This is a genomic window from Tenacibaculum litopenaei (genome assembly GCF_964514025.1).
GTDB classification, from domain to species: Bacteria; Bacteroidota; Bacteroidia; order Flavobacteriales; family Flavobacteriaceae; genus Polaribacter; species Polaribacter litopenaei.
Genome location: NZ_CAZEQT010000007.1, coordinates 188,938 through 304,280 on the forward strand (window position 1 = coordinate 188,938; position 115,343 = coordinate 304,280).

The 115,343-nt window shown below is 39.8% G+C and carries 95 protein-coding genes and 2 tRNA genes (2 of these 97 only partly in view); 52 read left to right on the forward strand and 45 right to left on the reverse strand.

Going from position 1 to position 115,343, the window contains the following annotated elements; genetic code table 11:
• A protein-coding gene (locus tag ACKTS5_RS15440; protein ID WP_408044792.1) for an ABC-F family ATP-binding cassette domain-containing protein crosses the window boundary here: on the reverse strand, nucleotides 1-440 show its 5' portion. 1,192 nt of this gene lie to the left of the window's left edge; 440 of the gene's 1,632 nt are visible here — the first part of the coding sequence; it begins with the start codon at nucleotides 438-440; its stop codon lies off the left edge, out of view.
• A 195-nt stretch (nucleotides 441-635) separates the two neighbouring features.
• On the opposite strand from ACKTS5_RS15440, the gene ACKTS5_RS15445 reads away from it, so the two are divergent.
• Nucleotides 636-1,931, forward strand: coding sequence for a phosphatidylserine decarboxylase family protein (locus tag ACKTS5_RS15445; RefSeq protein WP_408044793.1), 1,296 nt, complete (start codon nucleotides 636-638; stop codon nucleotides 1,929-1,931).
• 36 nt (nucleotides 1,932-1,967) lie between these two features.
• On the opposite strand, the gene holA is transcribed toward ACKTS5_RS15445, so the two are convergent.
• Nucleotides 1,968-2,972, reverse strand: coding sequence for a DNA polymerase III subunit delta (gene holA / locus ACKTS5_RS15450; protein WP_408044794.1), 1,005 nt, complete (start codon nucleotides 2,970-2,972; stop codon nucleotides 1,968-1,970).
• A 55-nt stretch (nucleotides 2,973-3,027) separates the two neighbouring features.
• On the opposite strand from holA, the gene ACKTS5_RS15455 reads away from it, so the two are divergent.
• Both ACKTS5_RS15455 and ACKTS5_RS15460 read left to right on the forward strand, forming a co-directional pair.
• A complete protein-coding gene (locus ACKTS5_RS15455) occupies nucleotides 3,028-3,480 on the forward strand; it encodes a type I restriction enzyme HsdR N-terminal domain-containing protein (RefSeq protein ID WP_408044795.1) in 453 nt (150 codons plus the stop codon).
• 61 nt (nucleotides 3,481-3,541) lie between these two features.
• Nucleotides 3,542-4,540: a glycosyltransferase family 2 protein gene (locus ACKTS5_RS15460; protein WP_408044796.1), complete on the forward strand. Its 999-nt coding sequence runs from the start codon at nucleotides 3,542-3,544 to the stop codon at nucleotides 4,538-4,540.
• Here the strand turns inward: ACKTS5_RS15460 and ACKTS5_RS15465 are convergent.
• Genes ACKTS5_RS15465 through ACKTS5_RS15475 form a run of 3 tightly spaced genes read right to left on the reverse strand, consistent with a single transcriptional unit; the run spans nucleotide 4,524 to nucleotide 6,332 of the window.
• The gene (locus ACKTS5_RS15465) at nucleotides 4,524-5,207 is read right to left on the reverse strand and encodes a hypothetical protein (protein WP_408044797.1); all 684 of its coding nucleotides are present in this window, start codon (nucleotides 5,205-5,207) and stop codon (nucleotides 4,524-4,526) included. The genes ACKTS5_RS15460 and ACKTS5_RS15465 overlap by 17 nt on opposite strands.
• Nucleotides 5,197-5,817, reverse strand: a complete 621-nt coding sequence (locus ACKTS5_RS15470; RefSeq protein ID WP_408044798.1) for an L-threonylcarbamoyladenylate synthase — start codon at nucleotides 5,815-5,817, stop codon at nucleotides 5,197-5,199. The genes ACKTS5_RS15465 and ACKTS5_RS15470 overlap by 11 nt, the downstream gene beginning before the upstream one ends.
• Nucleotides 5,818-5,822: 5 nt before the next feature.
• Nucleotides 5,823-6,332: an IS1096 element passenger TnpR family protein gene (locus ACKTS5_RS15475; protein WP_408044799.1), complete on the reverse strand. Its 510-nt coding sequence runs from the start codon at nucleotides 6,330-6,332 to the stop codon at nucleotides 5,823-5,825.
• Nucleotides 6,333-6,371: 39 nt separating this feature from the next.
• Here ACKTS5_RS15475 and ACKTS5_RS15480 point away from each other — a divergent pair, with 39 nt between their 5' ends.
• Genes ACKTS5_RS15480 through ACKTS5_RS15490 form a run of 3 tightly spaced genes read left to right on the forward strand, consistent with a single transcriptional unit; the run spans nucleotide 6,372 to nucleotide 8,694 of the window.
• A complete protein-coding gene (locus tag ACKTS5_RS15480; protein WP_408044800.1) occupies nucleotides 6,372-6,812 on the forward strand; it encodes a PaaI family thioesterase in 441 nt (146 codons plus the stop codon).
• Complete coding sequence (locus ACKTS5_RS15485; protein WP_408044801.1) at nucleotides 6,809-7,663, forward strand: alpha/beta fold hydrolase; 855 nt, start codon at nucleotides 6,809-6,811, stop codon at nucleotides 7,661-7,663. Before ACKTS5_RS15480 ends, ACKTS5_RS15485 begins: the two co-directional genes overlap by 4 nt.
• A complete protein-coding gene (locus ACKTS5_RS15490) occupies nucleotides 7,660-8,694 on the forward strand; it encodes a chorismate-binding protein (protein WP_408044802.1) in 1,035 nt (344 codons plus the stop codon). The genes ACKTS5_RS15485 and ACKTS5_RS15490 overlap by 4 nt, the downstream gene beginning before the upstream one ends.
• A 147-nt stretch (nucleotides 8,695-8,841) precedes the next feature.
• Here ACKTS5_RS15490 and ACKTS5_RS15495 read toward each other — a convergent pair whose 3' ends face one another.
• Together ACKTS5_RS15495 and ACKTS5_RS15500 are read right to left on the reverse strand one after the other, a co-directional pair.
• Nucleotides 8,842-9,198 carry a PUR family DNA/RNA-binding protein gene (locus ACKTS5_RS15495; protein WP_408044803.1) on the reverse strand — a complete coding sequence of 119 codons (357 nt, stop codon included), beginning with the start codon at nucleotides 9,196-9,198 and terminating at the stop codon, nucleotides 8,842-8,844.
• Nucleotides 9,199-9,288: 90 nt separating this feature from the next.
• Nucleotides 9,289-11,043 (reverse strand): ABC transporter ATP-binding protein, encoded by a 1,755-nt coding sequence (locus ACKTS5_RS15500; protein WP_408044804.1) that lies wholly within the window; start codon nucleotides 11,041-11,043, stop codon nucleotides 9,289-9,291.
• Nucleotides 11,044-11,208: 165 nt separating this feature from the next.
• Here ACKTS5_RS15500 and ACKTS5_RS15505 point away from each other — a divergent pair, with 165 nt between their 5' ends.
• The 17 genes from ACKTS5_RS15505 (at nucleotide 11,209) to ACKTS5_RS15585 (ending at nucleotide 35,411) form a co-directional block, all read left to right on the forward strand.
• On the forward strand, nucleotides 11,209-12,309 hold the full coding sequence (locus ACKTS5_RS15505; RefSeq protein WP_408044805.1) for a Glu/Leu/Phe/Val family dehydrogenase: 1,101 nt from the start codon (nucleotides 11,209-11,211) through the stop codon (nucleotides 12,307-12,309).
• Nucleotides 12,310-12,392: 83 nt separating this feature from the next.
• Entirely contained in the window at nucleotides 12,393-13,331 is a 939-nt protein-coding gene (gene nusB, locus ACKTS5_RS15510; protein WP_408044806.1) for a transcription antitermination factor NusB, read from the forward strand.
• A 33-nt stretch (nucleotides 13,332-13,364) separates the two neighbouring features.
• Nucleotides 13,365-13,829 (forward strand): DUF1573 domain-containing protein, encoded by a 465-nt coding sequence (locus tag ACKTS5_RS15515; protein WP_408044807.1) that lies wholly within the window; start codon nucleotides 13,365-13,367, stop codon nucleotides 13,827-13,829.
• Between the two features lie 9 nt (nucleotides 13,830-13,838).
• On the forward strand, nucleotides 13,839-14,156 hold the full coding sequence (yajC, locus tag ACKTS5_RS15520) for a preprotein translocase subunit YajC (RefSeq protein ID WP_408044808.1): 318 nt from the start codon (nucleotides 13,839-13,841) through the stop codon (nucleotides 14,154-14,156).
• Between the two features lie 45 nt (nucleotides 14,157-14,201).
• Nucleotides 14,202-15,131: a YbbR-like domain-containing protein gene (locus ACKTS5_RS15525; RefSeq protein ID WP_408044809.1), complete on the forward strand. Its 930-nt coding sequence runs from the start codon at nucleotides 14,202-14,204 to the stop codon at nucleotides 15,129-15,131.
• Nucleotides 15,131-15,724 (forward strand): dephospho-CoA kinase, encoded by a 594-nt coding sequence (gene coaE / locus ACKTS5_RS15530; protein ID WP_408044810.1) that lies wholly within the window; start codon nucleotides 15,131-15,133, stop codon nucleotides 15,722-15,724. Before ACKTS5_RS15525 ends, coaE begins: the two co-directional genes overlap by 1 nt.
• 109 nt (nucleotides 15,725-15,833) lie before the next feature.
• Nucleotides 15,834-17,402 (forward strand): sensor histidine kinase, encoded by a 1,569-nt coding sequence (locus ACKTS5_RS15535; RefSeq protein ID WP_408044811.1) that lies wholly within the window; start codon nucleotides 15,834-15,836, stop codon nucleotides 17,400-17,402.
• A 14-nt stretch (nucleotides 17,403-17,416) separates the two neighbouring features.
• Complete coding sequence (locus ACKTS5_RS15540) at nucleotides 17,417-18,115, forward strand: response regulator transcription factor (RefSeq protein ID WP_408044812.1); 699 nt, start codon at nucleotides 17,417-17,419, stop codon at nucleotides 18,113-18,115.
• Nucleotides 18,116-18,221: 106 nt separating this feature from the next.
• Nucleotides 18,222-19,127 carry an ABC transporter ATP-binding protein gene (locus tag ACKTS5_RS15545; RefSeq protein WP_408044813.1) on the forward strand — a complete coding sequence of 302 codons (906 nt, stop codon included), beginning with the start codon at nucleotides 18,222-18,224 and terminating at the stop codon, nucleotides 19,125-19,127.
• Between the two features lie 7 nt (nucleotides 19,128-19,134).
• The gene (locus ACKTS5_RS15550) at nucleotides 19,135-19,983 is read left to right on the forward strand and encodes an ABC transporter permease (protein ID WP_408044814.1); all 849 of its coding nucleotides are present in this window, start codon (nucleotides 19,135-19,137) and stop codon (nucleotides 19,981-19,983) included.
• A 56-nt stretch (nucleotides 19,984-20,039) separates the two neighbouring features.
• Nucleotides 20,040-24,557, forward strand: a complete 4,518-nt coding sequence (locus ACKTS5_RS15555) for a T9SS type B sorting domain-containing protein (protein ID WP_408044815.1) — start codon at nucleotides 20,040-20,042, stop codon at nucleotides 24,555-24,557.
• 40 nt (nucleotides 24,558-24,597) lie between these two features.
• Entirely contained in the window at nucleotides 24,598-27,321 is a 2,724-nt protein-coding gene (locus ACKTS5_RS15560) for a T9SS type B sorting domain-containing protein (RefSeq protein WP_408044816.1), read from the forward strand.
• A 26-nt stretch (nucleotides 27,322-27,347) separates the two neighbouring features.
• The gene (uvrB, locus tag ACKTS5_RS15565) at nucleotides 27,348-29,339 is read left to right on the forward strand and encodes an excinuclease ABC subunit UvrB (protein WP_408044817.1); all 1,992 of its coding nucleotides are present in this window, start codon (nucleotides 27,348-27,350) and stop codon (nucleotides 29,337-29,339) included.
• A 270-nt stretch (nucleotides 29,340-29,609) separates the two neighbouring features.
• Nucleotides 29,610-30,839, forward strand: a complete 1,230-nt coding sequence (locus tag ACKTS5_RS15570; protein WP_408044818.1) for a porin family protein — start codon at nucleotides 29,610-29,612, stop codon at nucleotides 30,837-30,839.
• Nucleotides 30,840-31,283: 444 nt separating this feature from the next.
• A complete protein-coding gene (locus ACKTS5_RS15575; protein WP_408044819.1) occupies nucleotides 31,284-32,507 on the forward strand; it encodes a hypothetical protein in 1,224 nt (407 codons plus the stop codon).
• 404 nt (nucleotides 32,508-32,911) lie between these two features.
• Complete coding sequence (locus ACKTS5_RS15580) at nucleotides 32,912-34,141, forward strand: porin family protein (protein WP_408044820.1); 1,230 nt, start codon at nucleotides 32,912-32,914, stop codon at nucleotides 34,139-34,141.
• Between the two features lie 25 nt (nucleotides 34,142-34,166).
• Entirely contained in the window at nucleotides 34,167-35,411 is a 1,245-nt protein-coding gene (locus ACKTS5_RS15585) for a hypothetical protein (protein WP_408044821.1), read from the forward strand.
• A gap of 89 nt (nucleotides 35,412-35,500) precedes the next feature.
• Here the strand turns inward: ACKTS5_RS15585 and ACKTS5_RS15590 are convergent, their stop codons facing one another.
• The gene (locus ACKTS5_RS15590) at nucleotides 35,501-37,876 is read right to left on the reverse strand and encodes a TonB-dependent receptor domain-containing protein (RefSeq protein ID WP_408044822.1); all 2,376 of its coding nucleotides are present in this window, start codon (nucleotides 37,874-37,876) and stop codon (nucleotides 35,501-35,503) included.
• A gap of 167 nt (nucleotides 37,877-38,043) precedes the next feature.
• Here ACKTS5_RS15590 and ACKTS5_RS15595 point away from each other — a divergent pair, with 167 nt between their 5' ends.
• Both ACKTS5_RS15595 and ACKTS5_RS15600 read left to right on the forward strand, forming a co-directional pair.
• Nucleotides 38,044-39,051: a sensor histidine kinase gene (locus ACKTS5_RS15595; RefSeq protein WP_408044823.1), complete on the forward strand. Its 1,008-nt coding sequence runs from the start codon at nucleotides 38,044-38,046 to the stop codon at nucleotides 39,049-39,051.
• Nucleotides 39,052-39,054: 3 nt separating this feature from the next.
• On the forward strand, nucleotides 39,055-39,747 hold the full coding sequence (locus ACKTS5_RS15600) for a LytR/AlgR family response regulator transcription factor (RefSeq protein WP_408044824.1): 693 nt from the start codon (nucleotides 39,055-39,057) through the stop codon (nucleotides 39,745-39,747).
• Between the two features lie 70 nt (nucleotides 39,748-39,817).
• On the opposite strand, the gene sucC is transcribed toward ACKTS5_RS15600, so the two are convergent.
• Nucleotides 39,818-41,014 carry an ADP-forming succinate--CoA ligase subunit beta gene (gene sucC / locus ACKTS5_RS15605; protein ID WP_408044825.1) on the reverse strand — a complete coding sequence of 399 codons (1,197 nt, stop codon included), beginning with the start codon at nucleotides 41,012-41,014 and terminating at the stop codon, nucleotides 39,818-39,820.
• Between the two features lie 269 nt (nucleotides 41,015-41,283).
• Between sucC and ACKTS5_RS15610 the strand changes: the two genes are divergently transcribed.
• The 5 genes from ACKTS5_RS15610 (at nucleotide 41,284) to ACKTS5_RS15630 (ending at nucleotide 47,277) form a co-directional block, all read left to right on the forward strand.
• Nucleotides 41,284-43,764: a DUF5916 domain-containing protein gene (locus ACKTS5_RS15610; RefSeq protein WP_408044826.1), complete on the forward strand. Its 2,481-nt coding sequence runs from the start codon at nucleotides 41,284-41,286 to the stop codon at nucleotides 43,762-43,764.
• Between the two features lie 82 nt (nucleotides 43,765-43,846).
• A complete protein-coding gene (locus tag ACKTS5_RS15615) occupies nucleotides 43,847-44,512 on the forward strand; it encodes an ABC transporter ATP-binding protein (RefSeq protein ID WP_408044827.1) in 666 nt (221 codons plus the stop codon).
• On the forward strand, nucleotides 44,512-45,060 hold the full coding sequence (locus ACKTS5_RS15620; RefSeq protein WP_408044828.1) for a CPBP family intramembrane glutamic endopeptidase: 549 nt from the start codon (nucleotides 44,512-44,514) through the stop codon (nucleotides 45,058-45,060). Before ACKTS5_RS15615 ends, ACKTS5_RS15620 begins: the two co-directional genes overlap by 1 nt.
• A gap of 6 nt (nucleotides 45,061-45,066) precedes the next feature.
• A complete protein-coding gene (locus ACKTS5_RS15625) occupies nucleotides 45,067-45,831 on the forward strand; it encodes a TIGR02757 family protein (RefSeq protein ID WP_408044829.1) in 765 nt (254 codons plus the stop codon).
• 138 nt (nucleotides 45,832-45,969) lie between these two features.
• Nucleotides 45,970-47,277 carry a hypothetical protein gene (locus ACKTS5_RS15630; protein WP_408044830.1) on the forward strand — a complete coding sequence of 436 codons (1,308 nt, stop codon included), beginning with the start codon at nucleotides 45,970-45,972 and terminating at the stop codon, nucleotides 47,275-47,277.
• A 133-nt stretch (nucleotides 47,278-47,410) separates the two neighbouring features.
• Here ACKTS5_RS15630 and ACKTS5_RS15635 read toward each other — a convergent pair whose 3' ends face one another.
• The 4 genes from ACKTS5_RS15635 to ACKTS5_RS15650 all read right to left on the reverse strand — a co-directional run bounded on the left by ACKTS5_RS15635 (nucleotide 47,411) and on the right by ACKTS5_RS15650 (nucleotide 59,008).
• Nucleotides 47,411-56,299: a LamG-like jellyroll fold domain-containing protein gene (locus ACKTS5_RS15635; protein WP_408044831.1), complete on the reverse strand. Its 8,889-nt coding sequence runs from the start codon at nucleotides 56,297-56,299 to the stop codon at nucleotides 47,411-47,413.
• A 10-nt stretch (nucleotides 56,300-56,309) separates the two neighbouring features.
• Complete coding sequence (locus ACKTS5_RS15640) at nucleotides 56,310-56,855, reverse strand: hypothetical protein (protein WP_408044832.1); 546 nt, start codon at nucleotides 56,853-56,855, stop codon at nucleotides 56,310-56,312.
• 3 nt (nucleotides 56,856-56,858) lie between these two features.
• Nucleotides 56,859-57,839, reverse strand: a complete 981-nt coding sequence (locus ACKTS5_RS15645) for a hypothetical protein (RefSeq protein ID WP_408044833.1) — start codon at nucleotides 57,837-57,839, stop codon at nucleotides 56,859-56,861.
• A 206-nt stretch (nucleotides 57,840-58,045) separates the two neighbouring features.
• On the reverse strand, nucleotides 58,046-59,008 hold the full coding sequence (locus ACKTS5_RS15650; protein WP_408044834.1) for a hypothetical protein: 963 nt from the start codon (nucleotides 59,006-59,008) through the stop codon (nucleotides 58,046-58,048).
• Nucleotides 59,009-59,711: 703 nt separating this feature from the next.
• Here ACKTS5_RS15650 and ACKTS5_RS15655 point away from each other — a divergent pair.
• The 4 genes from ACKTS5_RS15655 (at nucleotide 59,712) to ACKTS5_RS15670 (ending at nucleotide 64,117) form a co-directional block, all read left to right on the forward strand.
• Nucleotides 59,712-61,193 carry a S10 family peptidase gene (locus ACKTS5_RS15655; protein ID WP_408044835.1) on the forward strand — a complete coding sequence of 494 codons (1,482 nt, stop codon included), beginning with the start codon at nucleotides 59,712-59,714 and terminating at the stop codon, nucleotides 61,191-61,193.
• A gap of 3 nt (nucleotides 61,194-61,196) precedes the next feature.
• Nucleotides 61,197-61,763 (forward strand): PAS domain-containing protein, encoded by a 567-nt coding sequence (locus tag ACKTS5_RS15660; protein ID WP_408044836.1) that lies wholly within the window; start codon nucleotides 61,197-61,199, stop codon nucleotides 61,761-61,763.
• A 98-nt stretch (nucleotides 61,764-61,861) separates the two neighbouring features.
• Entirely contained in the window at nucleotides 61,862-62,959 is a 1,098-nt protein-coding gene (locus tag ACKTS5_RS15665; protein WP_408044837.1) for an FIST signal transduction protein, read from the forward strand.
• On the forward strand, nucleotides 62,960-64,117 hold the full coding sequence (locus ACKTS5_RS15670; protein ID WP_408044838.1) for a sensor histidine kinase: 1,158 nt from the start codon (nucleotides 62,960-62,962) through the stop codon (nucleotides 64,115-64,117). It abuts the gene before it with no gap.
• Between the two features lie 35 nt (nucleotides 64,118-64,152).
• Here the strand turns inward: ACKTS5_RS15670 and ACKTS5_RS15675 are convergent, their stop codons facing one another.
• From ACKTS5_RS15675 to ACKTS5_RS15735, 13 genes are all read right to left on the reverse strand, one after another.
• Complete coding sequence (locus ACKTS5_RS15675; RefSeq protein WP_408044839.1) at nucleotides 64,153-65,064, reverse strand: NmrA family NAD(P)-binding protein; 912 nt, start codon at nucleotides 65,062-65,064, stop codon at nucleotides 64,153-64,155.
• Nucleotides 65,061-65,456, reverse strand: coding sequence for a hypothetical protein (locus ACKTS5_RS15680; protein ID WP_408044840.1), 396 nt, complete (start codon nucleotides 65,454-65,456; stop codon nucleotides 65,061-65,063). Before ACKTS5_RS15680 ends, ACKTS5_RS15675 begins: the two co-directional genes overlap by 4 nt.
• The gene (locus ACKTS5_RS15685) at nucleotides 65,450-66,358 is read right to left on the reverse strand and encodes a hypothetical protein (protein WP_408044841.1); all 909 of its coding nucleotides are present in this window, start codon (nucleotides 66,356-66,358) and stop codon (nucleotides 65,450-65,452) included. The genes ACKTS5_RS15680 and ACKTS5_RS15685 overlap by 7 nt, the downstream gene beginning before the upstream one ends.
• 82 nt (nucleotides 66,359-66,440) lie before the next feature.
• Nucleotides 66,441-67,013, reverse strand: coding sequence for a Crp/Fnr family transcriptional regulator (locus tag ACKTS5_RS15690; RefSeq protein WP_408044842.1), 573 nt, complete (start codon nucleotides 67,011-67,013; stop codon nucleotides 66,441-66,443).
• A 28-nt stretch (nucleotides 67,014-67,041) separates the two neighbouring features.
• Nucleotides 67,042-68,358: a 30S ribosomal protein S12 methylthiotransferase RimO gene (rimO, locus tag ACKTS5_RS15695; RefSeq protein ID WP_408044843.1), complete on the reverse strand. Its 1,317-nt coding sequence runs from the start codon at nucleotides 68,356-68,358 to the stop codon at nucleotides 67,042-67,044.
• Nucleotides 68,359-68,417: 59 nt separating this feature from the next.
• A complete protein-coding gene (locus ACKTS5_RS15700) occupies nucleotides 68,418-70,073 on the reverse strand; it encodes an amidase family protein (protein ID WP_408044844.1) in 1,656 nt (551 codons plus the stop codon).
• An 87-nt stretch (nucleotides 70,074-70,160) separates the two neighbouring features.
• Nucleotides 70,161-71,114, reverse strand: coding sequence for a signal recognition particle-docking protein FtsY (gene ftsY, locus ACKTS5_RS15705; protein WP_408044845.1), 954 nt, complete (start codon nucleotides 71,112-71,114; stop codon nucleotides 70,161-70,163).
• A 241-nt stretch (nucleotides 71,115-71,355) separates the two neighbouring features.
• On the reverse strand, nucleotides 71,356-71,508 hold the full coding sequence (locus tag ACKTS5_RS15710; RefSeq protein ID WP_086030136.1) for a DUF4295 domain-containing protein: 153 nt from the start codon (nucleotides 71,506-71,508) through the stop codon (nucleotides 71,356-71,358).
• A gap of 65 nt (nucleotides 71,509-71,573) precedes the next feature.
• Nucleotides 71,574-71,756 carry a 50S ribosomal protein L33 gene (rpmG, locus tag ACKTS5_RS15715; protein ID WP_013070733.1) on the reverse strand — a complete coding sequence of 61 codons (183 nt, stop codon included), beginning with the start codon at nucleotides 71,754-71,756 and terminating at the stop codon, nucleotides 71,574-71,576.
• A 27-nt stretch (nucleotides 71,757-71,783) separates the two neighbouring features.
• A complete protein-coding gene (gene rpmB, locus ACKTS5_RS15720) occupies nucleotides 71,784-72,023 on the reverse strand; it encodes a 50S ribosomal protein L28 (RefSeq protein ID WP_408044846.1) in 240 nt (79 codons plus the stop codon).
• A gap of 81 nt (nucleotides 72,024-72,104) precedes the next feature.
• Nucleotides 72,105-73,352 (reverse strand): competence/damage-inducible protein A, encoded by a 1,248-nt coding sequence (locus ACKTS5_RS15725; protein WP_408044847.1) that lies wholly within the window; start codon nucleotides 73,350-73,352, stop codon nucleotides 72,105-72,107.
• Nucleotides 73,353-73,679: 327 nt separating this feature from the next.
• The gene (locus ACKTS5_RS15730) at nucleotides 73,680-74,288 is read right to left on the reverse strand and encodes a fumarylacetoacetate hydrolase family protein (RefSeq protein ID WP_408044848.1); all 609 of its coding nucleotides are present in this window, start codon (nucleotides 74,286-74,288) and stop codon (nucleotides 73,680-73,682) included.
• A 78-nt stretch (nucleotides 74,289-74,366) separates the two neighbouring features.
• The gene (locus ACKTS5_RS15735) at nucleotides 74,367-75,206 is read right to left on the reverse strand and encodes a 1,4-dihydroxy-2-naphthoyl-CoA synthase (protein WP_408044849.1); all 840 of its coding nucleotides are present in this window, start codon (nucleotides 75,204-75,206) and stop codon (nucleotides 74,367-74,369) included.
• Nucleotides 75,207-75,292: 86 nt separating this feature from the next.
• Here ACKTS5_RS15735 and ACKTS5_RS15740 point away from each other — a divergent pair, with 86 nt between their 5' ends.
• A complete protein-coding gene (locus ACKTS5_RS15740) occupies nucleotides 75,293-76,558 on the forward strand; it encodes an alpha/beta hydrolase (protein ID WP_408044850.1) in 1,266 nt (421 codons plus the stop codon).
• A 54-nt stretch (nucleotides 76,559-76,612) separates the two neighbouring features.
• On the opposite strand, the gene ACKTS5_RS15745 is transcribed toward ACKTS5_RS15740, so the two are convergent.
• The 4 genes from ACKTS5_RS15745 to ACKTS5_RS15760 form a co-directional block, all read right to left on the reverse strand.
• The gene (locus tag ACKTS5_RS15745) at nucleotides 76,613-77,029 is read right to left on the reverse strand and encodes a S1 RNA-binding domain-containing protein (RefSeq protein ID WP_408044851.1); all 417 of its coding nucleotides are present in this window, start codon (nucleotides 77,027-77,029) and stop codon (nucleotides 76,613-76,615) included.
• A 1-nt stretch (nucleotide 77,030) separates the two neighbouring features.
• Complete coding sequence (gene menD / locus ACKTS5_RS15750) at nucleotides 77,031-78,707, reverse strand: 2-succinyl-5-enolpyruvyl-6-hydroxy-3-cyclohexene-1-carboxylic-acid synthase (RefSeq protein WP_408044852.1); 1,677 nt, start codon at nucleotides 78,705-78,707, stop codon at nucleotides 77,031-77,033.
• A gap of 127 nt (nucleotides 78,708-78,834) precedes the next feature.
• Nucleotides 78,835-79,488, reverse strand: coding sequence for a fructose-6-phosphate aldolase (gene fsa / locus ACKTS5_RS15755; protein ID WP_408044853.1), 654 nt, complete (start codon nucleotides 79,486-79,488; stop codon nucleotides 78,835-78,837).
• 132 nt (nucleotides 79,489-79,620) lie between these two features.
• Nucleotides 79,621-80,421 carry an SDR family oxidoreductase gene (locus ACKTS5_RS15760; protein WP_408044854.1) on the reverse strand — a complete coding sequence of 267 codons (801 nt, stop codon included), beginning with the start codon at nucleotides 80,419-80,421 and terminating at the stop codon, nucleotides 79,621-79,623.
• Between the two features lie 87 nt (nucleotides 80,422-80,508).
• Between ACKTS5_RS15760 and ACKTS5_RS15765 the strand changes: the two genes are divergently transcribed.
• From ACKTS5_RS15765 to ACKTS5_RS15785, 5 genes are all read left to right on the forward strand, one after another.
• Nucleotides 80,509-82,161, forward strand: coding sequence for a M1 family metallopeptidase (locus tag ACKTS5_RS15765; RefSeq protein WP_408044855.1), 1,653 nt, complete (start codon nucleotides 80,509-80,511; stop codon nucleotides 82,159-82,161).
• Nucleotides 82,162-82,220: 59 nt separating this feature from the next.
• A complete protein-coding gene (locus ACKTS5_RS15770) occupies nucleotides 82,221-82,511 on the forward strand; it encodes a hypothetical protein (RefSeq protein WP_408044856.1) in 291 nt (96 codons plus the stop codon).
• Nucleotides 82,512-82,591: 80 nt separating this feature from the next.
• Nucleotides 82,592-83,983 carry a Gfo/Idh/MocA family protein gene (locus ACKTS5_RS15775; protein WP_408044857.1) on the forward strand — a complete coding sequence of 464 codons (1,392 nt, stop codon included), beginning with the start codon at nucleotides 82,592-82,594 and terminating at the stop codon, nucleotides 83,981-83,983.
• Nucleotides 83,984-83,991: 8 nt separating this feature from the next.
• Entirely contained in the window at nucleotides 83,992-84,900 is a 909-nt protein-coding gene (locus ACKTS5_RS15780; RefSeq protein ID WP_408044858.1) for a nucleotidyltransferase family protein, read from the forward strand.
• A complete protein-coding gene (locus ACKTS5_RS15785; protein ID WP_408044859.1) occupies nucleotides 84,900-85,970 on the forward strand; it encodes a phosphotransferase enzyme family protein in 1,071 nt (356 codons plus the stop codon). The genes ACKTS5_RS15780 and ACKTS5_RS15785 overlap by 1 nt, the downstream gene beginning before the upstream one ends.
• A 27-nt stretch (nucleotides 85,971-85,997) precedes the next feature.
• Here ACKTS5_RS15785 and ACKTS5_RS15790 read toward each other — a convergent pair whose 3' ends face one another.
• From ACKTS5_RS15790 to ACKTS5_RS15800, 3 genes are all read right to left on the reverse strand, one after another.
• Nucleotides 85,998-86,624, reverse strand: coding sequence for a tetratricopeptide repeat protein (locus ACKTS5_RS15790; protein WP_408044860.1), 627 nt, complete (start codon nucleotides 86,622-86,624; stop codon nucleotides 85,998-86,000).
• A 12-nt stretch (nucleotides 86,625-86,636) separates the two neighbouring features.
• The gene (locus ACKTS5_RS15795) at nucleotides 86,637-87,065 is read right to left on the reverse strand and encodes a DUF2141 domain-containing protein (protein ID WP_408044861.1); all 429 of its coding nucleotides are present in this window, start codon (nucleotides 87,063-87,065) and stop codon (nucleotides 86,637-86,639) included.
• A 96-nt stretch (nucleotides 87,066-87,161) separates the two neighbouring features.
• Complete coding sequence (locus ACKTS5_RS15800) at nucleotides 87,162-89,318, reverse strand: TonB-dependent receptor (protein WP_408044862.1); 2,157 nt, start codon at nucleotides 89,316-89,318, stop codon at nucleotides 87,162-87,164.
• Nucleotides 89,319-89,528: 210 nt separating this feature from the next.
• On the opposite strand from ACKTS5_RS15800, the gene pdxH reads away from it, so the two are divergent.
• From pdxH to ACKTS5_RS15825, 5 genes are all read left to right on the forward strand, one after another.
• Nucleotides 89,529-90,176: a pyridoxamine 5'-phosphate oxidase gene (gene pdxH / locus ACKTS5_RS15805; RefSeq protein WP_408044863.1), complete on the forward strand. Its 648-nt coding sequence runs from the start codon at nucleotides 89,529-89,531 to the stop codon at nucleotides 90,174-90,176.
• A gap of 26 nt (nucleotides 90,177-90,202) precedes the next feature.
• A complete protein-coding gene (locus tag ACKTS5_RS15810) occupies nucleotides 90,203-90,691 on the forward strand; it encodes a SixA phosphatase family protein (RefSeq protein WP_408044864.1) in 489 nt (162 codons plus the stop codon).
• A gap of 8 nt (nucleotides 90,692-90,699) precedes the next feature.
• Entirely contained in the window at nucleotides 90,700-91,596 is an 897-nt protein-coding gene (locus ACKTS5_RS15815; protein ID WP_408045231.1) for a Ppx/GppA phosphatase family protein, read from the forward strand.
• Nucleotides 91,597-92,091: 495 nt separating this feature from the next.
• Nucleotides 92,092-92,985, forward strand: a complete 894-nt coding sequence (locus tag ACKTS5_RS15820; protein WP_408044865.1) for a hypothetical protein — start codon at nucleotides 92,092-92,094, stop codon at nucleotides 92,983-92,985.
• A 4-nt stretch (nucleotides 92,986-92,989) separates the two neighbouring features.
• Nucleotides 92,990-93,208: a hypothetical protein gene (locus ACKTS5_RS15825; protein WP_408044866.1), complete on the forward strand. Its 219-nt coding sequence runs from the start codon at nucleotides 92,990-92,992 to the stop codon at nucleotides 93,206-93,208.
• A gap of 14 nt (nucleotides 93,209-93,222) precedes the next feature.
• Here the strand turns inward: ACKTS5_RS15825 and ACKTS5_RS15830 are convergent, their stop codons facing one another.
• The 4 genes from ACKTS5_RS15830 to ACKTS5_RS15845 all read right to left on the reverse strand — a co-directional run bounded on the left by ACKTS5_RS15830 (nucleotide 93,223) and on the right by ACKTS5_RS15845 (nucleotide 98,939).
• Nucleotides 93,223-93,636, reverse strand: coding sequence for a hypothetical protein (locus ACKTS5_RS15830; RefSeq protein ID WP_408044867.1), 414 nt, complete (start codon nucleotides 93,634-93,636; stop codon nucleotides 93,223-93,225).
• A gap of 144 nt (nucleotides 93,637-93,780) precedes the next feature.
• Entirely contained in the window at nucleotides 93,781-95,229 is a 1,449-nt protein-coding gene (locus tag ACKTS5_RS15835) for a DUF389 domain-containing protein (protein WP_408044868.1), read from the reverse strand.
• A gap of 120 nt (nucleotides 95,230-95,349) precedes the next feature.
• Nucleotides 95,350-96,462: a C1 family peptidase gene (locus ACKTS5_RS15840; protein WP_408044869.1), complete on the reverse strand. Its 1,113-nt coding sequence runs from the start codon at nucleotides 96,460-96,462 to the stop codon at nucleotides 95,350-95,352.
• A gap of 71 nt (nucleotides 96,463-96,533) precedes the next feature.
• Complete coding sequence (locus ACKTS5_RS15845) at nucleotides 96,534-98,939, reverse strand: TonB-dependent receptor (protein ID WP_408044870.1); 2,406 nt, start codon at nucleotides 98,937-98,939, stop codon at nucleotides 96,534-96,536.
• 335 nt (nucleotides 98,940-99,274) lie between these two features.
• Between ACKTS5_RS15845 and ACKTS5_RS15850 the strand changes: the two genes are divergently transcribed.
• Entirely contained in the window at nucleotides 99,275-102,106 is a 2,832-nt protein-coding gene (locus ACKTS5_RS15850; RefSeq protein ID WP_408044871.1) for a C10 family peptidase, read from the forward strand.
• Nucleotides 102,107-102,269: 163 nt separating this feature from the next.
• On the opposite strand, the gene ACKTS5_RS15855 is transcribed toward ACKTS5_RS15850, so the two are convergent.
• The 4 genes from ACKTS5_RS15855 to ACKTS5_RS15870 form a co-directional block, all read right to left on the reverse strand.
• Nucleotides 102,270-102,352, reverse strand: a tRNA-Tyr gene (locus ACKTS5_RS15855).
• A gap of 40 nt (nucleotides 102,353-102,392) precedes the next feature.
• A tRNA-Lys gene (locus ACKTS5_RS15860) sits at nucleotides 102,393-102,465 on the reverse strand.
• 137 nt (nucleotides 102,466-102,602) lie between these two features.
• Nucleotides 102,603-103,367: an ABC transporter ATP-binding protein gene (locus ACKTS5_RS15865; protein ID WP_408044872.1), complete on the reverse strand. Its 765-nt coding sequence runs from the start codon at nucleotides 103,365-103,367 to the stop codon at nucleotides 102,603-102,605.
• Nucleotides 103,368-103,369: 2 nt separating this feature from the next.
• Nucleotides 103,370-104,110 carry an MlaE family ABC transporter permease gene (locus tag ACKTS5_RS15870; RefSeq protein ID WP_408044873.1) on the reverse strand — a complete coding sequence of 247 codons (741 nt, stop codon included), beginning with the start codon at nucleotides 104,108-104,110 and terminating at the stop codon, nucleotides 103,370-103,372.
• Nucleotides 104,111-104,225: 115 nt separating this feature from the next.
• Between ACKTS5_RS15870 and pafA the strand changes: the two genes are divergently transcribed.
• Nucleotides 104,226-105,869 carry an alkaline phosphatase PafA gene (pafA, locus tag ACKTS5_RS15875; RefSeq protein WP_408044874.1) on the forward strand — a complete coding sequence of 548 codons (1,644 nt, stop codon included), beginning with the start codon at nucleotides 104,226-104,228 and terminating at the stop codon, nucleotides 105,867-105,869.
• 46 nt (nucleotides 105,870-105,915) lie between these two features.
• On the opposite strand, the gene ACKTS5_RS15880 is transcribed toward pafA, so the two are convergent.
• The 4 genes from ACKTS5_RS15880 to ACKTS5_RS15895 form a co-directional block, all read right to left on the reverse strand.
• On the reverse strand, nucleotides 105,916-106,266 hold the full coding sequence (locus ACKTS5_RS15880) for a hypothetical protein (RefSeq protein WP_408044875.1): 351 nt from the start codon (nucleotides 106,264-106,266) through the stop codon (nucleotides 105,916-105,918).
• A 94-nt stretch (nucleotides 106,267-106,360) separates the two neighbouring features.
• A complete protein-coding gene (locus ACKTS5_RS15885; RefSeq protein WP_408044876.1) occupies nucleotides 106,361-106,516 on the reverse strand; it encodes a YqaE/Pmp3 family membrane protein in 156 nt (51 codons plus the stop codon).
• A 46-nt stretch (nucleotides 106,517-106,562) separates the two neighbouring features.
• Nucleotides 106,563-109,064 (reverse strand): M14 family metallopeptidase, encoded by a 2,502-nt coding sequence (locus ACKTS5_RS15890; protein WP_408044877.1) that lies wholly within the window; start codon nucleotides 109,062-109,064, stop codon nucleotides 106,563-106,565.
• A gap of 76 nt (nucleotides 109,065-109,140) precedes the next feature.
• Nucleotides 109,141-110,016, reverse strand: coding sequence for a LysR family transcriptional regulator (locus tag ACKTS5_RS15895; protein WP_408044878.1), 876 nt, complete (start codon nucleotides 110,014-110,016; stop codon nucleotides 109,141-109,143).
• A 100-nt stretch (nucleotides 110,017-110,116) separates the two neighbouring features.
• Here ACKTS5_RS15895 and ACKTS5_RS15900 point away from each other — a divergent pair, with 100 nt between their 5' ends.
• The 5 genes from ACKTS5_RS15900 to ACKTS5_RS15920 form a co-directional block, all read left to right on the forward strand.
• Complete coding sequence (locus ACKTS5_RS15900) at nucleotides 110,117-110,839, forward strand: SDR family oxidoreductase (protein WP_408044879.1); 723 nt, start codon at nucleotides 110,117-110,119, stop codon at nucleotides 110,837-110,839.
• Nucleotides 110,840-110,907: 68 nt separating this feature from the next.
• Nucleotides 110,908-111,999 (forward strand): bestrophin family protein, encoded by a 1,092-nt coding sequence (locus ACKTS5_RS15905; protein WP_408044880.1) that lies wholly within the window; start codon nucleotides 110,908-110,910, stop codon nucleotides 111,997-111,999.
• Nucleotides 112,000-112,135: 136 nt separating this feature from the next.
• The gene (locus ACKTS5_RS15910) at nucleotides 112,136-114,646 is read left to right on the forward strand and encodes a T9SS type A sorting domain-containing protein (RefSeq protein ID WP_408044881.1); all 2,511 of its coding nucleotides are present in this window, start codon (nucleotides 112,136-112,138) and stop codon (nucleotides 114,644-114,646) included.
• A gap of 60 nt (nucleotides 114,647-114,706) precedes the next feature.
• Entirely contained in the window at nucleotides 114,707-115,141 is a 435-nt protein-coding gene (locus ACKTS5_RS15915) for a hypothetical protein (RefSeq protein WP_408044882.1), read from the forward strand.
• 156 nt (nucleotides 115,142-115,297) lie between these two features.
• Nucleotides 115,298-115,343 carry the beginning of a helix-turn-helix domain-containing protein gene (locus ACKTS5_RS15920; protein ID WP_408044883.1) on the forward strand. Its footprint extends 869 nt past the window's final position, so 46 of the gene's 915 nt are visible here — the first part of the coding sequence; its start codon is at nucleotides 115,298-115,300; its stop codon lies off the right edge, out of view.

Below are 115,343 nucleotides of genomic sequence, written 5' to 3' on the forward strand. Positions count from 1 at the left end.
AAGGCCTTCTCTACTTCAGCTTCGTAGTTAACTTCTTCCAATGCATAGTACACCTCCCCTAACTCCGAAACGCGTTCTATGATCTTCATATATGCTTCTGATTCGTAGTCCGTTCGCGTTTCTAGTTCCTTATTCAAGGCTTCCATTTCTTCCTTCATCGAAAAAATACGCGAAAAGGCTTTTGCCGCTTCTTCCTTCACGGTACAGTCGTCTTCCAACAACAAATGCTGCGGTAAATAGGCGATAACGGTATCCTTCGGACAACGTACACCTCCTTTAGTAGCCTGGTTAATGCCTGCAATAATTTTCATCATGGTTGATTTTCCTGCACCATTTTTTCCCATTAATGCAATCTTATCATTCTCATTGATGACAAAAGAAACATCGCTAAACAAAGCTTTACCGCTGAATTCCACGGTTAACTGATCTACAGATATCATATATATTAGAATTTGTGCGAAAATAGTAAAATCCGTTGTAGTATGGTCAATCCTCTGGGCTTCAAAACACTTCATTCCAACCTAAACAAATCAGCAACAACTTCTTATCATTATATAAATTACGTTAAACGGTTCGGATTATCCGAGCGATAGCCGTACCTTTTAGTAACTAATTAAACTTTAAAACTTAAAACTATGGCTACAAGTACCCAGTACCGCGTTGCTGAATGGCTTCCTTCCGATGCCCTATTTCTTGAAAACTGGCTCACTGAACTCATTGACTACGTAGATCGCACCCCGCAATCGTTGGTTCCTCCTGTTCAAGACCTCAAAAAACTTATCGAAAGTAACAACTATTACCGCACCCTGTTTACAGCTATGTTTACCGAGATCCCCAACAAAGCTCCATACAACCAAACACCCACCGGTGCTCCTCAAGTACGTGACTACGAACACATGCTACTGTTAATCAATGCAATTATGACACAAGCTCCGGAATTCAACACCACCGGGCTCGTAGGCTTTCCTATCAACGCTATCCTAGATTGGCCCATGGGAACCCTTGCCGGATACGTCGCATTTTTGGATAAAAGGGTCAATGAAAAATTCAAGGCCATTTTAAATTATTGGAAATCGTTTTTACAAAGTTCGGATTCTACCTACGTTTTAAATACTACAAGTCAAGGATGGCTCTCCGATGAAGCCCTAAAAGAAATGTGCGACGTTGCTTATGGAAATGGAGCTTCCTTTACCGATATCTTTAACTGCCCTTCTCCTGATGTGCAAAATGCTTTTGGGTTCCAATCTTGGGACGATTTTTTTACCCGAACTTTTAAAGAGGGACTTCGCCCTGTAGCCGGAAAAGACAATCCTGATATCATCGTCAATGCTTGCGAGTCAGCTCCGTTCCGCCTAGAGAGAGATGTCCTTGAAAAAACCAACTTCTGGATTAAAGGGCAGCCCTATTCTTTACGCGATATGCTTGCCGACGACATCTATACCTCACAGTTTATCGGTGGAACTGTATATCAAGCTTTTTTGAGTGCTTTGAGCTACCACCGTTGGAACAGTCCAGTAAGTGGTACGGTGCTCAAAGCCTATGTTATTGACGGCAGTTATTATTCGGAAGATTACTACGAAGGATTTGCCAACCCTGCTGGTCCAGACAGTGCCGCTCCTAACCAATCGCAGGCCTACTTAACAGAGGTAGCAACACGTGCTTTAATTTTTATCGAAGCCGACAATCCTAAGATTGGCCTGATGTGTTTTATGTCGGTGGGCATGGCAGAAGTTTCTTCCAACGAAATCACTGTTAAGCAAGGACAGCGCATTGAAAAAGGCGAACAACTGGGAATGTTTCACTTCGGAGGTTCTACCCATTGCCTGATTTTCCGACCGGAAGTGCAGTTAGAATTTGACTTACACGACCAAATACCCGGATTGAACTCTAAAAATATTCCAGTACGCTCAAAATTAGCCACGGTAAAATAAAACCAAAAACGCCCCAAAATGGGGCGTTTTACTCTATTAGTGCAAGATTTTGAATAATAATTCTTTGAGAATGTCGGCATGAGAGAGCGCGTTGGCCCCTACTCCCTTGCTCTTGACATCAGCATCACGAAGCAGTGCAATGGTTTGCGATACCTTCCGCATTGGATAATTTCTGGCGGCGGTCGCATAATCATCCACAAAATACGGATTTACTCCTAAGGCCCTCGCTACAGACGCTTTTGACTTGTCTTGTAAACCGTGATATAACAACAGCTGCGTAAAAAAACTGTTGAGCAACGAAATGCTCATCACTATCGGATTACTCTTTGGGTTCTGTGCGAAATAATTGATAATACGATTTGCCTTAACCACATCGCGTTGCCCAATAGCCTTGCGCAACTCGAAATTGTTAAAATCTTTCGAGATCCCAATATTTTCTTCAATATGTGAAGGCGTAATAATCGTTTTTGCAGGCAAAATAGAAATCAACTTTTCCAACTCATTGTGAATCTTACTCAAGTTAGTACCTAAAAACTCAACCAACATTTGCGCTGCTTTAGGCTCTATGTTAAATCCTTTGGTACCGAGGCGTTTTCGAATCCAATCGGACACTTGATTTTCGTATAGTTTTTTACTCTCAAAAATCACCCCATTCTTAGCAATGGCCTTGTAGGCTTTTTTACGTTTGTCGAGCTTTTTGTATTTGTAGTTAAAAACGAGTACCGTGGAAGGCTGGGGTTGTGCTGCGTAGGCTTCTATTTTGTCAATGGTTCTACTCAAATCCTGTGCTTCTTTGACAATGAGTACTTGTCGCTCTGCCATCATAGGAAAGCGCTTTGCAGAAGCAACAATCTCTTCGATAGTTACATCTCTACCGTACATCACCACCTGATTAAACCCTTTTTCAGATTCTTCCAAGACATTTTTTTCGATGTAGTCCGATATCTGATCGATGTAAAAGGCCTCTTCACCCATTAAAAAATAAATGGGTTTTATATTTCCACTGCGGATATCCTTAATTAGCTGTACTGCTTCATTCATTGTCCTTGTGCTCGATTTACTCCTTAGCTTCGGAAAGTTTTGCTATTTTTACTCCATGCAAAAATTAAATTTACCTCCCTGTGATTTCAGGCTCAAAAGTAACGAAAATAAGACGCTTATTTTCGATAGTTTGAGAAAAAAATACTTGGTATTAACTCCGGAAGAATGGGTACGGCAGCACTATGTACAGTACTTAGTAGCGCAAAAAAAATACCCGGTAAGTTTAATTGCCATTGAAAAACAACTCACAGTAAACGGTTTAAAAAAGCGAACGGATATCGTAGTATTCTCCCGCCTTGGAGTACCCGATATCATTGTCGAATGCAAGGCCCCATCCGTAAACATCACTCAGGCAACCTTCGATCAAATTGCGAGGTACAACATGAAACTAAACGCCCGATTGCTGGTGGTTACGAATGGCTTACAGCACTATTACTGTACCCTTGACAAAGAAAACGAACGCTATGTTTTTTTAAGAGACCTCCCTGAATACGAACGCAGCGTCTAAAGGCCAGAAATTAACGTATACTTATACCTTTAAATCAACTTAAAACTGTATTTTTGGCCTCTTGAAAATAGCTATCGTCATATTAAATTGGAACGGAAGAAAACTGTTAGAACAGTTTTTACCCAGTGTAGTAAACTACAGTGAACAAGAAGCTGAAGTCTACGTTGCTGACAACGCCTCTACAGATACTTCTATCGACTATATCAAAACGCAATTCCCTTCGGTTAAAATTGTTCAGAATGAGACCAATGGAGGATATGCCAAAGGATATAACGATGCTTTACAGCACATTGAGGCAGATATTTATTGCCTGTTAAACTCGGATATCGAGGTAACAAAAAACTGGTTAACCCCTGTAGTAGACTACTTTAAAAAGCAACCTGAAACTGCGATCATCCAACCCAAATTACTGGATTACAAAGACAAAACCAAATTTGAATATGCCGGAGCTGGTGGTGGCTTTATCGATTTACTCGGTTATCCGTACTGCCGTGGTCGAATTTTTAATTTTTTAGAAACTGATACCGGACAATTCGATGATACCGCCGATATATTTTGGGCCTCGGGTGCCTGTTTGTTTATCCGATCGGAGGTATACCACAAATTAGGAGGCTTTGATGAAGATTACTTTGCCCATCAAGAAGAAATTGACCTCTGTTGGAGGGCGCAAAACGAAGGGTATAAAGTGAGCTATGTGGGAAGCTCAACAGTATATCATGTGGGTGGGGCAACCTTGCAAGAAAGCAATCCTCACAAGACCTTTTTAAATTTTAGAAATAGTTTATTAAACACGGTCAAAAACGTGCCAAAACGCTGGTTTTTGTTTGTCGTTTTTTCTCGACTGATACTCGATGGAGTCGCTGGTTTAAAATTTGCTTTGGAACTGCGTCCAGTGCACACTTTGGCCATTTTAAAAGCGCATATTAGTTTTTATGCTAATTTTTTGAAGTTCTTAGGAAAGCGAAAAAAACTACAGAAAAAGCTTCATTATAACCACTGTACTTCTGTGGTTTGGCAACACTTTATTGCAGGTAGAAAAAAGTTTAAGAATTTGCAATAAGAGCCTCTCGATCTTTGTAGATATACAAGAGTAAAAAGAACACGGCAACGCCGCCAAAGGTATGCCACAACCAATGCGTTCCCATAGGCAGCAGCACTACAAGTGAATCAAGGGTTCTGAAAACTATCGCGAGCGCAAAAAACACCAATCCCAAGCCAATATAATGTACCCTTTTCCACGCTGTTAAGTAAGCGTAATACAAAAAGGGAGCTATGACCGCAATGGCCGTCATCACATATCCGAACGAAATTCGAAACGAGTCGGGCAACGATAAAAATCGGGGAAGTATTGTGGCGACTAAAATTGCTACTAACAAACCAGTACGTTGCCACCAAACCGGAGTAATCTTTCCGATAAAATAAAGGATTCCTCCCAAGCAAACAATCATGATAGGCAACCAATCGAGCACTAGCCAAAACTCGTGACTTCTAGTTCCGTGAAACATAGTGCCACCGATCCAACTGATAAAAATAACTGGAATTGCAAACAGAAAAAAAGGATGCTGCTTAGGATGCTTTGCTATTTTCTGAAAAAAATAAATGAGAATGGCAATAAAAATTAAATTGCTAAACGTATTAAATGGTTCAACAGGCAAGCGCCCTTCGAGCGTTTCCTGATAAATAGGACCGCTGTCATTAGGAAACTTTGGCAACCAATTACAAAACATCTAAATCTCCTTTACCTTCTCTGATAACTTCGGGTTCTTCCGCTGTCAAATCAATCACGGTCGAAGCGTGATTATCTCCATACCCGCCATCGACCACGAGGTCAACGAGGTTCTGCCACTTTTCAAAAATAAGTTCAGGATCGGTAGTGTACTCTATAATTTCGTCTTCATCGTGAATCGATGTAGAAACTATAGGATTTCCGAGAGCTTCCACGATGCTTCTCGCTATATTGTTATCGGGCACGCGAATCCCAACGGTCTTTCTCTTTTTAAAGGTCTTGGGAAGGCTATTACTTCCAGGCAATACAAAAGTATAGGGACCTGGAAGTGCTCTTTTTAATATCTTATAGGTCGGAGTATCTATTTGTTTTACGTAATCCGATAAATGACTCAAGTCATTACAAACAAATGAAAAGTTTGCTTTATCCAGCTTTACTCCTTTTAATTTTGCCACGCGCTCCAAAGCTTTCGCATTGGTAATATCGCACCCCAGTCCATACACGGTATCTGTAGGGTAAATGATAACGCCCCCTTTCTGTAAAACCTTGACGATTTTATCAATTTCTTTCGGGTTCGGATTTTCGTTATAAAGCTTTACAAACTGTCCCATACTCACTAATAATTGTCAAAATCAAAATCGTCAAGACGCTCAAAACCGGTGAAATTATCTCCAAACTCATCGTCGAACTCCTTGTCATCACCTTTCGTTAAATCGTCCGCCTTAAACTCTTTCATAGGAGCCTCGCCTGGAATTTCTCCCACAGACAACACCACTGCTCCGTCATCACCATCGGCTTGCAGGGCTACTAACTCGATGTAAAACGTCCACATGTGCAAAAAATCATACACGTAAATCAATTTGTCATTCACACGTAACAACGTGTCTTTGATTGAGCAGTTTGCCATCGAAAGACCTTCTCCTGCCTCAGCCATATTAAACAACGGTATTTCTTCTCCTTGGTTCCACTCATCATCTGTACGGTAAAAAGAAGCCATTTCCTGACCGTCAAATCCAAAGGCCTTGGCTGCAGCGAAATGCATGTCCTCTAAGGATTTGTTCTCATCGATAACAAAAGTTCTAATTACGTCTTCTTGCGTATCTAATATAGCGCGTACTTTATACATTAGGTTGTTTTTTATAGGTACAAAAATACGTATTTTTGAATGAAATTTCTTTTTGTATTTATGGATTCACAACAATTATTAAACAAACTCAACAGTTTTAATAAAAATACCCTCATGGAAACCTTGGATATTGAGTTTATCGCAATAGGCGAAGACTACATGACAGTATCCATGCCAGTAAACCCCAACGTACACCAACCCTTTGGGTTACTTCACGGTGGTGCCAGTGCAGCACTCGCAGAAACTGTTGGAAGTTCTGCCTCTGCCTTTCTATTTGCAGACGCAAAAACACAAGTGATCAAAGGAATCGAACTCAGCATTAACCATGTCAAAAGTAAAAAAGAAGGAATGGTATATGCCACTGCTCGTCCTATTCACCTCGGAAAAACCACCCATTTGTTAGAAGTTAAAATTGTAGATGAGGAAGACCGATTGATTTCCATAGCCAAACTCACAAATATCGTTTTACCCAAAAAATGAGAAAGCGACTATCAAAAATAATTCGCTATGCCAGCATTAGCTTACTGGTCCTACTCGTTGCACTATACGTGGTATTTGTACGTTTTTCAGCTCCGCCTTCTGACAAGGCTTTGATGGAGCTTTTCCAAACCAGTCCCACCCCACTAACCATCGCTAAATGGCACTTTAAGGATTTTTCATTTCGTGTACTCAAAACAGCCCTCAATCCCGCCAAACCTACACTGGTCTTTGTACACGGGACTATTGGGTCTTGTGCTAATTTTGAAGCCTATATGAACGACAGTACGCTGACCGAGCATTTTAACATGCTCTCCTACGATCGAATCGGCTACAACTATAACGATCCACATCCGGTACAAGAGAGCATTGCCTTTGAACGCGATATGCTCCATAGCATTTTAGACCAACTCCCCAACGACAATACCATACTCGTAGGTTATTCGTACGGCGGCCCCATTGCACTTGCCACTCGTAAAAAGCTAAAAAAAGTAGTACTTTTGGCTCCTGCGGTGTACAGTGCGGTAGAACCAATGCCTTGGATGGTAAACTTGTACCGCTGGCCAATGACACGATGGATGATTCCTAAAGTATGGCAGGAAGCCTCCAAAGAAAAACTATCACATCGTTCCGATTTGCAAAACTTTGAAAAAACGTGGGCTTCAACCCCGAATCAAGTGATTAGCATGCACGGTAATTCCGACTGGATAGTCCCTTTGGAGAATTCGACCTATTTACAAAAACAACTACCGAGCTCACGTTTTCAGTTGATCCCTTTACACGATGCTGGGCACGATTTAGTTTGGAGTCGATTTGAACCTATTAAACAACAACTCTTAAAGCTCAAAGATTGACCTTATTTGACGACATACAAAACGCATTACAACAACAGCGTCCTTTTGTAATTTACAACAAGGCCGGCAGTGACCGACTGAAAGCGATCATACAACAGAATGACCAGGTGTATTACAGCGATGAACTAAATGAAAGCGGATTCGTTTTTGCTCCATTTTTAAAAAATACGGCTCCTATTCTGATTCCCTTAGCGGAATCCATATGTAAGGAGGTACACTTTAATCCACAACAGGTAACCGTTCAGCCTAGCACAATTACTGACCTTAACTCAGCAGCGCAACAACACATACAGCTCGTTAAAAAAGCGGTCGAGACAATTGAATCAGGGGCATTTCAGAAGGTTGTACTGTCGAGAAGTGAGGTGGTTTCACTCCGCAAAGGAACCCTGCTTAGCATCTTTGAACGACTCCTACACAGCTATCCGAATGCCTTTACCTATTTGTGGTACCACCCTAAAATTGGTCTGTGGTCAGGAGCAACTCCGGAAACACTAGTAACCGTCAACAACAAGGAATTCCGCACCATGGCGCTTGCAGGTACTCAGGTATACCGAGGAAGTACAGACGTTGCATGGGGTGCCAAGGAAATTGAAGAACAACAAATGGTAACGGAGTATATTTGCGAGCAATTAAGTTCCCTTGCTCCAGATCTTCACTGCGGGCCGTTGCACACGGCAAAAGCAGGGAGCCTACTTCACCTAAAAACGATGATTACTGGAACTTATGAAGGAGCCCTCAGTACGCTTGTGAATCGCTTACACCCAACACCAGCGGTATGTGGCCTTCCCAAGGAAGCGGCACTCGACTTTATCAACAAACACGAAAACTATTCGCGAAAATATTATACAGGATACTTAGGAGAAGTCGATATTGAAAAACAAACGGAACTCTTTGTCAACTTGCGCTGTATGGAGCTCGAAACCTCTAAAGCCACCTTGTATATCGGTGGAGGTATCACCGTCGACAGCATTCCCGAAAATGAATGGGAAGAAACCGTAGCGAAATCCAAGGTGATGAAACAAGTATTGTAAGTTCCCAGGTAGGGTAACTCAAGTGACATCATCAAGTAAAAACAAAAAAAACCACATAGTGATTAAAGCTAGGTGGTTTTTATAGTGTAAATTGAATTTGAATTGAAATTTTAAGGTACAACAATGAGCTTAACTCAAGCTGTTTCCTTAAATATCATCAAAAGAAACATCGGTAAAACTCTCTGCAGAGGCTTCTACGGCCGCTTCTTCTTTTTTGTAATCTCTTTGATGGCGCTCACTAATAACTTCCTCTCCTTTTTCGCTTACAATGTAATTAGTTGCCTTGTCCAACATGTCCTTAAAGTCAGAAAAATCTTCTTTGTACAAGTAGATCTTGTGCTTTTGGTAGTGGAATGAACCATCATCGTGTGTAAACTTCTTACTTTCCGTAATTGTTAAGTAGTAATCATCAGCCTTAGTTGACCTAACATCAAAAAAATAGGTTCTTCTACCAGCTCTTAAAACCTGTGAAAAAATTTCTTCTTGTTCTACTCTCTCGCTCATAATTCTTGTCTTAAGTAATATAAGTAATAGTTGTTTATTTAAAATTGCTCAACAAATCTAACAAAATAATTGACGTAACAATGCGAAACACTATATTTCTTTTTCCAAAAGTTGCTGATTATACAAATCTTTGTAATATCCTTCTTGTTCTATGAGCTGATTGTGAACTCCTTGTTGAATGATCTTACCATCTTCTAGGATAAGTATCATATCTGCATTCTTAGCTGAGGATATTCTATGGCTGATTATGAAGGTTGTTTTACCACTTGAAACCTTTTCTAGGTTCGTCAAAATTCGTTCTTCCGTTTCCGTATCTACCGCTGAAAGACAATCGTCAAACACCAATATTTGGGGGTCTTTGATAATCGCTCTGGCGATAGAAGTTCGCTGTTTTTGTCCTCCTGACAGGGTAACACCACGCTCCCCTAAAACCGTTTGATACCCTTCGCTGAAATCCATGATATTCTCGTGAATTACCGCATTTTTAGCAGCTTCCTGAATCTCAGTAAGCTCCGCCGTTGCTTTACCAAATTTGATATTGTTCTCTATGGTATCTGAAAACAAAAATGGATCTTGAGGTACAAACCCGATTTGATTGCGCAAATCGTACAAATTGCATTCCTTGATATCCACTCCATCCACTAAAATTTGTCCACCTGTAGTATCGTACAAACGCGAAACGAGGTTGACTATTGAAGACTTTCCACTTCCGGTAGTCCCTAAAATGGCCACCGTTTGTCCTTGTGCTACCTTAAAGCTAATACCTTTCAGTGCGGTGATGTCTGTATCGTCGTACTGCAACCACACATCTTTGAACTCAATTGTTCCTTGAATTTCGGTTCCTGTTTCTACTGTGTTTTGGATTTCGGGAACTTCCTCTAAAAATTCATTAATACGTTTTTGAGAAGCCTCCGCTTGTTGCACGATAGAAGTCACCCACCCGACAATGGCTACTGGCCAGGTCAAAATGTTGACATACAGAAAAAATTCGGCTACGACTCCAATTTGTATATCTCCAGCAATGTATTGCTTCCCTCCGACGTACAATACGATGATATTACTCAAACCTATCAATAAAATCATCAAAGGAAAAAACAAAGCTTGTACCTTGTGTAAGGCAATATTCTTTTCCTTACTGGTATCGGCCAAGTTATCAAAATTAGCAATGACTTCTTTTTCTATGGCATAAGACTTTACCACATTCACCCCCGAAAAGAACTCTTGATTAAAGGTTGTCAGCTTAGAAAGGTACTGTTGGACCACACCACTCTTCTTATTAATTTCTCGACTCAACACAAAAATTGAAATCGATAAAATAGGAAACGGCAGTAAGGTATACATGGTCAAAGTAGCATCGATTTGAATCATTTGAGTAAAGCCCACAATAAACAGTACAATCATATTCAAGGAGTACATGATTGCTGGGCCAAAATACATGCGAACCTTCGACACATCTTCACTAATTCGGTTCATCAAATCACCGGTTCTATTCTTTTTATAAAAGTTAATAGACAGTCGCTGATACTGTTGATATATCTCATTTTTTAAATCAAATTCTATCAAACGTGACATCACAATTATTGTTTGTCGCATTAAAAAAGTAAAAAATCCTGCCACCAAGGTCACGGCAACTATCCATAAAATATTGTACAACAACTCTTGTTTTACCGCGGGTAAATCGGTTGTTTTCCCCTGTACGTATTGCTCTACGACATTTAAAGAATCTCTTATGATTACTGGGATTTTCAGTGCTAACAACTTGGATAATACGGTAATGACTACTCCGACTAGAAGTCGCCACTTATACTTGATAAAATACTTGTTCAGATATTGTAATTCCTTCAAAACTGTTTAAAAAATTTCTCTAATTAAAAACCTATTTCCGTTCTAATTTTGTTAAAGATAATACAATTACAACGGCTTTTTTTGATTATGTTTTAACGATTTCCTATTTTTGCGACCTAATTTTTTGAGATTATCAAAATAAACTCAAATCAAAACACATAACAAATGACATCAGAAATCATTGATACTAAAGATCTTAAAAACGATCCAGTATTTGGTCAATTATCTTTTGACAATCACGAACAAATCGTTTTTTGTAATGACGAAGATACAGGTTTAAAAGCAATAATTGGTATCCACAATACAACTTTAGGACCAGCTTTAGGTGGAACTAGAATGTGGCAGTACAAAAGTGAATGGGAAGCTTTAAACGACGTATTGCGTCTATCTCGTGGAATGACCTTTAAGTCAGCTATAACCGGATTAAATCTCGGTGGAGGAAAGGCCGTTATTATTGGTGATGCTAAGACTCAAAAGAACGATGCCTTAATGCGTAAATTTGGAGAGTTTGTTCATTCATTAAGTGGAAAATACATTACTGCTGAAGATGTAGGAATGGAAACTAGAGACATGGATATCATCCGTGAAGTAACACCTCATGTTACTGGAGTTTCTGAAGCGATTGGTGGATCAGGAAACCCATCTCCTGTAACAGCATACGGAGTTTACATGGGTATGAAAGCCGCGGCAAAATACAAATTTGGAACCGACAATTTAGCGGGTAAAAAAGTATTAGTTCAAGGAGTTGGTCATGTTGGTGAAACCTTAGTGAAGCACATCACTGACGAAGGAGCTCAAGTAATCTTAAACGACATTAGCGAAGAGCGTTTAGCTGCTTTGAGTAAAAAGTACGATGCAAACGTAGCCTTAGGAAACGATATTTACGGATTAGATATCGATATCTACGCACCTTGTGCCTTAGGAGCTACCTTAAACGACAACACTATTGCACAGTTAAACGCAAAAGTAGTTGCTGGAGCTGCTAACAACCAATTAGCAAACGAACTTAAACACGGAAAATTATTACAAGAGCGCGGTATCGCTTATGCTCCTGACTTCTTAATCAACGCTGGTGGAATTATCAATGTATACGCTGAAGTTGAAGGATACGGAAAAGAAGAGAGTTTAAAGAGAACTGAAAACATCTACAATACCACTCTTGAAATCTTTGACTTAGCAGAAAAAGAAAACATCACAACACACCAAGCAGCCTTCAATATCGCACAAGCGAGAATTGATGCTCGTAAAAAAGAGCAAAATAGCTAGGTAAGATAAATAAAAGTTATAATTTTGCAGAGCGTAAGAATTACCATTCTTTACGCTCTCTTTTTTGTTTAAAGTTCTTTCAAATGATTAATAGAAGACATATTCGAGTTAAAGTAATGCAGTCGGTGTATGCGATACAACAAGCGCATAGTGATGACCTAGTTAGAGAAGAAAAGTTTTTAAAACACAGCATCGACAAGATGTTTGACCTGTACGTTTTAAACTTACAATTACTGGTTGAAGTACAAAAGTTAGCTCGAAAGAGAATTGAGCTCTCTAAAAAGAAAATTCTCGCCACTAAAGAAGACTTAAACCCCAACACAAAATTTATTGACAACCGCTTACTCAACCTGTTAACAGACAGTGTGAGCTTAGAAGGCTACGTGGAACTCAACAAACTTAATTATTGGGATTTAGACGACAAGTACGTGGAAATTATTTTCGAGGAGCTCTTGAACAGTGAACTTTACAAAAAGTATATGGACACGGTAGAAGACTCTTATAACGTAGACCGTAGCTTTGTGATTAATTTCTTTAGAGACATCATCGCTCCAAATGAAAAGATTGCCGATTACTTTGAAGATAAAATGATTTCGTGGGTAGACGACATGCCTTTCGTGAATACTTGGGTCCTCAAAACCCTCAACAAGCAAACACCTAAGAATCCTTTTGTTTTAGGTAATTTGTACAAAGATCAGGACGACAAAGATTTCGTTGGAGCCCTCTTTACAAAAACAGTACTTAACCAACATAAGTACGGTGATGATATCAAAGATAAAACTCCGAATTGGGAAGCAGACCGAATCGCTGATATTGATCTTATCTTGATCAAAATGGCCATCACTGAGTTCTTGCACTTCCCATCGATTCCGAGCCGTGTAACCATCAATGAATACATCGAACTTGCCAAAGACTATTCGACCAACAAGAGTGGATATTTTATCAACGGAGTGTTGGATAAATTGGCAAAAGAATACTTGGCTTCCAATGCCATGGTGAAAATTGGAAGGGGATTATTGTAAGATTTTGTATTTTTACCAAAACATAATATCAATATGAAAAAAATAGTATACGCAATGGCCATCGCTGCCGCTAGTTTTACGGCTGTGTCTTGTTCTAATGGAAATGCAGCTACCAAGATAAAATCAGAAAACCTAGCCAAAGCTGCAGAGCGCGATAAGACGATCAATGTCGGAGCTCCTGAAATTAGTTTTGATAAAACCGAATTTGATTTTGGGACCGCTACAGATGGCGATGTCATTAAAACTTCTTTTATCGTAACGAATACTGGTAAGTCAGATTTGATTATCTCAAAAGCAGACGCTACTTGTGGTTGTACTGTACCTGAATGGCCTAAGGAGGCTATTGCACCAGGAAAAACTGGAGAGATCAAAGTGAGTTTTAATACGAGCGGTAAGGTTGGTAAACAATCGAAAACGGTAACCCTACGTACCAATACAGAAAAAGGTATTGAAACCGTAAAGATCGGTGGTATGGTAAAAGCGAAAAGCAAAGAATAATTCGATATAATGTTAGCACAAACTCTATTTTTACAGGCTAATAATAGCCTTATGCAAATGGTGCCTTTCGTACTTATGTTTGGAGCCTTATACTTCCTAGTCATAAGACCGCAAAGATCGCGTCAGAAAAAAGAAAAAAAATACCAAGAAGAATTAGCTAAAGGAACCAAAGTGGTGACGACAAGTGGAATTCACGGTAAAATAGTTGAACTAAACGATAATGACAATACGGTAACTGTAGAAACCGGAGCAGGAAAAATAAAATTTGAGCGCTCGGCAATTTCTATGGAGTTGAGTAAAAAATATCAAAAGCCAACTGCAAAATAACAAAAGTGAGCTCTGCTCACTTTTTTTTTGCATCGCATTATTTTTGTGGAAAAAAAATTAAACATACCCAAAGTATTTATCGGTTTCTTATCGGCATCGCTCCTTTTTTGGTTGCTGATGAACCTGTCTAAAACGTATACTACCACCGTTCGTTACGAGGTAAAGTATCACAGTTTAGCACAGCACCGACAGTTTAATAAGGTTCCCCCAAAAGAACTGGCAGTAATTGTAAAATCTAGTGGCTTTAATCTTATTAGCACCCAATTAAGACAAGCTCCCTTGACTATTAGCTTGGGAAAACTCTATAAGAAAACACCCAATTCTTATTATATTTTGACGAGGGAATTAATAACGCCCTTGCAGAAACAATTTGCTTCAGGACTTTCGGTTGTTCAAATTCCACAAGACAGTTTATTCTTTAACATCAGTGAATTACAATCCAAAAAAGTTCCAGTTGTCTTTACACACAGCCTTCCATTAAAAAAAGGCTTTGATCTCGCTGCTCCCCTGCGTATTTCACCTGACTCAGTTACGATATCAGGCAATGAATCGCAGTTAAAAGCTATTAATGAAATCAATACAAAACCTATAAAAGGCCAACAAATTACTGATGTGTACACAGAGGTTGTCGCTTTGGATATTCCGTCGGGTATTAATTCCAAGCAACGAGAAGTTAGCCTGGAGTTAAACGCCGTCAAATTTACCGAAGGTGCTTTAAAAGTTCCTGTGACCTTGATAAATTTACCCAAAAACAAACAGCTCACCATCTTTCCCAAAGAAGTGAGTATCCGTTACAAGGTAGGATTGGCAGATTTCGATAAAATAACCCCCGCTTCTTTCGAAGTGTATTGTGATTATCAGCAATCGGCATCCAAAGGATTGCCCTATCTTATCCCCGTGGTCAAGAGAACTTCCAACATGGTATCGGCCGTGCGCATCACCCCAAAAAAAATTGATTACCTAATACACAAATAATGATTATTGGACTTACTGGAGGTATCGGTAGTGGCAAATCTACCGTCGCCAAGATGTTTTTAAAATTTGACGGTGTCGTTCTGTATCACGCAGATGAAGAAGCCAAGCGACTCATGAACAACGATGCGGACTTACGCGAGCAACTCTGCGCCACCTTTGGAGACGAGACCTATACAGCTGAAGGCATTTTAAACAGGCAGCACCTAGCATCCATTGTATTTAAAGACGCTTCTCAACTCGCAAAGCTCAACGCCATAGTTCACCCGGCTGTCCACCGTCACTTGCAGCACTTTATAGCTAGCCACCAAGAGGCCACCTATATACTCTACGAGAATGCCATACTTTTTGAAAATGGCAGTAGTGGTTTTTGTGATCGTATCATCACAGTTACAGCTCCAATAGCAACCAGAATTGAAAGAGTAATGCAACGCGATCAATGCAGTGCGGAAGACGTTCAAAACAGGATGGACAAACAATGGGCTGAAAACAAAAAAATCCTGCAATCCAACTATATAATTAACAATCAGGATTTAACAAAAACTGCGGAGCAGGTTTTAAGAATTCATAATTTTTTAACAACGAAGCCGAATTAATTTAACCTATGTTATAATTTTTTCTTAAAATTTTCTTAAATTTAAAAAACGATTGTTAATCTACGTTAAAAGAAAATTCCACTTCGTTCGAATAATTTATTTTTGACTAATGGGCAAGAAAATCTTTATCATTATTGTTGTCTTAATGAGTATTTCACTGATAGGAATTATCTCTGTTCAAGTGTATTGGATTAAAGATGCACTAAAAAACAAACAACAACAATTTGAAAGCGATGTTACAAAAGCGTTGGCGAAGACTTCGGAACATATCAAAGACCGAGAATACCGCGAATTTGTATTGACACACGAACAATTTTTAAAAGATAATAAATTACGCACCAATGCGGAGATAAAAAACTACTTATTCCAACGAATCGATACGACGAACAAACAGAAGTTTACGTTTGGGGCGACGATTTTAGAGGAAAATTTTAAAATTCCATCAAAATTTGTCGACAATGACTCCATCGTAATCAAGCGATTTACTGGGAAAGAAGATTTTTACTTCTCCAAAGAAGTAAGTTCACAAGACCGAGACTTTGCAACGATGATAGATGAAAATAGGTTTTCTACCTATAAGACCTATTCAAAGTGGCAACAGTTACAGATGGAAGATATATTCAGGCAGAGCCAGCAATTTACGCCAATACACCAACGAATTAGCAACAAAGAGCTGAACAGAACCCTGAAAAAAGAATTGGCAAATCAAAACATTCATCAAGACTTTAAATACGGAGTATACGAAGACGGTTTTGCTACGCGCTTAAAATCTGGATATTTCAATATTCAATTGAAGGATAATTTTTACTATCCTTTGCTGGAAGATGAAAATGGAAATAGCAAGTATATGCTGTATATCAAATTTCCAAACAAACGGGAAAACCTCCTGTCGGGCATGATGAAAATTTTATTGCTGTCATTGCTCTTTATTGGTATAATTATTGCAGCTTTTTCAACCTCATTATACCAGCTGGTACGTCAGAAAAAGATCTCTGAAATAAAGACCGATTTCATCAACAACATGACCCACGAGTTTAAAACGCCAATTGCTACGATAAACTTAGCTCTGGATGCGATCAAAAACCCGAAAATCATCAGTGATGAAGAAAAGGTAAAGCGTTATGTTCAAATGATTCGAGATGAAAATAAGCGCATGCACGGACAGGTAGAAAATGTATTGCGTATATCCAAACTCGAAAAGAACCAGATCGAAATTAGTAAGGATGCAGTAGATGTTCACGACATTATAGAAGAGGCTATTGAACATATACAATTGTTAGTCAGTAGTAAAAACGGTTCTGTTACGACACATTTTCAGGCGATTTCTACAGAAGTTCTCGGAAATCAATTCCACCTGACAAACGTCGTTGTCAACATGTTGGAAAACGCCGTAAAATACTCTGAAGAGGCCCCTAAAATTGAGGTATTTACCGAGAGTACCAACAAGTACTTTATCTTCAAAATAAAAGACGAAGGTATTGGTATGAGTAGAAATGCACAAAAATATGTTTTCGATAAATTTTATCGCGAGCACAAAGGAAATATACACAATGTAAAAGGACACGGTTTAGGATTGGCCTATGTAAAAGAAATCATAGACAATCACCAAGGTACCGTTTACGTTGAGAGCGAAAAAAGTAAGGGAAGCACATTTACAGTTAAATTACCATTAATATAAAATGAAAGGATACAATGGGAAGTAAAAAGATTCTATTAGTAGAAGACGATCCAAATTTTGGAACCGTTCTTAAAGATTATTTAGCATTAAACGATTATAATGTAACACATGCAAAAGACGGAATTGACGGATTGATTATGTTCAAAAATGCCGAATATGACTTGTGTATTTTAGATGTAATGATGCCCAGAAAAGACGGTTTTTCTTTGGCAGAAGATATCAGAACCACCAACAAGGAAATTCCAATTATTTTCCTAACTGCGAAAACCTTAAAAGAGGACGTTTTAAGAGGTTATCAGGTGGGGGCCGATGATTACTTAAATAAGCCCTTTGATTCGGAAGTACTTTTGCATAAAATAAAAGCTATTTTACAGCGTAAAGAAAGCGAAAAGTCTACCGAAAGTGAAGAATTCGAGTTCAAGATTGGAAAATTCGATTTCAATTCAAAGTTACGTCACTTGACTTTTAACGGTGGAGAGCCACAAAAACTATCGCCGAAAGAAAGTAAGTTGTTGCGCATGTTAGCCATCCACAAAAACGATTTGATGCCTCGTGAATTGGCATTGACAAAAATTTGGAGAGATGACAACTACTTTACTTCTCGTAGTATGGATGTGTATATTGCCAAGCTACGTAAGTATTTAAAGAGTGATGAAGATGTAGAAATCTTAAACATCCACGGAGAAGGATTCCGTTTGATTGATAAATCATAAACCTCAATATTACAACCACTAAGCTTCCTAATTTTAGGGAGCTTTTTTTTTGTAACAAAAATTCCTCATCTTCGTCTTATCAGTATAACTCTCAAAAAAAACTAGCTTGGAAACAATCTTATCTATTAAAAACCTGCATAAAAACTACGGAAAAATCCAAGCCGTTAACGATTTATCTTTTGACATTCAAAAAGGAAATATTTACGGAATTCTAGGTCCTAACGGAAGTGGTAAATCTACCACGCTTGGAATTATCTTGAACGTAGTTAACAAAACCAGTGGTTCTTTTAGCTGGTTTAACGGAACTAGCACTACTCATGACGCACTAAAAAAAGTAGGAGCCATTATTGAGCGCCCAAATTTTTACCCGTATATGACGGCTACTCAAAATTTAGAGCTCATTTGTAAAATTAAGGGAGTGTCTCGTGAAAATATTGACGACAAACTAAAAACTGTCAATTTGTACGAACGCCGTCACGACAAATTCCAAACCTATTCATTAGGGATGAAACAGCGATTAGCCATCGCTTCCGCCTTGCTCAACAATCCTGAAATCCTGATACTCGATGAACCCACGAATGGACTAGATCCTCAAGGGATTCACGAAATCCGTAAAATCATTAAAAAAATTGCCCAAGGGGGAACCACAATTTTACTGGCTTCTCACCTACTTGATGAAGTAGAAAAAATATGTACCCATGTAATCGTGCTCCGCAAAGGAGAAAAACTGTACAACGGTCGCGTAGATACGATGATTGCTTCTAACGGTATTATCGAAGTGAAAGCTGCAGAAGACAGCTCCGAAGAAAATTTGATCAACGCCTTAAAAAACTATCACGAAACCGCTAGCGTCAACAAAGAAGACGATTTGCTCATCGTGCAATTAGAAAATGACATTTCGGCAGCAACGCTCAATCGCTACTTGTTTGAAAACAACATTGCTGTCGCCCACCTCGTGAAGCGCAAACCGAGTTTAGAAGAGCAATTTTTAGATTTAACCCGCAACAACTAACCTAACTATGTTACGATTACTAAGTATAGAATACCACAAAATACGATACAATACAGCCAGTAGAGTACTCACCTTTATTTACTTTGGGCTACTGACTTCTATCGCACTTATTGCCGCTATCAAATTCGATATCGGCCCCGTAAAATTTCATTTGGCTGAACAAGGGATTTTTAATTTTCCGTACATCTGGCACTTTAACACCTTCGTTGCCTCGATTTTTAAATTCTTTTTATTGCTCGTTATTGTTTCGATGGTCGCCAATGAATACAGCTACAAAACACTAAAGCAAAACCTGATTGACGGTTTGAGTAAAAAGGAATTTTTACTTTCAAAGTTTTATACCGTTCTCGTGCTTGCACTAATCTCTACAGTTTTTGTCTTTGTCACCTCTTTAATTTTAGGGTTAGTTTATTCGGACTTCAATGAGCCTGCTATCATTTTCTCAGACCTCTCCTATTTAGTGGCCTTTTTTGTAAAACTCGTTGGGTTTTTCTCATTTGGTCTGTTCTTAGGTATGCTGATAAAGCGTTCTGCCTTTGCCGTTGGTGCCATGATCGTTTGGGCGATTATAGAAGGGATTACTAAAGGAATGTTGTACTGGCAATTCAGAAATGTCGAGGGAAGCACCCAGGCAGCTGTAGACCAGGTAATGCAATTTTTCCCGCTAGAAGCGATGTCTAACTTGATTAAAGAGCCCGTTACTCGTTTAGGCGCTGTAAAAACAGTAGCCAATCAAATCGGAGAACACATTACCAAGGACTATTCTGTTAGCTTGTTATCGATAGTCATTGTACTTGCATGGACGGCTATATTTATGTTATTATCGTATAGATTGTTAAAAAAACGTGATTTATAGAGGGTTTTAAGTAGTTAAGTTGTTTTATATTAGCAAGAAATTTATTTTTCTATAGAATGAAGAAACTACTTATACTACTTACAACATTTCTATCAATAGCTAGTTATGCTCAAAAAGAAGCAAACGTCTGGTACTTTGGAGAAAATGCTGGGTTGGATTTTAACACCACCCCTCCTACTGCATTAACCAACGGACGTTTAAGCACCCTTGAAGGATGTTCTTCTTTTGCTGATGCCTCGGGTAATCTGTTATTTTACTCAGATGGTATTACGGTTTGGGACAAAAATCACAATGTGATGAACTACACCAACGGTAACCCAGCAAATGATTTGAAAGGAGATCCTTCAAGTACACAATCAGGAATGATTATTCCAAAACCGGAATCCTCATCTATCTACTACTTATTTACCGTAGATGACGGACCCTCAGCTAGTGGTCCTGCAAGTGGACTCCACGTATATACCATTGACATGTCATTAAACGGAGGTGCTGGTCAGCTTATCGATGAAGATAAAGACGGCGTTTTCTTTAAAGACTTATCCGACGGAAAAGCGAGTCAATGGACTGAAAAAGTAGCCGCTGTTCGCGGAAAAGATTGTAACACTTATTGGGTTGTATCGCCAACACAATCGCAATTTTACGCGTACAAAATTGATAAAACTGGAATCATTAGCACTCCTGTAATCTCTACCGTAGGTGGAGGATTCACCAATAGAGGAAATTTAAAGCTCTCTCCTGATGCTTCGAAAGTCCTCATTGCGAATCAAAGCAACAATCAAGCGACACTTTTTTCGTTTGACAACGCTACAGGTGTGGTTGCCAACGACGGGGTTAACTTATTGAGTTTTGCCGATGGTCAAGCCTATGGGGTTGAATTTTCGAGAGATTCTCGCAAAGCCTACGTATCAACCACTCGCTTTTTCACAGATGATCCCTCGCGTCCAAGTACCTATAAATTGTTCCAATTTGACTTGACCAAAACCGATATTCGCGGTTCGAAACACAAAGTAGTAGAACAAAATGGATTTAGAGGTTCGCTACAGTTGGCTCCAGACGGGAAGATTTATGTAACCATCCCACAAACCTATAGCAATCCTGCTGGTTTTGCCACGCACTTAGACGTAATCGAGAACCCGGATGCCGATCCTGTTGACCTGCGTTTTAGAAAAGATTATATCGATTTAAAAGGAAAAAAATCAACACAGGGATTACCACCATTTATTTCGTCTCTTTTAATCCCTATTGAAATTAAAGATCAAATTTCAGGGCTTCCTGTAAATAATAAAACACTGCAGTACTGTATTGGTGAAAGCAAGACCATTGCTCCTGATCCATTAAGTGGTACTGGGGTGACCTATGAATGGACCTTTAACAACGGAACCACGACGACGACTATATCGAATTCAATTTCAATCACCCTAAACAACCTCACGCTTGCCAATGCCGGAGAATACCGCCTAAAGGTTACTTTGACAGATAGTTGTGGAAACAAGGTTATTCGCGAAGGAGTTTTTAAAATCGAAGTATATCCTGCGACCTCGGCAACACAACCTAGCGACATCAACTTCTGTGATGTTGACAATGATGGATTTAATGTATTCGATTTACAGAAAGACGTTACTCCACAAGTACTCAACGGTCAAGACCCTGCTATTTTTGAAGTAGTGTACTACCTCTCTATGGCAGATGCTACCAACAATACAACTGCTAATGCCTTGGCAAATCCATATAGAAACCCAACGGCCTTTAGCAATCAAACCATTTATGCCCGTATGCATAACAAGGCGGCACCTGAAGCTTGTGCCGATATCAAATCGTTCAAACTAGTCGTTACCGGAAAACCAGCTCCGACCAAACCTGCGGATTACGTTTTTTGTGATGATGCGACGGTTGGAACCGATACCGACGGAATTCACGAATTCTTACTCAATACAAAGGACAGTGAAATACTAGGTGCTTTAGACCCGGCTATTTACATCGTATCGTACCACAAAACCTTGGTCGGTGCACAGTCAAATACTGACGTAATTAACAAAACTGTTCCTTATCGCAATGAAACGGCAAACAACCAAACGGTCTATATTCGCGTTGAAAACAAAAACAACGTAGCTTGTAACGACACTGCCACTACCTTACAGTTGGTGGTTAATGCTTTACCGACGATTAACAATGTCGTTGAATTAAAACAATGTGATAACGATACGGATGCTTTTTCAGACTTCAACTTAGAAGAAGCTCGCGGAAAAATTTCAACGAATTTCACCAACGAAACATTTGTCTTTTACGAATCATTGGCCAATGCCCAAGCGGCAACCTCGCCAATTGCGAATCCGACAGTATACCGAAATAAAACTGCGACTTCTGACAAAGTATGGGCTACAGTAACCAACAGCAATGGGTGTCGACGCATTGCCGAAGTAAACTTAACTGTTTCAACGACGGGAATCCCAAGTACCTTTAGTCGTAGCTTTAGACAATGTGATGATTTTCGTGATATCAACGGACTTAACAACGTAAATAACAATGATACCGATGGTATTAGTAGTTTTGACTTTAGTTCGGTAGATGCTGAAATTAAGAACATGTTCACAGCAGTAGGACAAAAAATTAACGTAACCTATTACCGCAACGAACCAGATGCCTTAGCTGAAAAAAATGCTATTACAGACATCACCAACTACCGTAATATTGGATATCCGAACACACAACAAATTTACGTGCGTGTGGACAGTGATTTAGACAATGATTGTTTGGGATTCGGACCTCATATAACACTTACGGTTGACCCGGTACCTACAGCAGCTGCGGTTGCCAACATAGAACTCTGTGATGATTTTAACAGTGGTGCTTTTGACGATGGTATCAATACCAATATCAATTTACGCAACTATGCGGCTACAATTTTAGGAAGCCAATCTGCTGCAAATTTCACCGTTACGTTCCACAAATCGGCTGCAGATGCCAACTCAGGGGCAAATGCTATTCCTAATGACAACAACTATAAGAATACTACTCGTGACCGTGAAACCATTTATGTTCGCGTAAGAAATAACGCTACTGGATGTTTTAATGACCACACCAAATTTGACATCATTATTCACCCTTTACCAACCATTTCAAACACAATCCCGAACTTAGAAGTTTGTGATGTTCCTACGGCGAGTGACAGTGATTCTAGAAACAGAATTGCGCAAAATATTCCTTTGGGAGATCGCGATGTAGACGTATTGAACGGTAAAAATCCAGCGCAGTTTGAGGTGAGTTATCACAAAACGAGAAATGATGCCATTAACGGCGTAAATCCATTGTCGAAAACTACCTATGCGAACGATCCAACAACGACTAATTTCCCGGCGAGTTTGGCAGGCGATGATCCAGCTACAGAGATCATATTTATCAGCATGCTCAACAAAACTACCGGTTGTCGCAACGGTATTGCTACTTTACAAATCATTATACATCCAGAACCTAATATCCCAGTAAACATCAATAATTATGTAGACTGCGATAATACTTCTGACAGTGCTAATGACGACACCAACTCTATTAACGGAGATATCACGCTCAAAAATAAAGTTCCGGAAATTTTAGCCAATTACCCGGTAGCTGATCACAATAAGTTTGCTGTGACCTTCCACGCTTCACAAACAGATGCAAGATCAGGAGCCAACCCGTTAAATGAAAACACGTATCAAAATACGGCGAATAATCAAAAAGTATTTGTTCGCGTTGTCAACAACCAATCGCGTTGTGTAAACAGCAACCTATCGTTTGATATTATTATCAACCCACTTCCGTTCTTTACAGTGAACACGCCAGTAATTGTTTGTTTAAACAATCCTCAAACGCGTTTAGAGCCTATCAACCCATTGGCGACCTACTCGTACGAGTGGAAAGTAAAAGGCAGCACTAGCACATTGAGTACAGCAAATTACCTCGATGTCACAAAAGGAGGAACTTATGTGGTAACAGCTACGATGCAAGACGGAACGGGATGTCAGAGAACTCGTGAGATTGTCGTAAACGAATCGAACAATCCAACCTTAAAAGAAGAGGATATCATTATCGTTGACGATACGAATAACAACCGACTCAACACCTATTCTATAAAAATCGTCACGGAAAACAACAATTTGGGTATTGGTGATTATCAATTTGCCCTCGTTGACGAAAAAGGAGATCAAACACCTTTCCAAGACGAGCCACTATTTACGAATATCGGTGGAGGAATTTACACCGTATTGGTAAATGATAAAAACGGATGTGTTCCTGATGCGAGTTTAGAAGTTTCGGTAATTGAATATCCGAAATTCTTAACACCAAACAATGACGGACACAACGATACTTGGAAAGTAAAAGGAGCGAACTCCAGTTTTTATCCGAGTAGCAACATCTACATTTACGATCGCTTTGGTAAACCTGTTGCCACGATTCCTGTAGATGGTGAAGGCTGGGACGGTACCTACAACGGAAACACACTCCCTTCTAACGACTACTGGTTTAAAATAGAACTCGTAGATAAAAAAGGGAAAGTTCACCAACACAATGGTCACTTTTCATTACTTAGAAAATAATCACTAAATTAGCTAGTAGGAAACTACTAGCTAATTTGTTATGAGACCGGCACTTACACTACTACTACTACTAACCTTTGCATGGCTATGCTACGGCCAAAACGAAACTAATCACTGGTATTTCGGAGAGGAAGCTGGTATGAATTTCGTTCGAGGTAAACGACAAATTCTTACCGATGGAAAGATGACTGCTCCAGCAGGATGTACCAGTATTTCTGATGCGAATGGAAATCTACTCTTTTACTCCGACGGCAATACCATCTACACCAGCGACCATCAAGTGATGACCAATGGTGACAACCTTCAGGGAAATGTCAACCACTTTCAGAATTCTATCATCATCCCCAAACCCAAAACACCTGGGGTGTATTATTTATTCTACTCAAAAAACTTTAATCCTCCGCCCAACTCAGGGCTATTTTATGCAGAAATTAAATTTGACGCAGCCAATCCGAAGGGAATTGTAACTAGCAGGAGTTCCTTGTTACGCAGCTTGAGTTCTCATCGAATTTCGGCGGTACATCACACCGACGGTTCTTCTATATGGCTGGCAACACTGCATCAAAATCCATATGAAAAAAATGCCGTCAACCGATTTTCGGTGTTTAAAATTGACGACACCGGAATTATTCAACCTCCCGTAGTTCATACAGGTAAAACCACCGTATCGAATACTGGAGTCATGAAATTTTCACCTGACGGTACCAAACTGGCCGTCGCTGATTACGGACAATCTGATATCTTTTTATACGATTTCGATGCGAGTACCGGAAAACTCGCACACAAAACCACGATTTTTACGGATATGATGATTTTCACTCCGACAAATCCACTCGGACTCGCCTTTTCTCCAGATTCAAAAAAAATCTATTTTTCAGCACGAGAAGTCATCACGCGAAGTGCCATCACACAATACTATATTGACAAGCCACCGACAACACCCCCTACTCTTGACGAGAAAAAACGAATTTACACATCGACAGATGTGCACTTTGGCTCGTTACAATTGGCAGTTGACGGAAATATTTACGTTTCAATTTTTGAGAATAACCGTCCGATCGATTTGGAAGATGGCATCGTTAGTCAATCTGAACTCGGTGTTTTAAAGTTCCCAGACGACGAAGATACTCCTGTGCAATACGAGCACCTGTCCGTTTCCTTAGGAGGTAAAAAAGCGAGTAAAGGCTTGCCTAACTTTATCCAATCGTATTTCAGAAATCGCATCATCGCTAACGACGAATGCGTTTTTGAAAATATCGACTTCAAAGTAGATGGCTATACTACCATTAACGCAGTAGCATGGGATTTTGGTGATGGAACAACAGCTAGTGGTTTGCAAACAAACCACACCTATACCAGTCCTGGTAACTACACCGTTTCAGCGGAAATCACTTTTAATGGAAGTACAACTACCGTTTATAAAGACCTCAACATATTTGCCCTTCCCAACCTAGTTCCCAACCAACGATTGGTACAATGTGATCCAGATAACAACGGTACAGATTACTTTAATCTCACGCAAATCACGAGTAAAATCACTAGCGACCCTTCTTTGCAATTTACCTATTACGAAAGCTTAGCAGATGCCCAAAGTGCTAGCAATGCACTGAGTAATCCACAGGCCTACCAAAACAAACAAAACCCACAAACGCTCTACATCCGAGCTGTCAACGAAAATGACTGTGTACAGATTGCCGCTTTTGAAATTGAATCCGTTTTTGTGTCGGTACCTTCGCTAACCCCACTGATTGTTTGTGAAGACAGTGATGGTGTCGTTGCCAACAGTCAAGGAACTTTTGATTTAGCAACCTACGCCGCGGCTATCAGAAATCAACTAAGCCTAGCTCCAGCCGCTGTACTGAATTTCTATCGATCACAAACAGATGCACAGACCTTAAACAACCCTATACCTGCGAGTTTTACAAGTCCGAGTACCACCGTCTGGTTGCGCATCGACTTACCTACTGGCTGTGGAGGAATTCAATCGAGTCAGCTCATTGTTAATGCAACACCGGTAATTAATTTACAAACGGAATACACCTTGTGTATCGACCCATCAAAACATCCTCCTGTTATTTTGCAAGGCGATCCTTCTAACGATCGTTTTGAATGGCGCGATGCTCTTGGACAAGTAGTCAGCACTCAGGCTAATTTTCAACTCCAACGAATTGGTAAATACAATTTAACCGTATACAAAACGGAAAACGGAATTCTGTGTTCAAACAATCGCGACTTTTTAGTTGTCAATCCGAGTATTCCCAGCATACAATCGTGGGAAGCTACAGCAACTGGTGATGCTACCTTTGATGTTTTAATTGAAGTTTCCGGAAATGGAAATTACGAATATTCATTGGACGATCTCAGCTATGTTGGAAGTGGTAATAGTCATAATTTTCAAGGAGTTCCTCCTGGCATCCAAACGGTTTATATTCGTGATATTAGCAGATGTGAACCTGCCATTCAACAGGAAATTACCTTACTGGGATTCCCTAGCTTTTTCACTCCGAACAACGACGGACAAAATGATGTTTGGAGAATAGCGGGAGCCCAGCCGAGCTTTTTTCAAGACATCGACATCAAAATATTTAATCGTTACGGTCGTCTTTTACATCGCATGAACACCTACACCGCTGATTTTGGGTGGGAAGGTATATTTAATGGTAAAGTTTTGCCTCCTGATGGTTATTGGTATTCTGCGAAACTAACAGACTTTAAAGGAAAAGTAATTCAAAAAACTGGAAACATTTCATTAGTGAGAAATTAACCAGAAACTATGTGTATTTTTGTTATATGAATTTCGAAATACAATCCGCATTTAAACCTACAGGTGATCAGCCAGAAGCTATCAAGCAACTCGCAGCAGGCATTGAGAATAACGAAAAGTATCAGACGCTTCTCGGTGTTACAGGGTCTGGTAAAACATTTTCCGTTGCCAATGTCGTAGCAGAGGTTAACCGCCCTACCCTAGTGTTAGCGCACAACAAAACCTTAGCAGCGCAATTGTATTCCGAATTCAAACAGTTTTTCCCGAACAATGCGGTAGAATATTTTGTATCCTATTACGACTACTATCAACCCGAAGCTTATATTCCCGTCACAGGAACCTATATAGAAAAAGACCTCTCTATCAACGATGAGATAGAACGACTCAGAATTAGCACTTCGTCTTCTTTACTTTCGGGGCGTAGAGATGTTCTCGTCGTAGCTTCTGTTTCCTGTTTATACGGTATTGGGAATCCGGTAGAATTTAAAAAGAATGTCATTAGCATCGAACGTGATCAGCAGCTATCACGCACCAAATTTTTACACCTGCTCGTGACCAGCTTATACGCCAGAACCGAAGTTGAAATCAAAAGTGGTACGTTCAAAGTAAAAGGAGATGTCGTTACCATATACCCATCGTACGGGGACAGCGGTTATCGTGTTCACTTTTTTGGTGATGAGATTGAAGAAATAGAAACTTTTGATATCGAAACCAATCAAACGGAAAGTCGATTAGATCGCCTAAATATTTATCCAGCAAATCTCTTTGTTACCTCTCCTGACGTATTGCAGGAAGCCATACATAAAATTCAAGACGACCTAGTTAAGCAATGTGATTATTTCCAAGAGATAGGAAAACATCTCGAAGCAAAACGCCTCAAAGAGCGTACGGAATTTGACTTAGAAATGATTCGAGAATTGGGATACTGCTCTGGTATCGAAAATTACTCGAGGTATTTAGACGGTAGAGAGGCTGGAACCAGACCTTTCTGTTTACTAGATTATTTTCCAGACGACTTTTTAATGGTGATTGATGAGAGTCACGTTACGGTTCCTCAGGTACACGCCATGTACGGAGGAGACCGCAGCAGAAAAGAAAACCTTGTGGAATACGGTTTCCGCTTACCGGCGGCTATGGACAATCGTCCTTTAAAATTCGAGGAGTTCGAAGTATTGCAAAACCAAGTTATTTACGTTTCAGCGACACCTGCAGATTACGAACTTCAAAAAACAGAAGGACTGTTCGTAGAACAGGTGATTAGACCCACGGGGCTATTGGATCCTGAAATAGAAATTCGTCCTAGTGAAAATCAAATTGACGACCTTATTGAAGAAATTCAAATTCGCGTTGAAAAAGACGAGCGTACTTTGGTGACTACCTTGACCAAGAGAATGGCAGAGGAACTCGCCAAATACCTAACGAGAATTCAAGTACGTTGTCGTTATATACACTCTGATGTCGATACACTCGAACGCGTTGAAATTATGCAGGACCTTCGCAAGGGACTGTTTGACGTACTCATAGGTGTAAACCTACTTCGTGAAGGACTCGATCTACCCGAGGTATCCCTTGTGGCAATACTCGATGCGGATAAAGAAGGTTTTTTAAGAAGCCACCGTTCGCTTACGCAAACTGTAGGTAGAGCCGCTAGAAATGTCAATGGGAAAGCCATTATGTATGCGGATAAAATTACCAATAGCATGCAAATGACTATCGATGAAACTGCTAGGAGACGTGAGAAACAAATGAACTACAATACAAAACACGGCATTACTCCTACACAGATTAACAAGAAAATTGACAATACGCTCTCGAAAAATGCCATTACAAGTCATCAATACGAAGCGGCAACTCAAAAAGTTGCAGAACAAGACTTGACCTACTTACCCAAAGAAGAAATTGAGAAACGTGTTCGCGAGAAAAGAAAAGCGATGGAAACTGCTGCTAAAAACTTAGACTTTCTAGTAGCTGCTCAATTACGCGATGAAATTAACTTACTAAAAGAGCAACTTAAATAAACTTCAAAAGGCAAAAATATTTATATTTGCGCCCTGATTGAGAATATTAAAAAATTTGCTTTGCTATGAAACAACTACCTGAGGTATTTTCGGGTGTGGTGATGCTGTAACCTGCTATCCCATATCGCCTTGAACGAATTCAAAGAGCATCAACCTTCTGGTTTGATGGGTACTTCTGTGTGCCTACTCTTGAACTATCAATAAACCGAATACAAGCTCTTTGAGCTTGCATCTAAACACTTATATACATTAAATTAACTTTATTATCGCATGAGAACTCAACTATTGCTATGGATGTTACTCTTTTTAAGTTTACAATCCTTTGCCCAATTACATTTTGAAAAAGGTCATTTTATCACTTCAAAAGACAAAAAAATTGACGCCTTTATCCTCTTTGAAAACCGAAAACACACTCCTTCGGAATTTCATTATAAGCTTAGCTTAGACGCACCAACACAGCTCATGGAAGCCAAAGACCTCAAAGCTGTTCAAATTGGCGAATTGGCCAGATACGAAATTCACATCGTTCGTATCGACAATTCTACCACTAAAAGTAGCGAGCTCAGCAACACCCGTTTATCTGTTTTTAAACACAAGCGACTCGTATTAAAAGTACTTATCGAGGGCAAAGCGACCTTGATGAATTATAAAAGAAATTCACTGGAACGCTTTTTTGTCCGAACTGGAACTGAGGTCGTTCCTTTAGAATTCAAAAAATACGTTACTAGTAAAGGAGAAGTAAAATACAATCGTAACTATCAAAAACAACTTCGAGACTCCTATAGCTGTCAGGACCAAACATTAAACACAGCTATTGGTTACCGTTCAAAGTATCTCGTCCCTTACTTTAAAAACTACAACCATTGCTATGATGAGCCCATTAAGGAATACCCGAAAAAAGGAACAAAAAATTCCACCGCAGAAGGCATTGCCAAAATCAGAATTAAGGCTGGGCTCTCGAACTTTGTCGTAGGTTTTGACACACCAACATCGAGCCCAACAAGTTCTACCTTAAACTATCATATAGGTGTTGAACTCGAATACAAATTCCCTTTTAACAACTACAAACTATCCATGTTTACAGAACCAACTTATCATTTTAATATCAAGGAAAACGTGCCCTATCAAATAGGAACTAAACAAAGTTACCCCAACGGTCCCTATGTTTCCGTATTTGAAAATGCAGTAATTACCTACAGTGGATTGGAAGTCCCATTTGGAATTAAAAATCATTGGTTTCTAGACGATGTCAATTTCCTCAACCTTCACGCAGGGGTATCGTTTAACATCCCTATGAATAGCACTATAAAAAGTTCTCCCAAAATCAAAGGGGAAAAAATTCGATCTTTTACCTCTACCTTTATCGGTCTGGGTTATGAAAACAACAACAAATGGAGTATTGATGTGAGGTACTATCTACATCCGCGAGTACTTTCTAATGATCTCGGACCTATAATTTATAACAATCTGAATTTAAAAGTTGGATATACACTATTCTAATAGTTACTGTAGTTGCAAAACCCTGACTTCCTATCAGGGTTTTGCAGCTCAACGGTTCTTACTACCAATAAATCTGTTAGCAAAAGGCCAGCACAAAAAAAATACACGAAACGCACTTAAAGCACCGATTCTTTAAATTAAATACAATTAAATTATCTATATTCGCGCCCTGATTGAGAAAAGTTAAATAATTGCAACACTTAAAAAACCATTTTAGCCAGGAAAAAGCCTCTAAATCGTACAGTTACCATGTACTAGTCAGGTCTTTTATCTTACAAACGGAAAACTACCATAAGATCGGTCCTGTACATCAGTAATGCTACTCATCTTTTGCTGTTGCTGTAACTACTATTATGACTACAGGAAACGACTATCTATAATTACGCCCGAGTCTACTACTCGATTTTCCCATTAAATTCTGAACACTATAAATTAAACTATATTATGAAAAACAAATTATTGCTATGCTTATGGATACTGACCAGCGTCAGTGCCTTTGCCCAATTAAACTACGAAAAGGGATATATCCTCAAAAAGGACCACCAAAAATTAGAAGGGTTTTTACTTCACGATGACGTCTATGAGATTCCTTCAGAATTTCACTTTAGAAAATCACTTGCTGATGAGCGCAGTACCATTCCTTCAGCACAGGTAGAAACTGTCTATATTGCTCCAAATCTCAAATACGAAAGGCATACGGTGGCCATCGATGATTCCAATACTAAAACCGGTAAATTGAGTGACACTCGAATTTCAAACTTCCAACAAAAATCACTTTTACTAAAAGTACTAGTTGAAGGAAAGACCTCTTTGTTAGTATATAAGAAGAATAACATCAAGCGATTTTTTATCAAGCAAGGAACAAAAGTTACTGCCTTAGAATACAAAAAATACGCAATTGGTGAAACCAAAATTGGATACAATCGAAACTATCAAAAGCAATTGAAAGATTTATTCCACTGCGGTCCTCAAAACACCTTAAAAGTTCGTTACCGAGAGAGTGACTTAATTGACTATATCAATCAATACAACAGCTGTAAAGGAGAACAAGCTATTGACTACAGTCAAATACGACTAAAAAAGCATACCAAAGGGCGTTTATTGTACAAAGTAAAAGCTGGAGTTAGCAGTACTACTCTCGGTCTTCAAGTTTATAAAAGTAATTCGACCGCGACAACGTTTTCTACCCAGTTAGGAGTTGAATTGGAATACTTACTTCCTTTTAACAGCCAACGTTTTTCTCTATTTTTAGAACCTACTTATCACCTTAATGCTGCTACAGATGTAAAATACGCCGCTGGTAGTGGGACTATTCCTTCTTCAGGGCAAGTGGTAAAAGTATACCAAACGGGGAATGTTAGCTACGAGGGTATTGAAATCCCAGTAGGTATTAGACACTATTGGTTTTTAAATGACACCAGCAGTTTAACGCTTCACGGGGGAGCTGCCTATCATATTCCTACCTCGAGTACGATGCAATTCACGGTTAAGGATGCCCCTAAAACACTAGAGAGTAAGGTCTCATTCTTTGCGGGTATCGGATACGATTACCACAGGAAATACAACCTAGAACTTCGATTCAATCTCAAAAGAGACATGAGTCATGAAAATGTTGCCCTGGCAAATTACAGTGCAATTGCCTTAAAATTCGGATATACCTTATTTTAATACTAGAATCTCCGCAATAACTTTGACATCAATCGGGTGATTGCGGAGAAACTATTGGAAATCAAAGAATACTACAACGAGCATATACTAGGATAATAAAATAAGACATCCCTAACAAAAGTCTGTTTATATTAAACTTTATGAAAAACAAACAACTATATTTGTACGCTGAATAAGAAAAACACAATAATTGCAACACGTGAAAACTCGTCATTTTTCCGATTTCTCGGATGGTAATATTTCAGCATTACGGCTCGAAGCAGCCAACACCTATTCGTCGCTATTGATTGTAAAACTGCAGCGAGTAATGAGGACTTACTCAAACTGTAGGGTCAACTGCGAACTTCTAATAACTAACAGCCGATTCAAGGCTTACTCTACACTATACTAAATTAAACTACCCTATGAAAAACAAACTATTGCTATGCTTATGGATACTGACCAGCGTCAGTGCCTTTGCTCAAAAACACTATGAAAAAGGACATATTGTAACTGTTGGTAACAAAAACTTTAAAGGCTACTTACTTCATGAAGATCTCTTTCATACCCCGACAGAATTTTACTTTAAACAACAGCTAACCGACAAAAGAAAAACCGTTAGCGCCGAGGAGGTGAAAACAGTCGTTATTAACCCCAATTTAAAATACGAAAGACATACGGTAAAGATTGATCTCTTTAACAATCAAAACAAAACGCTAAGCAATTCGAGAATTTCTAATTTTCTTCCGCACTCACTTTTATTAAAAGTGCTTCTAGAAGGAGACATCACATTACTCAGTTACGAAACCAGTAAAATCAAAAGATTCTTCGTAAAAAAAGACAATAAAATTATTCCTTTAGAATATAAGAAATACATAATTGACAATAAAATTCACTACAATCTAAACTACCAAAAACAATTAAGGGAGTCTTTTGCTTGTCAGTTACAAGATCGAGAAACTCCGAGCTATTCGGAAAAAAAACTCGTCAACTACTTCAAAAAATACGCGAAATGTCATGACTTAAGAATTACTGATTTAACCGCAATCAAAGTCAATAAAGTACGAAAAGGAACTTTTAATCTCCGCGCTAAAGTAGGGGTTTCTAACTCCACATTCTATACAGATATCTGGGGGAGAATAGACTCACAAAATAGTGCTGCAAACGTTCAATATGGAGTGGAATTTGAATATGTATTCTCTTATAATAACCACAGGTTTTCAATATTTGTTGAACCCACAATACTCATGAGAAGAAACACCTCTGTAACCTCACCGATTGACCTTGAACATTTTCAATATATAATTCCACCTGACTTCGAAGATTTCGATTACAGAGAATTTTCTTATCGTGGATATGAAATCCCAATAGGCCTAAGAAACTATTGGTATACGAGTGACAAAAGTGCCATCACTTTACACGGAGGTATTTTGTTTAACATCCCTTCTGGTGACTTCATTAGATATCGAGATGATCACAGCACCTCTTTTGCAACCTCTAATCAAACATCCATGTTTGCAGGTATAGGCTACGATTACTACAAAGTATTTAGTATCGAATTTAGATATAATTTCAAACGAAACCTAGTTGTACGTACATTAGAATCTTTTCAATACAGCGATGTTTCTCTAAGACTCGGTATTAACATATTATAAATATCAAATCTCAAATTAATTCAAAATGAAAAACAATTTTTTAATGATCATTTGCTGTATATTCAGCATGTCAGTACTAGGACAAAATAGCTACCGTAAAGGTTATTTTATTAACCAACAAAACGAGAAAGTAGAAGGTTACATCATGGACGAAGACAGTTTTTTTACTCCTACGCAGTTTTTGTTTAAAGCGAGTATTGACCAAGCTACCCCTACGAACTTGAACATTGACAATGCCTCAGAAGTCGTTATCAACAACATTGCTACTTATAGCCGACTAGAGGTTTCTGTTGATGAATCGAGTTCACAACAAGAGCGTTTAACACGTTCTCGTATCTCGTCATTCGTAGCTCGTACCCTATTTGCGAAAAAACTGACACAAGGAACGGTAGCGCTATACGAATTGTCGACAAGTGAGTATCAGCGATTCTTTGTTGCAAAAGACGGGAGTGTCACTTCACTAGAGTTCAAATACTTTCTCAATTCAAAAATGAAAATCGGTAAAAACCTCAACTATCAAAAACAACTAAAAGAAAAATTTTCTTGTGAGGGCACCAATAACCCAACGGCCATTGCTTATGACAGACGTTCTTTGGTACAGTATTTCAAAAACTACAGTCGTTGTAAAGGGTACGATTTCAAAACTTTAAAAGAAGACAGAAGTGAATACGTCAATGCACTGTACAAGGTGAAAGCCGAAGTAGCGCTCGCCATGAGTTCTTTTTCAAGTACTTCCGGAACAGAGGTAGAAGGGATAAGCGCTACCGCCCTCAAAGTTGGGGTTGAACTCGAATACGTATTTGCCTTTAACAACAACAAGTGGTCTGTTTTTGTCAATCCTGTTTGGAGCAGCCCTAATGAAATAAAAATGGTAACGGAAGCAGGAACCATTGCTGGGCCTCCTTCAAGTGGTGGAGTGAGAATTCCGGTATACGATACGAGTACTGTATCCTTTTCTATGTTTGAACTTCCTATAGGTGCGCGTCATTACTTGTTTATCGACAAACAAAATGCACTCTTCTTAGAAGGTGGACTCACCTATAGCATGCCTATTTCGGAAAGCGTTGTAAAAACCGTAAACTATAAAGACGAACTTATCCATGAAAGTAAATTGCGTTCCACAACCAATTTCTTTGTAGGTGCTGGATATACCTTTAACAGAAAATTTAATGCTGCCCTGCGTTACGATCTCGTTCGCCCACTAAAGGTAAGAGATTTAACCGTAAATCAGAATACGCTATCACTTCGATTGAGTTATAGCATCTGGTAAGCAGTGACGAGCTTTTAATTCCCAAAGTACAGTCCCTAACTGTGCGAAAACAAAAAGCCCTTAAGAAATTAAGGGCTTTTTTCAAACAATTAGAATCGCTTTTGAGCGGCGTATTCCATCGCCTCTCCTTTACCAAAACCAAAACTTACACCGAGTGTAAAAAAGCGTCCTCTTGCCCTGTTGCTCTCCGAATAAAACGTTGGTTGATCTGTTATCGAAGCTCTTCTTCGGGTAGCAAATACATCGCGAACTCCTAAGTTCACTATCAACTTACCCTGCAACAGTTTTTTTCTCAGTCCTACGTTTACAAAACCGTTCGATTTTATGGTACTCTGTGCAGTTTTATAGCTCGACTGGTAATTCCCTGTCATTTCAAAATCAAACTGTGCCGGAAGTTTCAACTTTGCGGTTGCCTTTGTATCCCAACGCGTCCCGTTGAAGTCAAAATTATTAGCAGCATCAAACTGCCCTTTTCTGTTAAACCAGTTGTAATTTACATCTCCATTCACGGTTAACCACTTGGTAATTCCCCAACGGTAATTCGCTTCTAAACCAGTAATGGCATTGGTCCCGAAATTCTCCGGTCTGCGCGTAGTTACGTTCGTCGTGGTATTGTAGAAACTCACATCCTCTATAACATCTGTGGTATAACGATGGTAGAGCCCGAAATTGACACTGGCCTTTCCTATTTTATGAATAGATGTTAACTCATACGAATCTGTAAACTCTGGAAGCAGGTTTGGATTTCCCGTAAAAATATCGAAGGTATTTCGTATGTTGAAAAAAGGATTTAAATCCCACAATCTAGGTCTAAAAATACGACGAGAATATCCCGCTTGCAGGGAAAATCCAGTACCTACCTTATAAGAAGTATGAACGCTTGGAAAAAGATTGGTATACTGTTGAGTATGCTCTTGATTGGTCGTTTTTAATACGGTACGTAAATCTGTGTTTTCTACTCGCAATCCGGCTTTAATTCCCCATACATCTCCTTCATAAGCAGCGGTTGCGTAGGCTCCTAACACATTTTGATAGTATTCAAAAACATTGGTTAATCCTGGGTTCCCAATCCAATTCCCTCCGATCAACGAACTAACGGCATAATCATTACTGACATCGTTTAACACGTATTGGGCTCCCGTTTCGATAGTGTACTGATCGTTTAAAGGGTGCACGTAATCTAGCTTAAACGTATATCGTGCCTCTTTAAAATCTGTTCTCGTTCTTTGAGAGTTCGAAGCCAAAGTACCGGCGGTAACTTCATTAGAAAACGTCGAAGATTGATCTTTACCAAAAAAGCTTCCTAATGCACTAAATAATAAGTACTGTTCTTTGTGGCGCTCAAAATCCTTTTTGTACTGCAGTTCGTACTGGTACTTCGGGTTGGTAGCCTCCGTTACTTCTGCACGCGTGTAGGCAGCTTGCAAGATGCGATTGGCGTATTCTTCAAAACGCATATTCGAATCCTCATCTTCTATTTCGTATGCCACATTCCCTGACAGGGTAATGACATTTTTATCATTGATGTGGTAATCCGTTCCCAATGATAAATTGTAAAACTGTTCGTGTTTGTTTCCCTTCCCTGAACTGGTAATTTCATTGTTTGCTACCTTGTTTCTATTCAAGGTACTCACGGTATTTGGAAAAGTCCGCTTCCCCACTCCTAACTGTCCGAAAAAGTTAAATTTCTGGGTTCTTTTATTAATACTCAAACCTATACTGTGGTTGTTAGGACTTCCCGTATTCAATGTCACGGCGCCATTCAAGCCTTTCTTTTCGCTTTTCTTGAGTACGATGTTGATGATCCCTGCAGTTCCTTCTGCTTCGTATTTTGCAGATGGGTTGGTTATCACTTCTATCTTTTCTATCTGCTCAGCAACAATTGTCCCGAGGGCATTTCCTTCTTGGCTGGCAATGACAGAGGGTTTTCCGTTGATTAAAATCTGCGCTCCTTGTCCTCCTCGCAACGTGATAGCTCCCTCTATACTGACGTTTACCGATGGTACATTGTTCAGTACTTCGATAGCGCTGGCTCCGGCAGAAGTCAAATCTTTTCCGACGTTAAAAACGCGTTTATCCAATTTAAACTCTGTAGTAGATTTTTCTGCCCTTACGACTACTTCTTCTAACTGTTCCGCATCTTCTTCGAGCCACAAAGTACCCATATTCACATAGGCATTCTTTACCTCAGGTTGTAATCGCAAAGATTTAAATCCGATAAAACTTATTTCGACCAGAAAATTTGTCTTTTTTACTCCCAAAACAAACGTTCCATCTACTCCCGTGGTAGTTCCTGTTAACGGTTGCTTACTTTCGGCATCCAATAAAATCACCGAGACAAATTCTAGTGGCTGCTGGCTGGCCTTATCCTTGACCACTCCAACAACCTTAGTCGACTGTTGCGCGCAAACGCTCCATGAGACGATCATTAAAAGTAGCCATACTTGCTGTATTAAATATTTCATTTGGTCTTTGTTTAGATCGCAAAAATCTCTCAGATCACTGGATCCGCCCAAAAAAATCTTTCAACTACCAAAACAGCTGGATGAACAACTCAAGTCGTTTGTCCCGCTAGTTTTGTCGATTGCTGATTATTTACCTAGGCTTACAGAAATTCGACTACCTTTATACTATGAACAAAAAATCGACCTTCACAGCGTACAAGGAGTTTATTTATCAGCTTGTATTTTTAAGCATCTTATTCCTCTTTTTCGCCTTTGACAAACACGATCCTCGTCTTGAAATTGACAAAGTGGTCTTTTTCTTACACTATGTAAGTGCCGGACTTTTTATCAGTTATTACCTACTTCCAAAGTACTTTTACACCAAAAAATACGTTGCCTTAAGTGTAGCTCTTTTGGTACTGTGTGGTGTCGTTTATTTTTTAGAAGAATTTGTTTTTGAGAAAATTTTCTTTCCCGGAGAGCGTGGGCAGCACGTTTCGAACGTCTTTCTTACCTTGGTCAATATTTTACCCTTAATTTTTATGATTGTCGCCTTTAAGCTGGCTTGGGACGCCTCTGTAAAACAGCGCGAAGTCAACGAACTTAAAGACCTTATCAAAGAAAGTGAATTGCAGTTTCTAAAGTCTCAGATAAATCCGCACTTCTTATTTAACAACCTGAACAATCTCTATTCTTATGCATTGGACAATTCTCCTAAAACCCCCTCCATCATTTTAGAGCTCTCCTCTGTATTGCGCTATATGTTGTACGACTGTAAAGAGAACTTCGTGCCTTTAGCCAAAGAAATCAAACACCTTAAAAACTTTACTGCTTTAAACGAACTTCAAATTGAGGACCGTGGCAGTGTGCGCTTTGAAACGGAAAACTTAGGAGGAAATTACACTATAGCCCCCTTAATTCTTATGGTATTCATAGAGAACGCCTTCAAACACAGCACGGCAAGTCAATCCGATGCCATAGCTATTCATATTGCTGTTCGTATAAAAAATGATACCTTGTACTTTGAATGTCACAATTCCTATCTTGAAAATACCAACACCCAGAGCTTAGCTCATGGAATAGGCTTGGCGAATGTGCAGAAGCGACTCAAACTATTATACCCAAAGAAACACGATTTAAAAATTGAGCAGTCCGATGCTAAATTCAAGGTAGTGTTAACCATAAAACTTACATAACCAATGAAATGCATTATTGTTGAAGATCAGCCCCCCGCGCAGCGCATTCTGCAGAAGTTTATCGCAGAAATCGATTTTTTAGAATTGACAGGAACTTTTTCTGATGCCTTACAAGCCTTACAATACTTAAAAACAGCTCCGGTAGACTTGCTGTTTTTAGATGTGCATTTACCCAAAATTTCAGGCATTGACTTTTTAGAAATTTTAGACAACAAGCCTCAAATCATACTGACCACAGCATTTTCTGAATACGCTCTCAAAGGCTATGAATTGGACATTGCTGACTACTTACTCAAACCTTTTTCTTTTGAACGCTTTGTAAAAGCTGTAAACAAAGCACAACAACTGGCACTGACTACAAATACAAACGCAATTATGCCAGAGCCATGCGATTTTATTTTTGTCAAATCGGGCTATGAACATCTAAAGATTTACTTTTCTTCCATTGATTATATAGAATCCTCTGCCGACTATACGGAAGTATATACGGGAACCAGCAAGACTCTGACGGCTATTTCCTTAAAAAACTGGCTTTCTAAGCTTCCAAAAAACAACTTTATTCAAGTACATAAATCGCATATCGTAAACACCCATCGCATACAGAAAATTGCAGGAAATTTACTGTACCTCGACACTGGGAAGCAACTCAATATCGGTAGAGCGTATAAAGAAGAATTCAACAAAAGGTTTCTCTAAAAATAAAAGCCTCAACGAAAACGTTGAGGCTTTTTATATCTAACTAAAAATTAATTGCGGTACAAGGTGCTTACGCTTGTAATACTTCTTGTACTTTATCAGCAGCTTCTTGGAATTCAGTGGCTGAAATAATTTCCATTCCGCTATTATCAATTAATTCTTTTGCTTCTTGTGCATTTGTTCCTTGTAAACGACAGATGATAGGCACATTGATTTTGTCTCCCATGTTTTTGTAAGCGTCTACAACTCCTTGAGCAACGCGATCACAACGTACAATACCTCCGAAGATATTTACTAAAATAGCTTTTACGTTCGGATCTTTTAAGATGATTCCGAAAGCAGTTTCAACACGTTGAGCATCAGCAGTACCTCCTACATCTAAGAAGTTTGCTGGATCTCCACCTGCTTGCTTAATAAGGTCCATAGTACCCATTGCTAAACCAGCTCCGTTTACCATACATCCTACGTTACCATCTAAATCAACATAGTTTAATCCTGCAGCTTTCGCTTCTACTTCGATAGGATTTTCTTCTCTCAAATCTCTCATTTCAGCGTAATCTTTATGACGGTACAAAGCGTTTTCGTCTAAAGTTACTTTTGCATCTACTGCTAAGATTTTATCGTCAGAAGTTTTTAAAACTGGGTTGATTTCAAATAATGAAGAATCAGACTTCACGTATGCTGTATACAATGCAGCTACGAATTTAGTCATATCCTTAAACGCAGCTCCAGACAATCCTAAATTAAAGGCAATCTTACGAGCTTGGAATGGTAACAATCCAGTTGCAGGATCGATTTCTTCAGTAAATATTAAGTGAGGAGTCTCTTCCGCTACTGCTTCAATGTCCATACCTCCTTCTGTAGAATACATGATCATATTCTTACCTGATGCACGGTTTAATAAAACCGACATATAAAACTCATTCGGCTCACTGTCACCTGGGTAATATACATCCTCAGCTACTAATACTTGATTTACTAATTTACCTTCAGCTGGAGTCTGAGGAGTTATCAACATCATTCCTAAAATGTCATTAGAAATACTTTTAACCTCATCTAAGTTTTTCGCTAACTTTACTCCTCCACCTTTTCCACGACCACCTGCGTGAATTTGCGCTTTGATTACATGCCAACCAGTACCTGTTTCTTCAGTCAACTTTTGTGCTGCTGCAACAGCTTCTTCTGGTGTATTTGCAACAATTCCGCGTTGTGTACGAACGCCAAAACTGCTTAAAATTTCTTTACCTTGATATTCGTGTAAGTTCATTAGATAAGAATGTTTTTAAAGTCGAACAAAAATACAAATTCAATTGATAATACCTTGTATTTTACCGTTTATTTTAATGTTAGTTCGTTAATATTTGTCTACACCCCTTTTTTTTACTGATTACCATTTGTTAACATAAAAAGTGTCACTACTACATTTTTAACATGTCTTTTAGGTAATTAACATGAATTTATGAAATCTTATCATAAGGCATAAATAATTTAGCACTTTGATAAGAGAAAACAACCCGAAACCTATTACACTGCACTATGCGTACAAAACTAGCCCTGTTGGCGCTGTCTTGGCTGCTGTTACCTCAAAAAGCAGCTGCACAAGGAGTTAACAGTAACCGAAAGAAATTACCGGCCATCCGCGTCACGGACGCACCTAAAATTGACGGTAAGCTTAATGACCCCGCTTGGGAGCTCGCTCCTACAGCAGATCAGTTTGTGATGATGCGTCCCGACAACGGACAAGCTGAACCCAATACTCATCCCACTAAAGTAAAACTCGTTTACGACGATCAAGCTATTTACATCAGTGCATACATGCAAGCGCCCGATCCGCAGAAAATCCCTGCAGAATTCACCAATAGAGATAATATCGGAAATGCCGATTTCTTTCTCATGACCGTGAATCCAAACGATGACGGCCAAAATCCTTTTGAATTTATCGTGACCAGCTCGGGGGTGCAGGCTGATGCCAAAATTTCAAATGGCAACGAAGATTTTAATTGGAGTGCCGTTTGGGAAAGTGAAATTTCCATTACCGACAAAGCCTGGATTGTTGAAATGAAAATTCCCTATCGCGCACTGCGATTTGCGAACCTTCCAGTACAATCATGGGGGATTAACTTTCACCGACGCGTACAAAATTTAAATGCCCAGTTTTCATGGAATTTTATCGATAATAAACAAGGAAACTGGACCCAATACGACGGTTTGTATGAAGATTTCAAAGATATCAAACCTCCCACTCGACTGCTATTTTATCCGTATGCTTCCGCTACAGTTAAAAATACTTCAAAAGAAACTACCACCGATTGGAGTGTAGGAATGGATATTAAATACGGAATTACTGAAAATTTTACGCTCGACGCTACGCTGATTCCTGATTTTGGACAAACAGGTTTCGACAATGTGCAACTGAACCTAGGGCCTTTTGAACAACAATTTACAGAGCAACGTCAGTTTTTTACCGAAGGAACTGAATTGTTTACAAAAGGGCGTTTGTTTTATTCGCGTAGAATTGGAGGACGCCCAATTGATCAGTTCAAAGTTGCCAACCAACTGAGTAGTGATGAAGAGATCATCGATCGCCCGAACAAAGTGGACATGCTAAATGCCATCAAAATTTCAGGACGCACCAAAAACGGACTCGGTATTGGTTTTTTTAATGCGATTACCGATAAAACCGAAGTGACCATACAAAACAAAACTTCGAAAGAAACCCGTAAAGCTGTGATCAACCCCTTTTCCAATTATAATATTATGGTCTTGGATCAGCAGTTTAACCAAAACTCAGCCATCACTTTAATCAATACGAATGTAACCCGCATTGGTGACTTTAGAGATGCCAATGTTACCGGATTGCTTTGGCATGTGGAGGATAAGAAAAGTCGCTACAATATTGATGGGTCTTTTAAAATGAGTACTATCTCGGATGACGCTAGCCAACCCAACCTCGGCTATACTTTTGATACCAGTATTGGAAAACACGCTGGGAACTGGCGAGGAGAAATCGGATACAATGTGGAAAGTAAAGATTTTAATCCTAACGACCTAGGAATCTTGTTTAGCAATAACGAACAGACCATCTACAGCTTTTTAGCATATCGAATTTTACAACCCAAGGGGATCTTTAATAACTACCAGATTCGCATGTACTACAACATGAATTTCCTGCATACTCCCGGAACTTATGTCGGTACCAATGCTGGTTTGAATTTTTGGGCATCGACCCGAAAGCGTTTTGGTTTTGGGGGAAATCTAAATTTTAGCACGCCGCGAAAAGATTTCTTTGAACCACGTCAAGGTTCTACGAGTGGTATCTTTTTTAAGGCTCCACTCCGTGTAAACTTCAATCATTGGGGCTCTACCGATTACAGAAAAAAGTTTGCTGTAGACTACAATTGGTACTACACCTTCTTTAAAGACAATCCAAGGGAGAGTTACGGATTTCGCTTTGCTCCTAGATATCGATTTAATAACCGATTCTCGTTAATTTACGCATTGCGATACAACAAAACCAACAGAGAACAAGGGTATGTACGAAAGGTAAATCAGGATTACGTAAATAACAATCCTGGTACGGCTAATTTACTCGACCAGATCATTTTTGGAGAACGCGATTGGACGACTTACGACAATTCATTGACCGGAAAATTTAGCTTTAGTACCAAAGCTTCCTTATCACTTGCCTTCCGACACAACTGGAGTAAGGTTCCTTATCACAATCAATACTACACCTTACAGAAAGACGGAAGTTTGGTCGCCAATAATTATCAAGACAACCACGATCGAAATTTTAATAGCTGGAATTTGGATTTGAACTACGTTTGGCAATTTGCTCCTGGGAGTCAGCTCATTGCTTTTTACAGAAACTCCATCAATCCTAGCCATAACTTTGCTCCCGCAAACATCAGTTTCTCGGATAATATTAATCGACTTTTTAAAGAAGATATGCAACATACCTTCTCCGTGAGACTGGTGTATTTTGTCGATTACAACAATCTAAAAAACATATTATAGTCCCTCACCTAAGAAATCAGATTCCTCCCATGCCGAGAATCTGATTTCTTTTTTATACATTCGTTTTTCTAACTCATTTCCTATGATAGTTGCTAAGAATATTCACAAAAGTTTTGGAAGCGTCAATATTTTAAAAGGCCTTGACCTACACATCAAAGAAGGAGAAATCATCGCCATCGTCGGTCCGTCAGGAGCTGGAAAAACCACTTTATTACAAATATTGGGTACCCTTGACCAACCCGACACCACCGATGCTTTTAGCTTGCACATTAATAATGCCTCTGTTACAGGGCTTACTGACAAGCAGCTCTCACAATTCAGAAATCAACACATAGGATTTATTTTTCAGTTTCATCAGTTACTGCCTGAATTCACTGCCTTAGAGAATGTTTGTATTCCTGCCTATATAGCAAAAAAAGGCAAAGCTGAAACCGAAAAACGCGCTTTGGAATTATTAGATTTCTTAGGGCTGAGTCATCGTGCTAGTCACAAGCCTAATGAACTCTCAGGTGGTGAACAACAACGCGTTGCCGTGGCCAGAGCACTTATTAACAAACCTTCCGTAGTATTTGCTGATGAACCGAGTGGAAACCTCGATTCCAATTCGGCCCAAAAACTGCACGAACTCTTTTTTGAACTCCGCGACAACTTTGGCCAAACCTTTGTCATTGTCACGCACAACCAAGAGCTCGCCAATATGGCCGACCGCAAGCTAGTAATGAAAGACGGACGCATCGTAGAATCCTAATGAAAGTATTTGTAACCGACCTTTTACGCTTTCTGCGCAAACCGCAATACACTGCACTGCCTGATCACCTGAGTACCTCAGAAAAATGGTTGTTTTTTGGTCGTATGTTCAGTGTTGCATTGCTCACAACCCTTATACTAAGTCCGATATTTAGTCTCGTTGAGTCTCTCGATTGGATATCTCTGGAGAATCACGCAGTGGAACAAGTTTTGGAATCACAACCAAAACTGACCGTTTTTTTACTCATCGTACTACTAGCCCCCATTATTGAAGAACTCCTTTTTAGAGCTCCTCTCAAGTTCACAAAAGAGAGCCGTATTTTTCCATTTTGGTTTTATCTGTTTAGCGCAGTCTTTGGATTTGTTCATATCACCAATTATCCGTTGAGTGTAGAAGTACTCTTACTGAGTCCGTTACTCGTAGCGCCTCAACTAATTCTCGGGTGTTATCTAGGGTATATTCGCATCAAACTCGGGCTGCTTTGGGCCATCTTATTACATGCATTGTACAATGCTTTCTTTATGTTTGTTACCTTTGCCGGACAATAAACCGGTATGACACAAAAAGAACTCAACGAATTTTTAGACCACAAAGTAGTAACGTATAACAACCCTGATTTTATTACCAGTGACCCTATTCAAATTCCACATTTGTTTGCGCGAAAAGAGGATAGCGAAATTGCGGGTTTTCTTGCCGCAACAATAGCCTGGGGAAATCGTACGATGATTATAAAAAACGCCCATCGACTTATGGAACTCATGGGGAATGTTCCTTTCGAGTTTGTCATGGGACATCAGGAAGCCGATCTAGAGCGATTTGACGGTTTTGTTCACCGAACTTTTAACGCTGACGATATACGTCACTTTGTTCGTTCCTTGCGAAATATTTACGAGAACCACCAAGGGCTTGAAGCCGTGCTAAGACCTTCTGCTCAAGAAGACAATTACCAACAAGCCATTCATCAGTTTAAAAAAATCTTTTTTGAGATCCCTCACCTCGATCGCAGTTTAAAACACGTGTCTGATCCGCTTAAAAATTCGGCCTCAAAACGCATTAACATGTTTTTACGCTGGATGGTTAGAAACGATAAAACTGGGGTCGATTTAGGCCTTTGGGAAAGCCATAGTCCCGCAAATTTACACTGCCCTCTGGATGTACATTCTGGAAACGTAGCTCGAAAATTGGGTATTTTAACACGAAAACAAAATGACTGGAAAGCCCTGGTTGAACTCGATACAACCCTGCGTAAATTTGATCCTAAAGATCCTGTAAAATACGACTTTGCCTTGTTTGGTTTGGGGGTTTTTGAGAAGTTTTAAATTGACATTTCCTGATTTTTACCTCACTGTAAGGGCCGAACTCCCTTTCTGAATTTATTGTACCAACGTATTCCAATGGATTTTTACGAATGGGGATGCTCGTTTTTATTTATCTTTAAACCGCTAAATTAAATGACTATGAAACCCAAACGTCCCGACGTAAAAACCCTAGATAGCTCTTTAGGTGTTAGAGCCTTTGCCGCACTTATGATTGTCAGTGCTTTAGGAGTATTGTTCAAGTTCCCGATAAGCTTACCCAATCAGCTATTTTTTAATCGAGATATTGCCTATACTAGCACTCATTACTCCTATAAACCTGGACAAAGCGGAACGTCTTACGATTTCTTTATTCAAAATTCAGACGGCCTTTATGCAGCACTGCCCTTAGTGCTCGTTCTCCTACTAGCTTTTTTATTTTACTTTGGAATCTTCTCGGCAATAGCCGCATTTATAGGATATCGAAAAGGAACAACGACTACCAAACGCGATACTCTTTTTTCATTACTCATCGCAGCTATTTTTATCAGTCCTCAATATTTACCCGTTTTCGACTACTTGAATATCGATACAAAGGGCGCTTATTGGACTAAGGAACGAGTAGTTATTTCACCGGAAACCATGTATGAAATTGGAATCCAAAAAATCCGTGGTGTTCATATCAATGCTGACCACGTTGCTAGAAGCAGTGACTCCAGTTTTGCAGTTCTCAAAAAAATACAAGCGGATAGCAATCGGATTATTTTTGCCGATAAACTAAACATATCTGGGAGTAACTTACATACTGCCGTTGGAAAAGATACCCTTTGGGTTTTTGAAAAAAAATCGAACTATCTAAAAGCATACAGCATGCGTCAACAAAAAGTGGTTGTTGAAAATTTGGATGCTTTAGGTCCTTCACTACCAGGAACCGCAGAGGCAGACATTGTAAGCTTTGACTACTCAAGCAGTAGCAAGGTACTGAGTATACGTACAGACGATGGAAACAAATACTACTTCAATCCGAACACGAACACGTTCAGCTCCCGAAAAACCTATGCGTATCCGTTGTTTTACTTTAGTAACCTCAATAAACACAGAAAAAAACTACAACTTCGTACCGGAACACTCACTGCCCCCTGGAACACGAAGCGCGTTTTTCTGGATGCTAGCGTTGTAGCGAGCAATGCAAACCTACTCATTATTCGCCATCGTCCTAATATCAAAGAAAAAACAAAGCACCTCATCAGTGCCTTTGACTTGGAAACCGCTACTTTAGTCTGGCAACTCAACGAAGCTGACTATTCGTTTTTACAAACTATTTACGGTAATCCTAGCGTACGAGCTAGCATGGATCAAACGCATATCGTTTTGCATTTCTATGACAGTTTTACTTTAAAAGGATCTGTTATTTTGAGTCCACAAGGAAAAGTACGTAACATCATCGAGGCCACACCCACTATTTTCTAGGCATTTATTTCTATTAGAAAAAGCAATAAAACAACAAGGGTAGCAGTAGATAAAACGCGTGTCATTGTTGATGAACATTTACAGAGTAAAAGCAAAAAAAAAGACCGCCCGAAGGCGGTCTGTATACAATTGATTATTTAATAATCAATTTTCGAGAAAGGGTTTTCGATGCTGTTTGAAGCTTATAGATGTACACTCCCGATTTAAACGAGGTTGCCTCATCTTGTAAGTTCCATTGAACTTTGTGTAAAGTTCCTCCTTTTACTTCCTCTGCTACAAAGGTGTGTACGCGTTGTCCTAGCACATTGTACAAGCTCAACTCTACGTATTCATCTTTTGCCACTTGGAAAGTAATCTGCGTTCTATCTGTCATAGGGTTCGGTTCATTTTGACCTAAACTGTAGGCAGTATCTAACGCATCCACCAACGCATCTGGCTTCGCAGTATGTCGTAATACAAAAGGATTTTCAACCGTTCCTACATGCGCCGAACGTTCAAATTCAAGTGCATTGTCTAAGCTGACGATGCTTTCTCCATCGTACAACTTAAAGCTGATTGCTCCTTTGGCAAATCCTCCAATTCCGACAAAATAGTGGTAAGCGCCGTCGATTAACATCGGCTTAGCTATCCCGCTAATTTTTCCGTCAACAAACGCGGCAACCACGTGCTCTCGTTCTAAGTCAAGCGTTTCCGAATCTAAGGTAGCTACCATATACATAAAGCTCGGGTAGGCATTGCGATCAACTTTCCAGTTTAACTTCGCAGCTTTATCGAGGTAATCCTCCACAGCGAGTGCTGCATGGGCTCCTCTTGCAGCTGGTGCTGGAGTATTGGCAATACCACTGTAATTTAACACCCCTGCTCTAGATGCTCGGTAAATATATCCTAAGGTTGGCGTCATATGCGTTAAACTTCCTTTCCAACCGTCAGCGGTGTACTCTGCTTGTAAACCACGACGCTCTATACGATCACCTATACTTACTGTAGTTGAGTTTAATGAGCGTAACGCTATTGGTAAGGTCTGTAAATCCGTTGGGAAATACGGAATTGCAGTATCTGCATTTGCTAGTACAGGGATATCGGTATCTACAGGAACGTGAATTCCTTCAATGCTTATCAGCTTTGCTCCACTCGCTTTTACGGTGTAGGCTTTACGTGTATCTAACTGGTTCGTCGCTCCTGAGTTTAAAATAAAGCTACCATTAGCTGCAACGGTGGCTAATAAAGTTCCAGATTTCGTATCGTAAATCTGATCTCCTGCAGTCAAACCTTTAATAGCTTGTAGTGATAAATTCATCGATGCTCTATTATCACGTAGGTTAAAACTCAACTCTTGGAATCCAGTTGCCAGTGCTATGCGCTTAGAAATTTTACTTCCAACCGTCATGTTCACCGGTGCACTCACCGATCCAATACGAGAACGGAATGCATAATTGTACGATTCTACAATTCCTTGGTACTCGGTACATGCAGAAGCATCCCATACCTTAAAGGTCAGTAGTCCTGTTTCTCCATTGTTTCCAAAAATACTCAAGTTGACTAGTCCTCCGGTAGTAACCGTGGTTTGTCCGCGGAACTCTTCATTTAGATAAGCCGCAACAATATCTCCAGTATCAACAGACTTTTCACCGTTGATTACTAAGTTTCCACTGATACTCATGCTACCGAAATAGTTGTTGGAGTTAAAATTCCCTGCAAAATCAGGTGCTGCACAGGTCACCTCTACTTCCAAATGGAAAGCTTCTACTCCAATCGGCACATCCTTGTTGTTCACTCGTTGGATCACTTCGATATAAACATCCGTAGCATGAACTCCTGGATTTAAATAAGGAGCCACGACGAAATCTAAATCGCGCTCAACAAATCCGGTAGCCAAATCTTGGAAGCTATTCTCTTCGACAGCAGTACCATTTTTTTCAACTGACAACCATGATGGCAATTGCTTAAAGCGATATTTCACAGGAGTTCCTCCTTTAGAATTATCGAGGTCTATCGTCGAAATCTTTGTGCTCGTTCCTTGAGCTTGAGTCACACGGATATTATTTTGACTCCAGCCAATGGTGTTTTTATTCACCACAAATGACCAAGCTTTTCCGGCTATCTTATTACGAGATGGGTCTTCTAAACGTCGGTTTAAAACCATTGCCGTTAACTGAGCTCCCTCTACAAACGAAGCATCAAATACTGGGGTTAGGTGCACTTGTGTGTCGTTGTGAGATGTCGTTACTGTAAACTGTAAGTCCTTCGCCATTCTCGTAAGATCTAACGGTGCTGCATTTGCACTTCCACGAACAAAACTCAATCCTGTTTGCGTAGTTGCCAAAGCATTTCCGGTATAATCTCTAATCGCCTCATCTGGTGCTCCATTAGCTCCTTTAAGTGGATTGTCATCAAATACAAAGTAGGCTACTAAATTCAGTTCATTACCAATCAATTGCTCGTCCATTTTGGCAACGATGTCTGTTGGTGTTCTCTGAATGGTCCAGATACGTACTTCATCTAACTTTCCTACATACGAATTACCACCTTCATTTTTAGCGATTTCTATCGGATCAGCATTCGTCGTTAAAGCTGTAATGCTTCCTGAACCTGCCGATACTCCATTGTAATAAATAGTCGCTGTTTGGTTACCGTCATACGTTACTGCCACATGGGTCCAGTTAAACGGTTGTAATGAACGTGAGCTAACTACCGTATTATTCAACACGATATTACCTTGAGCATTTAAACCGATATTGTAATTCGACCCTTTTTTAAGAATCGGAACTACGGTTGCACCTGTTGGCAATGAACTTGGATTTACCCACATTTCAACGGTAAATGCCTTCTTGTTCTCCAAATTGAACTCTTGCTGATGTGGGATGGTCACCACGTCATTGACATTATCAAACTCTGCAGAAATTAAATCTTTTGGTACTCCACCTAAGATTCCTCGTAAAGAGAAACTGCTATTTACTGCCGTTAACGGATTGATGGCTCTGTTAAACTCAGCGGTAATTTGTCCTTGCGTTAACACCCCTCCATTTACTGGATTGGTACTGATAATCGTAGGTGCCGAGCGCGCGATTCGCCCTGTCACATAAGTTGTTGGATTCTTTCTACTCGCCGGTAAATTGGCGCCTCCATCATCACAAACAGGAGCAATTCTAAAGCGATACTCTCCGTCTGATAGTCCAGATACATCGGCTGTATAGCTGATAAAGCCAGTGGTCGCATCCATATTTTCCTTAAGCTCTGTCAACGATAACTTTTTCAATTCAAAAGTTTCACTATTCCCTGGTAAAGCGTACTCTAAGGCTACCGTAAATTTCTCATCTACTTGGTTGTTTACCACCTCTGGAATTCTAAAACGGAATTTCAATTGATTCTGACTCGTATTGTTAACCACCCAGTTGTTGGCTGGCAAATCTGGTTGAATTTCACTAACACACGCTCCTTTAAAGTGCGCCGTTACAAAAATCTCTTGGAACGGTACTACCCCTACTTCGTTGTACTCATCAACTCGGTAACTTCTGTACCCATCACCTGCTTGCTCACATGCCGAGTAAATACGGATTCCAATATTTTCATAAGAAATTTCCTCTGGTGCATCCATACCTCTTGCAATGCGCAATTGAGCTTTCACTTCTCGTTGTACTCCTGTTGGTGAATTTCCATCCAAGCCAAAGTTTATTGGAGAAGTCGTTGCAGGCTCAAATATTGGAGATTCGTTTAAGAACACTTGTGCTCCTTTACTATTCGATGCTCCATTCATTCCTACGATGTACACTTTACGAGTGGCATCATTCGCAATTTGTGTATTTCGCAAGGTCAAATTATACAAGATAGACTCTCCTCCAGTACCGTATTTTACAGCACTATCAACAGTGATTTCTACCCCTTCTCTAGGCACTGTTCCCGATTCAAACGGACACACACTTTGCCCGGCAACCGTATAAAAAACAGGTGTATCGTAGACCTTATCACGTGCAATGCGTACGCTAAACTGATCTCCTACATCGCCGTCTGACAAGGTAAAGCTATCTACACGTCCATTCGTATTCGCATTGTTGTCACTGGCCTCTACAACTCCTAAGGTTTTGATATCTGTTTTAAGACTAAAGGCTACACCAGCAATATTAAAACTATTGTTAAAGGTTGTACCTCCACCAAAAGTCGATCCTCCTGAATCCTGATTACTAGATTCTCTCCCTCTAGTTAACGTATAGGTAGTAGAAGTACCACCACTAAACGATACTTGTGAATCCAATTGCGTTACTGAGCTTCCTAAACCGCTACCCACTGCTTTTAAATCGGCAGTAGTACTTGCAAATGTTTTGGTTTGCTCATTCATATACGTCAATTGTTCCGCTCTAGTTTTGCGTTGTACTATTTGTTTCCATCGGTTAATTTGGAATACGTAGTTAACCAAAGCTCTGTCTGTTTCTGGTGCTGCAGAATTGATATTGAAAGCATCGATTGTAGCTTGGTAATTTAATGAACTACGCTTTGCTATCTCCTCTGCTGTTGGTGGGAAAAGTTCGTCGTGTTTTTTAATTAACAAGTCTTGTAAATTTCTAATGATACGATCTTCAATATCTTGACGGGTATAGACAAAAGGGGTCAATTTATCTGCTGTCATTACCTTCTTATCTGTATCGATAACTGGCATACAGTTCGAATCTACGCGAAGCGTCATTCCCGTACCAAAGGTCAATACACGTGATGCTCCGATAAATACATCGGCATCAGCTCCTACAATATCCTCTGCTGAAGAAGTACTTATTGATTGTTCTAACGAAACGCTCGTACCGTTTTGCTCAGTGTGACGATAGGTGAAGTTCGCATCGATATTTCCAGTAAACTTAGACTCCTGTTCTACCACAGTATAAATGATCCCCTGTCCGATCCCAACTCCTAATGGCGCTGCGATAGCCAATGATACCATCTGCGTTTCGATATCAGACCCTACCGTAATTTCCGTAGCTGTATTTAAATCTAAACCACCTCCTACAGATTTACTAAACGAATAGGTAGCACCTCGTGCTAAAGTCGCTGAACTCGCATCTCCTGGTGGATCGTACAATACAAACCCAACTGTCGGATCTGTTAAGGTAAAATCTTCATTACCCCTTCTGGCACCAGTAACATACGCCGACTTGGTTACCGTTTTAGTACGGTTGTTGTGGCTCACTACTATGGCCATGTTACGCAAATAATCTCCGATAAAATTAGGGTTTCCGGCAAAGGTCAAAAACGATTTCTTCCCGTTATCTCCAGTTTTACCGTTGGTAGGTGCGATAATTAAATCTCCGTTAAGATTCACAGTGGCATTATCAACAGGACATTTACTTCCGTTGTAGTCCTCGTATACCGAAACTACCGCAAGGATGCTCTTTCCTGCTTCTAATTTATAAATAGACTGATCAGCACCACAGGTTGGATTGATGCGCTTGCTCGCAAGTTGATCCATAGAAGTAATTCCTTCCACCTCTTCTTTTGTAACACTGTACAAAGCTAAATCAATTTCTAAATCGTTGCGATAAGGGAAATCATAACTCTTGTTCCCTGTACGCAAGTCAATAATCGACGACTGCACCTTGTCGGTAGTTCCTTCTCTCGTAATTTCTACGCGGTACTGCCCAGGCAATAAGTCATGTACGGTAAACAAGTTATTCTCATCGTTAAAATTACTCGCTGTAATAGCGCGTTCATAGCGCGGAAACTGTACGTCAGTACGAATAATTTTACCTGTCCAATTTCCTACATTGTTATTACACGGAATTACTACATTTCCTACAAAAGAACGACGTGTAATGTTCTCAAAATTGATATTTCCGGTAGGCTCTGTTAAATTAAACAGGTATTCCTTATCATTTTTCGGATTTACCAAGGCTGCTGCATCTCCAGACTCAAAAGCCTTGTAATCAAAAGCAAACTTTCGAATGTAATTCGCTCTCGACTTATTATTAAAGTAGGCTCCTTGATGTAAACTCAGATAGTTGTTAGCAGTTCCGGTACTCAAAGCAAGGTTTACAGCTCTCGTTCCAGAGGTATGCTCAAAATTATACGCTAATTTTAAGTGCTCCTTATCTTTCGCTACCACATTACCACTTTTAATTTCACTGAGTTCTTGACTCGTATAATGGCTGTTTCTATACTCGATTAAATCGATGTTCGCGATCGCGTGATTACTCATTTCTGTCGGGCTCACATAACTCGCTCCCAAATACAGTTTGCTATCAATTGCTTCTCCTGTATAGGCATGTGTTTGATAATCGTCATTAACCCATAATCCAATAACGTTATTCGTAACATCCTTTGTGATTCCGAAGAAATTGTACTGAGAGTTTCCTTCGATAGCCTTTGATAATAAATCAGCACCTTTCGACATTAATACCAACTCATTATTGTTGCGGAGTTCTAGTTGAATAGCTCCCCAATGCAATACAGTTTGCTTAGCAGGAATAGCGCTGCTTCCGCCAGAACCCACAGTAGGTACATTCGCGTCTGGTTTTACAAATCCAGTCCAAGTAAATCCTTCATCAGCTGCATTGGCAATGTTGGCTTTTGAAACGGCGTACCCTTTCGATTTGAAATCCAAACTTATGCGATCGATAGCGACACTTGACTTTTCTAATTTAGGCTGCCCTATAGAAATTCTGTGTTTTCCTGGAGCACCAGAAATACGGAATACTCCTTGGTTGTTTGTACGCACTAACGATCCTACTTCCGTACTCGTTACTTCTGTACCGTCTAAAAAGACACCAGTGTTCTGTACTGTTGGAAACTCAACCTTTTCAGCTTGTCCAGGTACTGTGGTTACATACACTACCTTTCCTGAAATATCATACGATGATATATTTGTGAAATTTGTTGGGTTTGGCTCACCGGGAGCCAAGGTTCTCTCGATATTTTTACGCTCAGATTCAGGGGAAAATTCGTTGTTAGGCTTGGTCGGTTTGATGCGATAGGTCAAATAATTATTCGCAACATTTGCATCTTGACGACCAGAATTCAAACTGGTAAAACGATACAATCCTTCACTGTTGGTATACACTCCATAATGAATAGGTACTTGGGTTACTGCATCCCCGTCAACGATACGTTGATACGGTTGTGCAACAGTTTTTAGCGGACTTCTCGAAACTCCTCTAAAACGCCCTAAGGTCGTTCCTGCTTGGTTATATACATTGCGTGGATCGTTCATATCAAAACGGTAGTACGCCAAGAGATCCGTAGCGGTATTCGCTCCTAAAATATACTGCCAAAATTTAAAAATTTCCGTTGCATTCTTTTTAGTACTCCAAATACGAACCTCATCCATTTCATAGGTAGTTGTCGCCTTTGCGTTGAAAGAAAACAAAGAGGTACGCGCTAATCCTACTACAAACGGTTGTGCTGTGGTCGCATTGGCAACTATAGGTTGCTCTTTGTTTGTCGGTTGTTTCACACCTCCATCGATAAATAAGGCTCCTCCTGTTGGACTAAACGTCACTGCGTAGTGATGCCAATGAGTATCGTTTGGTTTTGCCGCTGTTAAATACGTGATGGTACTTGCTGGGTTTTGTGGATTTCTAGAAATCACCTGAACCTGTGCTTCAGAAATTCTGATTTCACCATCACTTAACTTAAATACGGTGTTCGTTCCAACTCCTTGCGCAGGCGTACGGTACCAAAACTCAATAGTTCCTGTTCCTTGAGCCTGCTCAAACAAGGAAACATCATTGATTTGAATTGGATTACTGTTTTGCACAAACTGTAATGCCTTTCCTGGAATAACTCCTGAGTTTGCTGTCGCCGCAATCAATACATCTTGAGTTGCGATACGCTTTGGAGTTTCTACACTTCCTTTTACAACGCCGTTTGCAAACACAAACCCGTTATCTTTACCGGGTTTACTCCCAGTAACACCTTCTGCTTTTACCTGATACTCATAGAGCTCATTCGGTAAAATTCCATTGTCATCGTAAGTTAAATACGACGAAACTGCATTGTTCGATGTTGGTGTATAGGTTTGGATATCCGAAAAATTAGACAAAGGGTCTGCTAAGTTTCTCCTAGAAACTATATAACTGGTGGCTCCAGAAATGTGAGGCCAACGCAAGCGAACCACGGGTTTTCCTGCCGAAGTTCTTCCCTCTCCGTCAGAAGCGTATAACAATACGTCTTTTAAACTGTAGATAGGATGGTCTGCATTGGTGGTTAATTCGGCCAACTTCAGGTCGTTCCCCCCACTTTTTATAATGCTACTGGTCACCCTTGCTGCCTTTGGTACATCAGCCCCAAGCGATGCATTGATCATGTTGTTCCAATGCGTCTGCATCAATGGCAAATTCGACACACGCGACTCTACCGAATTGTCAGCTGCATAGGCTACTACCAGTCCGTTAGACCCCAAACGGTCTAAATTCGAACCATTTTCATTCGAAAATGTCAATGCCTTGCTATCTGCAATTTGTTGTAAGGTTCGCACGCGGTTCCAAGCTCGGTATTCCGCAACACTCAACTGATCGTCAGCAGTAACCATCATGTACAATTGCTCTGGATGGTAGTCCGCTGCCGGGTACACCAAGTTAGCGCGCTGCACTCCATCGACGTATAAGCGAATGGTTCCGGCTTGTTTGTTAATGGCAAAAGCAACGTGACGCCAAGTGTTGTTCCAAAATCCATGAGCACCTTCAAGTGCAATGGTTTGACTTGTGGCTCCAAGCTTTACCGTGAGTTGACCGTCGGCTCCTTCCAAAGAAAACTCCTCGGCTCCGGTTTGTAAATTTGACAACCTCCACACTCCGTTCGCTCCTTGACTCGGTAAAGATTGCGTATGAGCTTTCATTACCCAAAACTCCACAGTTCCTTGTCCTTGCGTTCCCGCATTTAATAACTGGGTAGTAAGCTTGTTTTGTGTATCAAAATGAGTTGTGTACTCATTGGCCCCTCGTAAAATTAACACGGGAGGTCTTGATTGTGCCTTGGCTCCCCATACCGTTAAGTATAAGCAACACAAAAGCATTATTTTTTGTATGTATAATTTTGTATTCATGTACTAAATTTTAAAACACGTTGGTTACTCGCTCCAAGCGAAATGAAAAATTTTGATCAACTTTGGCGCCTCCTGGAGTAATTCTGTTCGCTACTTTCGGCGCATTGTTTTCCATTTTTACCGCAAAGCGATTTTTCGCCACTGTTTGCAGCGCTATTAAATTCACGTCCGTTTCACTATTCAATATGATTTCCCAAGTAAAAGGAGTCAGGTTCTCACCTGCATTGATCTTCGCAAACTGAACAGTATTGGTACTGCTATTGAATTTCAGAAAGTATTCTGGTGCCTTGGCAGAGGCGATCAATACTTTTCCGTCTTGGTTCTCGAGTTTTTTTAAGATAAACGCTTGAAGGTATCCTGCCTGCTTGCTAAACTGTTCTGATTGCAAGTTTTCAAATACTGCTGTATGGTCGGTACTATTGTGTACTAAGGCTTTTTTAGGTCCATCTGAAGTTGGCTGATACACAAACCTGAAAAGTTCCGTCGTGTTCTGAGCTTGTAATTGCACGCTTAGTCCCAGCAATGCAACTGCAAAAAGACATAGTATTTTCTTCATAAATTATTCTTTAGATTTTAACAATTTCTCAAGTGCTTCTAAACGCGCTGTCAAATTCTCTATCGCCTTTTCTTGTTTAGAAATTTTCGTTTCTTGATCAATAGTATACAAGGTGAGCTCTTCTACTTTCTCCACCAATAACGTATTGATTTGACCGACGTTCATACCTTGAGCTACGACTTCCTTTTCGGTAGGCATATTAGGCAAGTGCTTGTACTTTTTAATAAACTGAGCTACTTTTAACAATGGCATCAACTTGTACTCTTTCGCAAAAACGTAATCGGGAAAAGTACTTACGTTAAGACGCACTTGATCTAAGGTTAAAACACCGTCTTGTAAGCGAGCCATCTCTGCATTGGCACTATTCTTAAAGGCTATAAAATCATCACCTGAATTGTTGGTATCCGGACGTAAAGTCAAGGAACCAGGTGATTGAATAGTATTCCCGCCATTTAAGGTCAAAACTCCGTCGTGGATTTTTGCCATTTCTTGATTGGTACTGTTGCGGAATGAAATAATATCGTCACCGTTATTATCCACATCCGGATGCAATACAACCGCTCCCCAACTTTGGTATTCACCACCGTCTACACGCACGTGTTTGTTTTTTACGTGCAATCCAGCAGCTGGGTTAATTCCGATTCCTACATTGGACCAATGTGTCGTATTTCCGGAAACACTAAACGCTCCGTACACATTGGTATTTCTATGAAAGTGTGTTTCGGCATAAAACCTACTCACATCATTCGTTATCAAACCTTTTTGGAAAAAGGACAACACGTGAAAAATATTATTACTCGGATTAAAATCGGCTAATTTCTTATTGGCCGCATACATTCTAATTCCTTCCAAACCTCCACGAGCATCGGTATCGGCTTTGATATCGATTCCACGTACTGTTCCAATTACATGCTGAGCATTCGCAGTGAATGAAGCCGTTCCTAAAGCCATTAACAAGGCTATTTTAATTGTCTTAATTTTCATTTTTAAATTGTTTTTTTGGATTACTCTATTCATTTTTTCTGCTAATTGGGATACCGCTAAACTACCTGCTAACAGTTGTTTAATTCGGTATCTTTTGTTACAACTAGTTTCAAATTTGACATGAGTATCCCCGTACCACAGTGCTCAAGCACTTGGTATGGTAAGCATTTGTTAAAAAATTAATTTGGAGTTACCTCAATACAGAATTATTTATTCGAGGTCTTTTTGAGCGATTCAATTGCTTTTTGTTGTTGGTCTAACTGCTTTTGTAATTGAATGATGTACAGCGTAAGTTCTTCAACTTTTTCTACGAGTTTGATATTTACTTCCCCTACATTCATTCCTTCTTTTACCACTTCGGCTTCGCTTGGCATATTTGGCAATCGCTTGTTTTTTTCGATATAACTCGCTACCTCTTGAATAGGCATCAACTCATACTCTTTAGCGAATACGTAATCAGGGAACGTGGTTACATTCAAACGCACCTGATCAAGACTCAATACACCGTCGTGCAATCTGGCCATTTCCTCATTGGCTCCGTTGCGAAAAGAAACGATATCATTAGCTGTATCCGAAGATCCCGCTCTCAATTTCAACATTCCCGATGCCTGTAAAGTACTGTTAAACGACAAGGTCATTGTCCCATCGGTCAAATTGGCCATTTCCTGATCTGTACTGTTTCTAAACGAAAAAATATCATCTCCTGAATTGTCGACATCTGCGTGTAAAATCATCGGTCCCCAACTTTGGTATTGACCGTTATCTAGACGGATGTTGGCATTTTTTACATGGAGCTTTTCTAGAGGTGCATCGATACCTAATCCAATGCGGTTCCCTAACAAGTTCCCATTAAAGCGCGCCACACCACCAAAGGTAGCATTGTGTGCTGTTAATGCAGCGTTGTTGTTTAAATGTAAGGGTTGCTGCATGTACACAGGCACTGAAAAATGCGCGGCTGTTTTGGTAAGCTGCAATTTGTAATGATCTAAATTACCATTTTGACCTACTTGAAATGATATCGGCTCATAGTGGTTAGAATTGTCGTGATTGGCTCTAATGATTACGCCTCGACCACCATTAATGGGTACGTCGTACGACTGCGCGTGGGTTTGATGGGAATAGCATCCCATAGCCATTAGTATGGCTACACTTAAGGTTCTCATGTTCATATATATTGATTTTAAAATGTTTCAAAATTTAACTTCACGCTAAGCTCATCCTGTCCAAAAAGTTTACGACTTCAGGATAGGGTATACTAATGCCAATAGGGAAATGGCCTAGTTATGCAAAACGTGGGTGAATTTCTATGAAAACAAATGAGTGCGTGATGCTACGAACATCACAAATAATTTAAGAAGAGTGGTAAAGCTACGACACAGGGGCCAAACGCGCCAATTTCAGAAGTCCTATAACGCGTAATAGGATAAATTCTGGAACAAAACGCTCAACTTCTGCGGGGCATCTTTACCTGATTAGCTCCTAATTTTCAGGAGTATGGGCTGTTTAAAATTGGGGAATAAATAGCAGAATATCGTGTTAGTTATAAGTTGGTTAATCATATTTTGAAGGGTTTATATAATCTTGCTTTATAAGGGTAAGACCGTTATTTTTTTCTTATACCCTTTTACAAACATATTTTTTTTATTTCTTTAATCTTTATACTTCTGGTGCCGAATCAATTAGTATTCGCAACTATTCAATGAAACACCTTTCTTTCTTCTGTCAAATTATATATAGCCTGTGATTTGTAGTGCTGTGCTTTTCTTCTGTGCTCTCGCCGCTACAATCAAATAATTAATTTGCCCTAACTAAGACGATTTAATATATTTAGCCTTACAACTAAATTCATTTTTTCAAAAAAAAGTTACAACCATGAAGAGGTTCTTAGTATTCATCCCCTTTTTAATTGTCTTTGCAACTCGAGCTCAACATGCAGAAATTCCACTAGATACAGTGGTTACCAGCTTTCATTCGACCGTGATAAAAGGAACTCCTTTAAAGTACAAAGCGCAAACTGGAACGATGCCTTTGTTTGATAAAAACGGAAAAGCCAAAGCGAGTATTCATTATACCTATTATCAAAAAACTGGGGTTAAAGACTTAGGAAAGCGTCCCATTGTACTCTCGTTTAACGGAGGCCCAGGATCCGCTTCCGTTTGGATGCACATCGCTTATACAGGTCCTAAGCTACTCGCCATGGATACCGAAGGCTATCCGGTACAACCCTATGGCATCAAAGACAATCCGTATTCTATACTCGACGTCGCCGATATCGTATTTATCAACCCTGTAAATACAGGGTATTCGAGAGCCATTCGCGACGAAAAAGGAAAAATAGATAAGAAGTACTTTTTTGGAATCAATGCAGACGCCAAATACCTCGCTGAATGGATTAGTACTTTTATGAGTAGAACCCAGCGTTGGACTTCTCCGAAATACATTATTGGAGAGAGTTACGGAGGAACTCGTGTTATGCAGTTGGCCTACGAATTACAAAATAGTCAATGGATGTACCTGAACGGAGTGATTATGGTTTCTCCTGCCGACTATCTGCTATTGCGCACAAAAAGCTCAGAGGATTACGCAGTCAACTTTCCGTATTATACCGCTGCTGCATGGTACCACAACAAACTTCCTAAAGAATTACAAGAACAGCCCTTAGAAGAAATATTGCCGAAAGCTGAAAAATTTGCCCTGCGTGAATTACTTCCAGCCTTAGCACAAGGAGCGTATATTACAAAAGAAGAGCGACTTGCTATTGCCAGCAAAATGGCCCATTATTCAGGTATTTCAAAAACTGTGATTCTCCGTCATAACTTAGAGCTTCCCAATACGTATTTCTGGAAAGAGTTACTTAGAAACGAAGGAAAAACCATCGGTCGTTTAGATAGCCGTTACATTGGTATTGACCGAAGGGAAAGTGGAGAAAAAACGGATTTCAATCCAGAAATCGGTGCCTGGCTACACGCTTTCACCCCTGCAATTAATTACTACAACAACCGAGTTCTCAATTTCAAAACCGATGTCAAGTACAATATGTTTGGCAACGTACATCCTTGGGACTTTAGTAAAAATAATGCACGAGAAAATTTGAGGAAAGCCATGGCACAAAATCCCTACCTACAGGTTTTTGTCCAATCGGGATATTTTGACGGAGCTACTACCTATTCCGCAGCCAAGTACACCTTAGGTAAAATTGATCCGAGTGGAAAAATGCGTCACCGCCTGCATTTTAAAGCCTACAAAAGTGGTCATATGATGTATTTACGTGCGGCGGATCTTAAAAGCGCCAATGACGACCTCAGAAATTTTATACAACAAAGCTCCCAAAATATTGGAGCTGCAAAATATTAAGCTATGAAAACTGCCAATCACCAAATGCTCAGTTACGACATCTTTTGCAATCAGCATGCTGATGCACTGCAAACCGACAACAAGGACGCTGCCAGAAATACCGGTACTGTTATAGCTCCATTAAAAAGTTGGGATATTCACTGCGAGCAATTACAACGTCTGTACGCAAATCTTAGCCTTACCAAGGAACTCGGAGAGCTAAACCTGCTCGCTGGCAAATTCGGTTGGAAAAACGACCTATACACCATATTAAATTCGCAACACTACGAAGCACTTGTGGTCACCACCCTTGACAAGCACATACTATGGGTTAACCAAGGATTTACGACGATGACTGGCTACAGCAAAAAATTTGCCTTACACAAAAAGCCAAGCTTTTTACAAGGCAGGAAAACAAGTGATTCAGAACGTCAAAAGATCCGTAAAAAACTAGCACTGCAACAACCGTTTAAACAGGTATTAACCAATTACAAAAAGGACGGAACTCCGTATGCTTGTGAGCTGCATATTTTTCCTTTGTACAATGACACTACCACACATTATTTAGCTTTGGAACGAATAGCGAGTTAATTTTTTGAGCTAGGACTCCATATTTTTTTGATTATCAAAGAAATCATAAAGAATTAGTTCACTTTTTTTAGTATCTTAACAAGAGAAAAACTTGCTTTATGTTTATCGAATCTACCAACTGTAATGAAATCGCCCAACGTATCGCTGCGAAAGCTGTGGGGAAAACGGCGTTGCTTTCCATGGGAGAGCATACGGAAATCGAAGTTACTGAACTCGTTGAAGCCTTAAATCAGCAAGAAGTTCATTTTATGGGTGCTATTTTCCCAAAAGTGATTGCACATAATGAGGCTTTTGAAAAAGGTATTGTGGTCGCTGTTATTGATCAGACCAATGAAATCTATACCGTTCGGGATATCAGTAAACGCGAATACACCATTGCTCCCTATCAGTTTGAAGAAGCCCTAGACTACAGTTTGGTAACTTTTGTAGACGGACTCACCTCACATATTTCTAACTATTTGGGAGCCCTCTATGAAAAATACGGAATGAAAACCAACTATTTTGGCGGTGGCGCGGGTAGTCTGAGTTTAGAACAGCAACCTTGCGTATTTTCAAGCGAAGGATTTTTTGAAGATGCCGCCGTGTATTGCTTAGTTCCGATGAAATCTGCAATCGGAGTAAAACACGGTTGGAATAAATTAGAAGGTCCCTATATCGTTACAAAAGCAGAGAAGAATACCGTGGAAGAAATTAATTGGGACACCCCATTTGACACGTATAAAGACATCGTTGAAACCGATACCAACACCGCTTTTAATGATGATAACTTTTTTGACTTGGCCAAGGGCTATCCTTTAGGTATTATTAAACAAGGTGTTGACTATATTATTCGGGATCCGTTAACAGTAAACAAAGAAGGAGCCTTGGTGTGTATTGGCGAGGTTGAAGAAAACACCTTAATCAACATCATGAAAGGCGATCAGACTTCGCTATTGCAGGCTGCAAAGGATGCCGCTAACGAATGTCTTTCCAAAGCACAAAACCCAAAAACTGGAATTATAATCGACTGTATTTCCAGAGTTTTATATTTAGAAGATAACTTTAAAACAGAATTGGAAAACATTTCAAATACCATCCATGAAAAATATCCAGAACTTTCAATGACAGGAGCACTCACCCTAGGTGAGATTTCTTCGTACGGAAACGGATATATAGAATTTTATAACAAAACCATCGTAGTAGGCCTGTTTGAATAAATGGAGAAAGAAAATCAAATTTTAGATATTTTACGGCTTTACGAATACGCGATGAGTATAGGTAAATCGTTGAACTATCAAACTACTTGTGACGATTTTTTAACCCTGCTGCTCAAAAGGAGAAACCTAAATGCAGGTTGGATACTCTCAGAGCACGACGGTCGTTTTTTTAAAGAGTTTTCTATTCCTCAAGGAACTACACTTAAAAAAAAACTCCCCAAAGAACTCGAGCGCTTTTTAAAAGATATTAAGAAATACACCCTGGTGGATTACGAAGATCACTATGCAGAAGTCTGCCCAATTACCATAGAATCGGGTAGTTTAGCGATTTTTTGTCTGGGCACAGAAGGGTATTTATTCCTCTATGCCAAAGGGGGAATCATGAATCAGAAAAAACTAGGTCAGTTACTGCCCGTAATCAACAAGTTTGCCGTTACTTTAGAGGCCTGTAAAGCACATGAAAACCAACAATTTTTACTGAAACGCCTCGAAGAACGCAACAAAGAACTCAACGACTATGCACATATCGTTTCGCACGATTTAAAATCGCCCTTGCGAAATATCGATGCCCTTGTATCTTGGGTACAGGAAGATCACGGTGATGAACTCAGTGAAGGAGCACTCAGCTATATCAATCAAATTGGCGATCACATTCAACGAATGGAATCTTTAGTTAGCGGAATTTTGGAATACTCATCCATACGTTTTAAAGATTTTAAAACCTCGTTGATCGATTTAAACAAGGTCATTGAAGGAATTATAAAACACACCCTAGTACCCCAGCACATCCGTATCGAGGTTCAGAAAAACTTTCCGATCATTCAAGGAGACCTCTACAGAACACAGCAGCTCTTCCAAAATCTCATTGGCAACGCTATCAAGTACAATGACAAAGAACAGGGGCTTATCAAGGTGGGATTTACAGAACGAAATAACCGTTTTGAATACTTTGTTCAAGACAATGGTAAAGGTATTGCTCCCAAGTACCACGATAAAATTTTTAAAGTATTTCAAAAATTAGACAACAACAAAGACTCTACAGGAATCGGACTATCCATCGTACAAAAAATTGTAAGTGGTTACGGCGGTGAGATTCGTTTAGAAAGCGAATTAGGTAAGGGAACTACCTTCTATTTTACGCTGCGTCCCAACAGCTAAAATTGCCCCAGTGAACACTGAGGCAATCACTGAATTTATCGTTTCCAAGGCGGCATAAACAACCGGCGTTCTTCTTGTAAATACGCTTCCATAATCCTAGGCTTCCGATTTAGTATTTCCGTCACAGAATTGTCGCCCTTCTCAGGGTTCTTAATAGCCAATACTTCTATTTCTGCCAAGTGTCTCGCCAACCAATCTGGAAGGCCTACTTGCTTGGTTAACCGCTTCAAAAAAACAGCCCTCGTCAAATTTTCATATTGGACTTTTCTACCCGTCACTTCTGATAGCAATGCAGCCACTTCGTAATGCGTATAAGCTTTAGGGCCACGTATAGGCACCACTAGTCCGTTGTGGGGAGAAGGGTCTAACAAATATTTTGCCGCTATTTCTGCCACGTCACGAGCGTCGACATAACAACGCGCTGCCTGCTCCATAATCCCGGAGAACTTTCCAAAAAACTTAATTGGAAACGCTGTTCTTGACCAGTTTTGCATAAATGAACAGGGCTGTAACAATACGTAATTTAATGGTGATGTTTCCAAACGTTTTTCAATCATCCGATGCCAATCACTCACCTCTACATGGATAGTACTCGGAATATCGGGTGCCGACAACTTTACCAAAGTTCCTATGTTCAGTTCCTCACAAACCGAAATAACAGCTATTTCGTAATCTACCTGCCTAGGATCGGTAGCGGTGAGTAAAAAAACAGCATCCGATGCTCGACAAACTGCCGCAATACTTTTCTTACAATTCAAATCCACGGCCACTGTAGCCAGTAAATCGCCATAGTCTAGCCAAGACTTAGGCAATTTTCTCCTCGGATTGCTCAATACGGCACGAACTCGACATTTTTGTTCTAGTAGGTATCGTACTAAAGGGCTCCCCACAGTTCCAGTGGCTCCAAATACCACCACGGTTTTACCTTCTGCTATTTCCTTTTTCATAGCCTTCTTAATTTTAACAAACACAGTACTGCTCCTATCGTGCTCGAGAGGAGTATATCTAGGGCCATTGACCACCAATTCATAACTTGTATCAACAGTATTGCTCCTCCTAAAACTGTAAGGAGTATACTCAATAGCAAAGGCCAGCTCGCACGTCCATTACGATAATAATTGCGACAGCTATACAACAAAGCAAAACTCACTACTGTGGCAACTAACGACGGTATTGCGATACTGGTAACACTTGCGTATAGCAACGCAGAATTCCCAGTAATCCAAGCTCCACATCCTGCCGAAATGGCTGGAAAAAAATAGGCTGGAATGCTCATTTTCAAAAGCTGATTTCCTCGAAACTTCTTTTGAATTAAAACGGATTGATTTTCTGTTACCATTGAAACGGATTATAGGTGATACCAAAACTGAGATAAGTGGCAAAGGGTTTTACCATTCGACGCACTATCGTATCATCGGTTTCCTTCCAGTGATATTTTTCATACACAGCAGTGGTTCCTTTTACCTGAAGTCCAAATTTCTTACTGAGCCAATAGGTATACTCCACTCCTACCGTTCCCGAAGTAAAAATAGTTTTACGAGCCACGGATTTTCCAGCGACATTTGCAGTTCTATATACGCTAATATCATTTAAATCACCGACCGCTCTGACACTGTGTTTCGGATGGAAATTATAGCGGATATAACTGTGAGGAACTCCGATTGCAAAGGACAGTTTTTTCGAAAAACTTCCCGCAATATTCAGCACTGGATTTACGGTAGTTTTTCCTTCTAAGGTCAGATAGCCAACACCAAAACTCACTATAAAGTATCGATCGGAACGTCGTGTATTAAAGCGTTTCTCCCCGAATAGAATTCCATTAAATCTCAAATTGTCGCGTTGATAGGCTTCCTGAAATGCTCCGTTAACATGAGGCAGTACCAAGGCATTGATCGACCAATTTTTGGCTACGGAATAGCGAAGTAATCCGCTGTAGTTTACCGAATACAAAGAGGCATTCGAAGTAAAAGGAGTTGTCGTTGCAATATCGGGTAAACGATGAATATCGGCTCCTACGGTACTGTACCACTGAAATTTCGCTGTTCGAAGGGCTGGGAGACCTATTTTAGTGCTGTAGCGTTGGTAGTTTTCAGTAGTTGTATTGTCCGTATCGGAAAACGGTGTATAATGTAAGTAAAACAAGGCCCGGTCTCTGGGTAAGCTAAAAAGCTCACCGGTTACCTGAGCATGGGTAGCTAGGCTAAAGAAGGCACATAAAAGCCCGATAATTCTCTGTATCATTTTGGTAGTATTTTAAATTCACTACAAAGATTTATCAAAATCCTCCTGTGAAAATTACCAAATGATAATTACGTAGTCACGGCTACTTCTGTGCGCTTATTTCCTTTCGAATACGACTCAAAGACTGGGGTGTGATTCCTAAAAAAAATGCTAAATCTTTAAGCGGAACCCTAAAAATCAAATCGGATCTCTTGAGGAGGTCCAAATAGCGTTCCTTGGCCGTAAGCGTTTGAAAATTGTGAACTCCACGGAGTACACTCGCAAAGGCATCTTCCCATAAAAGACGGCCAAACTTTTGCCATTTTGGATACCTATCGTACAAGCGTTCCATTTCCTGATGGGAAATACTATAGACCAAAGTATCTTCCAAGGCCTTGATGTACGACGAGGAGCGCGTATGGCTTTTAAGCCTAGAAATGTCACCGATGAACTCATTTTCAAAAGCTAAATACCGCGTGTATTGAACCTCCTGAATAAGTTCGTAAATAATAAGCCCTCCTGAGGCGATAAAGTAATACTCCGTTACCACCTGCTCCTTTTTCATGATAAACTTATCTTTTGCCAGTGATTTCTCTTGAAAAAAAGAAAGGATATCCCTGAGCTCTTGCTCTGGAATATCCACGTATTTTAAAATAAATGCTCTTAATTTGTCCACTCCTTACGGGTATTTTTACCCGCTAAAGTTACGACTTTACAGGAACACCATACAAGTCAAAATCACCTGCATCTACAATTTCAATATCGATAAACTCTCCGAGTTTGATATAGTGCTCCTTGGCATTTACAATAACATCATTATCCACATCTGGTGAATCAAACTCTGTCCTTCCGTAGAAATATTCTCCGTCTTTTCTGTCGAACAAACAACGATAGGTATTTCCGATCTTTTCTTGGTTTAATTCCCATGAAATTTGCGATTGTACCTCCATGATTTCATTTACACGACGGAACTTGACATCGGCAGGAACATCATCCTCTAGATTGTAGGCCCCAGTATTTTCTTCATGCGAATATTCAAACGCTCCTAAGCGTTCAAAACGCATTTCTTCTACCCAATCTTTTAACTCTTGGAACTGCGCTTCCGTTTCTCCTGGATATCCGACAATCAAGGTTGTTCGAATGGCCATATTAGGTACGTATTCTCTGAATTTTTTGATTAAGGCAGTCGTTTTTTCGTGGGTAGTACCACGTTTCATCGACTTTAGAATCTCTGTATTGATATGCTGTAAAGGAATGTCCAAATAGTTACAAACCTTAGGTTCGTTTTTCATCACCTCCAGTACGTCAACTGGAAACCCAGTAGGAAAAGCATAATGCAAACGAATCCACTCGATACCATTTACTTTTACCAAAGCTTTTAACAGGTCAGCTAAGGCTCGTTTTTTGTACAAATCCAACCCGTAATAAGTCAAATCTTGAGCGATTAGCATGAGTTCTTTAATCCCCTTTTCCGCGAGTTTTGTCGCTTCAATCACCAACTCTTCGATCGGTGTTGACTTGTGTTTACCTCGCATCAATGGAATTGCGCAAAACGAACACGGGCGATCACAACCTTCGGCAATTTTTAAGTACGCATAGTGTTTTGGTGTAGTTGTCAAACGCTCACCGATGAGTTCGTGTTTGTAATCTGCTTCCAAATGTTTCAATAAGTTAGGCAAATCATGCGTTCCGAAATACTGATCCACATTCGTGATTTCTTTCTCTAAATCGGGCTTGTATCGCTCACTTAAACACCCCGTAACAAAAACTTTATCTACTTGTCCAGCTTCTTTCTTTTGCGCGTAGTGCAATATCGTATCTACACTCTCTTCCTTTGCTTTACCTATAAAACCGCAAGTATTAATTACAACGATGTTTCCTTCATCATTCTCATCCTCGTGTACTACGTCTTTACCATTGGCTTTTAATTGTCCCATCAACACCTCACTGTCGTATACATTTTTAGAACAGCCTAAAGTAACCACGTTAATTTTGTTTTGTTTTGTTGTTTTTGTACGCATCTTATAAAAAATTCGGTTTGCAAAAGTATGATTTTTTAATGACTTAATTAGAAGCCAACTCAATAGTTTTCAGGAATACTTCTCCTTTGCGTTCCTCGTTCGTAGGCATATCCGAAGGCCAGTAAAGATCTTTCTGTAAATCCTTTCCCTATAAAGGTCAATCCCTGAGGTTCTCCCGTACTCTTAAGCCCAGAAGGAACGGTTAAACAGGGAAGGTTGGCAACTGCAGCTACTCCGGAATGCCAATTATTTACAGAGATAACGACATCTACCTTTCCAGAAAGCAAGGCCTCAAAGTACTGAGTTCCCACAGCTCTCAGCTTCTTTTTAATCGCGTTTAATTCATCATCACTGGTGTTATCTTCAACGATTCCTTCTAATAGTTGCTGTCCATAAGGCGCACGGATCGTCAAATCATCGCGGTTAAATGCAAGTATTTCTTCAACGTTTTTCACGGAGACTCCCGCTGCAGCACGCGTAGTTAGATACTTAGGTAAATCGCGTTTCATATCTGCGGTCAGCCACGTCAAAAAGCCGTCAAAGTCTGGATTCTCTGGAGCCAAAACCACGAGTTCTGCTCCTTGTCTTTTGAAAAAATCCGTTGCTTTCACATATAGCGAATCCGATAAGAGCCCTTTTAGCACTCCGATTTTCTTTCCTTGAAGAAAATCTTCAGATTTCTCAAAATTACTGTACTTCTGCGCCCCCTGTTCCTCCATGCTTTCGTCGGCTGTATCCAACCCTTGCATGGCTTCAAGCCCTAAGGCTACATCCTCGACACAGATCCCCATGGGGCCTGGGGTATCTAGATCGTGAGATATCGGAACGATTCCCGTTCTGCTCAAAACTCCTATGGTCGGTTTCAATCCAACAATACTATTCTGAGCAGCAGGTGATATAATAGAACCTGACGTTTCGGAACCCACTGCCAACGCAGCGTAGTTCACTGCCATTGCTACGGCACTTCCAGAACTCGACCCTCCTGACTCAAATTGACCTCTACCAAAAGGATTGAGTGTTTGCCCACCGACGGCACTGTAGCCCAGAGGACAATTTTCACAGAAAAAATAAGCCCATTCACTCAAATTTGCCTTTCCTAAAATCAGCGCTCCTGCCTTCCGTAATTGTCGGGTAATAAACGCGTCATTTTCGGTCGTATTACCTGCTAAAACTTCCGCTCCTGCAGTAGTTGCCGACCAATCCGCCTCTATATTATCCTTTAACAACACGGGGATTCCATACAGTAGAGGACGCTGTTTCATACTTGCATAGGCCTGATCTTTAGCACGGGCTTGCGCTAATACTTCTTTGTTCAGGGAAATTATGGCTTGTAATGACTTTTTTGCATCCGTTTCATAAAGCTGAATTCTGTATAAATACACTAAGGTCAGCGCTTCATAGCTCAATTTCTTCTCTGCTACAGCTTGCTGAATTTCTGAGATACTCTTTCCTATCACCAATGGGGCCAGCTGTTGATAATCTTCTGCGGTAAAGTCTAATAAGGCCTCTTCAAAAGGAATCAACTCATTACTAACGGCATGGCTATACGAATGAACTAACGCAAACTGCAATCTCGGATTCTCTTGCGTTTTAGACCTTGCAATCAGTAAGGAATCTGTTGTTGAAAAAACCTTGTCTTCAATTACTTCTTCTTTTTTGGCTTTACATGCCACCATCATCGACAGTAGCACTGTACCTAAAAATAAAATTCTCATGGGTATTAAATTGATACTCAAATATAAAACAAAAAGAGCTGTGCTACTGCACAACTCTTTTGTCTTTTATTTCTTGTTAGATTTTTACTATTTAAAAAAGCTATCTACAAATTCAAACTTATTAAATACCTGTAAATCATCAATACCTTCTCCGACACCGATATACTTTACGGGAATTTTAAACTGGTCAGAAATTCCGATAACCACACCTCCTTTTGCTGTACCGTCCAACTTAGTCACGGCCAGAGAGGTTACCTCAGTTGCTTTTGTAAATTGTTTTGCTTGTTCAAAGGCATTTTGTCCGGTAGAACCGTCCAAAACGAGCAATACATCATGTGGGGCATCAGGAATTACCTTTTGCATCACGCGTTTAATTTTAGAAAGCTCATTCATCAAATTCACCTTATTGTGTAAACGTCCAGCTGTATCAATAATAATTACATCAGCATCTTGATTCACACCCGACATAACAGTATCATAAGCGACGGACGCTGGGTCAGAGCCCATTTCTTGACGTACAATTGGCACTTCGGTTCTATCAGCCCATACTTGTAACTGATCAATAGCGGCAGCTCTAAAGGTATCTGCAGCTCCTAAAACTACTTTTAGTCCTTTTTTCTTAAACTGCGAAGCTAATTTTCCAATCGTGGTTGTCTTTCCAACTCCATTCACACCAACCACCATCAACACATAAGGCTTGGTTTTGGCAGGTACTACAAAATCCGTTTCATCACCTGTGTTGGTTTCAGAAAGCAATCCTGCAATTTCTTCACGAAGTATTTTATTCAACTCATCGGTTCCCAAATATTTATCACGAGACACGCGAGCTTCAATACGATCAATAATTTTTAAGGTGGTCTCAACCCCTACATCAGATGATACCAATACTTCCTCTAAATTATCTAAAACATCATCATCTACTTTCGACTTTCCTGCAACGGCTTTTGATAACTTAGAAAAGAAACTAGACTTCGTCTTCTCTAGTCCTTTATCGAGGGTTTCCTTCTTCTCTTTTGAGAAAATTTTCTTAAAAAAACTCATGTTTAAATTTTACTATCGCTTCTAATAGGTTAAAAATTATACCAAAAACCACGTAAGCGCCAAATTGTCATTTATCGACCGGTACTGAGCGTCACTGTTACATAACTGAGAGCGCATTCATACATTTTCCGACAGACCTGACGTCCTTATGGGTAACGTCCAAAAATACAGTTTTTTAACACATAAAAAAAGCTACTTTCAAAAGTATTGAAAGTAGCTTTATTCTAAACTGTTTACAAGATTACTTTTTAGCTAAAAAGTCATTTACTTGTGTAGGATCCATAATAGCTTCAACAAATGTGTAAGCTCCTGATTTTGGAGACTTTACCATTTTGATAGCTTTGGTTAATCTCTTTGAACCTGTTTGTAAAGTTGCTACTGATTTCTTTGCCATGTCCTTATAAGGTATTTGTTTTTAATATCAAATGCACAAGACATTTAACCATTAAAAATCGGTAATTATTTAATTTCTTTATGAACTGTCATCTTCTTCAAGATTGGATTAAATTTCTTTAATTCCATTCTGTCCGGAGTGTTCTTCTTATTCTTTGTAGTGATATAACGTGAAGTTCCTGGTTGACCAGAAGCTTTGTGCTCAGTACATTCTAAAATTACTTGAACTCTGTTTCCTTTTTTTGCCATCTCTCTAAAATTTTATCTAGTAAGGAATTATTTTGTTAAGAAACCTTTTTCTCTAGCTTCTTTGATAACAGCAGAGATTCCTTTTTTATTAATATTTTTTAATGCAGAAGCAGACACTTTTAATATTACCCATTTATCCTCTTCTGGAATATAGAAACGCTTAGTCATTAAATTAGCGTTAAATTTTCTTTTAGTTCTATTTAAAGCGTGTGATACATTGTTACCTACCATCGCTTTTTTTCCTGTTAATTCACAAACTCTAGACATCTTCTTGACAGTTTTTAGTGTTATTTCTAAACGAGGTGCAAATATACGAACTTTTCGCAGAATTAAACAAAATATTCTGTATTAATTTTTTAGAATCTTTTTTTGCAAGAGCTCTAAAGACTTTGTCACCGTCCTATTTATCACCTTTTCACGAGGTTGACCAAAGTTAAACTCCTGTACCTCAACCCCCTCTTTATTTGCTAGTGCAATATACACCAATCCTACACTTTTATCATTGTGATCCGTAGTAGGACCCGCATTACCCGTCACGGCAATTGCATAATCCGTTTTTAACACCTTTAATGCCCCTGTAGCCATCTCTGCTGCCACTTCTTTACTTACCACAGTAAAAGTGTCAATAGTAGCTTCTTTAACGTCCAGCAATTGCTGTTTTAACGCCGCCGTATAGGTAATCATTCCTCCTTTAAAATAAGCGGAAGATCCCGGTACCTCAACCAGGGTAGCTGCAATTTTACCTCCTGTTAAACTCTCTGCTGTCCCTAAGCTTTGCTCACGCTCTTGTAGTAATATCCCTACTTGCTTTTCCAATGACATACCATTCTCACTCCCCGCAATAATATCTGATAACATCGAAGCTAACTCTTCTTGCTTTTGCTTCATCAATGTGCTGAGTGTTTCCTCATCCTTGCTTTTTCCCGTTAAGCGCAAACGCACCCTTCCAAAGGAAGGCAAATACGCCAATTTGATCTCCTGAGGCAAGGCATCTTCCCAAGCTTCAATACGCTCCGCAATAATGCTTTCCCCTGTACCATAAGTCATTAAGGTAAAATTTTGAATAAAAGGAAGGTCAAAACGCTGTTGTAACCTCGGCAGGACTTCATAGGTAATAAGTCCTTTCATCTCATAAGGGACTCCCGGCAGTGAAACAAAAACAGTCTCCGCTTCCTCAAACCACATCCCTGGTGCTGTTCCGAAACGATTCATCAATAAGGTCGCTTTTGACGGCAACTGCGCTTGGTAGCGTTGTACCTCGTTAAAAGGGTGCTTTACCTTGTTCAAGATCCTTTTGATGTTTTCGATGACCTCTGGGTATTCCACAACTTCGGTATCATTAAAGTAGGACGCAATAGTCTTTTTTGTGATATCGTCTTTCGTCGGACCCAAGCCTCCTGTAATAATGACAATATCCGCGCGGGATTGCGCTTCCTCTAACGCGTTTAATATGTGAGTTCGATCATCCTGAATAGACGATATTTGAAATACCGACACTCCTATTTTTGTCAACTCACCTGCAATCCAATGTGAATTGGTATCGACAATTTGACCGATGAGAATTTCATCGCCAATAGTTATAATTTCTGCTTTCATCTTTATGACTTTCCTATTTCATTAATATTAGGCTCACGCTGTTTGGCTTGCCTTTCCCATTACTTTCTAACAAATAATACGAGAGGTAACAGAAAGCTATCTCCGCTGACATCACTATTAACGCATAGCCAGAACCACTGGTTCCCTCTAAAAACTGGGAATCGAATACAAAGGCAATCAGGCCCAGAATAATTCCTAGTACCAAAGCTCCCGCATAAAAAATGATTCCTAAAATAGCCGCTCACCACCTAGGTTTGTGACAAATTTTAGCTATGTCAAAAAATTTCTTACTGATAAACAGGAATAGTACTAACCCCAGTGGCACGCTTATTTGATTTTAATCGAAAATGCTTCCTTTCCGTCTATGACACCTTTTAGAACATCTCCATCTTTTACAGGACCTACACCTGCCGGAGTTCCCGTAAAAATAATATCGCCTTTTTTCAACGTAAAATACTGCGAAACATAACTGATGAGTTCATCTATTTTCCACAGCATATTTTCGGTATTTCCGTCTTGAACTACTTCGTCGTTCTTCCATAATTGGAAAGGCAACTTTTCGAGATCAAAGGCTTCTTTTGGAAAAAATTCACCAACCACTGCGCTTCCGTCAAAAGCTTTTGCCTTTTCCCAAGGCAATCCTTTAGCCTTGCATTCACTTTGCACATCGCGAGCGGTAAAATCGATTCCAAGACCAATGGTATCGTAATACTTAGGGGCAAATTTCGGAGAAATGTGTTTTCCGACTTTGTTAATTTTCACAAGTACCTCTACTTCATAGTGTATATCTTCAGAGAAAGTAGGGATGAAGAACGGCATTTTTTTAGGTAAAATGGCCGAATCGGGTTTTAAAAAAACCACGGGATTTTCTGGTCGTTCATTCGCTAATTCAGCAATGTGTTTCGCGTAATTTCGACCTATGCATATAATTTTCATTCGTATCTTAATTAAGTATCGTCTCAGTTAAAAAAAGAACCTTGTAAACACGTTGTTTACAAGGCGATTTTATATCTGCTATGGAATCCACTTTTTCTCAAAGTTAGGCTTGCGTTTTTCTAAGAACGCATCTCTACCTTCTTTGGCTTCCTCTGTCATGTAGGCTAATCGGGTAGCTTCACCTGCAAATACTTGCTGTCCAACCATACCATCATCTGTCAAATTCATAGCGAATTTCAACATTTTAATTGAAGTTGGAGATTTCGCTAAAATTTCCTGTGCCCACTCATAGGCCGTTGATTCTAATTCATCGTGAGGAATTACGGCATTGACCATTCCCATTTCATAAGCTTCTTGGGCAGAGTAATTTCTACCGAGGAAAAAGATCTCCCTCGCTTTTTTCTGTCCTACCATTTTCGCTAAATACGCCGATCCATATCCAGCATCAAATGAAGTAACGTCCGCATCTGTTTGTTTAAAAATAGCCTGTTCTTTACTCGCTAGCGTCAAATCACAAACCACGTGTAAACTGTGACCTCCTCCTACTGCCCATCCTGGAACGACACAAATAACGGCTTTGGGCATAAAACGAATCAATCGCTGTACCTCCAGGATATTTAAACGATGGTATCCATCTTGTCCTACATATCCTTGATGACCTCTTGCCTTCTGATCACCTCCAGAACAGAAACTCCAAACACCGTCTTTCGTAGAAGGCCCTTCTGCTGATAATAACACAACTCCGATAGAAGTATCTTCATGTGCATCCTTAAACGCATCTAACAACTCGCTCGTCGTGTGCGGACGAAAGGCGTTTCTGACATTGGGTCTGTTAAACGCAATTCTAGCAACACCGTTTGATTTCTTGTAAGTAATATCTTCATATTCCTTTACTGTTTTCCAGTCAGGTTGTATCATAATTTTAAACTATTATCGTTATAGAAAGCAAAAATAACAATATAACTTAATTTCTTTTTTATATTTGACCATATAAACGAATCCCTATGAAATACCTATCCCTCATATGTGCGCTTTGTGTTTCGGTGAATGTGTTTTCTCAGAAAGTCATCACCAAATCTATCGACTCTAAAGAATTAAAAAGAAAGCGCAAGGTAAAAATATATCTACCCAAAAACTACGACAAAGATTTAACGGCTAACTATCCAGTTGCCGTTGTTTTAGGAAGCGAATACTTATTTGATTTGTACGTGGGTAATGCAAAACTCTTTGCCAATGCCGACAAGGCACCACGTCAGATTGTGGTAGGAATCGACATGACCGGAACCTATGCAAAGGACGTTTCCATAGTTCCAGCGACCAATTTACTCACTTCGCGTTCAGGTCATTTTTACAACTTTATCAAGCACGAACTCCTTCCGTATATGGAGGCTAATTTTAAAACCTCTCCATTCATGACCATCGTAGGGGAAGGAAAAGGCGCTAACTTTCTTACGCATTACCTGAAAGAAGCCCAGCCTATTTTCAATGCCTATATCTGCGCTACACCTGAATTTGCTCAATTCTCTCCAGAAATTATTAAATCGTATACCCTAAAGCGCTTGGGTAGTATTGACAACAGTTACTTTATTTATGCGAGTAACTCCGAGAAACAAACTACAAAAGAGCTCTATGATCGTTTTAACAACATCGGTACTTACCTCTCGTCTTTTGAATCAGAAAATTTGAAGTTTACCTTCGACAAGTTTCAAAGCTCCCCTAGTTTTTTAGCTACCATCAGTGAAACTATTCCTAGGGCATTCACAGAGATGTTTGCACTGTATTCAAAAATCACCAAAGAAGAATACGAGACCAAAGTAAAAGACTTAGATCCGCTTGACGCTATTAAATACTTAGAAAAAAAATATCTTGACATCCAGTATTTATACGGTTCCAATATGAATGTCCGATTGGACGATGTCTATGCTATTGAAGGTATTGTTATCGATAAACAAAACGGTGATTACCTTCGAGTATTGGGTGATTTTGTGATGATCAAATACCCTGATTTACATTTAGGAGATTTTTATATCGGTAAATTTTATGAAATAGGTAAAGACTACGAAAAAGCTGATTTTTATTACAAGGCCGCCTATGGTAAAATGGACCCTTCTGATCCTAACGCGAACGATTTTTACGAAAATATTATTCGTGTTAACAGTTTATTGGAAAAGCAGAAAGCTGCGGATCCTGAATTGGCTCCCGAAGAAACCCCTGAAGAAGAAGAAAACAATCCGGATGAAGAAGAAGGTGGTGACGGCGGTAACCGCTAGTCAAATCGCATGCACGAGTCAGCGACCTAAGTCGCTACCCCTATGCTGCTAGCTTTATTTTTGTATCAATCGAATACAATCTTTTTCCAAAGAAATTACGCGCTGTTTGTACAGCGTACCAATAGCTCTCTTGAATGCCTTTTTACTCATTTGTAGTTGAAACTTAACGGCTTCGGGAGAGCTTTTATCTGTCAAGAGTAATACCCCGTCTTTTTGCTTTAATTTTTCTAACACTTTCGTGACGTCCGCGTCGATTACATTTTTAAAGCCTTGGGGTTGTAACGATACATCTACTTTTTCATCTTCTCGAAGTTTTTTTACGTATCCTTTGACGTGCATGCCCTCTTCCAATTCGGTGAACACTTCGTTTTTGTAAAGTAGGCCCTCTATTTCTTCGTTGATCAATACGGTGTATCCCAAGTGGGTACGTACTCCTATGATTAAATCAACTTCTTGTCCTTCTTGTAACATGTTATAAGTTTTTAAAATATTTTTTTAATAGTTCATCATTGACCTCCGCAGGCGTAAAAACCTCCAAAATCTGGGGTTGTACTGAGGTGACATAAAAATCGTTCAGCACCTCTTCCAAACCTTCTTTGGTGCTGGCACTACGGTAGCCAAAGCCATAGGTCATTGCCAAATGTTCAGCAGTCAATGAATGCGGTGTTTCAAAGTATTCCAAGGCATTGGTCTTTTTCGGACCGGGAATAATTTTAAAGATTCCTCCTCCCGAATTATTGAGGATTACGATTCTAAAACTCGCTGGAATGTATTGATTCCAAAGGGCATTACTATCGTAGTAAAAACTCACATCTCCAGTAATTAATACGGTTGGTCGGTCAGAGGCTACTGCTGCTCCAACCGCTGTAGAGGTACTTCCGTCAATTCCACTAGTTCCTCTATTACAAAAAACGGTAAGCGTATCGTCTAATGAAAACAATTGCGCGTAGCGTATAGAAGAGCTGTTGCTAATTTGTAACTGCACCTCCTTGGGTAACGAAGATAAAAGCTCTTGAAACACCCATAAATCGCTAAAAGGAACTTCCGCCATATAACGTTTGTGCTGCAAAATGCGTCGAGCCTTTTCCGCTAACCAAGTTTGTTGATACGATCCTTCCATCACTAGAGATACTCCACCTAGTAATTTCGGAAAAAATTCCCATGGATGCTCTGCTATGTGCTGTGTTAAACAAAAGTAGGTATCCAAAGCATTTAAGGCATCAATATGCCAGTGTAATTTGGGCTTATAAGCTCTTAAAAACTGTTTAATCCTCTTAGAAACGACAAGACCTCCCATCGTAACTAACAGATCGGGTTCCAGGGCTTTAAAAGCCTCCTCATCTAATGGAGTTATCAGTTGATCAATACTATTGATAGTCCCATCAGCCGCAATATTTGAGGTTGTCTCGGTCATGATCAGTACGGAAGGGTCCTTCTTTAACTCGTCAATTACGCGCTGGAATTCTGCAGAGGGATCATGGACACCAATGAGTACCAGTTTCTTTTTTGACGAAGTCCATACAGACGCTACCTCCTCCCAATCAATAAGCTCTTGGCGAGTCTCTTGATCACGAGTTTCCACGTATTGGGCTACCGTTGCCATGACCTCAGTATCTATTGCAGGTACTGTCGTATACAAAGGCTCATCAAAAGGCACGTTGATGTGAACGGGACCTCGCTGCTCTTTAGCAATTCTCAGTACGCTCATCACTTTTTGTGCATTCGCTTCATCCGTACCTTCTCCTTCCTCCAAATTTGCTTCTGCTAAAATGTGATTTGCGAAGACCCCTTTTTGACGAATGGTTTGTCCATCTCCTCTATCGATGAGATGTGCTGGTCGGTCAGCAGAAATCACCACCAAAGGGATTTTACTGTAAAAAGCTTCGGCAACTGCGGGGTAATAATTTAACAAGGCTGAACCAGAAGTACAAACTAATGCTACAGGACGTTGCTGTTGTTGCGCGATTCCCAAGGCGAAAAATGCGGCACAGCGTTCATCGACCACACTGTACGCTTGAATGTCAGGATGGTTGTGAAAGCCCACTGTTAACGGGGCATTTCTAGAGCCTGGAGAAATTACGACCTCGGCAATGCCACGTTGTTGGCAAGCCGCAATTACGATTTGTGCTAAAGGTTTTTCTGGATACATTTCTTCTGTTTACAAAGGTACGAACTTCCTCGTTTAAAACCGACTGTTTACAAGGACAAAAAAGTCAGAGGTTCCAATCATTACATTGGAATTCCCTCTGACTTTAAATTTATTTGATTTGGAAAAACTAGTTTCCTTTTTTGTAGTCTGCTAAGAATTTTTCTAACCCAATATCCGTTAATGGGTGCTTTAACAATCCTGAAATAGCGCTTAATGGTCCAGTCATAACATCTGCTCCAATTTTCGCACAATCGATAACGTGCATCGTGTGACGAACAGAAGCTGCTAAAATCTCAGTATCAAAAAGGTAATTATCATAGATTTGACGGATTTCAGAAATTAAATTCAATCCATCTGTTGAAATATCATCCAAACGTCCGATAAATGGAGACACGTAAGTAGCTCCAGCTTTTGCAGCTAATAAAGCTTGTCCTGCAGAGAATACTAAGGTTACGTTAGTTTTGATTCCTTTATCCGAAAAGTACTTACAAGCTTTCACTCCATCAGCAATCATTGGTAACTTCACAACGATTTGAGGATGTAAGGCAGCGAGCTCTTCTCCTTCCTTTACCATACCTTCAAAATCAGTAGCAATTACCTCAGCAGAAACGTCACCTTCTACAATTTCGCAAATTGCTTTGTAGTGATTTTTAATATTCTCTTCTCCTGTAATTCCTTCCTTAGCCATCAATGATGGGTTGGTAGTTACTCCATCCAAAATTCCTAAAGCTTGCGCTTCTCTAATTTGATCTAGGTTGGCCGTGTCTATAAAAAACTTCATATATATTATTAATTAAGTTGTGTTCAGATTTATCTATTTTTCAAGTGGCAAAGATACTCAGCTAAAATCAATTACTTTAAGTATTTTAAAAGAATAATCGATATTTTTTTACGGAGTTCCTCTATGACAAGACTATAAGTTATAGTGGTTCATCAGGAGTTTTTCGTATAGGCGGTCAGGTAATATTCTCTTGAGCACAATGGAGAACTTTTCCATAAACCCACCAACCTTGTAATGAATTTTCCCTGATTTTTTGGTAATCACCTCGTGAATCGCAGCTGCCATCATTTTCGGGTCCGCTCCCTCATCGACATGAGCATCCATCAAATCCAAATTTTCGCGATATACCTTTTTATAAGCCGAATCTTCAAAAACAGGGGTATGATAACGTCCAGCCGCAATATTTGTAGCGAAATCACCTGGTGCAACCGAAACCACGCGAATGCCAAATGGTTTCACTTCCATACTCAGTGCTTCAGTGACCAATTCAAAAGCGCCTTTACTCGCTGAGTAAATACCTCGAAAGGGCAATCCCATATATCCCGCTATTGAGGTCACGTTGACCACGACCCCACTTCCTTGTTTTCTCATAGCAGGAAGTACCGCCTTTATTACGTCGATAGCACCGAAAAAATTCGTTTCAAAATTAGATCGCATCTCATCCGTTGGCGTATCTTCAATGGGTCCGGTAATTCCTTTCCCAGCATTGTTCACTAGCACGTCTATGCGTCCTTCTTTGGCTATCACTTCGGCTACAGCGGTAGTTATCGTCTCTTTTTTAGTTACGTCTAGTGCAACCATGGCAAAAGGAAACTCCCCTCCTTTTGGATTTCTACTCGTTCCGTAAACGACGTAAGATTTTTCGTGTAGATAGCTCGCTATAGCACGTCCTATTCCAGACGATGCTCCGGTGATTAATACAACTTTTGACATCTTTCTAATTTTCAGCAAATATCTAAAAGATAAAGTCAATATAAAAGACTAATTAAAAACTTATATTAGCTGCGAAATACTAAGACTATGATCAAAAAACTCATTGCTGCACTGTTACTTACAAGTTCCGTACAGTTCAGCGCAGCGCAAACATCACTCTTTGACCATCAAACGAAATTCACAAGACAAGACAGTTTACGAGGGTCTATTACCCCGCAACGCGCTTGGTGGGATTTACAATTTTACCATTTAGACATTCGCGTCGATCCTGACACCAAATTTATCATTGGAAAAAATGACATCCGATACGAAGTACTGAAACCTCATCAAGTACTTCAGGTAGATTTACAGCCTCCCTTAAAAATTACAAAGGCAGAACAGAACGGGAAAACACTCGAAGTGATTTCAGAAGGAAATGCTCATTTTATCCAATTACTCGCTCCTCAAAAAAAAGGAACGACTCAAACCGTAACTGTTCATTACCAAGGACATCCTAAAGAAGCCAAACGCGCACCATGGGACGGTGGATTCTCTTGGAAAAAAGACGAAAATGGGCAACACTTTGTAGCCACTTCTTGCCAAGGTTTGGGTGCCAGTGTTTGGTGGCCCAATAAAGACCACATGTACGATGAAGTAGATAGTATGGCCATCAGCGTACGTGTGCCGAACCCTTTGATTAATGTATCAAACGGACGTCTAAAGAAGGTAACCCCTCATAAAGACAATACCACAACCTACCACTGGTATGTTAAAAACCCTATCAACAACTACGGGGTCAACGTCAACATCGGTGATTACATCAACTTTTCAGAAAAATACCAAGGTGAAGGCGGTGTATTAGATATGGACTACTACGTACTACGCCATCATTTAGACAAAGCGAAAAAACAGTTTACCGACGCTCCTAAAATGATGAAAGCCTTTGAACACTGGTTCGGGAAGTACCCTTTTTACGAAGACAGTTTTAAACTGGTAGAAGTGCCTTACTTAGGTATGGAACACCAAAGTTCCGTTACCTATGGCAATCAATTTAAAAAGGGATATCTCGGTAACGATTTGTCGGGAACAGGATGGGGATTAAAGTTTGACTTTATCATTATTCACGAGGCCGGACACGAATGGTTTGCCAACAACATCACCAACAAAGACATCGCGGACATGTGGGTACACGAAAGTTTTACCGCCTATTCAGAAAGCTTGTTTCTCGATTATTACTACGGAAAAAAAGCGGCTTCAGAATACGTTATTGGGACCCGTGCAAGTATCCGAAATGACATTCCTATCATTGGACAGTACCACGTAAACCACGAAGGTTCAGGCGACATGTATTACAAAGGAGCGAACATGCTACACACCATCCGAACACTCCTCAATGATGACGACCAATGGCGCAGAACACTAAGAGGGTTGAACAAGACGTTCTTCCACAAAACCGTTACGACCAAAGAAGTGGAAAACTACCTCATCAAACAAACCGGGCTTCCTCTTGAAAAAGTTTTTGACCAGTATTTGAGAACCGTCAAAATCCCAATATTAGAATATAAAATTTCAGGAAAAGAACTCGAGTATCGCTGGACTAATGTCGTTGATGGCTTTACCATGCCAGTAAGCCTCAACGTTGCGGGCAAAAACCTCGCTATACATCCCACAGCGACATGGCAAAAACTCCGTCATCACAGCCCTTTGAAAAAGGTTAGCGTAGACCCTAACTACTACGTTCGATCAAAAAGAATAAATTAAATCACTGTATATGTAATATTTATAGGTTTTAGCATACTAATAAGTAAAAAGACTTTAGTATGAAAAACTTTTACTACAAATTACAGTACTACTTCGGCATCCCTTTACTAGCTTTTGGACTTTTCATAGCTTGTAAAGGGGAAGCCAAAGAAACAGAGCAAGTTGGTGATTTTAAGATCGAATTACTTTTCGAAAAAGACGGATGTAAAATGTACCGGTTTAAAGATGGCAAACGCTATGTTTATTGGAGCGATTGCCGAGGTACCACTTCGTACGAAATTACTTCCTTAAAAGGCAAGTCTTCTGGAAATCAAATGAGCATCACTACTGCCCCACCAAACCTTAAGTAACTAGCGACGAATCCATTTTCAGTATTTTTCTTACATTTAAAAGCTGCTTCGGCAATACAAACAACTAATCGATACTAACTATGGACAGAAAAAATTTTCTTAAGTCAATTCTGGGGGCTTCTGCCTTCGTATCCCTTCCGCTAAACAGCTATGGGTTTTCACAAGAGCTGTTAAGCGAAAGTATGAACAGCGTGGAACAGACTACTACTGGAGCACTCTTCGGGTTTGCTGATGCCCCGATAAAAAAGGTACGAGTCGGAATTATCGGACTTGGTAATCGCGGGACAACCCTGTTACAAATGTTTGAATGGCTTATTAAAAATGGGCATTGCGAAATTGCAGGACTCTCGGATCTCCAAGAAGCCAAGGTTGCTAAAGCGGCCGAACAATTGGCTCAATGGCAATCGAAAAAACCCACGCGTTACCACGGAAAAAAGGAGGCTTGGCAGCAACTCGCCGCTCAAGACAATATAGATTTGTTACTCATTGCCACCCCATGGGAGTTACACACCCCAATGTGTGTTTACGGTATGAATAATGGCAAACACGTGGCCTGTGAAGTCCCCGTCGCCTACACCTTAAGTGATTGTTGGAAACTCGTAAAAACTGCCGAAAAGACCAAACGACACTGTATCATGATTGAAAACTGTTGCTATAATGAAGAAGAGCTCTTTGTTTTAAACATGATTGAAAACGGCGTCTTTGGAGACATCACCCATACAGAAGGTGCCTATTTACACGACTTAAGAGCCCATATGCTCAGCAATGAGTATTACGAAGATCAGTGGAGAATAAAACACCATATACACCGAGATGGAAACTTTTACACCACCCACGGTCTAGGCCCTATTAGCTTTTATCTGGGCTTGGGCAGAGGAGACACTCTCGATCATTTGACATCGATGAGTTCGAGAGAACGCAATTTAAGCGACACAGCTAAACGCTTAAACAGCCCTTATACCTCGTTTAAGTGCGGCGACATGAATACAACACTGTTAAAAACGGCAAATGGCAAATCTATCATGTTGCAATTTGACGTTCATACGGGACGCCCATACTCACGTATCAACAAAGTGGTTGGCACCAAAGCTACCCACGACGGATATCCTAGTAGGCTGTATATAGACAAAGAAGAATTGGCTTATTGGGGCCATCAATGGTTATCTGAGGAAGCTTACCAACAGTACAAGGCGAAATACACGCATCCTATGATTTCAAAACTCAAAACCATTAGCCAGCAGTTTAAACAAGGCCACGGTGGGATGGATTTTGTTATGATGTACCGTCTCATCCGCTGTTTGAACCTGGGACTCCCTTTAGATATCAACGTGTACGACAGTGTTTTGTGGAGTGCTGTTACTCCGCTATCAGAACTCTCTGTGGCCGCAAACAGTCAGTCCATACCAATTCCTGATTTCACCAATGGGCAATGGAAAAAACAACGCTCCTTAGAAATTATGAGAACCTTATAAAAGCAATTATGGCATTAACATTAATCGTACTGGCAGCCGGTATGGGCAGTCGTTTCGGAGGCTTAAAGCAGTTGAGCCCTGTAAACAGTTATGACGAAACCATTATCGACTATTCAGTATACGACGCTAAAAGAGCCGGATTTACTAAAGTGGTTTTCGTTATTCGAGAGGAACTCGATGAAGCCTTTAAATCCAAAATAACCTATAAATACAAAAACCAAATCGAAACCGCTTTTGTGTATCAAGACACAGCAACACTTCCGGTACCTGCTTCTCACTACCCCGATCGGACAAAACCCTGGGGTACTGGCCATGCCATCTGGTCGTGTAGAAAAGTAGTTTCTAACAACTTTGCCGTTATCAACGCCGATGATTTTTACGGATTTGAATCCTTTCAAATATTGGCCAACTTTTTAAGAAAAATTCCACCTACTCAATTGGACACTCAAGCCATGGTCGGATTTGAACTTAAAAACACCTTATCGTCAAACGGAAGTGTATCGAGAGGAATCTGTATTCAAGATAAAAACGGCGTATTGAGTTCCATCACGGAACGCACAAATATCGAAAGGATAGACAAGCGCATTGTTTACCGAGAAGATAGTAATCTCATTGAACTCCCATCCGAGGCCATCACCTCGATGAATATGTTCGGATTAACTCCGGCTACTTTTGAGGCCTTTGAAAAAGACCTCATAACGTTTTTAACTCATTCAGGAAACTCACTTACTCGCGAATTTTACCTACCTAGTGTCATGAATAATTTAATCAAAGGGCAACACTGTAACATTCACGTGCTCCCCACAAAATCCCGTTGGTTCGGAATGACGTATAAAGAAGACGCAAAAACAGTTAAATCTGCCATCGATACTCTGACAGCAGCAGGTACCTACCCTTCAAAACTCTGGCAACGCTAATGGAGGTAGCAGATATCACAGCATTTTTTGAACTCAAAGGAAGGTTTGTAACGGCAACCCCTATTACAACGGGGCATATCAATTCGACGTATAAGGTACAAACCACCCAAGCCAATTACATCTTACAAAAAATCAATTCGGAAATTTTTCAAGATATAGAGGCTCTGACCAGCAATGTATTGCGAATCACCAAACACCTCGCTCAAAAAGCTTCAGAAACATCCAATTTTACCTTGCGTGCACTTCTCACCAAAGATCAGCTCGGTTATCACAAAACTGCCGATGGTAGTTACTGGAGAATGTTTGACTACCTCAACAATTCGGTGAGTTATGAAGTACTAGAGCATCGTGAACAAGCTCAAATTTTAGGAAAGGCCTTTGCCACCTATCAAAAACAGTTATTAGATTTACCTGCTCCTCAACTTCAAGAAACGTTGAAAGACTTCCACAACACCCCGCTTCGAACCACACAATTGCGCGAAGCAATCCAATACAACCTCAGTGGACGTAAGAGATTTGCTCAGAATGAAATTCACGCACTGCTCAAACTTGCACCAGAAATGGAAATCATCAGTTCATGGGGAGCTAAAAACAAAATTCCATTACGAAGTATCCATCAAGATGCAAAACTCAGTAATATTTTATTTCACAACGCAACTGCTGAGTACTGTATCATCGATTTAGACACGACCATGCCTGGCTATCTCTGCTACGATTTTGGCGACGCGGTGCGTACTGGTATGAATACCGCTGCAGAAGATGAGCAAAACCTGACCGCCGTTGCACTAGACCTGGCCTTATTTAAGGAATTTACTCATGGTTATGCTTCAGTGGCCAAAGACTTCATTACCAAAAATGAAATAGACAGCTTGCTACTCGGAGTTAAAACCATTACCTACGAACAGGCCATTCGTTTTTTAACCGATTTCCTCAACGGTGATCGCTATTACCGCGTTGACTATGCAGAGCATAACCTCGTTCGAACTCGTGTACAACTCAAATTTTTACAAATCATTCTGCATCGTTACGACGAATTGGCTACTGTCATTCAGCAGGCATTTTACAAATAAAAAAGAGGCTATAAAAAGCCTCTTTTTTTACTTTGTCACCTTGCATTTTTTCATCACTTCCAAGGCTCGTTCTTTACCCCACTTCGGATAAAACTGAACAACCTTTTCCGTATCAAATAACGTTAATGCCTTTTCGACATCCTTGCAATAAGGAGTAATGGGCTGTCCAAAAAACTGAGCACTTCCCATATCCCACTCTGCCTTTCCTAACAATACTCTCGGATTTTCAGGTGCCAATTTCAGGGCTTCTTCATACAGTTTGGTATTTTTTGCCGACAACAACATCCCATAGCGCTGTCCGTCAAAGGCGATATAGGCAGTATGCAACAGGGCCTGCGTTATTAATATTTCTGGATTATTCTCTGAGTTGGCACTGGCCATATCCAAAAAGCGCTGGGCCTTCTTTAGCTTGGCTTCTAAAACTGCCTCGTCTTTAACTCCGAAGCTCGTAATAATTTCTATGGTTGCGACATAGAACGGTGGTAACCAATTGTCTTTTTCTACCTTCGCGATTCGTTCAAAGAGCTGGGCTGCTTCGGTTGTTTTGTTAGCCCCCCACAATTCCATTGCCTTTGACATTCCCTTTTCGTACTGAGACTGCCCCATCATCAAGGTAGTACAACTCAGCAACATCCATACTAATATTTTTTTCATAATTGTTTAGTTTTATTCGTTTATCGTTATTGTTAGTGATCGGTTTTCATTCAATGTAAATTTGGCGTCCTTGTATTTTGGAGGTCCCATAAACCCTTTCGCATCATTTGAAACGCCTATGGGTTCTTTTGGAATCCCCCAAAAATTCGTATCCAACTGCTTATTGTCATTCAGATCGTAAAAACACGAAATGGCATAGACACCAGCGGGAAGTTCCAATACTGTTGAAGCCTTTAAATTTTCAACCTTTACCACCATTCCCTTTATTCGCTTCTTTAAAAAATCTGCTTCGTTGTCATACACGGCGACATACAACTGATGTTGATCCGTTTTCATTCCTGTAAACCCAACGTTTATTGTAAATTTCTCTTGAGCTTTTGAAGCCCACACCCCGCCAAAAAACACAAAGGCTAACAGGGTAAATTGTAGTATCGTTTTCATTTTTTTTCGTTTTGTTATTCAAATATCATCGATTTAGCGAAGGAGCTAAAAAAGAACTTACCGAACTGTAACATTTTAGAGCTGAATTGCAGTTTCTTACAAATTGTCTAATTGATTCGACTTCCCATCATCGCTAATAGTCCAGAAAAACCCTACAAAGAAAAACCTATCAGCCGCCGGAGTAATGGCTTGCCTATCGAAAACTCCTTGCGTATTAACCTGATTTTTATAATTGTAGCCAAACACATTTTGAGTTCCAAGTACATTATTCACCGAGAAGTACAAGATTTTTTGCTGACTGATGAGATAAGCCCAGTTAAGACTTACAGAATTGTAATTAATAGTTTTCGCATTTAAAAACCCTGACTGATTCGGATTGGTATAGGGGCGTCCAGAAGCAAAATTGTAACTCATTCCCACCTGACTTTTCCAATCTTTGATAAAGTGCTTTACAACGAGTGACAAATTATGCGCAGCTGCAAAGCTCGGGGTTGCTTTTACCGGATAATTTTTATAATCTCTTTCAGTATCTAAATACGAATATGACATCCAATACTCCGTATTTTTTATAGTTTTTCCATCTCTCCAAAAAACATCCACTCCTCGGGCAAAACCACTTCCAGTATTGGAGAAATTAGCATAGGGAACCGGTGTTTGCGTATCGAACTTTACCAAGTCATCGTAATTCTTCACATAACCTTCCACTCTGAAAATCTGACGGTCTTTTACATACTGATAATTCGCTATCCAGTGGGTTGCATTTTCAGCCTTCAACTGAGTTGAAAATTTTAAATACTCGTTTTTAGGATTTTGAAAAAACTTCCCATAGGCCAGGGACACCTGGGCATGGTCACTCGTTTTGTAGGCCAGTGATACTCTCGGTGACAGCGTTGATTGCTCCAACAAGCCTGAACGTTCAAATCGCAGTCCAACTTTTGATGCTAACTTCTTAGAAAAATGGATATCCATCTCGGTAAAGGCACTGGTAATATCATTGCTAAAACGAGTATCGAATGTTTGGGTTGTTGAAGAAAAGTCTTCCTTAAAATCAGAACGCAAATATTCGGTACCGAAGCGCAATTTCAAACGTGAATTGAACCTTTTTTCCAACTTGACCTTTGCGTGAACGGCGTGCTCCGTGTCTTTGATATCATTTTCCAATACACCTATTGACGATCTATCATTGGTATAACTCAATCCTCCTGAGATTTTCCAATTTCCACCCAAGCGTTGTCTGTACGATCCGTTAAAGTACAGGTTGTTGTTTTTCAATGCAAAATTGAACCCTTGAGGTAGGTTGATATCCTCTTGAATCATGTCAAACTGGGTATGGCTGAAAGCCCCGTACAGTTTGAGCAGCCCATCCGAATTGGTACGGTAGCGGTATACCATTTCTCCATTTGCTGCCTGGATGGGTTTGTTCCATTGATTTCTGTCAGGATACAAAGCCAAATACGGTGCTAAGTTGATATAAGACGTATTGATGCTAAACGAATTCTTACCCCATATTTGCGTATTTCCAACACCGGCTCCTACCGTCATCAAGGAAACATCTGTCTTCTCCTGATCGGGTTCGTCAATCGTATTCATGGTCAACACTCCAGACAATGCTTGCCCGTACTCTGCTGAGTACCCTCCTGTAGAAAAGGCAAAACCTTTAAACAAGAACGGTGAAAATCGTCCACGAGTCGGAATGTTTCGAGCGGCCGGAGCATAGGGAGTAAACACGCGAATACCGTCAATAAAAATCTGAGTTTCTTCCGCCTCTCCTCCTCTTACAAAGAGTCGTCCATCTTCGTCAACAGTTGTGGTACCTGGTAAGGTTTGAATGGCTCCTACAAAATCACCCAGCGCACTAGCAGTCGTCACGACATCCAAAGGTTTTAAGGCCGTTACTTTCGCATTATCACCCGCTTCAAACGAACCTGCATTGATGGTCACTGCATCGAGTGTATTGACATCTTCACGCAACTTTACCGTTAGCTGTGACATGCTTCCAACCTTGGCATTCAACACAAAAGGTTCAAAAGAGATAAAAGAAACGACTAAGCTTTGCTCTCCTTTCGCCGTGGTGGTAAAGCTGAAGTTTCCTTGATGGTCAGACGAGGTTCCGTCGTAGGTTCCTTCTAAATACACGTTTGCTCCTTCAATAGGCTGGTTACTGCGGTCCGTAACCTTTCCGGAAATTACCGTTTGGCCAAAGACCAATGCGTTTATAAAAACGAGTGCTATAAAACTTAAATACTTTTTCATGATGATTGTAATCGATAATTGGTTTGTTCGTGTCAAAAGTCCTAAGCTTCTAGGGTATTTAATAAAAAGAAATACCGAACTGTCAATTTTCCGAGACGAATTGTTTTTCAAAATTAAGGGGCAAAGAGGCCGAAGAAGGCTACATTTCTTGCGATAATGTTTACAAATCTTGCTAAAAATCGTACCTTTACCACAACTATTAAAACACGAATGGCACACGATTTAAGTGACTATAGAAAGTCGTATGAAAAGCAGGAATTGTTAGAAAAGCACTGTCCTGAAAACCCAATCGAACTATTTAGAGATTGGTTTATGCTTGCCGATGCCACAGACAATGTAGTTGAAGCGAACGCCATGTCTGTCGCCACCATAGGTAAAGATGGATTTCCAAAAACACGTGTAGTACTGCTCAAGAAATACACGTGGGAAGGTTTTATTTTTTACACTAATTACCAATCTGAAAAAGGAAAGGCTATCGCGGAAAACAACGCCGTTTGTTTGTCTTTCTTTTGGCCTTCCTTAGAACAGCAAATCATCATTAAAGGTCGAGCGGAAAAATTAAGCGAAAACTTATCCGACGGTTATTTTGACTCACGTCCCGACGGGAGTAAACTCGGTGCATGGGCTTCTGAGCAAAGCCAGGTCGTGCCCTCGAGAGACGCCTTAGATCAGCGCTTACTCAGTTTTGAGCAACAATTTAAAGATACCGAAATTCCAAGGCCAGTGCATTGGGGTGGGTACTTAGTCAAACCTGAATCTGTTGAATTTTGGCAAGGACGTCCGAACAGAATGCACGATCGTATTCGCTATACGCTGAACGAGGATTTCACTTGGAATATTGAGCGCTTAGCTCCTTAATTTTTTTAGAATTATTACATCCATACATGAAAACACTTTACATTGTTAGACATGCAAAGTCGTCTTGGAGCTACGACAGCGTAAAAGATATAGACAGACCACTGAAGGAGCGCGGTATCAATGATGCGCACTTGCTGTCTAAAATATTGGCGAAGCGCATAGAAAAGCCAGATGTTTTTATTTCGAGCAGTGCTAATAGAGCTTTGCATACCAGTGTAATTTTTTGCGAGAACTTTGGCTACCCGCTTTCTACCTTGCAAATTAAAAAGCAACTGTACAGTTTTAGCGACGGCTATCTCGTAAAAACTGTCAAAGCTTTAGATGACAGTTTTAGCAGTGCTATAATTTTTAGTCACGATCACGGAATCAACACCTTTGTAAATAAATTTGGTAGTCAACCCATAGCTCACGTACCTACCTGCGGGGTTATCGGTATTCAATTTAGCGAGAAGCACTGGAAAAATATTAAGAAAGGAAATACTATCTTAGTGGAGTTTCCAAAACACCATAGATAAAACAACTTATTTTGAAAATAACGAAATACGGAGCCATCGATATCGGTTCAAATGCAGTACGATTATTAGTTTCAAATGTAATTGAAGACAAAGAAAAAGATCCTCAATTCAAAAAGTCATCCTTGGTACGTGTCCCAATTAGACTTGGTGCAGATGCTTTTGTATTGGGTGTTATCTCAGAAGAAAATATCAACCGAATGATCGACGCCATGCAGGCTTTCAAACTCATCATGAAAGTGCACGGTGTGAAGCGATATAAAGCCTGTGCTACTTCTGCCATGCGCGAAGCCAGTAACGGAAGTGACGTTGTAGCTCAAATCAAAGAGCAAACGGGTGTTGATATTGATATTATTGACGGAAAAAAGGAAGCTGCAATCATCTCTGCGACTGACCTCAACCAACTAATTGAAAGTGACAGTACCTACTTATACGTGGATGTAGGAGGTGGAAGTACCGAATTCACGCTTTTTTCTCACGGTAAAATCATTAACTCTAAGTCCTTCAAAATAGGAACTGTTCGTTTGATCAACAACAGCAAAGCTGAGAACAAGGCAAAATTTAAAAAAGTACAGCAATGGATTGAAGAAAACACCAAGCAGTACAAACGAATTGCTCTTATTGGATCAGGAGGAAATATCAACAAACTATTTAAAATGTCGGGCAGAGAACCCGGTAAACCGATATCTTATATTTACCTCAATGCTCAGTATCAATTTCTAAAAAAGATGTCTTACAAAGAACGGGTTTCAGAACTCGGTCTCAATCCTGATAGAGCAGACGTTATTGTTCCGGCTACAAAGATTTATCTTTCAGCCATGAAATGGAGTGGCGCACGTAAGATATTTGTCCCTAAAATTGGACTTTCTGATGGAATTATCAAAAGTTTATACCTCAATAAATTATAATATCTGTACTAGCTTGTGACTTTTTGATACCGAAGGGGTCAAAAGAATAGCTAGTTGGTTTTGCAATTGTATTGCACAAAAAATTTCAGCAACCCTTAATAGACGTTTTTTATTAATGCTGCGCTGACCAAATAATTTGTTAATTACCAACTTACTACTTACTTCTAACAAAGTAATCAAAAGAAAACCGAGCAGTAGCTCGGTTTTTTAATACCTATTAAAAATTAGGGAAAACCCTGAGTCAACAAATAGGGATTATGAGTATTGTATTTCTCATAAAAACATCTTAAGTTTGGCATCCTTTTTACAGGATAACACCCTGTTTAACAAGCAAAAAACCTTGATTAAAATCAAAATTATATACTTACATTTACTCTAAATTAAATAAAAAATTAGAAGTAAATATGAAAAAACTTGTTACACTTTGGGTCCTTCTATTTGGTACAGTATTATTTGTTAATTGTACGGATAACTCTTTAGAAGAATTGAAAAATAATGAAAAACACAGCCATACAAAACAAGGATCAAGCGAATACATCGACCCAGGAGCTGACGGAAGCCTCGACGACGAAGAGGAAGAAGAAGACGGTACTGCCTACCCATAAAAAAGGATTATTTTTAGGCATGGTAGCTTTTTTTGTAGTTACCATGTCTTTGTTACATATTTTCTTTCCCCCTTTTTCTAACGAATATGTCGCTCATAGAAAAACCTACAAACCTATCATTAGAAAGCGAGATAGTACAAATTTAGCACTACTCGAACAGTTTACGGATAAAATAACAACACAGGCCAAAGATTCTGTAGTGACTGAGCTTTCCAAACAATTGATCCTCGAATACAAAAATCACTTAGACAAAGCCAACCTTCGCCTTCAGCAATACACCAAGATAAAAAATGAGCTCGTGCAAGCACAGTCCTTTCGCGGACGTTCTAGTTTTCGATTTTGGATTTTCATGTTTGGCCTAACGACGCTCAGCTTATTTTTTAGTTGTAAATCACTCTTTGACGATTTGTCAAAAGGAAGTTCCTACAGATTTCAATTGCTATCGCTCTCAGGAATTTTTGTAAGCCTGTTTTGGATTACACACCTCTTGTTTCAAACGGAAAAAGACTTTGAGCAAAACACCTATGTTTTTGCCATTCTCCTCGTTGCTCTGCTAGCGAGTATATTCACGTATTTCCTCATCAAGAACTACACCTACAAAGACGACATCATACTTCGACAGCTCTCCCTAATTGATCGAATAAAAACCATACACTACCCCAAGGTGGCTATTAAAGCCCTGTATTCTGAACGCAATGATAAAGCCATGCTTTCGACAGATACAGTACGTGAAAATGCCGACGCATTTGACGATGATATTGTTAACACCCTCAAGGAAATTTAAAATCATGAAATCCCTCATCCAATTTTTAAAGAAAATCCTTCGCAAAAAACGCTACTCTTCAAAAGAGCAATTAAAAAATCGCGAAAAAAGAACTATTATTGAAATTGCTAAAAAAGTAATTGAAGAAGAAAAGAAAACGAAGAAAATCAACGATCGGCTCGACCAAAAGATGAGCGAGTTTTTGACTAAAAAAAAAGCTTACCTTCTCAGTAAGCAGTCTTAAAATTGTTAACAATTTCACTCTTTTAGTAATTCTTCATAGCGGGCAATTTTATCATACATCTCTTCCATTACCCGTTGCTGTTTAAAATTTGAGAACAACGCTACTACTGCGTCTATTTTAGGCTCTCTTCTAAACACTTCTACATTGGCCAATATCAAGTCGAGCAACGGTTCTGGATAAACGCAGTCGCCTGCCAACAATTCTGCCTGTTCTAACTTCCCGTGAAACATACTCCCACGTCCAGTTAACAACCAGTTTGCATCCACATCGGGAAAACGCGCTACGATGGCTTGAACATGAGTTGCTGTCAGTACATTTTTCCCTTCAAAAACCTCAGCCAAACTCCCTTTCTCTTCTCTTAGTTCGGTCTCGAGCTCGGCTACGGTAATACTCTTTGCCGCAATAATTTCTTGAATTCTTTTGATCATAGTTGGTATTGGTATAAATAAAGTTCCCAAAAGATTGGGGTATCTAACAAAGATACTTATAATAACAGGGAAACACCTAAGAGTAAAACGAAAGATTATTGCAAATATTACCAAAAAACTCCTTCTTTCGAAGGAGTTTACTGTTTAATGTTTGATCGCTATTTTTTTGATGGATAATTGTTTTTGCATCCATAGTTGCAATTCCTTTTCTTTCTTTATCCTGTCTGCCTCCGTTACTTTTTTATTCCAAGTAACCTCGAGCTCTGGAATGGTATCCACCTTAATAAAATCATTCGTACTTAAGGCCTTTGCAAACTGAATAGAAGTCAATCCGTTGTAACGAATTTTTGCTTCTTTCATGAGGTCGTTAAATGGCACAGCATTTTTATCCCTTACCTGTGCATCTGCCTCTATGCGTTTTTGCAGTTGGTCGATCGTCCCTTCTAACTCCTCAATTTGTTTGTGTAATCCTTTGATGACATTGTCTTTTTCGTCCAATGCCACTATCGCTCTGTCGTAAGCATCTACCACTCTATCAACACTTCTCGCTTTATTTTCATTGATATGCAAAGCAAAAGCGTCAATCTTTGGATAGTTTTTGAGTTCATTCGATAAAAAACTCTTCGTAGCATCATCGACATCACCGTTAAAAAACAGACTGATTTTTTTATCATCCATCTCCATTTTTTCACGTTGTAACCACAAATTTGGATTGGACAATATTTTTTCTTTCAAATACTTCTTATAATTCGCTTTGGTGATACTCTCTTGATACACGTTAATAAAGGTAAAAACCGCAGGAATCATTACCAATATGGCCAACAGAGAAGCAAAACGTGCTATGCGCTTACGCTTTACGGAATTCACGTAGCGAATCATCGTAAACCCTAATAACTTCAAGACTAAAAATGTTGCTAGTGCAATAAAAATAGTATTGATGGTGAAGAGATACATCGCTCCTAAAAAGTAATTCCACTTTCCTATAGCTAGTCCATATCCAGCTGTACACAATGGTGGCATCAAGGCTGTGGCAATCGCCACTCCGAAAATTACTGATGCTATAGTTCCTTTTTTGGTACGGGCAATAATTAACGCCATTCCACCAACGAAAGCAATCAGTACATCTCGAATATCAGGTTTTACACGACCTAATAACTCTGAAGTCTCTTCCTTTAACGGAAACAATAAGAAAAATAAAAAGGCCGTTAGTAAACTCAAGACAATCATCGTTGCCAAATTGATTAGCGACTTTCGCAGGGTATCAATATCGTTAATGGCTATAGACATTCCAATTCCCAAAATAGGCCCCATTAGTGGTGATATTAACATGGCACCAATAACTACAGCCGTAGAATTTGCATTTAGCCCAATAGAAGCGACAAAAATTGAACAGATTAAAATCCACGCAGTTGCTCCCTTAAAAGCGATATCTCCTTTAATTGCCTCTATAGTGGCCTCTTGATCTGTATCGTGTCTAAAATCTAAAAGTTCTACCAAAAATTTCTTAGAACTCTGAAACAATCCTTTTGCATCCTCTTGAACCGCTTGTTTCGATTGCTCTACCGACTCCTCATTCTTCAATTTTTCTTCCATATGTAGTGATTTTTTGTTACAGCTGGAAATATACAAAAATCTCTGCGAGAAGTGATGCTTGCCCCCAATGAAAAAACCCAAGAGCGAGTCTTGGGTTTCTAGCTTTTAAGCAGTATTTAACTACAATTTCAATTGCTGTTTCATCGGTTTTGACAAGGCGTCTTTATGCATCAATACCGAAATTGTTTTTAATTTAAAATACGGTACAGACATGTAAATGTAACCGCCATTTCCTCGTGCCGATCCCCATGAGTTCTTCACTTTAAAGTACACCGTACCACGTTGATCTTTAACAATTCCCACGATATGCATCAAATGGTCATCTGTCGTGTGGAAGTTTTCAAATTCTGCTTGGCGTAATTCAGGTGTAATTGTACGTTCTTCCACTATTTCTTTCAGTCCCTTTTTTCCTTCTGATGAGCTCGCAGGAACAATCGCCACACCAGCTTTCGATGAGAACGTCTTTTCTGACACGTCACAATCCAACGCGATGGTATACCCGTTTTCCAAGGCTCTTTTCGTTGCAGCTACTAACTCATCAACAGAAACATTATAAAAAGATCCATTTGAAAAATTATCAGGAATGGAAAGGATAAACGATTTGTATAAAGGCTCATTCGCAAAAGAACTCAAAGTCACGTAGTTTTCTGGAACAATTTTTAAATGTTTCGCAAACGATTCAGGTGTGTATTCCTTACCTTGAAAAGTAAAATTCTTAGGATTTGCTCCTAAATAAACATCCAACACTTTTTGCACCGCCATTTTCCATTTTGGACTCAACGTTCTTGCTGGGTTCTTAATATAAGTATCGAGCATACTTTTTAATACAGCCACCATTTCGGCGTGGTTGTGCACCTCTTGTCCTAAATCGAGCCCAGAAAACACCGTTCTCGGCACCAATCCGTAGTCTTCTACAGAATTAATAACATCATGCGCTAATCCTCCTTGACTAAACTGGGCTTTCCCCTGACGGTAAAGGTAATTGTAAGCCTTTTCAACATAGGTGTTTCTCACCGTGTACATTTCCGATAAATCCACGCGTTTTCCCGTAAGTCTAATGACCTCTGACTCCAAAAAAGAAGTTGTCGAAAAACTCCAACAAGTTCCTGTTTTACCTTGACTTTTTACTTCTGTACTTTCAATATCTACCACGGGGGTAAACTCGTATTTTTGCGCTTGTACCCCAAGGCTCAGCCCTAGCGCTAACAAGGCTCCTAAACACAATCGTTTCATAGTTATTCTTATTTTATTCGGACAAGGTACTACTTTCCCTCCCTTTTAAAAAAATAAACCCTACCAAAAATTTAGAAGTCGACGATCACACCAATCCTAGGAATTGCTCTTCCCGAGGTACTCCCAACTTCTTCTAATAGATAACGCGACGCGTCATTAGGATCAGTTAAACGCACGCCATTAGCATCTTCTTGAGGTAACAAAAACGGTTGTCTATCAGCAGTACTGGCATATACATTCTGTACATCTACATATAAGTTAATCGCCATATTTTTTAGGTACCATACTTTATCCACACGAATATCTAACTGGGTATAAGTACCGAAACGAGCCGAATTCAAACGAGCGAAATCTAATATTCCTCCATTGCTGATATTGTAATTTGCCTTCACTGCTGAAACATCGTAGTTATACGGAGTATACGGGCGGCCACCTACCAAACGGAATTTGGTTCCTACCTCCCAATTCTTTGCTAGCTTTTTCCCTGCTGTGATGGTCAATAAATGCCTGTTGTCCCAAGTAGAAGGGATATAAGCACCTAGGCGATTTTGAAACTCACTTCTTACAAATGTATAGGCGGCAATACCATACACACCTCCATATGATTTTTTTTGCGCCAGAATTTCGAAACCATAGGCTCTTCCTTTAGAATTCGAAACGACTTCTTCATTTCCGACCACACCGAAATCTGCACCTAAATTGGCCAAACTGATTTGGTCACGAACCGAAAATGGGTAATCGCGATAACTCTTGTGAAATCCTTCCAAACTCAACTTGGTAGTCTCGTCTGGTCGGTACTCAAAACCACTCACAAAATGTTCAGAAGTAATGTACTTTACGCCTTTTTTGTTTACCAACACATTGTTGGTATCGCGGTACCCTAAAATTGTATAGGACGGTAACTGTTTGTATATGGCCCACGAATTATTCCACGACAACTTATCACTCAAAGCAAAAGTGGTAGCAATCCTCGGAGAAAACTGATTCCATAAATTTTTCATATGATCGTTATAATCGATACCGTCGAATCGAAATCCAAGAGATACTCCTAGCCTCTTTTGAAACAAAGAAGTCGAATATTGCCCGAACAACCCGTATTTGACAAAATCAACAGTCGAGAAAAAGTTGCGTTCTGCAATACTCTGGGTGTTCACTATTTTCTGAAAGGTAGCATTGGTGTATTTCGCCAATTCGAGGTTAAACCCTAAATTCAACGTATGCCCCTTCATTTTCATCGTATTTTCAAAACGAAGTTTATTCTCGATTTCCTTCGAATTGTAATCTAATAATAAGTTTTCACGACGCTCTTGCTCGTCGTTCATAAAGTACTTAACCGCTTTGTTCTTCCACTCATTTCTACTAAACACCAATTGCTGAGTTGCGTTTTCACCAAAGTGCTTGTACGAAAGACCAACGGTATAATTCCATTGGCTGTTTACGGGCACCGTATTTAAAATCACCTGATTTCTCTTCAGCGTTTCTTCGTCGGTAACGCCATCGTTCACCTCCTTGTTAATTTTAAAATCATCAATGGCACCCAGCCCAATAAACGACAATTCACTGCGCTCGCTTAGTTTGGTTTTTACATTGAACTGAAAATCGTTATAGGTAGGTAAAAAAGGAAGTTTTATCAGTTTAAACAAAAACTGCAAATACGATTGCCTTACCGAGACGATATAGGTCGTATTTTTACCAATCGGACCGTCCATGGTAATCCCCGCATCAGAAGTACCGAGGGTAGCTCTTACATTTAAGCGATTCGGGTTTCCGGTTTTTTGCGTAAACTCTATAATGGAACTCAAGGTATTCCCTCTATTTGCTGGGAAGGCCCCGGCGTAAAAGTCAACCTTGCGAATTAAATCTGTATTCATGATTCCCACCGGACCTCCGGTTGCTCCTTGCGTTTGAAAATGATTAATCACCGGCACCTCTATTCCATCTACATAGAACTTATTTTCGGAGGTTGCTCCACCTCTAATAATGATATCATTTCTAAAGCCTGGATTTGACGCTACTCCAGGAAACGATTGAATAACTCGTAAAACATCGCGATTTCCCCCTGGGTTGCGTTCGATCTCTGCAACTCCTAATGACTGCAAAGACAAGGGACTCTCCAAAGATTTCTTAAACAACTTTGAACGCACTTCTACTTCCGCTAACTGGGTTTGATCTTCCGACAATTCCAACACGACAAACGGAACTTTTTCCTTGGTCACCAAATAATCGTCAGAAACTACCGTTTTATAACCGAGAAAAGATGCTTGAATTCGCAGGTAGCCCAGCGGTGCATTTTTAATCTCAAAACTTCCATCTTCTGCAGTGGTCGCCCCTCGGGTCGTCCCCACTATGGTCACATTTACAAAGGGCAACACCTCTCTGCTTTTTGCATCAATTACTTTTCCTTTTACAACTCCTGACTCCTGAGCCATACTCAAAGTAAACTGAAACAGTAATATACATATAGTTACTAATCTCATCTTTCGTTAATTTACACAAATATACGTTTTGTTTAACAAAAAAATAAAAAAACTAAACATTAATAAACTGTTAAGTCCCGGCTATTCAACATTATTTTTGGACTATTTACACAAAAGTCATTGGAAAATTCAATTAATTTTCTACTACGAAAATTGCAGTAAAAAGACAAACCTCCAATCCCCTAGTTTCTCTACCTCACAACCCCTATCCCCTCCCCTCCCTACCCCTTAGTTTTACTAGGGATACACCGCATAGAACAACTAGGAAATCTCCTTATTTTACGGAGGAAATAGATGCGCTAGCTTTGCCTGGGAAATTAAAAAACTTTTATCCAGTGAAACAAAAAATTACACTTTTCACACTTGTATTCCTATGCAGTTTAGGAAACCTATTTGCCGACCCTGTCGACAAAAAAACAGCAGTAAAAGCTGCTGCTCTTTGGATGCAACAAAACGCGCAACAAAGAAGCTCACACTCACAAAAAATTCAAAACATCAAGGAAGTTTACTTTAACAAAAGCAAAGTATACTACATTGTTAATTACCAAGAAGGAGGTTATGTTATTGTATCGGCGGACGATGCTACACAACCCGTTTTAGCGTATTCAGATCGCGGAACTTTAGAGGCTACAGAGCCCAACACTCAACACATATTAGCTGCCTATAAGTCATTCGTCTACGAAAGTGCCCAAGTGCAAAAAGCCGGAAAGCAAGCGCGTAAAAACAACCGATGGAATGCTTTAAAGCAGGCTTCGGGGAGCCGTACCAAAGTGGTCGCTCCTTTTATGGATGACATCTTGTACACCCAGTCTAGTGGGTTTAACAAGTACTGCCCTAGCGATGCCGATGGTCAAGCTATTGTGGGTTGTGTTGCTACCGCCATGGCACAAGTAATGCGCTATTGGGAATTCCCTGCTCGAGGGCGTTCACAACACAGCTATACCCACAACAAGTACGGAAACATCTCTGTAAACTTCGCTAACCAATCATACGATTGGGCAAATATGTCAAAAACCAGAGCAGATGACGAAAATGCCAAGTTATCATACCATTGTGGAGTTGCCGTATCAATGAGTTATGGTACCTCAGCAAACGGAGGCTCAGGAGCGTATTCAAGAGATGCCCTTGCTGCGTTAAAAAAATACTTCAAGTACAACCAATCAGCACAAATGATCTACCGATCTCGTTACTCTGATGCCGATTGGAATGCTGTTATTAAGCAACAGTTAGACCAAAAGCGCCCTGTATTATACTCGGGGAGAAGTAAGAACTTACAAGACCCTAACGCCGGAGGTGCAGGACACTTGTTTGCGTTGGACGGTTATGACACCACTGACCAAGGAGACTATTTCCACATCAACTGGGGATGGGCCGGAAGAAGCAACGGATACTTTTACTTGACAGAAATGATTACCCACGGCGGGAAGTACAATTGGATTGACAGCAATGCCATCATGATCGACGTTTATCCTACCAACGTAGCTCCGAGCTTTGTATCTACTCCGAGTAACTTTGTACGTATCGACCAAGCCTATACCTATAACGTACAAGTAATAGATGAAAACAAAAGAGACCAAGTAACCTTAACCCTTACGCAAAAACCAAACTGGTTACAGTTCAACAATACTTCAGGAAACTACACGCTTAGCGGTACTCCTACCGAGGCAGATGCTGGGAAACACGAAGTTGTATTAACAGCTACTGATGGACAACAAACTACAGAGCACCGCTATACCTTATATGTATTGACAAACAAAGAAGTCGTTGCAAATAAAATTATCGATTTCGAAACTGCCGATTTTAGCCAAGCTAACTTTGCTTCCAATCAAACACACCCTTTCGTTATCGGAACTGAAGGAGGAAATTACAGTATTTCTAAAAACATACAAGACAACCAAAGTTCTGTATTAGAATTAACTCAGGCCTTTGAAACAGCGACAGAAGTTCAATTCGATTACGCCGTATCATCAGAAAGCGGTTATGATTATTTAATTTTTGCTATCGACGGTAAGGAACAAAATAAATGGAGTGGTGAACAAGCTTGGACCACGGTTAGCTTTACAGTACCAGCAGGAAACCACAAACTAACTTGGACCTATCGCAAAGATGCCTCTGTAAAGAAAGGTAAAGATCAGGCTAAAATTGACAATATCCGTTACCAGTACATCACTACTGATACTGAAAAGCCGAGTATTCCTGCCCAGTTAACAGCTGCTGATGTTACCGAAAACAGCCTAACTCTACAATGGCAAGCGGCTACTGACAACGTTAAAGTTAAGCACTACGAAGTGTACCAAAACAACCAATTGGTTTCGACTACGAGTAAAGTAAGTCTTCCTATTAACGACTTAACAGCCAATACCGAGTACCAGTACACTGTTAAATCAGTAGATTTCGCCGGGAATAGCTCTGATGCTTCGAATGCACTTACCCTTACCACACAAGGATCACAACTCAACTACTGTGATGCTAAAGGGCAACGCGTATCATACGAATGGATTGACAGTGTATCATTTGGAGCTATGACAAATACTTCTGGAGCTAATGGTGGTTACGCAGATTTCAGCTCTATGGTAGCAACCGTTACTGCAAATAGCGAAGTAACACTTTCATTAAAAGCAGGATTTAGTAGTAGTACTTATAAAGAACACTTCAGCGTTTGGATTGATTACAACCAAAACGGAACATACGAAGCTGAAGAACAGATTGTGAACGACACGACCGATAATGCTAACAGCAAAACGTACGCCATTCAAATTCCTTCTGGAGCCACTTTGGGAATGACTAAAATGCGCGTTGTTATGCAATACAACCAAGCGCCTGCTGCCTGCGGGACCTTTGTTGATGGTGAAGTCGAGGATTATGCAGTGAACATAGTTCAAACTGCGGCGCGTTATGAACCCAACCAACACCAAACATCTCAACCAATGATCGATTTACAAGTTTATCCAAACCCAGCAAGTCATTTTGTTAACATCTCTAGTGATTTTAACCTACAGAATGCACGTTATGAAATTATAGATACCAACGGACGTATTGTCAAAAGCAACAGCTTTAGAGCAGCCTCGTCTATCGATATCAGAAATTTACCTATTGGAAGTTACTTTGTAAAGGTCTATAACGACACTATTAGCTTTTCAAGAACCTTATTAAAAACTAAAAGATAGTATTTCTAGTCTTTTGTTATCGTGAATGCAGAAAGCGCTCGGGAATGATTTCCGGGCGTTTTCTTTGTTTAATAGCTTTGATAAAGGTAAAAACAAGGAAAGTACTTCATTTATAAAGGATGCTAAAAAACAAAAACCTCAATCGAAATGATTGAGGTTTTTGTGGGGAGAGCAGGATTCGAACCTGCGAAGTCGAAAGACAACGGAGTTACAGTCCGTCCCATTTGGCCGCTCTGGAATCTCCCCAAGAGCTTTTTATTTACTTTTATTTAAAAAAGTTTTTCAGTGACCGGGCTGGGGCTCGAACCCAGGACCCTCTCCTTAAAAGGGAGATGCTCTACCAACTGAGCTACCCGGTCATTGTTTTTTGCTTTAGCATATCTGCGTTTGCGGGTGCAAATATAGAAGCTTTTATTGATTGCACAAACTTTTTTTGCGATTATTTTACAAAAAAAATGAAAGTTTTTTTTACTAATCTCATTAACAAAAAGTTAAGTTATAGATTATTTAAGTAGGCTTTTCGCACTTTTTTGAATAAGTTGGACGAATACACAAAATTCACTACTGCTTCATTGTCGGTTTTGAAAATTTCTTGGCTACTTCCCTCCCATGCTTTGTATCCATTTTGCAAAAAAACAATCTTTTCACCGATCTCCATCACTGAATTCATGTCGTGGGTATTGATCACCGTGGTTATTTTATACTCATCCGTGATCTCCTGAATTAAATTATCGATAACGATGGCCGTTTTCGGATCGAGTCCGGAATTGGGCTCGTCACAAAACAAATATTTCGGATTCATCACAATGGCTCGTGCGATAGCCACACGCTTTTGCATTCCTCCTGATAACTCTGCCGGGAACTTCTTGTTGGAGTTTTCCAAATTAACTCGTTTGAGTACTACATTAACTCTTTCTAACATTTCCGCATCCGATTGCTTGGTAAACATCTTTAGCGGGAACATCACGTTTTCTTCCACCGTTTGTGAATCAAACAAAGCACTACCTTGAAACACCATTCCCAATTCTTGACGAAACTGCCTTTTATCATCTATGCTCATTTCTGTATTGACACGGCCATCATAAACTATAGATCCTGCTTCAGGGGTGTGTAAGCCCACCAATGATTTTAAAAAGACGGTTTTTCCCGAACCACTCTGTCCAATTATTAAACTCGTCTCCCCTGGATGAAAGGACGTCGTTATTCCTTTTAAAATTTCAACCCCATTAAATCCTTTATGTAAATCCTTTACTTCTATCATACCTAAGTTAATAACATTTGAGTGAGAAAATAATTCGCTATTACAATAGTAACTATTGTCCAAACCACTGACTGAGTACTGGCTTTCCCTACTTCTAAAGAACCACCTTTTACATAATACCCGTGGTACGATGGTACGGTAGCAATGATAAAGGCAAATACAACCGTTTTAATTAAGGCATAGGTAATGAGAAAAGGTTTAAAATCCATCTGTACTCCGGTAATAAAATCGATTCCAGAAAACAATCCTGATAATTCCCCTGCTACCCATCCTCCAAAAATTCCGAGAAACATTCCCAAAACAATCAAGAAAGGATAAAAACAAACAGTGGCTATAATTTTGGGGAGTACCAGATAATTCAATGAATTAATCCCCATCACTTCCAAGGCATCAATCTGCTCCGTCACACGCATTGTACCAATACTCGAGGTGATATAAGACCCCACTTTACCCGCCAAGATAATGGAACAAAAAGTAGGTGCAAATTCTAAGATCACTGATCGTTTTGCTGCGAATCCAATCAGGGATTTCGGTATAAACGGACTCTCGAGGTTCAAGGCCGTTTGTAAGGCAATAACTCCTCCGATAAAAAAAGAAATAAAACCAATAATCCCGATAGACTTATGTCCTAACTCCTCAAGTTCTCGCAATAGGGCTTCTTTAAATACGCGAAATCGCTGTGGTTTAGCAACCACCTGTCCAAGCATGGAAAAATACTTACCAATATGCTCTATATAATTCATGAAATGAAAAAATTTTCTTTTGCTAAGGTATAAAAATACCGTTAAATGTAACTATAAATATCCCCCTTCGCTTTCTTTTTAATTACCTTTACAGGGTATTAATTTAGCACACAAAATGAAAAACATTATTGCAGCATTGTTCCTAACAGCTAGCTTAGGAAATGTAACCCAAACAACTGCACAGCAAAAAAATACCAACCCCAAACTCGTTGTAGGTATCGTGGTAGATCAGATGCGCTACGATTACTTAACGCGATTTTATCACCGATATGGTGACGGTGGATTTAAAAGGTTGTTAAAAGATGGATTTTCTTTAGAAAATGCACATTATAACTACATTCCTACCTATACTGCGGTAGGGCATACCTCAATTTACACAGGAACCACACCGTCAAATCACGGAATCATCGGAAATCACTGGTATGACAAATACGCTAAAAAATCAATTTACTGCGTTGACGATGCCAAGCAAACTACCGTTGGTAATTCTGGTAAAGGAGGACAAAAATCACCTTATCGACTCGTAACAACGACCATTACTGATCAGTTACACCTCGCACAAAACATGCAGGGAAAAACCATCGGTATTGCTATAAAAGATCGCTCAGCTATTTTACCTGCCGGGCATACTGCCAATGCTGCTTACTGGTTTGACGGAGGGCAACGCGGAGAATGGATTTCTTCTAGTTATTACATGAAACAACTGCCAACGTGGGCACAAAAATTCAACGCAGCTAAAAAAGCTGACGCCTATTTGAGTACTCCATGGAATACCTTATACGATATTAATACCTATACAGAAAGTATTGAAGACGATAATAATTTTGAAGCTACTTTTAAGGGGGAAGATAAACCTGTATTCCCACATGACATCCCTAAGTTAAGAGCGAGCAATAACAATTATAGTATTTTAAAAGCAATCCCTGCGGGGAATACCTTTACTACGGACTTTGCCAAAGCGGCCATTATTGGAGAGCGATTGGGGAAATCGGCACATACCGACTTTTTAGCCATTAGCTATTCATCTACGGATTACGTGGGGCACCAATTTGGGGTTGCTTCTAAAGAAACGCAGGACACGTATTTGCGTTTGGATCGAGATTTAGAAAGTCTTTTAAAGTTTTTAGACAAACACGTAGGAAAAGGAAAATACACAGTATTCTTAACAGCCGATCACGCGGCAACTCAAGTTCCTTCGTACTTGCAATCTGTAAAAATACCTGGTGACTATATCAGCATTAAAAAACTCCGCAACTACCTCGATAAAAGTACCAAAGCACAATTTGGATCAGCGGCATTGATTGAAAACATTTCGAACTTCCAAGTGTTTTTAGATCACGATGAACTTAAAAAGAACAGCCTTAAGGCAAACGAAGTTGCTCAGTTCATAGCAGATGAAGCTATTAGATACCGAGGAATTTACAAGGCCGTTACCGCAGCAACGCTTCAAAAAACGACCTTTACCAACGGAATTTTAAACTCACTGCAAAACGGTTACAATCAAAAATTTTCTGGTGATGTTTTACTCATACCAAATCCATCGACGATTAGTTATATGAAGAAAGGAACTACTCACGGATCTGGATATTCATACGATACGCACGTACCTATTATTTTTTACGGGAATGGAATTCGCAAAGGACGTTCTAAAAAGAAGTACGAAATCATTGATATCAGCCCAACCTTGGCCAACTTTTTACAGATTGAATTTCCGAATGGAACTTCAGGAAAAGTCATCGATGAAGTTTTAAAAAGATAAATCTTCGCAATAAAAAAATGCTCACCGAAATCGGTGAGCATTTTTTTTATTTTTCTGTTTCAACAGGCTTACACTTTTCTTTCGCCTTTTGAAAACATTTATTGCTAGCTCGTTTCTTCCTAAAACGCAGGGTTCCGTTTTCTAAGAGTGCCGTAGCCTCCTTTTTAGTCAGACGTTGCTTTGCGCGTTTTTTTCGCTTTTTTATGTTGGCTTGCTGCTCTTTGTTCTTTTGAGCTACCATTTTTAAATCCAGTGAATTTGCATCTTGCTCTTCCACACCGTCGGCTAAGTATTCTACACCGTTTTCAACGACTACTTGTTGTGCCTGAACAACCATGGATGATAAGCAAAACAAGGCTGCGATTCCAAATCTTTTTAATAATTGTATTGCTTTCATATAGTATTACTTTTTTGTAGCTAGTGTTCAATAAATTTGACACTTTCTCCTATAAAAAGTCACAAAAACAATCAATTCCTTACAAAAAAAGCAATTAATCTGGATTATTGAGAATCACCAAAGCACCAATTACTCCCGGTACCCAACCACAAAGGGTTAATAAAAAAACAATAATTACAGAGCCACATCCTTTCCCTAATACGGATAATGGAGGAAATAAAATGGCCAATAAAACTCGTAGTAAACTCATAAATCTTCTAATTCTTTACTTAAAAGACGAGTAATACTGAATATTGTTACATCAATTTCCCGAAAAATACGGCATTCATAAACAATTTATTCGTTCCGTACCAAAAAGCTCTAAAGTTGGTATTGTCTGTAAATCCAATCACTCTTCCTTTCCCCAATCGCTGAACTTTAAAAGGCACCGATCCTTTTAGTAATTCGAGATTCTCTTCAGAAATATACCCTGAAAGTAGCGGAGTTTGTGTATACTGAATCGGATTGTTGTAGCTCTTTGCATCCGGAGCCATGAATACTGTCGTGTTTCTAAACAGAGCCAAATCTTTATTTTTATATCCAAAAGCTATGGGATGAGAACGATCGAGTGCCGCCTTAAAAATGGCACCACCGATGACCTGAGCCCCACTTTGCAGTCGTTTATTTTCAAAACTAACTCCTGTTACTTGGTCGTTTTTAGGCTTTTTAAAGGTTGCCTTAAAAAGACCTCGCTGCTTCATCCAACGCAAGGAATTTCTGAAACCAATCAACACCCCTCCATTTTTAACCCAGGTCTTTAATTTTACGACTGCTTCTGGAGACAGGGATCTCGAATTCGGAACTACTATTGTCGTATAACGACTTAGGTCTACTCGAGTCACGTAATCTGTTGAAAGTTTTGTCAATTTCATACCGTAGCGTCTGTCTAATAAATGCCATATCTCTCCGGCATCATTGCTAGAGACCCCATCACCTACGAGCATGGCAACCGAAACTTTTTTTACCCTTTTAAAGCGTCTACTTCCCAAATCAATACCTCCGTTCAAACCAGTTGAAACCGCTTGCAGCGCTACGCCCGATTCAGCTACTAGCTCTTTTAAATAAGCGTACAAGGCCTCTTTTGACAGACATTGGTTTTGTACGGGAATAAAAATTGTTCCATAATCATAGGTCCTATTGTTATTCGTAAATTTTTTCATTCCGACAAATGCGCGGAGCTCTTTATTTAAGAGGGCATTCAATACTTTAGGTGTGTAGTACTCATTCCAAGGCATCAAGTATCCCAGCCCACTCTTTGCCGATACTGTACCGCTGTTGTTAGAAGGTGTTACTATTTCATCACCTAATAGCTCTAGAGAAACGTTAGCTTCAGCATCCACCCCGAAGGCGTGATCAAATGACCAAGCAGAAACATCGTAAAAAAGGCTGTCTCTAAACTGAGTTCTCTTGTCAAAAATAGCCTTAACCAATCGCGATTGCTGCTGCTTGTAAGGTACAACAAAACTCGAAGTACTCGAGTACTTCTTTCCTGATTTCACAACATCCTTCTTTAATCGATGTACTTTTATCTGATGTTTTTTTAATACGTTCACCAAAGCCAAGGTTTTACTTTTGTCTTTAGCATCTCCAAACAAAATTCCTTTATTCGCGCCTTCTGTTCTTGCTTTCTTAAAAAAGTTTCGTTGGTATTGCAGCAGTTTCACACGCATCGCTTTGGCCGCTTCCAATGTCGACAAGGCTGCCGTAAACTGATTGCGGATGGTAAACGGAAACCTCAGCACTCCGTGATCACTCTCTTGCGCATGTCCTCTGGAACTCCCTTGTTCGAATAAAATACCAATTCCCCCATTAATATCCGGAAACGTAGATCCTTTTCCGTAATAAAAATCATCGAAATCCTCTTCCGAATAATACAACGATCCAATGGCATCCAGTGCCTTGGCATGATAGGTTCCTATCTCACGAGTTAATTCTTGATTTAACTCAGGGGTTAGTGGGTGGGTTCTTTCAGGAATACCTGGTTGAAAAAAGAAGGTAGAGTTGGTACCCATTTCATGGTGGTCAGTCAATATATTGGGTTTCCATTCATGGAAGGTTTTAATTCGAACCTTACTTTCCGGTAACTGCACAGGTAACCAATCCCTATTCATATCAAACCAATAATGGTTGGTTCTTCCTCCGGGCCATACTTCGTGATATTCACGATCGTTTGGATCTGGGTTGATTTCTGAAGCTTTGTGAATATTTGCCCAATATGCAAAACGTTGCAAGCCATCTGGATTCAACGACGGGTCGAATAGTATTACTGACTTGTTTAATAGTTCTTGAATTTCAGGTCCTTCAGCAGCCGTAAGGTAATACGCCAAGGCCAAGGCCGCATTGGAACCACTCGCTTCATTACCATGAATAGAAAACCCTTGGTATACCACCACTGGTTGTTGCTCTATATCAACCTGTTCTCCATTGACATTCGCCAGGTGATTACGGCGAATTTCCGCGATGTTTTGCAAATTCTCAGGACTGCTAATTTTTAGTAAAATCAAAGGGCGACCTTCAAAAGTTTTTCCTCTTTTTTCTAATTGAACTCTATCGGAAACTGCAGCCAAGTTTTCCATGTACTGAAGCAATTTGTCGTGGGTTATATGCCACTCCCCTACCTCGTGTCCTATAATTGATTTGGGTGTCGGAATTTTTTCGTTGTAGGTTACCCCTTTCGGGAGGTAGTACGACAAATCTATCTTTTGTGCATTGATTCCTGTGGACATCAGGAACAACAAGATCCATAGAGTTTTCTTCATATACTAATACGTTTAAAACTCTAAAGATACTTAATAGGCTTCTCAATTAAAATCCAACCATCACTTTAACGAAATTTTAAGAATACCTCCCTCCGAGTTCTTGAAACGTTCTCGTCGAAAATCCCACTTTCGCAAACTGTTGTAATAGACGTTCTATTTCAGGGTTTTGCAAACTTTTCCGGTGATATCCAATACCTACTTCACGGTGATACACCGGACCTTCAAAAGGACGTACCTCAAAACCGTACCATCCATCGATGAGTCCTTCTGGTAAAAATGTCAAGCCTACCCCAGCCATGAGTAAGGAGAGTACCTCTTCTTTTGAATGGCAGTTCGCCACTGTTTTGGGCGCTTCTCCTTGGGCATTTAACAGGGATAAACACTGCTGATGAGCTTCGCAGGGAGGGCAGTGAATAAAAGGTTCTCCTATGAGATCTTGTAAAGCAATAGCATCCTTTTTAAGCAAGGCGTGTCCTTCTGGAATACAGAGTACATAGGCCTCTTTCCACAAAGGTTGAAATAACGTACCCTCGAACTTCCATTCCCTGACCAGTAAATTCAAATCTCGGTCGCGGTGTATTTCTCCAACTTCCCATTGAACTGACCCTAATACGGCATTGCTCTGCCTAAAGAATTGCTGTTTTTGCTCCTGCGCTAAACCACTGGCAATTCCAATAGTAATTTCGCAAGTAAAGTCAAGTGTTTTAAACTGTTGAGACAAGTCGTTTAACTCCGTAACCAAACGCTTCGCTCTCGGGTATAATTGATGCCCCTCAGCAGTAGGAACAACTCCCTTTTTACTTCGGTGAAACAACACCACACCCAATTGGTATTCTAAGTCCTTTATCCCATTTGACACATTGGGTTGTGATACAAAATTTCGCTTTGCTGCTCTGGTTAAGTTCTTTTCTTCATATACCGTAACAAAAAAGCGCAACAACCTGCTATCCATAACTAAAACTTATACATTCAATACAAATATAGTATTTTGAAACAACACACTTGTGTAAATACCTTTGCATTCATAACTAAAAAATATAGTAAGTAAACCCATGTCAAAACCGTTACTAATTATCACAGGAGCGAGCTCAGGAATTGGTGCCGCCACCGCTGAGCTTTTCGCACAACAAGGACATCCTCTTTTATTGATTGCAAGAAGACTCGAGAAACTAGAAGCGCTTTCCCTTCCCAACACCCTATGCAAACAAGTAGATGTTACCGATTTTACAGCTCTCACTCAAGCTATTCAAGAAGCAGAAGCACTGTTTGGACCTGCGGATGCTATTATCAACAATGCAGGAACTATGTTACTAGGCGCTATTGATACGCAACAGCCAGAAGAATGGAAAAAAATGTTTGATGTCAATGTACTCGGAGTATTGCATGGTATGCAAGCCGTGCTTCCTCAAATGAAGCAACGACAAAGAGGGACTATTATCAATATCAGTTCTATTGCTGGACGAAAAACCTTTCCAAATCACGCGGCCTACTGCGGAACAAAGTTCGGCGTTCACGCCATATCGGAAAACACCCGTGAAGAAGTCGCCTCTTTTGGTATTCGCGTGGTTACGATTGCACCGGGAGCGGTCGAAACTGAACTCCTCTCACATACCAGTTCGGATAGTATTAAAAATGCCTACGAAGAATGGAAAAACACGATGGGTCAGGTGCTGCATCCAACAGAAGTTGCTCAGTCAATACTCTTTGCCTACCAACAACCTCAACACCTTAACATTCGAGAAATTGTGCTTGCCGCCACGAAACAAGAAGCCTAATAACCAACTGATTGAACTCATAATTCAATCAGTTTTTGTAACTTGGAGAGATCAACTAACATCGCTCTATGTACATACAAAAAACCTTTCCTTTGAAAGCCATGCTTCGATGGACACGACGTTATACCTACCTCTTTTTTTTACTCAGCATCATCCCCGTTGTTTTATTCGATTTGCTGCGTTGGAAATGGCTATACGTTCCTTGGTTACCACTGGGAGTTTTGGGAACTGCCGTTTCTTTTATCATCAGTTTTAAAAACAACGCCTCATACGACCGCCTTTGGGAAGCGCGAAAAATTTGGGGTGGTATCGTGAACACCTCTCGTTCCTTTACCGTCATGGTCAAAGACTTTGTACAGAGTGATCAACTCACTGCAGCGGAACTCCATACAATCCACAAAGAGCTCGTATATCGCCATGTGGCTTGGTTAACGGCATTGCGCTACCAAATGCGATCAGACAAGCCTTGGGAAAACCACTTAAAAAACAATGCTTCCAATCGGGAATTTCGCAGAGAGCACCTAGAGGTATTGGAAGACAAGATCCCCTTAGAAAAAGAACTGCTCCCTTACCTAACTGAAAACGAATTGCAGACAGTACTTCAAAAAGGAAACCGAGCATCACAACTCCTAGGAATTCAATCGACCCGACTACGTGAACTATACCAAAATGGCTGTATTGATAACTTCAGACATATGGAACTCGAAAAATCATTGACGGAACTGTATACCTTACAAGGAAAATCTGAACGCATCAAAAATTTCCCATATCCTCGTCAGTTTGCAACTCTCAATTTTATTTTCGTTTGGATTTTCATCATCTTACTTCCCTATGGCATGATGCAAGAATTTGAAGCTCTAGGAGATCGCATTTTAAAATCTCTAGCGCAACACGAAGTAAAAACCGCCATAATGCACCAAGTTCAAGTATTTATTGCCCGACATTTTGAATGGTTTTCCATTCCTTTTAGCGCGCTGATTTCATGGGTATTTTTCACGATGGAAGCTATAGGAGAAAATTCGGAAAACCCTTTTGAGGGAGGGCCGAATGACGTTCCGATTACTGACTTGGCTCGAGGCATAGAAATTGATATTCGACAATTAATTGACGACGAACAGATTCCAGAACCCAGAATTTGGAAAAATGATATCATCCTTTAAAAAACCTATCATTTACAAGCTATTTAACAAAAAATAACACAATAAAATCACTATAATTTTGAGAAAAGTTCAAAATTAAAAGTAGGGTGATTTAAAACTTAACTGTCATTAAATAAAGCAAAACATTAAAACAACAATGAAAAACACATTACCCCTACTGTTTGGTGCTTTTATGATGTTTCCTAGCTTAACGGAAGCTCAAGAAAGCAATTGGAGGTTAGCTCCAGTTCAAGAACAAAGTAACTTTTTTGAAATCGTAAAAAACGAGAACAACAAGTTACAACAAGCGCGTTCTAGAAGCGATCGCAAAAGCAAAAAACAGGTAAAACAATTTGAGCGTTGGCAAAACTTTTGGAAAGACCGCGTATTAGCCGACGGTTCGTTCATGCCAGTATCACACGATTACAACGAGTGGTTAAAAGAAAATCAGCGCCATGCTAAAATGTCGAGAAATCGCGCAGCTAGCGCTCCTAAATGGACACTCGTTGGACCAGCAAAGCCACCAAAGTCGAACGTTGGATTCTACCCTGGAATGGGACGTTTGAACACTGTTGCCTTTAATGGAACCGATTTAAACACTTTGTATGTTGGAAGTCCAGCAGGAGGTGTATGGAAAACTACTGATGGTGGTAAAACATGGGCTCCAAAAGGAGACAACTTTCCTAACCTAGGAGTATCACACATTGACATCAGTAAAAAAGATCCGAAAATCTTGTATTTAGCTACTGGAGATTTTGACGGAGGACACACCCGTTCATTGGGGGTATTTAAGTCTGTAGATGCTGGGGAAACTTGGAAACCAACAGGACTTAGCTATACCTTAGCTGACAGAAACTTAATGGCTAAAGTATTGATTGACCCTGCAAATCCAGACATCGTTTTAGCGTGTACTAAAAGTAGTATTAAAAGAACTACTGACGGTGGTAAAACTTGGAAAGACGTGCATACCGAAGCCAATGCCTTTTTTAACGATTTACAATACAAAACTGGAAGTAGTACTACAGTATACGCTACTACCTACCGTGGAAAATTCTTAATTTCAAAAGACAACGGAGCTACGTGGAAAGTAGCAAGTACTCCTTCAACTGCACGTTTGGATATGGCACAAACTGCCAATGACCCGAATTTAATTATGGTTGTTGATGCGAACGGTAAAGTGCAAAAATCAACGAATGAAGGAACTTCATGGTCTACCGTATCAACCATTGCTCAGTACTCTTCGCAAGGAGGATACAATATTACCATTGCGATTTCTCCTAAAGACAAAAACCTTGTCCTCGTTGGAGGTGTTGAAGGATGGAGATCTAAAAATGGAGGAACGACTTGGGAAAAGTATTTAGACGGATACTGGGAACCAGGAAGAGCGTATTTCTACGTACACTCTGACCACCACGATATGATGTTTGTACCAGGTACCAACACTGCAATCTCTGTAAACGATGGTGGAATTTTCAAAGGAGATGCTTCTTTGGATACCAAATGGACAGACTTATCTTCAGGATTGGCAATTACTCAATATTACAATGTATCTGGAACTCCTAAATCAGCAGGAAAATTGATTATGGGAGCACAGGATAACGACATCGCCATCTATGACGGTACCGAGTTTAAAGGTGAAAATGCAGGAAGTGACGGAGTAGAAGGTCTTTGGGATTATTCAGATTCTAACTACGCATGGACTTGTAGTCAAAACGGAATCATGATGCGTACTACTGATGGATTCAAAACTGCTGCTCGTAGACTTAGAACACCTGCAGGAGCTCCTTTCGTTTGGGAATTGGAAATTCACCCTACAGACCCTAAAACCATTTATGGTGGATTTGGAGACATCTATAAGTCTACCAATCGTGGAGATACTTGGAAGAGTTTAAATTCAGGTGTTGGAACTATTGAATTCATCTCTATTGCACCTTCTAACCCTAACGTAATATACGTGTCAAGTGGAAGTAATGTAAAAATGACTACCAACGGAGGAACTTCATGGACGAATGTAAACCACCCTCAAATAGCTACGGTAAAAAGTATCGAGGTACATCCTACTAAACCTAATGAAGTGTATATCGCTTATACTGGATATACGGCTGGAAAGGTATACAAATCGACTGATTCAGGTAAAAACTGGTCAAACATCACAGGTTCGTTACCAAACATTCCTACCCATAAAATCATTTATAAAACAGGAACTAGTGATGGTGAATTGTTTTTAGCTACAGATTTAGGAGTATACTACAGAAACAACACGAAAGGTGACTGGGTACGTTTAGGACAGGGGTTACCAAATGTTATCGTATACGATTTAGAAATTCACTACGGAACCAATAAATTAAGAGCTGCAACTTACGGAAGAGGACTTTGGGAAGTTTCTGTCGCTGCTTCAGTATTGAGTACGGAAGAGACGAGCTTGCCTACGAACGCAGTAGCTCTTTATCCAAACCCTACGTTAGACAAGAGCTTTACAGTAAAGTTAGCCAATTTAAATGGTGATAGTACTATTTTAGTATACAACGTAATTGGAAGTGTGGTAAGAGAAATCAAAACCTCACAAAAAGAAACTCAAGTGAGCTTAAATGGATTTGCAAAAGGTATTTACTTAGTTAAAGTAACTAATAATAACAAGAGCACAACCAGAAAATTAATTGTAAAGTAATTACAAACGACAAAAGAGGTTAAGCCAGTGGTTTAACCTCTTTTTTTAATCTATGCATTTATGAAAAAAGCCATCCCCTTAGGTCTTTTCCTCGTTTTTTGTTTGGCCTGTAAATCACCTGTAGTCATTGATACTGCTATCAAACAAATTCGTTATGGAGGACGTGCTGGTGCCCAGCCTATTACTTCCTTTCTCATCGAATTTAAGGTAACCAAAGATATCTTGGTACAGCTTGACAGTGCCGACGTTGTTACTAGTGCTCAAAAACACCGTGTTCAACAACAATTAAGCGCTGCCAAATCCAATACCTTGCTCAGCACAATTCGCAAAAAAGGCAGTTACTTATTAAGCCTTGAATTAAGTCCTGACAACATCATTACAACAGTACCGGACGCACGTACAAACGATCAAGTAACACTGTACTATCGCATCAATAACACGCCAAAAAAACTCGTTCTTGAAAAATTCATAGAAAAGCAAAAAACGCGACGTTAATATTTAAGAGATTTCTAATTAGAAATCTCTTTTTTTTTCAATTCATCAAAATTTAACATTTTTATAAAATTCTAACATTACTTTAACAGCGTAAAGTAGCGCACTGTGGCAATCCGTTCTATTTTTAATAGCCTAAAAAAATAGCACGAATTATCTATGGATTCTATCCCAAATTTTACAACTTCGGACTTCAAGTCTCATT

Excerpts from the sequence above, each read along its gene's own strand:
- ACKTS5_RS15445 (WP_408044793.1), top strand. The coding sequence starts at position 636 with ATGGCTACAAGTACCCAGTACCGCGTTGCTGAATGGCTTCCTTCCGAT.
- holA (WP_408044794.1), bottom strand. The coding sequence starts at position 2,972 with ATGAATGAAGCAGTACAGCTAATTAAGGATATCCGCAGTGGAAATATA.
- ACKTS5_RS15455 (WP_408044795.1), top strand. The coding sequence starts at position 3,028 with ATGCAAAAATTAAATTTACCTCCCTGTGATTTCAGGCTCAAAAGTAAC.
- ACKTS5_RS15465 (WP_408044797.1), bottom strand. The coding sequence starts at position 5,207 with ATGTTTTGTAATTGGTTGCCAAAGTTTCCTAATGACAGCGGTCCTATT.
- ACKTS5_RS15470 (WP_408044798.1), bottom strand. The coding sequence starts at position 5,817 with ATGGGACAGTTTGTAAAGCTTTATAACGAAAATCCGAACCCGAAAGAA.
- ACKTS5_RS15475 (WP_408044799.1), bottom strand. The coding sequence starts at position 6,332 with ATGTATAAAGTACGCGCTATATTAGATACGCAAGAAGACGTAATTAGA.
- ACKTS5_RS15480 (WP_408044800.1), top strand. The coding sequence starts at position 6,372 with ATGAAATTTCTTTTTGTATTTATGGATTCACAACAATTATTAAACAAA.
- ACKTS5_RS15485 (WP_408044801.1), top strand. The coding sequence starts at position 6,809 with ATGAGAAAGCGACTATCAAAAATAATTCGCTATGCCAGCATTAGCTTA.
- ACKTS5_RS15495 (WP_408044803.1), bottom strand. The coding sequence starts at position 9,198 with ATGAGCGAGAGAGTAGAACAAGAAGAAATTTTTTCACAGGTTTTAAGA.
- ACKTS5_RS15505 (WP_408044805.1), top strand. The coding sequence starts at position 11,209 with ATGACATCAGAAATCATTGATACTAAAGATCTTAAAAACGATCCAGTA.
- nusB (WP_408044806.1), top strand. The coding sequence starts at position 12,393 with ATGATTAATAGAAGACATATTCGAGTTAAAGTAATGCAGTCGGTGTAT.
- ACKTS5_RS15515 (WP_408044807.1), top strand. The coding sequence starts at position 13,365 with ATGAAAAAAATAGTATACGCAATGGCCATCGCTGCCGCTAGTTTTACG.
- yajC (WP_408044808.1), top strand. The coding sequence starts at position 13,839 with ATGTTAGCACAAACTCTATTTTTACAGGCTAATAATAGCCTTATGCAA.
- coaE (WP_408044810.1), top strand. The coding sequence starts at position 15,131 with ATGATTATTGGACTTACTGGAGGTATCGGTAGTGGCAAATCTACCGTC.
- ACKTS5_RS15535 (WP_408044811.1), top strand. The coding sequence starts at position 15,834 with ATGGGCAAGAAAATCTTTATCATTATTGTTGTCTTAATGAGTATTTCA.
- ACKTS5_RS15540 (WP_408044812.1), top strand. The coding sequence starts at position 17,417 with ATGGGAAGTAAAAAGATTCTATTAGTAGAAGACGATCCAAATTTTGGA.
- ACKTS5_RS15550 (WP_408044814.1), top strand. The coding sequence starts at position 19,135 with ATGTTACGATTACTAAGTATAGAATACCACAAAATACGATACAATACA.
- ACKTS5_RS15555 (WP_408044815.1), top strand. The coding sequence starts at position 20,040 with ATGAAGAAACTACTTATACTACTTACAACATTTCTATCAATAGCTAGT.
- ACKTS5_RS15560 (WP_408044816.1), top strand. The coding sequence starts at position 24,598 with ATGAGACCGGCACTTACACTACTACTACTACTAACCTTTGCATGGCTA.
- uvrB (WP_408044817.1), top strand. The coding sequence starts at position 27,348 with ATGAATTTCGAAATACAATCCGCATTTAAACCTACAGGTGATCAGCCA.
- ACKTS5_RS15570 (WP_408044818.1), top strand. The coding sequence starts at position 29,610 with ATGAGAACTCAACTATTGCTATGGATGTTACTCTTTTTAAGTTTACAA.
- ACKTS5_RS15575 (WP_408044819.1), top strand. The coding sequence starts at position 31,284 with ATGAAAAACAAATTATTGCTATGCTTATGGATACTGACCAGCGTCAGT.
- ACKTS5_RS15580 (WP_408044820.1), top strand. The coding sequence starts at position 32,912 with ATGAAAAACAAACTATTGCTATGCTTATGGATACTGACCAGCGTCAGT.
- ACKTS5_RS15585 (WP_408044821.1), top strand. The coding sequence starts at position 34,167 with ATGAAAAACAATTTTTTAATGATCATTTGCTGTATATTCAGCATGTCA.
- ACKTS5_RS15590 (WP_408044822.1), bottom strand. The coding sequence starts at position 37,876 with ATGAAATATTTAATACAGCAAGTATGGCTACTTTTAATGATCGTCTCA.
- ACKTS5_RS15595 (WP_408044823.1), top strand. The coding sequence starts at position 38,044 with ATGAACAAAAAATCGACCTTCACAGCGTACAAGGAGTTTATTTATCAG.
- ACKTS5_RS15600 (WP_408044824.1), top strand. The coding sequence starts at position 39,055 with ATGAAATGCATTATTGTTGAAGATCAGCCCCCCGCGCAGCGCATTCTG.
- sucC (WP_408044825.1), bottom strand. The coding sequence starts at position 41,014 with ATGAACTTACACGAATATCAAGGTAAAGAAATTTTAAGCAGTTTTGGC.
- ACKTS5_RS15610 (WP_408044826.1), top strand. The coding sequence starts at position 41,284 with ATGCGTACAAAACTAGCCCTGTTGGCGCTGTCTTGGCTGCTGTTACCT.
- ACKTS5_RS15615 (WP_408044827.1), top strand. The coding sequence starts at position 43,847 with ATGATAGTTGCTAAGAATATTCACAAAAGTTTTGGAAGCGTCAATATT.
- ACKTS5_RS15620 (WP_408044828.1), top strand. The coding sequence starts at position 44,512 with ATGAAAGTATTTGTAACCGACCTTTTACGCTTTCTGCGCAAACCGCAA.
- ACKTS5_RS15625 (WP_408044829.1), top strand. The coding sequence starts at position 45,067 with ATGACACAAAAAGAACTCAACGAATTTTTAGACCACAAAGTAGTAACG.
- ACKTS5_RS15630 (WP_408044830.1), top strand. The coding sequence starts at position 45,970 with ATGAAACCCAAACGTCCCGACGTAAAAACCCTAGATAGCTCTTTAGGT.
- ACKTS5_RS15635 (WP_408044831.1), bottom strand. The coding sequence starts at position 56,299 with ATGAATACAAAATTATACATACAAAAAATAATGCTTTTGTGTTGCTTA.
- ACKTS5_RS15640 (WP_408044832.1), bottom strand. The coding sequence starts at position 56,855 with ATGAAGAAAATACTATGTCTTTTTGCAGTTGCATTGCTGGGACTAAGC.
- ACKTS5_RS15645 (WP_408044833.1), bottom strand. The coding sequence starts at position 57,839 with ATGAAAATTAAGACAATTAAAATAGCCTTGTTAATGGCTTTAGGAACG.
- ACKTS5_RS15650 (WP_408044834.1), bottom strand. The coding sequence starts at position 59,008 with ATGAACATGAGAACCTTAAGTGTAGCCATACTAATGGCTATGGGATGC.
- ACKTS5_RS15655 (WP_408044835.1), top strand. The coding sequence starts at position 59,712 with ATGAAGAGGTTCTTAGTATTCATCCCCTTTTTAATTGTCTTTGCAACT.
- ACKTS5_RS15660 (WP_408044836.1), top strand. The coding sequence starts at position 61,197 with ATGAAAACTGCCAATCACCAAATGCTCAGTTACGACATCTTTTGCAAT.
- ACKTS5_RS15665 (WP_408044837.1), top strand. The coding sequence starts at position 61,862 with ATGTTTATCGAATCTACCAACTGTAATGAAATCGCCCAACGTATCGCT.
- ACKTS5_RS15670 (WP_408044838.1), top strand. The coding sequence starts at position 62,960 with ATGGAGAAAGAAAATCAAATTTTAGATATTTTACGGCTTTACGAATAC.
- ACKTS5_RS15675 (WP_408044839.1), bottom strand. The coding sequence starts at position 65,064 with ATGAAAAAGGAAATAGCAGAAGGTAAAACCGTGGTGGTATTTGGAGCC.
- ACKTS5_RS15680 (WP_408044840.1), bottom strand. The coding sequence starts at position 65,456 with ATGGTAACAGAAAATCAATCCGTTTTAATTCAAAAGAAGTTTCGAGGA.
- ACKTS5_RS15685 (WP_408044841.1), bottom strand. The coding sequence starts at position 66,358 with ATGATACAGAGAATTATCGGGCTTTTATGTGCCTTCTTTAGCCTAGCT.
- rimO (WP_408044843.1), bottom strand. The coding sequence starts at position 68,358 with ATGCGTACAAAAACAACAAAACAAAACAAAATTAACGTGGTTACTTTA.
- ACKTS5_RS15700 (WP_408044844.1), bottom strand. The coding sequence starts at position 70,073 with ATGAGAATTTTATTTTTAGGTACAGTGCTACTGTCGATGATGGTGGCA.
- ftsY (WP_408044845.1), bottom strand. The coding sequence starts at position 71,114 with ATGAGTTTTTTTAAGAAAATTTTCTCAAAAGAGAAGAAGGAAACCCTC.
- ACKTS5_RS15710 (WP_086030136.1), bottom strand. The coding sequence starts at position 71,508 with ATGGCAAAGAAATCAGTAGCAACTTTACAAACAGGTTCAAAGAGATTA.
- rpmG (WP_013070733.1), bottom strand. The coding sequence starts at position 71,756 with ATGGCAAAAAAAGGAAACAGAGTTCAAGTAATTTTAGAATGTACTGAG.
- rpmB (WP_408044846.1), bottom strand. The coding sequence starts at position 72,023 with ATGTCTAGAGTTTGTGAATTAACAGGAAAAAAAGCGATGGTAGGTAAC.
- ACKTS5_RS15725 (WP_408044847.1), bottom strand. The coding sequence starts at position 73,352 with ATGAAAGCAGAAATTATAACTATTGGCGATGAAATTCTCATCGGTCAA.
- ACKTS5_RS15730 (WP_408044848.1), bottom strand. The coding sequence starts at position 74,288 with ATGAAAATTATATGCATAGGTCGAAATTACGCGAAACACATTGCTGAA.
- ACKTS5_RS15735 (WP_408044849.1), bottom strand. The coding sequence starts at position 75,206 with ATGATACAACCTGACTGGAAAACAGTAAAGGAATATGAAGATATTACT.
- ACKTS5_RS15740 (WP_408044850.1), top strand. The coding sequence starts at position 75,293 with ATGAAATACCTATCCCTCATATGTGCGCTTTGTGTTTCGGTGAATGTG.
- ACKTS5_RS15745 (WP_408044851.1), bottom strand. The coding sequence starts at position 77,029 with ATGTTACAAGAAGGACAAGAAGTTGATTTAATCATAGGAGTACGTACC.
- menD (WP_408044852.1), bottom strand. The coding sequence starts at position 78,707 with ATGTATCCAGAAAAACCTTTAGCACAAATCGTAATTGCGGCTTGCCAA.
- fsa (WP_408044853.1), bottom strand. The coding sequence starts at position 79,488 with ATGAAGTTTTTTATAGACACGGCCAACCTAGATCAAATTAGAGAAGCG.
- ACKTS5_RS15760 (WP_408044854.1), bottom strand. The coding sequence starts at position 80,421 with ATGTCAAAAGTTGTATTAATCACCGGAGCATCGTCTGGAATAGGACGT.
- ACKTS5_RS15765 (WP_408044855.1), top strand. The coding sequence starts at position 80,509 with ATGATCAAAAAACTCATTGCTGCACTGTTACTTACAAGTTCCGTACAG.
- ACKTS5_RS15770 (WP_408044856.1), top strand. The coding sequence starts at position 82,221 with ATGAAAAACTTTTACTACAAATTACAGTACTACTTCGGCATCCCTTTA.
- ACKTS5_RS15775 (WP_408044857.1), top strand. The coding sequence starts at position 82,592 with ATGGACAGAAAAAATTTTCTTAAGTCAATTCTGGGGGCTTCTGCCTTC.
- ACKTS5_RS15780 (WP_408044858.1), top strand. The coding sequence starts at position 83,992 with ATGGCATTAACATTAATCGTACTGGCAGCCGGTATGGGCAGTCGTTTC.
- ACKTS5_RS15785 (WP_408044859.1), top strand. The coding sequence starts at position 84,900 with ATGGAGGTAGCAGATATCACAGCATTTTTTGAACTCAAAGGAAGGTTT.
- ACKTS5_RS15790 (WP_408044860.1), bottom strand. The coding sequence starts at position 86,624 with ATGAAAAAAATATTAGTATGGATGTTGCTGAGTTGTACTACCTTGATG.
- ACKTS5_RS15795 (WP_408044861.1), bottom strand. The coding sequence starts at position 87,065 with ATGAAAACGATACTACAATTTACCCTGTTAGCCTTTGTGTTTTTTGGC.
- ACKTS5_RS15800 (WP_408044862.1), bottom strand. The coding sequence starts at position 89,318 with ATGAAAAAGTATTTAAGTTTTATAGCACTCGTTTTTATAAACGCATTG.
- pdxH (WP_408044863.1), top strand. The coding sequence starts at position 89,529 with ATGGCACACGATTTAAGTGACTATAGAAAGTCGTATGAAAAGCAGGAA.
- ACKTS5_RS15810 (WP_408044864.1), top strand. The coding sequence starts at position 90,203 with ATGAAAACACTTTACATTGTTAGACATGCAAAGTCGTCTTGGAGCTAC.
- ACKTS5_RS15820 (WP_408044865.1), top strand. The coding sequence starts at position 92,092 with ATGAAAAACACAGCCATACAAAACAAGGATCAAGCGAATACATCGACC.
- ACKTS5_RS15825 (WP_408044866.1), top strand. The coding sequence starts at position 92,990 with ATGAAATCCCTCATCCAATTTTTAAAGAAAATCCTTCGCAAAAAACGC.
- ACKTS5_RS15830 (WP_408044867.1), bottom strand. The coding sequence starts at position 93,636 with ATGATCAAAAGAATTCAAGAAATTATTGCGGCAAAGAGTATTACCGTA.
- ACKTS5_RS15835 (WP_408044868.1), bottom strand. The coding sequence starts at position 95,229 with ATGGAAGAAAAATTGAAGAATGAGGAGTCGGTAGAGCAATCGAAACAA.
- ACKTS5_RS15840 (WP_408044869.1), bottom strand. The coding sequence starts at position 96,462 with ATGAAACGATTGTGTTTAGGAGCCTTGTTAGCGCTAGGGCTGAGCCTT.
- ACKTS5_RS15845 (WP_408044870.1), bottom strand. The coding sequence starts at position 98,939 with ATGAGATTAGTAACTATATGTATATTACTGTTTCAGTTTACTTTGAGT.
- ACKTS5_RS15865 (WP_408044872.1), bottom strand. The coding sequence starts at position 103,367 with ATGATAGAAGTAAAGGATTTACATAAAGGATTTAATGGGGTTGAAATT.
- ACKTS5_RS15870 (WP_408044873.1), bottom strand. The coding sequence starts at position 104,110 with ATGAATTATATAGAGCATATTGGTAAGTATTTTTCCATGCTTGGACAG.
- pafA (WP_408044874.1), top strand. The coding sequence starts at position 104,226 with ATGAAAAACATTATTGCAGCATTGTTCCTAACAGCTAGCTTAGGAAAT.
- ACKTS5_RS15880 (WP_408044875.1), bottom strand. The coding sequence starts at position 106,266 with ATGAAAGCAATACAATTATTAAAAAGATTTGGAATCGCAGCCTTGTTT.
- ACKTS5_RS15885 (WP_408044876.1), bottom strand. The coding sequence starts at position 106,516 with ATGAGTTTACTACGAGTTTTATTGGCCATTTTATTTCCTCCATTATCC.
- ACKTS5_RS15890 (WP_408044877.1), bottom strand. The coding sequence starts at position 109,064 with ATGAAGAAAACTCTATGGATCTTGTTGTTCCTGATGTCCACAGGAATC.
- ACKTS5_RS15895 (WP_408044878.1), bottom strand. The coding sequence starts at position 110,016 with ATGGATAGCAGGTTGTTGCGCTTTTTTGTTACGGTATATGAAGAAAAG.
- ACKTS5_RS15900 (WP_408044879.1), top strand. The coding sequence starts at position 110,117 with ATGTCAAAACCGTTACTAATTATCACAGGAGCGAGCTCAGGAATTGGT.
- ACKTS5_RS15905 (WP_408044880.1), top strand. The coding sequence starts at position 110,908 with ATGTACATACAAAAAACCTTTCCTTTGAAAGCCATGCTTCGATGGACA.
- ACKTS5_RS15910 (WP_408044881.1), top strand. The coding sequence starts at position 112,136 with ATGAAAAACACATTACCCCTACTGTTTGGTGCTTTTATGATGTTTCCT.
- ACKTS5_RS15915 (WP_408044882.1), top strand. The coding sequence starts at position 114,707 with ATGAAAAAAGCCATCCCCTTAGGTCTTTTCCTCGTTTTTTGTTTGGCC.